The following is a 115,343-nucleotide window of genomic DNA, read 5'->3' as shown; positions in this document are numbered from 1 at the left end:
GAAATGCTCGGCATCATAGATGACTTCAAGACCCTTGCTTTTCAGATACTGCACGGAATCAAAGATCATAGCCAGATTCTCTTCGAGAGTCGTTTGGATCGCAGTCGTGACATGGAAATCCCAGGACTTACCGAAGATTGTCGCCACTTGTGCGCCGGATTCAACAAGTCTGTTCAAATTGATGTCATCAGCAGCTATGGAATCCTTGCGCCGCGTGCTGCCAAAGGCTGTAATTTTGGCATTCGTAAACTTCATGTCTCGAGCTCGCTCAAAGAATTCGATATCTTTGCTGTTGCTGCCCGGCCATCCGCCTTCAATATAATGAACCCCAAGCTCGTCGAGCTTGCGGGCGATTTTGATTTTGTCCTCGACAGATAGGCTAATGCCTTCTCCTTGCGTTCCGTCTCGTAGTGTGGTGTCGAAGATTTTGACTGATGTTGGCATGGGTTCCTCCTTCAAAAGCTAGCAAAGTGACTTCGTTGTTAGATGTGCTGGTGTCTAAGCTTGCTTTAAAGCGCTAATGTATAATTTACGATTATACCATAAGATTATGGGTAAGGACATCATAACGCAAAAATACGTTTGCTTGAAACAATATTTTTTTGTATGCTGAAAATGGCTCTGGTCTAACGTCTTGGAGCATGGGAGGGAATGTGAAATGGTGACAGTGGGGCATCATTATCCCAAACAAGGTAGAGTCATTTTGCATATTGATATGAATGCGTTCTATTGTTCTGTCCATGAGGCCGTTGAGCCTGAATTGTATAAAGGCAAACCCATTGCTGTTGCTGGAAGTGTTGAACTTCGCAAAGGAATAATTGTTACTTCATCTTATACAGCGCGAGGAATGGGGATCAAAACGGGTATGCAGGTTAGGCAAGCTCTGAAAATATGCCCGGATTTGATATTGATTCGACCTGACTTTGAATTGTATCGCGATTTCTCCCGACGATTCATGCAGATAGCTTATAGTTATTCGCCTATGGTGGAATCCATGTCCATTGATGAATGTTTTGTGGATATAACGGGTTCCAAACAGTTTGGAACGCCTATGGATATCGCAAACAGCATTCAGAACCGAATTATGAAGGAATTGAAGCTGCCCTGCTCGATCGGAGTTGCGCCGAATAAGCTGCTTGCCAAGATGGGCTCTGATATGAAGAAGCCGAATGGGATTTCTGTGCTTCGCATTCGTGATGTGCCGTATGTATTATGGGATAAACCTTGCAATTATTTGTACGGCATAGGTAAAAAGACCGCTGATAAATTGGAGAAACTCGGTATTCTTACTTTAGGCCAATTAGCGTCTGCGGATGAGTTGTTATTGACGAAGCAATTCGGAGTTCTCGGTGCTCATCTGAAACGATCAGCGAATGGCATTGATCCATCTCTTGTAAATCCGGAGCAAGAACAAAGCAAATCGATTGGCCACACCACGACGCTGCCGCGAGACTACACAGACCGCATAGAAATTCATCGTGTTTTCCTCAATCTGGCTGATCAAGTAGCGAGAAGGCTGCGCAAACAGGAGTTGATGGCCTTGACGATCCAGATTACGATTCGCGATCCTGACATGAGGACGATCACGCGTTCTGTCACACTCCCGACGGCAACGGAGCATATGGATGATATTTATAAAACAGCGTGTGAGTTGTATGATCACCAGTGGGATGACGGCAAACCAGTACGATTGTTGGGCATTACCTTGCAGAATTTAACGATGAAGGAAGAAACCTTCATTCAATTGGATTTGTTTGATTATGAGAAGCAGCCGCGGCGAGAGCATTTGAACAAAATTATGGACGGGCTGCGTGATAAATTTGGGGAAAGCGCGATTCTGACCGCAGGGATGATGAGTGATGATCCGTCCGCTTTTATACGAAATCATAAGGCCAGGGGCACTTCCTTGCAGATGGATCATTTGAAAAAAAATCCGCTCCATAAGGAAGAGGAGAAGTGATAGGGAATGGCGCATTGCATCGGCTTCGCTGGTTATTCGAATAGCGGGAAAACAACGTTGATTGCTAAATTGGTGATTGAAATGAAGCAGCGCGGCTATCGAATTGCTGTAATGAAACATGATGCTCATGGACATTATAAAGAAGCCGCGGGAGCGGATTCGTCGATCTATGTTGGCTCGGGAGCTGATGCCGTGATTACGCTATCCCCGAACATGATTCACACGTATGAGAAAAGGGGTAATGTAAGTTTAGAGGAGCAGTTAACGGCTTACTCGCACATGGATTTTATTTTTGTAGAAGGTTTTAAAAAGGAAAAGCATCCAAAGATTGCTTTATTTCGTACAATAGAACAAAGAGAAATCGTTCATCATCTTGAGCCTAGTCCTATTGCTATTGTGACGGATTTGGAAGACGCTGAGAGCTATTATCCGCATATCCCTTCTATAAATTTAAATGAAGTGGGACGTATTGCGAATTTTATCGAACATTATTTTGGCGGGAATCTATTTTAAGGTTTGAACTTTGTCCGTATTTATATTATATTTTACAATGAGGATAATTTGAGGAGGAGTAGAAATCATGGCAAAGTATACATTTGTTGATAAAGATACTTGCATCGCTTGCGGCGCATGCGGAGCTACAGCTCCAGACATCTATGATTATGATGATGAAGGTTTGGCAGAAGTGATTTTTGACGGAGACGGAAACAAAGGGGTAACTGAAATCCCTGAAGATCTATTTGATGACCTACAAGATGCACAAGATGGCTGTCCGACGGATTCCATTAAAGTTGCGGATGCACCTTTTAGCTAATCATTAAACTCCTATCATGTGAAGTGAAGTCATTCACAGTATGTCGAAAGAGCTCAATTCCTGCAAAGGGATTGGGCTCTTTTTTTGCTACAATTTGTATTTATTTGTAACAATTCATTGCCATTTCTTACCCGTCATCTTACAATGAAGCTAGCAATCAAAAGGGAGGATCTTATGGGTAAGAAGAAATGGATTCAAACTTTGGCAGCGGGACTCTTATTGATGCTGTTGTCGACATATTTCTACACGGTGAATTCGAGCGGTTTGTTTTATTTTGTCGAAGGGCCGCTTCAAGATAGTTTGCGAAAATCGAAGTCAGTTGATGAGCGTCAGCCCGAGGATCGCATCAAAATTGTCAAGATTGATGAAAAGTCATTAAAAGCAATTGGGAAGTTTCCATGGGATCGATCGACCTATGCCCAATTAATTGAGAAGCTGGAACAATCCGGTGCCGCGGCGATCGGGATTGACGTTGTTTTGGCGGAACCTTCGAAAAACCCCGCAGACGATAAGGCGTTAGCCGATGTATTGGCTAAATATCACAATGTGATTATGCCTGTGCAAATTAATTATCCCTCAAAGCAGCAAGAAGCAGGTGATCTTATACCTGAGAAAGTCGACTATCCCACTCCCACTTTAACGACCAATAGACAGCAAATGGCGCATATTAATGTGTTTGTTGATAAGGATGGCAAAGCTCGGAAGCTGCCCGTTGGGTTGCCGGATGAGAATGGAACATACATACCTGCATTTAGTGTCGCGCTCGCCAACCTCGTGCTGGATGAACAGAACAAAGTTAAACGAGACGATGCAACAGGACAATGGAAGCAAGGCAGTATTATTTTGCCTACGAATGAACGAAATCAAGTAACCACGGAATTTTTCACCTTGCCAAGGCAGAAAGTGGATGCGACAACAGGCTATGAGCTGCTTTCTTTTGTTGATGTTATGAATAGCAAAAAGCCTCTGCCTTTGGAAGGAAGCATTGTACTGGTAGGTCCATTTGTTACAGCTATGCAAGATGAGTATCCGACACCAATTAGTTCTGTAAAAATGTTTGGGATTGAAATTCATGCGAATATGATTCAAACGTTGTTAGAGAGCAAATATTACAAAGATGCAAGCAAGCCGGTTGGCGTGGGGATTATTTTGCTTGTTTCTCTATTAGCCCTTTTCTTATTTGAGAGATTCAGAGGAAAGACCGCGCTCTTTATCTTCTTGGGAATGTTTATTGTTTACGGTGGCGTATGGCTTCTTTTCTATATTGCTGGCTCTACGTTCGCGCCGCTAGTTTATCCGCAATTTGCGCTGGTGACCATTTATATCTGGTCGTTGGTAAGCCATTATCTAGAGGAGCGCAAGGAACGCAACCGTGTGACAGGCATTTTCGGAAGATTCGTCTCCAAAACTGTCGTGGACGAACTTCTCCAGTCTGGTGAAGATGTGAAGCTGGGCGGAAGCCGTAAAGATATCTCGCTTATTTTCGTTGATATTCGAGGATTTACACCGATGTCTGAAAAGTTGGAGCCTGAGCAAGTGATCCAGGTGTTGAATGAGTATTTGGATGTCTGTACGAAAGCTATTTTCAAGTTCAATGGGACACTGGATAAGTTCATTGGTGATGGTGTTATGGCGATGTTTGGCGCGCCGATTGAATATGAGAATCATCCGGAGATGGCCGTTCGTGCGGCGATTGAAATGAAGTCGCAAGCTGATATTCTTGAGCAAAAATTGATCAAAAACTACGGCATTGGCGTGAAGTTTGGTCTTGGGATCAACAGCGGCCCTGCTGTAGTCGGGAATATCGGTTCGGAGGATTTGAGGCTTGATTACACGGCTATCGGGGATACCGTCAACTTGTCAGCGCGTTTGGAGTCGAATGCCAAACCAGGACAGATTCTAATTAGTGAACAAACGTATGAGCGAGTCAAGCACCTGTTCGAAATTGAATCCATAGGTGAGATCAAAGTCAAAGGAAAAGAAAAACCGGTTGCGGTCTATGAAGTTATCGGAAATCTGTAAGCCGGGAAACATAGGGAGGAATTTAGTATGGAACTATCCAAGAAATCATCTGTATCTTTATTTTTAAGTTTTTGTCTCGTTTTTAGTTTGATTTCGGTTTTGCTGGTGAAACCGGTTGATGCCAAAACTGTTCGCGTTGCTGTTGTAGCTTCGCTGTCCGGGGATGTTACGATCAAAAAAGGCGGAGGATCCAAGTCCTACGATGCTTACGAAAGTATGAGTCTTAATCAAGGGGATACGGTGTATACAGGCGAAGGTTCAAGCGTGACGCTTAACTTAAGCAACGGGGATTCGGAGATTACTCTTGGGGCTAACTCCGAGGTGAACGTATCTGATCTGAGTTCTTCGGATGGCAGCAAAAAGTCCAAGCTTAAAGTGTGGGCTGGCTCCATGTGGGTGAAGGTCAAATCATTGGCTGGATCAAATGACGAGTTTGAAGTTGAAACGCCAACGGCCGTCATGGGCGTACGGGGCACTCAGTTTTTCGTAGGTGTTGATCCAGTCACGGGCAAAATCAAAATGGCTGTAGGCGCAGGGAACGTTTCGGCTTCTACGGTAACAACCAATGCTGATTCAACACAATCGTTTTCAATTACATATCTGTATCCGACCCAACAAATCTCTATGGATTCCAGAGATGAAACCAAAGATCTATCCTTGAAAGTAGAATTTATAGATATTGATAAATTTATTGAAGAGGCTTCACCTGAAGTGATTCAAGAGCTAATTAAAAGTAAAGCAGAGATTGATAAAGAAAATGATGCTTTCATTGCCAAGAAATCCAAGGAAATCGCAGACGGCAAGTTTGTTGATGATCAGACATCTTTAGTTATCAAAGATCAGGCAGAGCTCGATAAAGTGAAGCAAAATTTAGATAACTTGATTGGCAATATCGCGAAAAAGGCGGTTGCCGATAAAAAGATTGATAAAGATGATATGAATAAAATCATTGATGAAGCGAATAAAAAAATCAGTGATGAAAATAGAAAGCTGGATTTGAACAAAGTCAAAGAGTTGGACAAAACGGCGGGTGTTGATGCAGAGAAAGAAAAGCAAAAATTAATTGAGCTTCAAAAGCTTGAATCCGAAAAGTTGAAGAAGAAACAAGAGGAAGCGAAGAAGCTAGATGAGATCAAGAAGAAACTGGCAGCTGCGCTTAAAGCGATGGAAGACGAGAAAGCGAGATTAGCAGCTGCGAATAAAGCGGCACAAGAGAAGCAGACCGCGGATGCTGAAGTGATCTTGAAGAATGGGAATAAAGCGCCTGAAACAACTACTGGGGGTCCAGGAACTGGTTCTGGTTCTGATCCTGGATCTGGTTCGGAACCAACTGTGATTCCGGCAGTCAGTTTAGGGGCTACGTTAGATCCAAACTCTTCCAATTTTAATTTGGATATTTATTTAAGTGATTTCGTTAATGCGAATGATATTTATGGCGTAGAAGTTCATTTGCTTTATGGCTTTGGTGGTGCGAACTATGGAAATGCGCCAACGATTAATGGTGAAATATTTAACAGCGCTACTAGCGCAGATAATGTTAGTGAGCACATAGATGCTAATAACGTTGAACTCATTTACACGGTAACCAATTTCGGAAGTCAGCCCAATAATATTTCGGTTGTCGGCAAGAAGAAACTAGCATCGATCCCGATGTATGGTGCAGGGACACACACCATTAAGGTTGGTAAAATTGTAGCTGTTCGCAAAAATGGCAGTTCTGTTCAGACTGTTGCTGTTCCGTACACCATCAACCCATTTGTTACTTTTACGGCAAATAATCCACGTCCCTAAACGTTACTTAGAATCGTTAGAATCAAAAGGAGAAACCAATGAAACCACTCAAACATATATTCGTTTCATCTCTCATAGCGGCAACCTTTCTTGGAGGTTCGTCGGCTTTGGCAGCAGGATTGTCTGCTGATGCTCTTCTTTCAAGCAATGGCCAAATTCTTTCGGATGTATCCACAATCGCGGGAATTGGCGATTTCGAAGATCACAATGGAGCTGCGTTAAGCGCTGCTTTTCGGGCTCCAGGCAGTGTCGTGCAATTGGCAGACGGCAGTATTCTAGTTGCAGACACTCGCAATCATCAGATTCGCAAAATAACTGGTGGAACTGTTACGACTTTTGCAGGTCCTGAACTTATTGTCTCGAAGAACAGCAATGGCTTCCCGACAGGAGGGTTGCTGGACGGTAAAGCAAACGAAGCATTTTTTAACGAACCGACGGGATTAGCTGTTGATGCCAAAGGGAATGTCTATGTAGCCGATTCAGGCAACAATGCCATTCGTAGAATCGATACGAACGGGCAAGTGACGACACTGGCTGGTAATGGTGTCTTAGGAAACAAAGACGGCAAGGGCACCTCAGCAAGCTTCAATCACCCAACGGATGTAGCGGTAACTGCGGACGGGATCGTGTACGTCGCTGATTCTTTGAATCATGTGATTCGTAAAATTGCCGCGGATGGCAGTGTGTCCACGTTGAACGCTACTACTGGACGTGCTATCGAGATTCGTCCAGGCGAAGCATCTTTTGCCGGGGAATATCAAGATGGCAGCTTGGCAACAGCGAAATTCAATGAGCCGAGCGGATTAGCTTTGGATAGTAAAGGGAATCTGTATGTAAGTGATACAGGGAACCAACGCATTCGTTACATTGACTTAAAAGCAGGGACAGTAAGTACACTTGCGGGTTCAACCTCAGGGGGTGCATTGTACGCCAAAAATGAATTATATGCGTCTGGTGATTATGCTGATGGCGATGCACTCAAAGCGAAGTTTGATTTTCCTAAAGGCCTAGCTGTAACCTCCGAAGGCGGGGTACTTATAGCAGACAGCCTTAACCATGCGGTGCGTTATTTGCTAAATGGAAAGGTAACTACCATCGCGGGCACTGTCAAGACAGGTGAGTCAGATGGTGTGGAACAGGCTGCGGAATTTTATCGTCCAAGTGATGTCCTTGTAACGGCTCAGGGGAATATCGTCGTTGCCGATTCTTTGAATAATAAAGTTCGCAAAATTGCTCCTTATCAATTGCCAACGAATATCGGAAACGATAAGCAAGTGAAGGTTGTCAGCGGATCGAGCTTGATTTCTTTCGATGCCCAGCCTGAGTTTCAGGATGGTCGTACCATGGTTCCGGTTCGCGCTATAAGCAAGACATTCGGCTATGAGGTTAAGTATGCGGAGCAAGCGGGGAAATCAATCGTGCAACTCACCAAAGGTGATGTGACGATCGAATTAACAATTGGAGAAAAGAGCATTAGCCGCAAGGACGCCGGTCACAACACGTCTGCGACCATAGAAACGGATGTTTCGCCTTACGTGAAACAAGGCCGTACGTATGTGCCAGTTAGATTCTTTGCGGAACAAATTGGTCTGGATGTACAGTGGGATGCACCGCATCAGACAGCCATTTTACGCACCAAATCTTATCAGAAGTAAGCAATAACCTTGCGATGGGCTAGACAAAGGGGCACCTTTGTTCTAGCTCATTTTTTTGCGACTTCATCTCTTGGCTATTTTTGCCGATAAAGCAGTTAGAGTCTTAATTGGCAATAGGAGGTTTCCAGCTTGAAAGAGAATAATCGCAATGATCAGTTGGATCGTTTTTTCCAGCATAATCCCATCGAAGATCCTCTTTATCTCAAAAAATATGTTAAGGAACATCCTGATCATAAAATGGCGTGGTATTTGCTTGGTCGAGAATATGCGGCACAAGGGAAAGAAGGCAAGGCAGCCTACTGTTTTGCCCAGTCTGGGGAGATTTACGAGGCTTTTGAGCGGCAAAAGATAACGATTGAAGGTCCGCTTCCTACCTATCCTCCAAACGGCGCAAAAAAAGATATTCAGGCTCCTGCTAAGGGGAAATCAAGCGGCAAAGGAAAATGGCTGCCCGCGATGATCCTCTTATTGCTGCTAGCCGTGCCCGCCGCGATGGATTTGGCCAAGGATAATGTTCCAGGTAGTCTGAATACGAAGAATACGAGCAAATCAGCCTCTTCAGAGGCGGCTTCAACGCCAATTCCCCAGCAGGAAACTGGAGGCGATAGTTCCAATGGTGTGAAGTTATATTTGTCAGAAGGAAATTGGGGCAAGAAGCTCCAGCAAGTTCTTGCCTCCAGAAGTTCGGGAGCAGGGGAGTCTGTCATTATGGAACCCACTCTAAGCACGGACGGCAGATGGCAAGAATGGAATAAGTCTGTCAAACCTTTGGTCAGCGTAGAATCCAAGAGTACAGGCGATGGCAAGGCTTCACTAGCCTATTACCAATCTCAAATTTGTTCCTGTCAAGTTGCAGACAGCACTTCACTAATTCCGACTATTACCAAATGGATGAGCGAACGGGAGCAAGCAATTGTTTTGCAGAGCGCTGTCCAAGCTTATCAAAAGAGGACCGGAGCTATGCCGGAGAAACCTGAGCAACTGACACAGCCATACCCGAACAATCTATTGCCGGGGCTTACGCCGGACATGCAGGAGGCATTCCCCCAAGTTGTCAGCAAGTTGAATGAGAGTGCGAAGGCAGGCAAACCGCAAGATATTAAACAAGTGCCTGAAGCGGGGGAGTCTGCGCAACAACCAGCCAAAGAACAAGTGACATCGGCTAATTCATCGCCTAAATCGTCGGCTGACCCATTGCGAGAACCGCTCCGTATCGTGATTGACACGGATAAGCATCAGTTGGCTCTTGTGAGCGGGAATTATATCATCCGCAGCTATCCAGTTGGCTTGGGGGGAGAGAAGACGCCGCAGGGTGAGTTTGTAATCAGCGAGAAAGTGCGTAATCCTAACGGGAAATCGAATGGAGAATTTGGCAGTCGGGGCATGACTTTGTCTGATACGTTATATGCTATTCATGGAACTAACAAACCGTCCAGTATCGGAAAGGATGAGTCGCATGGCTGTGTTCGCATGCAGCAGGCAGACGTCGAAGAACTCTTCAATATGGTTCCACACGAAACCAAAGTAACGATTGGCAAGGGGGTGCTGCCGCCAGATTCAGAGGGAGGCAGCAGTCCTGGAGCGGGTGGGCCAGGATCAGGTGCTGGAAGAGGAAAACCGGATCAATCCTTCAATCTTCCTCTGCAAACGAAGGAAGAAAACCCTGGGAAGAAGTACAAATGGCTTGACTAATGAAAGAAATTAACGTAAAGAACCGTCCTACGCTTGCCTAGGACGGTTTTGTTTTACATAGCGCGCCCAGCCAAGATAGGCACAACTAAAAGGGGGAGCGAAGCTTCCACCTAAAGTATCGCCGTTGCGGCGCGGCAGCCAAGACATCTAATGAACTGTACTATGCTTATAGACGAGAAAATGGCTACTTTGGCGATTTTTATGAACTGTATTGGCGCTATCGAGCAGATTTTAGTCGGTAAAGTGATCGTTTGCTTGAAATAGCGCCTCTGGAATTCATTAGATTTTCAGAATGACCGATTTTGCTCAAATAAAGGGTATTGAGTTCGTAAGGGGTTTGCCTCAATGTTCATTGGATTGGAGACATAGCCGAAGGCTAGGTTTTGTGTAATTAACCAGAATGTGTTAGAAGAAACGCTTGACAATAAAATCGAAAGCGATTACAATTCAAATTGTGAAGAAATCAATCATTTCTAACGGCATCATTTGTTCAAAATGAGCAGTAAGGTCATGGCGATTATCACAACAACAAATATGGATCCTGTCCAAATGATGGCTTTCTTGTTTACTTCATCTTTGGCCTTGCGGTTCACGGTTAATGGTTTGCGTTTGGACATAAGAATCACCCTTTTCTTCGGAATTAACGATATGATCTATCATAGCATAAGTGAGCTGGATCATAGAATATGAATATGAAAAAGAAAATAAAAAAGATGTATTGACGATGATGTCATTTTATTGTAAGATTTAATCACACGAAGCGAATAAAACAACTGAATATGTCAGTTTTAATAACATGTTACCGTAAGGGCATTAGTTATTGAAGAAAGCAAGTTTTTCTTCTATAACTATGCCCTTTTTATTTTTCCATTTATTGAATTGCGAAAGGGGTTGGTAGCACAAACTACTGAGGAATGTTAACCCAGGAATAAGCTACTTCATAAATTTCAAACAAACAATCAGATTAAAAAAGGGAGAAGATGAACACATGAATATGAAGAAATGGTCGACAATGGGCTTAGCTGCATCCATGGTACTTGTAGCTGCAGGCTGCGGTAAGGCAACACCAACAGAAACAACGAAACCGGCTGCTTCAACAGCTCCAACAGCGGCTGCTACAGCAGCGGCAACACCGGCTGGCGCAAAAAAATTAACCGGTGATTTTGAAATCCAGTACTTTGTCGGCGGCTACGGCGATAAATGGTGGAAAAAAGTTATTGCTGATTTCCAAACAGCAAACCCAGAGTTGAAAATTAAAGAAAGTGCGGGACCAAAAATCAACGAACAAATGAAACCCCGTTGGATCGCTGGTAACCCACCTGATTTCGTATATATCGATGGACCTGAATTGTTTGATCGCCAAATGGTGACGGACGGACAACTGGAAGACTTGACAGATTGGTTGAAAGACGCGAAAAACGTGGACGGCGAGAAAATTCTTGATTTGCTTGCCCAACAACCACCGCAATACGATGGCAAAATCTACAACATTCCTTTCGTTATGAGCTCATGGGGTATTTTCTATGACAAAGCGCTCTTCAAAGAAAAAGGTTGGGCTGAGCCAAAAGATTTCGAAGATTTCTTGAAAGTTAGTGAAACGATCAAAGGCGCAGGCATCAATCCATTCATTCACACAGGTAAATATCCTTACTACATCAATGGTTCCGTCTTGTACCCAGCTATCGTGTCAGCTAACAACAATGACTACAAATTGCTGCAAGATATGGCTGCAAACAACCTTGATGCTTGGAAAAGCCCAGCTATTCTAAAAGGTTTGGACAAAATCGTTCAACTTCGAGACAAAGGCTACATCGACAAAGCTTCCGTGCAAATCAATCACACGGATTCCCAATCCTTGTTCCTGCAGCACAAAGATGCTTTCATTCCGAACGGACTGTGGCTGCCAAACGAAATGGCCAAAGACGTTCCAGCTACTTTCGATTTCGGATTCATTCCATCCATCACGCAAGATAAAGGTGGAAAAGTGGTAGCTAACACTTCAACTTCAACGTTCGCAATTGCTAAAAAAGCAAAAAACAAAGATGCTGCCAAAGCATTCATGCAGTTCGTATTCTCCAAAAAACAAGCATCCCAGTGGGCAGAGCTTAGTGGTGCGCCTTCTAACATTAAAGGTGACATCAGTTCTTCCAAAGCGCCTAACTTCGTTAAAGATGCAGCCAAATTCTTGTCTTCTCCTGATACAATTGTTGTTCCAACCGTCTCGTTCGCGGCTGACGTGGATAAAGCGATGCAGGATGCAACAGTTGCGTTGACTATTGGAACCATTAAACCTGATGAGTGGGTTAAACGTGTTACGGATGTTGTAGCGAAACAAAAGAAATAATAACTGAATGAAGCAGTGCGGAGAACAAGTAAGGTGCAGGCCTTAGGAGTTCTCCGCCATTTTAATGATAGGACGGTGAGGATAGAATGAAGGCCAAGTCAAAAATGTGGAAACGGAATTTGTTCATCGCTTCATTCATCATTCCGACTTTTTTGTTCTTCTGTGTATTTACGATCTACCCTGTTATACAGGCTTTGCAGAAGTCATTCTATGATTGGTCAGGAATGTCAGAGAACAGCACATTTATTGGTTTCGATAACTTTGTTGAATTATTTAAAGATCCGATTGTACTTAGAGCCATTGGAAATGACTATTTCCTCGTGGTAGGCAAAGTCATTGGCATCATGATTTTGGCGACGTTCTTCGCTGTAGCATTAACTCGTTTTAGTATAAAGGGATCCGGCTTCTTCCGGGCAATCTTCTTTATCCCAAATGTCATTTCGGTCGTTGTTATCGGTGTACTTTGGAACTTTATCTACAATCCGCAAATTGGATTCTTGAATGCGTTCTTGTCACTCTTTACAGATCATAAGGTCGATATCACTTGGCTAGGTTTTCCACAGCACACGATCTGGATGCTATTACCTCCAACGATTTGGGCTGGTATCGGCTTCTATATGATCCTGATGATTGCTGCAATCGTGAATATTCCTGCTTCCTACTATGAGGCAGCTAATATAGATGGAGCCGGTCAATGGTCGCAATTCCGCAACATCACCATGCCGCTTATCTGGGAGCAAATTAAAGTTTCTATTGTTAACATCGTGATTACAACACTTAACGGATCTTTTGTCATCGTGCAATTGATGACGGGTGGCGGACAGCCGGATAATACGACCCAAGTTATGGGATCTTACCTGTATCGGATGGCATTTCAACAATATCATTTCGGTTATGGAGCAGCCATCGGAGTGTTGATTCTCATCATCTCCTTGATCACAACTCTTATCTTGCAGCGCGTTATGCGCCAAGAAACGATCGAAATGCATTAAGGTCATCTTAGAACCTGATTCTGAAGGAGGGGGAGCCATCGTATGGTCATCAAAAATCCGTTAGCCAAAATGCTTGTTTGGATCATTCTTCTGATCTGGAGTGTAGCCGTATTGTATCCATTAATTTGGACATTACTGGACGCACTCAAAAATAATCAACAATTTTTCTTAAATGCCCCATGGGCTTTACCGAAATTCCCGCTGCTTTGGGAAAACTTCTCCTATGTTTGGAGTAAATATAACTTTAATACTTATTTCGCGAATTCCATTATCGTAACTGTGGGCAGTACGCTGTTAGGCATGATATTGGCTGCTATGACGGCTTATATTTTAGCAAGATATGATTTCAAAGGAAACAAACTCATTTTTACCATTTATATTGCTTCGATGATGATCCCTTTCGCGCTTGCGCTGATTCCACTGTTCTTCTTGCTAAGTGATTTGCATTTGACGGATTCGTTAATCGGGTTAATTCTCGTTTATGCAGCGTTGAATCTTCCATTCGGTATTTTCTTGCTCGTAGGGTTCTATAAATCATTACCGAAAGAAATTGAAGAAGCAGCCATCATTGATGGAACTTCGCATTACGGGACATTTTTCCGTGTTATGCTGCCATTATCACAGCCTGGACTGGTTACCGTTATGATCACGAACATGCTGAACAACTGGAACGAGTATTTCCTAGGGGTTGTTATCAACAGTGACCCGACGAAATATACGCTGCCAATCGGTCTTGCTGTTATGCAAGCTGAGATGCAATATCGCACAGAGTGGGGCCCATTGTTCGCAGGACTTCTGATAACAACGGTACCTACACTGATTGTGTATATGATTTTCCAGCGTCAAATTGCAAGTGGGATTACGGCCGGAGCGGTGAAATAACGGTATATTGGCTTGCATAGAAAAAACACCTTATCCTAGAGGATTTTATCCTTCCAGGAGGGTGTTCTTTCTACTATAATTGGGATATAAGCAAGAGCAAACAAGAAACGGCCAAACTTGTGGGCTTAAAGGTGAACTCATATGAGAATGATGTATATATTGCAAAAAATAGGACGTTCTTTGATGATCCCGATTGCGGTGCTGCCGGCGGCATCCATTCTCTTACGTATTGGCAAAATGACTTTTGATGATCCCTTTCTGATGCAGATGGCTCATATTTTTGAGTCTGGGGGAAGCGCAATCTTTGATAATTTGCCATTAATTTTTGCGATTGGCATTGCCATTGGATTAACTTCCGGTGATGGCATTGCTGCACTCGCAGCCACAGTTGGTTATTTGGTGTTCAACAATGTCCTGCAGCTTTTTCAAACGGGGACCGATTCTGCCGAACGGATGGACATGGGCGTATTGGGCGGCATGCTTGTCGGCGGTTTGTCGGCGTTGTTTTTTAACAGATTCCAACACATTAAATTGCCTAAAGCACTTGGGTTTTTTGGGGGCAAGCGATTTGTGCCTTTACTTACGTCGCTTGTGATGGTATTCCTTGGTGTCTTGATGGGAAACATCTGGCCTCCCGTGCAGAAATTTATCAGTGTTATAGGCTTGTGGATTGTAGATAATGGGAATGTCGGTGTTCTCATTTATGGCATTATGAATAGGCTCTTAATTCCTACCGGGTTGCATCACATTATTAATAATATGGCATGGTTTCAAATCGGGGATTATACCACAGATACGGGCAAAATTGTCCATGGCGATATCTCACGATTTTTCGCAGGAGACCCTGAAGCGGGAATGTTCATGACCGGCTTTTACCCCGTCATCATGTTCGGTCTTCCTGCAGCAGCATTAGCCATTATCAGAAGCTCATCTTCTGCCAATCGAACGCTGATCGTGTCCGTCATGCTTAGTGCAGGGTTAACCAGCTTTTTGACGGGCATAACGGAACCGATCGAATTTGCCTTTATGTTCGTGGCACCTGGTCTCTATGTGATACATGCTGTTTTGACAGGCTGCTCCATGCTGATCATGAATATGCTTCAAGTCAAAATGGGATTTGGCTTTTCGGCTGGATTTATTGACTTTATTCTGAGTTGGCATGTATCTACGAAACCATATTGGGTTATTATCGTTGGAGCCGGGTATTTTATCTTATATTATGCAACTTTTCGTTTTTACTTGCACTTCTTTCCGTTAAAAGTGTCGAGCCGTGATGAATCGTCGGATGTCGAAGCCGAACCAGATTCTACTAAGGTTGCGCGCGTAGAAGACCGTCCCTCCCGTATTTTAAGGCATATTGGCGGAGCTGCGAATATTGTTTCCATTGATGCTTGCATAACCAGATTACGGCTGTTAGTGAATGAAGATCATTTGGTAATTGATCATGAACTCAAAGAACTTGGAGCCATCGGGGTTATCAGGCTTGGCAAGGGAAATATACATGTGGTGTTCGGTACAGAATCGGAACAAATTCGTGAAAGCATTAAACCTATGCTGAACTTACATAAAGACAAATCAGGACAAACCTAAGAACGCGGAGGTGTCTTATGATTGAAAGAACGATTATTCATGTTCTATCACATAATGTCGTGATGGCCCATTTGACTTCCGGCAAAAATTCAATTGCCTTCGGCAAGGGGATTGGATTCAAGAAGACGCCAGGTATGCTTATTAATGAAGCTGAAATTACCCAGGAGTTTCTGCTGCACACTTCGGAAGTGCTCAAAAACTATGAACAAATATTAAATGCAGTTGATGTGAAAATTATTGGAATCACAGAGGAAGTCATCGCGTATGCGCAAAGTATGCTCGAAGGCGACTTTTCCGAAACGATACATGCTTCTTTAGTTGATCATATTAACTTTGCTGTTGAGCGCCAAAAACGCGGGATCTTCATTACCAACCCTTTTGCGTATGAAATCGGGTATATGTATCCAGAGGAATACAAGGTAGCTAAGAAAGCGGTTGATTTCTTGAATGACCATCTGGATGTCAAATTACCGGAGGATGAAGTTGCTTTCCTGACGATGCATTTCAACAGTGCTCGCAAAAAAGAGCAGGCTGCGGATTCGTTAGCCGTCGTTCGAGTGGTTTCGCAGACGATTGAATCGGCCAAGGAATTAGGCTTTAATTTCGATGATTCATTCTCTACCTTACGTTTTATCAGCCATTTAAAAGGCGTCATTGAACGGGTAAAGCAAAAAAAGACGCTTCAAAATTCCTTGCTGGATAAAATAAAAGAAGAGTACGGGGATACTTATGTGAAAGCAAAAGTGCTCTCCTTGATGCTCAGTGATACGCTCCAGCTCGAAGTGCCGGATGACGAAACGGGCTACTTGACGATGCACCTGGAACGAATGCTTCAACGAACAGAAGTATAGTGTTGATATAGTGCTAACGGATTCCCCTTGCAACCTACATGGAGCGGGGATTTTTTGTTTGAAAAATGGGATTTTAGCCATACAGTGGATTGCATATTTGCACATTGTCAGCTAAACTGACTGTTAGAGTCATTAGAGAACGGAGTGCATAGGACATGCTGTATAAGAACGTAGGTAAACCAATTTTGTTCCGAATGGATCCGGAAAAAGCGCATCATTTAACCATTGACGGCCTAAGTGCCGTAAGTAAATTTCCCGGAGGAAAACAACTCCTCAAAGCGATGTATGGCGTTGCCCCATCACAAGCGATGGCCCAGCAACTATGGGGTTTGCACTTTGCAAATCCGGTAGGCCTGGCAGCAGGCTTAGATAAAAATGCGAAAGCTGTCAAAGGTTTCTCACAACTAGGTTTTGGTTTCATGGAAGTTGGGACAATTACACCAAAACCACAACCGGGCAATGAGCTGCCGCGGCTATTTCGTCTTCCGGAAGACAAAGCGCTAATCAATCGGATGGGCTTTAACAATGTCGGCACGGATGAAATGGCAAGAAATCTGCAGAAGACAGGAAAACGGGAGATCCCGGTGGCCATTAATATAGGTAAAAATAAAACAACACCGAATGAACAGGCCGAAGAGGATTATCGGGCTTGTATTCGCGAGTTATATACATATGGTGACTTCTTTGTAGTGAATATTAGCTCACCAAATACACCTGATTTGCGTAATTTACAGCATGGGAATGATTTGAAGCGATTGCTCGATGCCGTCACTGCCGAAATGCAGCTTCAACAGCAAAAGAGTGGTCACGCAAGCAAACCGGTGTTGGTTAAAATCGCGCCTGATCTCACGGACGATGAGTTGGAATTAACGGTGCAATCCATTAAGGAAAGCGGCGTCTCCGGCATCATCGCAACCAACACAACGCTTAGTAGAGAAGGGCTTGTGCATCAGAATCGTGAACAAGCAGGCGGGCTTAGCGGAAGCCCTCTTACGAATCGTTCCACGGAAATTATCAGACGCGTCTATCAATTAACGGAAGGCAAGCTTCCGATCATTGGGGCGGGCGGGATTTTCACGGCTCAGGATGCCTATGACAAAATACGTGCTGGCGCGAGTTTAGTTGAGGTATATACCGGCTTAATCTACGAAGGTCCAGGCCTATTGTCGAGGATAAATCTAGGGTTGGCAGAGTTATTAAAGAGAGATGGTTTTACTCATATTTCCCAGGCAATCGGTGCTGATCAGAACTGACTTCTTTCGAAACGGAGGATAAAAGGATGGATGGACGAGACTGGAAGAAATTTCTCCTGCCTTACGAACAAGCGGTAGAAGAGTTGAAAGTAAAATTTAAAACGTTGCGTGGCGAACTGAAAAGCAGAGAAGAGTATGCTCCTATTGAATTCGTTACAGGACGTGTCAAAAAAATATCGAGTGTACTGGAAAAAGCCAAACGGTTAAGTGTGCCAATGGATCAATTGGAATCAGGCATCGAAGATATTGCCGGCATTCGAATTATGTGCCAGTTTGTAGAAGACATCGAACGTCTGGCAGTTCTGATCCGAAGTCGACAAGACATGAACGTAGTCTATGAAAAAGATTATGTGACGAATAAGAAACCAAGCGGCTACCGCAGCTTTCATATCATTATTGAATACCCCGTACAAACGGCATTAGGCATGAAACGGATATTAGCAGAAGTGCAAATTCGGACGCTAGCTATGAATTTCTGGGCAACGATCGAGCATTCTTTAAATTATAAATATAAAGAGCAATTGCCAGCGGATGTTAGATCCCGCCTTAGCAAAGCGGCTGAAGCAGCTTATCTATTAGATCAAGAGATGTCCAGTATACGCGGTGAGATTGTGGAGTCTCAGAAGATGTTTGAGGATAACTCGAATCTCATTAATAAAGTGCTTAACAATATTCAGGAGCTTTACTTCTATCATCGTGTGCGGGAGGCCGCACAGTTTCAACTAAGATTTAATGAAATCTGGGAAACCGAAGATGGATTAAGTGATTTGTCTGCTGATATTGAGGCTGCGATCTTCCGAGCCAAAAAAGGAGAACATAACTAATCTATGGACTCCTACGATCGTTTATATGTAGCTTATTTGTACTATTTCAATGATCAACGGGACTATTTTGAATGTCATGAAGTCATGGAGGAGCTTTGGCTGGAAGAAGGCCGAAGCCCTTTATATCAAGGTCTACTGCAGGTTGCAGTGGGCCTTTATCATCATGCGAACGGAAACGTAAGCGGCTCGATTAAGCTCTTTAGTGCAGGGTTAGAAAAGCTTGCTCCATATCCTGCTGATTCACTTGGTATTAATTTGGGCCAATTGATTCAAGACAGTCAAGCCTACTTAACTAAGCTGCTTCAATTCGAAATAGAACCGTTCGCTCCGTATGATTTGGATATTCAAATTATGGACGAGGAGCTTGAGCAGCTGCTGCTGAAAATAAAGCTGGATCCGCCTCAACATGAAAATAGCGAATAAAGTTAGAACCTAGAACAGCATGCCTTTAAGTGTAAGCTTAAAGTGCAGTTCTAGGTTTTTTGTTTTTGTGAATTAAAACGATCGATGAAAAATACATAATTTTGCAAAATATAGGGGAGACTTTGCCATAAGACATTTGTAATTTCTTAGAGTTTGGTGGTGGCGAAAGCATGAGAACATGGAAAAAAACGCTACATCAAATATTTAATCGTGAACGAATCTTGACACCGCCTGCCCAGATGCCCGTTCAGCCAGAGCTTAGTCAAAGCCTTTTTCAAGATAACAGCTTAAATATCGCCCAAGTGAAAAAGATTTTTGGCAATAGCTCTGATATCATAACGGGTGATCTCATCTTGGATGTCGAGACCGATCATAGAATTGGCTATGTTTATTTGGAACAATTAGTCAATAAGGCTTTTTTTCAAGATATGATGTCTACGCTGAGCGCAAGATCGGCGCAGTTGATGGAAGAGATCAATACCGGCTTCTACTTGTACCCTGATTTGATTAAAAACATGCTTCGAACCAGTGGAGAAGTCAGAACAGTAGGAACGTTCGCCGAACTATGTGAAAACATGATGTGCGGTGAAACCGTCTTATTCATCAATGGCCACTCTGTTGCTTTTTCCGTAAATACGGGCGGAGGAGACCAACGATCTGTGGAAGAACCTTCCACGCAATCCGTTGTGAGAGGACCGCGAGACGGATTCACGGAATCCATTGGCACGAACATTTCACTCATTCGCAGGCGGATCAAGAGTCCAAATTTGTGGTTGGAAACGATGAAGATTGGCCGAGTTTCACAGACGACTGTATCCATGATGTACATTAACGGAATTGCGAGTGACAAAATTGTAGCGGAAGTACGAACAAGATTACAACGAATTGATATTGACGGAATTCTGGAAAGCGGCAATATTGAAGAGCTTATTCAAGATGAAACCTTTACGCCGTTCCCCACGATGTACAATACAGAACGACCGGATGTGGCGGCCGCTGGTCTCCTTGAGGGCCGCGTTGCCATTTTGGTGGATGGGACGCCATTTATCCTGAAAGCGCCTGCGCTGTTCGTGCAGTTTTTTCAATCGGCTGAAGACTACTATCAACGTTCCGAATTTGCTACATTGATACGCATTTTGCGATATATTTGCTTCTTTATTTCGTTGATGGCTCCCTCATTTTATATCGCCGTTACGACCTTTCATCAAGAACTTGTCCCTAGTTCTTTGCTTTTTAATTTGGCTGCACAGCGAGAAGGCATCCCTTTTCCAGCTTTTGTCGAGGCGCTGCTGATGGAGGTAACCTTTGAGATTTTGCGTGAAGCCGGAGTGCGTCTGCCTAAGACGGTCGGCCAAGCTGTATCGATCGTTGGTGCCTTGGTCATTGGACAAGGTGCCGTAGATGCGGGATTGGTTTCTCCCGCCATGGTTATCGTAGTTGCGATTACCGCGATATCCAACTTCGTGATCCCAGCATTCAGCATGGGCATTCCGATACGTATTTTACGGTTTATTCTGATGATGTTTGCCGCCACATTTGGTTTATTCGGAATTACGGTTGGATTGATCGGCATGGTGCAGCATTTGTGCACCTTGCGCTCGTTCGGTGTGCCTTACATGTCGCCAATGGCTCCTTTTGTCCTAGCAGATCAGAAAGATACCATTATCAGATTGCCGCAGTGGGGGCTTTTCTCAAGACCGCGCTTTATTAGTCCTAAGAATCAAATTCGGGAAAACAATTCTCCGCAATCGAAACCGGAACGCGAGTAAGGAGGGGGTTCAGCCAGTATGAAGAAGTTGGGTTGTATCTTTTGCATACTTACTTTGCTTGGTTGTGTACTCTCCGGCTGCTGGGATCGACATGAATTGAATGATTTGGCTATCACGGTAGGCGTGGGGTTTGATAAGAGCGATAAAGAATTTTTAGTTACATCACAAATCGTAAATCCGAATGAAGTTGCTGCCAAAAAAGGGAGCGGCTACAGCACCCCAATTACCACCCTATCAGCTTCTGGCGTCTCAACGCTGGAGGCTGTTCGGAAGATGACAACGATGGCTCCGCGGAAAATTTTTGCTTCTCATCTGCGCATTCTGGTGATTGGGGAAGAGCTTGCCCGGCATGGCATCTCCAAAGTAATGGACGGTGTCTCCAGAGATCATGAAGTGCGTTCTGACTTCTATATCATCGTTGCCAAAGGGACAACAGCGAACAAAGTTTTAAGGATTCTAACGCCAATTGAGAGAATACCGGCCAATAAAATGTTTAAGACATTGGAAACTTCGGAGAAATCTTGGTCACCAACGGTAAGTGTTCAGTTAGACCGGTTTCTAACCAATCTGGGAGATCCAACAAGAGAGGCTGTACTGACGGGATTGATCATCAAAGGAGATAGTAAAAAGGGAGAAAGCAAGGGGAATTTAAACCTAACTTCGCCTGAAGCCTTCTTAGAGTATTCGGGGTTAGCCCTATTCAAGAAAGACAAGCTAGTGGATTGGCTGAATGAAGAAGAAAGTAAGGGCTACAACTATGTTATGGGGAATGTCAAAAGTACCATGGGACATCTGACGTGCCCGCAAGAGAATGGAACGTTATCCTTAGAAATCATCCGGGAAAAAACGAAAATGAAAGGCAAGATCGTCAATGGTAAGCCTGAGATCAATCTTAGTGTTTATGTGGAGCAGAATATCAGCGAGGTTCAATGCGAAATTGATTTGTTAGATCCGCAAACCATAACGGAATTAGAGCAAATCGCTCAAAAAAATTTAACCAGTGTTATGCAGAATGTTATCCAGAAAGCGAAGAAAAATAAGGCCGACATTTTTGGATTTGGAGAGGCCATTGAAGATGCAGCGCCTAAGACTTGGACGCGAATAAAATCGAATTGGGAAAACGAGTTTGCAGATTTGAAAGTTCATATTAGTGTTGAAGTGCAAATTCGACGCCTGGGGACCATAAATAACTCTTTAATCGAGCGTTCAAAGGAGTGAAATCCTTGTGTTAACTTCTCTTACGACCATTATCATTAGTGCTATTATTGGTTTCATAGAAGGTCCTTCGTTGCTGAAGAAAAAGTTAAAGCTGGAAAGCTGGATCTTTTTTACAATCCTTCTCATAGGGACCTTGCTTAGCATTCTGCTGGAATTGCGTGTGAAGCTTCTCAACCCGCTAGATTTGCTTACTTATATTTATAAGCCTGTAAGCGATTATGTTTTTGGTATCCTAAAATAGAGGTGTCAGTCATGATTGAGAAAGGTAAAATCGGTGTTCATCAATTCACCATCCTCACGATTCTCTTTACAATTGGCAGCTCTATTCTCATAGCACCTTCAGGACTTGCTTATGATGCCAAACAAGATGCTTGGATTGCGGCACTGCTTGGCTTGCTTGTCGGTTTAATCTTGGTGGTTCTGTTGTACTCGCTAGGGGGGCGCTTTCCGGGCAAGACGCTCGTTACTTATTGTGAAGAACTTATGGGTACATGGATTGGCAAAGGGGTAGGTTTTCTCTATTTTTGCTTTTTCTTTATACTTGCAGCGCTAGTTCTAAGGAACCTTGGGGACTTCATTACAACCCAGGTATTAGTGGATACACCGTTGCAATTTACACACATTTTCTTTCTATCCATTGTCATTCTGGGGATCCGCAATGGCTTGGAAACATTCACACGAACATCAGAAATTTTTCTGCCCTGGGTCCTTCTCTTCTTCTTTTTGATGTTTATTTTCCTTCCTACCCAAGTAGATATTAAATTCATGCTGCCTATTTTGGGCTATGGTCTTAAGCCGATTGTAAGAGCATCAATTCCTTTGATTGGAACGCCTTATTTAGAGCTTGTTGTTTTCTTAATGATTATTCCATTTATTAATTCGACGAAGAAACTAGGGAAGTCATTCTTGGTTGGTGTTTCCATCGGCGGGGTGTTATTGATTCTGATATCGCTTTTTTCCATTCTTGTGTTGGGTGATCAATTAACGGCCGTTCAAATGTACCCCAGCTATAGCTTGGCTAAAAAAATTAGCATCGGATCCTTTCTTGAGCGTTTGGAAGTTATTATGGCTGGCATCTGGTTTATCACGATCTATTTTAAATTGACGATCTGTTTCTACGCTGCGACCCTGACGTTTGGTGAAGTGTTCAGAATGAAGGAAATCAGGCAGTTATATTTGCCGCTGGGGATGATTCTGATCGTGCTTTCCATTGTCGCCTACCCCGATGTTGCCTATTTCATGAAATTTGCTACGAAAATATGGCTTTTTTACTCGGCTACTTTCGGTTTTGTTATTCCCTTAATCCTGTTGGTAATAGCGATGCTTCGAAAGCGCAAAAATAAGTTAAGTAAATAAAAAAGCAGCGGATATCCGCTGCTTTTGTTGATGAATTAACCTTTATATTTTTGGAAAAAGGCTTTGAACATCTCAGGTGTGTTGCCGCCAGTTGAACCTTGCTCAGGCACACCGCCAACCATGCGATCCACTTCTACGCCATTTTTATAATAGACAAGGGTAGGTGTTGAATCGATTTTGTATTTTTGCCAGCCATCTTTGAATTCTTCTAGATTAAATTGCTTCACGTCAACATTGAGTTCTTTTTCCAAGGGAACAAGAACGGGTGTGGTGATTTTGCAATGCGGACAAGTGGAGGCGTAATAATATTGGAAAAATGTTTCTTTGTTCTTCAGTCTTTGATCCAAGTCCTTAGGAAGAATCAAGTTCTGATAGTTCGGATCGTTTAACTGCTTCACAGTTTCCGGGTTTAATTTGGACGCCGCAACGCCGTAAGGATTGCCTGCATTCGCTTGATCCGATGATTTGGTGGACTGTTGATTAACGAAATATAAGCCCCCGAATAAAACAACAACAATACCAAGATAAATAAGCAGCTTCTTCATTCATGCACCTCTTTATGATGTTTACTATCTACTATCTTCTATAAAAAGTATAGCATATCCTGTTTGTATTTTGAAAATAATTGGCTGTTTGGTGACAGTTCAGCTATAATACCGATAGGTTATAGGAAGAATCGGTTCATCAATAGACCAGATAGAGATTATAGATGAAAGAGAAGATGTTGGATGACGAAGCAGTTACCGACCCTTTTTAGGGATAAAATGATTGATTTACTGGGTGTAGAGGAGTTCGAGCAATTCCTGGCATCCTATGACGAAGCGAGATTGTTTGGCATACGCGTGAATACAGCTAAGATTACTAAAGAGGAGTTTTTGGCCAAAAGTCCATTTACACTGACCAAAGTGCCATGGGCTGCGGATGGCTACTACTATGAAGAAGGCGAGCGTCCCGGTAAACATCCTTATTATCATGCAGGTCTTTACTATATTCAGGAACCAAGCGCGATGGCTCCGGTAGAGTTGCTGGCAGCACAACCTGGCGAGCGAGTTCTCGATTTATGCGCAGCACCAGGAGGGAAATCGACGCAGATTGCGGCTAAAATGCAAGGCGAAGGCGTGCTTGTCGTTAACGATATTCATTCGGATCGCGTGAAGGCTTTAGTTAAAAATCTGGAGCTATCGGGCGTAAGAAATGCCGTAGTTCTAAATGAAAAACCGGAGCGGATGTTGACTGTCTTCCAGGGGTATTTTGATAAAATTCTGATCGATGCCCCTTGTTCCGGAGAAGGAATGTTTCGTAAAGAAGAAGAAATGATGCAGCAGTGGGAACGTCATTCCGTTCAAGAATTTGCAGACATGCAAAGGGAATTACTCGGACAAGCAGCTGAGATGCTGGCTCCCGGAGGACGGATTGTTTATTCGACTTGCACATTTTCTCCAGAGGAGAACGAAGCGCAGATTGCAGAATTTCTGGATCGTCATGCAGATTTCCATGTTGTTCCAGTCGATCAGTTTGGTGCTGGGCATCCAGACTGGTTGAGAGCTCCTTGGTGTGAGGAAGGGGCGTATTCACCTAGCGCTTTGGCGGAAGTGGCGGGGACAGCTAGGCTGTGGCCGCATCGACTGAAGGGCGAAGGGCACTATGTGGCTGTTTTGCAGCGAGTTGGGGCGAGCGCGGGAGCAGTCAGTGCTGTGGAACTGAAGGAGCGGGTCGCGAGCGTGGGCGACGCTGACGTAGGGGTGAAGAAGCGCGGCGGCCGTGAGGCGCTGCGGGGCAAGGGCCGCGTGGAGGCAGTGCCTCACGCGGTCAGTTTGGAGCCGCTGCTGGCGTTCGCGGGCGAGCTGCTGCGCAGCGAGCCCTTCGCCGCCGCGCGGCTGGTCTGTTACGGCGAGCACGCGTATGCGTCGCCGGCAGGGCTGCCCGAGCTGCACGGACTGAAAGTCGTGCGGCCAGGCTGGTACATCGGCTCGCTGCACCGCGGCCGATTCGAACCGTCCCATGCGCTAGCCATGGGACTGCGCATGCGCGAAGCCAAGCGAGCGCTGAGCTTGGCTTCGAGCGACGAGCGAGCCCTCAGGTACCTGAAGGGCGAGACGCTCGAAGTCGCGGAGAACGAGATTATCCGCGACCCGGAAGTGATCAAGGCAGCCAAAGGCTACTGCCTGGTCTGCATTGAAGAGCATCCCATCGGCTGGGGCAAATGGCACGATGGGATGCTCAAGAACGAATACCCGCCCGGCTGGAGGTGGAATTAATCGCCATGAAACAAACTCAACGGCTCGATAAAATACTCGCCCATGTGGGCATTGGCACGCGCTCTGAACTCAAGCGCCTTGCCAAAGAAGGCGCGATTTTCGTCAATGGCGCTAAAGTTAAAGATAGCGGTATGCAGGTGAATCCTGATACAGATGTCATCACAGTGAATGGAGAAACAGTCCTGTACCGTGAATTCGTTTACCTGATGATGAATAAGCCGCAGGGCGTTGTCTCTGCTACGGAAGACAATCGCGATCGCACCGTTGTTGATCTATTGGACGCAGCGTATGCTCCATTCGAAGTTTTTCCTGTGGGACGACTGGATAAGGATACAGAGGGCTTCCTTTTGCTAACCAACGATGGCAAGCTTGCGCATAATCTGCTTTCACCGCGTAAGCATGTACCCAAAACGTACTTTGCTAAAGTGGAGTGGGAGGTCACTGAAACGGATCGTGAATCGTTCTCGCAGGGGGTCATCTTAGACGACGGTTATGAGACGCTTCCAGGTATTTTGCGCATATTGCAGGGAGGAAGTGAGTCCGAAGGGGTACATGCTGAGATTGAACTCACAATAATGGAAGGTAAATTTCATCAAGTGAAGCGTATGTTTCAAGCAGTCGGCAAAAAAGTCGTCTATTTGAAACGAATCTCCATGGGACCGATCGCTCTCGATCCCACATTGGCTCTGGGACAAGTGAGAGAATTGAGCAAAGAGGAGCTTCTTGCTCTGCAGAATGCTCATGAATCTCATTTATAACAAAACAGGGAATGATAATTTAGTCGTTTGGGGTATTTTCAGTGGAAAAAGTCCAATAGATCGAACCATGCGTGAGCTTGGATGGAGAAACTACTGCACAAATTCCAATTGATTAGGTGATTTACAAATATTCACGCCAATTTCATAATGTATTCCAAAAATTCGATTTACAAAAATACAATTATATGGTATTTTTTGATTATGAGATTTTGGTAATTTCTTGCGGAAGAACCGCCTTTGTTATCGCTTAGTATGATGCGATTACAGGGCGGTTTTTTCTGTTTATGGCAGTTTGATAAACAAAATAATATGAACAACAGCAAATGAGAAATTGAATAAGGAAGAGGGTCATGAGTTGAAAAAGAAAGTTATTTTATTCGTATGTTCAGTTATTTGTGCAGGATCGTTGGGATATGATGCTTACAATTCACTAGCTCAAGGTGCGGACTCACTTAGGGATATATCCGGACATTGGTCCGAGCAAGCGATTCGGGATGCGGTTAAATCTGGCTATGTGGACGGTTATGCCGATGGAAATTTTAAACCTGATTCTTCCATCTCACGTGCAGAGTTTATGAAGATGATTGCTGCAGCTACTGGTGAGAAAGTTAACAAGCAAGAAGGAGAGGGATGGTACAAACCGTATACGGATCGTCTGAAGGAAAAAGGCGTCATACCTGATATATTTCCAGAGGGTTATTCGGAGCCATTACAACGTTATGAGATGGCGATGCTATCTGTAAGAAGCACAGATATTGCGCTTAAGGGCACAATGCAAGAAGCTACATCACTGGGGTTAATTCACGGCATAAGCACAACAGATTTAGCACCATATGGGACAAGCACCCGCGCGCAAGCAATCACAGTCATTGAGCGTATACTGGCAGTAAAACGCGGCGAGCAATTGCCCGTCGATAAGTATGCTGCTAGCAAGGCAGAGATTGATGCTACTGGCAGTAATGTTGGGACGATGCTGGGATTGAAACCCAAGGAAATTGGGACGGTTTGGAATTATGGGGAAGGTGTTACGGTGAAGCTGAACCAGTTGATTATTGCGGATCCGAGTGATGCTGATGATCCTTATATGAAATTGGTTGATATGAGCACTTGGGGGAAATCAACGAGTAAAACTGGAAATAAAGTAATCTTTGCAAACTTTACAGTTAATGCTACACAAGCTAGCGTGGGTACGCCTGATTTAATTCCCCAGCAAATGTTAGTTCAATTGGATGCATCCAGACACCTATTATTGTCAGAACAACAATTAACTCGTTGGATGCGTTTTAATACAGTCCAAATAAATGAAGGATTTATTGCCTACGCTATTCCTAATAGAATATCCAATGATTCTATTGTTTTTGACATTTTAGGAAAACATGTAATATTAGCAGGTAAATAGGAGGCTAGATGCTGCAAAAATTCATAAGACGCTCTATTATGTCCCTTATTTTTATAGAATTGATGTTACAATTTTTAGATTCAAGTGGAATACATGCAACCAGCACTATTAGACTTTATTACAATTTTGAACAAAGTAATTTTAGTACTTCATCAATTTCAGCACAATATTCATCATCCTCTACAAAAGACTTTGAAAATGATGTCAGTTCACTAATAAACGGTTCTATAACTGGAGTTACGTTAAGCAATCAAGGTGGAGCAGGTGGGACTGTCAGATTTGCATCAAATAAAGTAATGATAAATAACCTTGGTGGAGGAACTACCATTGTTTACGGTAAAACTGAGACGAGACCCATGCACCAAATTTATAGACAGCCCAAAGGTGAAGTATGGGAGCATAACGCTAGTAAAACACCATATCCAATTGAGTTTAATGGTGCTTATGATGGGTTAGAAAAGTCCCCGTTCCCCGGTAGGATACCATCTTATGGAAGGAAACGCTATACAACTGAGTCATTTAGTTATACAAATCCTACAATGTTTGGGCCAGACTTACGATACTCGTACCAATCCTCTTTATATACCATGAATGGAGCTAGCGGTGATAAGATAGCAGATTATTCTAAGGAAGGCTACGCAGTAACAACAGCATATACTGTGGATAGACCAAACAATTGGTTTCTTTCAGATGCAACTGCAAACTTAACTGGGGTAGGTGCAAATATTACTGATGGGGATAAACTTGTTCAGAATACAATTGAAATTATTAAAGCAGAAAAACCTGATATAGATTATGGAGCGGAACCGCTTGCCTATGGAAAAGGGGATATTTTAGGAAAAGGCATGATTCGCACGATGATGCTGTTAGATGATTCAGTACCGAGTGTTCAAGTGATGGATACTTTCGACTTAGATGGCTCTGGTGGGTTATTGAGAAATTATTTAATGTACGCCATAGGCCTATGGAAAGGAACAACCTACAAATACCAAATGTACATAGACGTAACCTACACCCCGCCAGTCAAACCCGATCTTGCTGCGCTTTCCATCGACGCAGGATCCTGTGTTGCCTTGAATGTCAGTACCAACATCACGATCAAGTTTAAAAATCTGGGTATCGATATACCAAGCAAATCCTCTTTTAATATAACGGTGGCTGCAGATGGTGCAGTCTTCAAAACTTTCACTTACACCTCAGGTGTCAGTTCTGGACAAACAATTACGGAGGTGGTCCCCTTCATATTCAGTGGTACGAAAAGTATCACACTTTCTGTCGACTCCAATGATTCAATCCCCGAGTCAAGTTCAACCAACAATGTGTTGAGTCAAATGATAGTTCCCCAGTCCAGCTGCTCACCGAGTGGTGGCAATTTCAGCGGGACTACGAAAGCAGATAAACCATCAATACTGTGGAAAGAAAGCAATATCATACAAGCGGATTGGACGATTCCTTCTGGTTGTACGCCTGTGAGGGGCAGGTTTGTTTTATCGCAAGAAACAGGGGGCTATGTACAATATGGTTGGAGTACGTTGAAGGCTTCGTCTACTAGCGACAGTTCTATTTTTGCCTATGGGATGATGGGATATCTCGGATATCCAGGAAACTTGGAGAGCGGAAATGTATTAATCGAGTATAAGCTTGAAGATAGCTGTGGAGGGACCTCTTATTTTGGTACTGGTACTTTTAGGATTGGACTTAAGCCACCCAACCGTCCTCCCCAATTTGAGATTGGCTGGTTTGCAGATATTGATTACTACAGCCGTACACCTATTATGGACGCTGTAGTGGGCGATAGACTGAATGTTCGTTTATTACCTGAAATTGCTCCAAATCATTATGATCCTGATGATGATACTGTGACTTTTGAATGGCGGTTCGCCGAAAGCGCAAGCACGTGGATAAAAAGTTTTCCATCACAAGGTTATTTAAAAGGCGAGGATAAGTTAACTGGGCTAACTGCACCCAACACAGTAGGCGATCATATGATTACAGCGCGAATGTGCGACCCGATAGGAGCTTGTACACAAAAAGAAGCGACGATCCAAATTATGCGCCCCGAACCAATGCCATGTATAAACGTTCCTAATCGTGTCGTTCAAAATAGACCACTGTCAGCCAATGCAATAAATGGCGCTTGCAGTAAACCAGCAAAAAATAGAACAATTGCACAGCAATTTTGGACCAATAAACATCTGGTTTATCCTACTGTGGGTTTTGAAACCATAACGCTTGAAGTTACGGATAATTACGGAGTGCGAAATTTACCAGAGAATAAAGCCATTAAACAAATTCATGTTGAGGAAGACAGACCACCTGTCGCTTTAATTAATTTACCGCTGATGGCTGTTCGGGGAAATGTCCCTTTTAAGGATATGTCCTTTAGTCCAGATAACGATATCATTGTTGCTACAACAGCAAGTTATCAATATGACAGCGATAATGATGGAAATTATGAAGAGCACTCCCCTATAGCAATACCATTGATAGTTGGGGGTTATTCATCGCTTCCAGCAAGTCAAGTGGGTAGATATCGAGTCACGGTTCAGACCACTGAAGACTGGGGATTGACGGATACGAAAAAGTTTTCAATTCATATTACAAATGATTCGCCAGAGGTTTCTTTTACTGTGACTAGTGCAAATCCGGAGCCGCCACTTTTTAATACCATGCAAGAGAATGAGATGCTGATGGCTTTTGGAGATCCATGGCAAGGTTCCAGTCTGATCAATTCAAATTTCGATAAAGTGAGAAATATTGGACTTACCTATAACACGGTGACGAAAGGTTTTACGTCTCATTACGGCAAGGCTCCTTACAACGCACCAGCTGCAAATCTTGTTTTTACACCTTCAACCGTTACACTAGGCATGAATGCAAGTCATAGCTACAACGTTCCGCAGCTTTTCAGCACTCAATTCCTTGGAAAAAGGTATGGCGTTGCCTCAATTGGTGGATTGTTGGTAACAACGCTGATGGCTGATTCAACGGGTGGTACGATCAATGTAAATACGGGAAAACCTTATTCTCAGCCCGTTGTCAAATACGAAACAGGTATTTATTCAGGATCGACAGCTAGTCATCCTGGGAACTATTTATCCTATGATGCGAAAGGAGGTTCTTACTCCTTAACTTGCAAATATTATTACGCGGATTACAGCGACGACGATGATGTCTATCATTATTGGTGTGATTACACAAGAACAGGTGCCAATGGGAATATTTCTTGGGTGAAAAGCTTTGAATATAGAGGTTATAGTGTATTAAACTACCTGCAGCTTCCTGCCGAATCTTATCAAGCGGGTACTTCTTCTTTTATGGAGATTAATGATGATGGGACGAAAATAAAACTTCCTGCTACTTTATTTAAACCCAATTATTGTTGGTACTGTGGCGGTGATTCTTCGGATTGGATTGATGTAGAAACAGGGGTGATCGTTCCGGCATCTTCGATTAGTAAACCTCCGCTGACAAGTGGTGCAACATACGAAGATACTGACGTTGTTGTTATTGGGCATAGCGATGATAACAATACATATTACAATTACAGTAGTAGTACGAATAGCAGTAATTACAGCATGGGCAATAGGGGCACAATCACAAATTATTTGACATCCTACAATAAGCACACAGGAGTGACTACAAGGCTTGACATTAGTAGTGTTCCTTACGATGATGCTGAGAGACATAGTGGTGGGGATGCCAATTATTTAAATGGCGGAGAGTATACAGAAAGAAAGTCATTTCGAGATATACGGTTTACGGTTTCGGCTGATGGTTTCGTTTATGTCGTTGACGGTTTGAATAAAATAGTTATCGCCAACAAGCATGCTGTTAAGCTTGCCGAATATACTACCGCTGGAATGAGACCTATTAGTACGAAAAGTTATTCTGTCTTGTATGAAGATTACCAGTTTACGATGGATGGTGCAGGTTTCGGGGCAGATGGTGAGTTTTATGTGATCGCACATGAGCGTCATTATAAGGATCGGCGTTACAATATTATCCGTACCTCCTGCGGCTCTTGTAGTGCGGGCAGTTATATATCGAGTTATGATGATGATTATACGGGTTCCTACGAAAAGTATTACTATTACACGATCAAAGGTGCAGTAGTGACGAAACCAGATTATGGTGCGAACGAGTTGGGGCAAATTTTGAAGAAGGATACGGATCTCTCGGACGCTGATTATTACTTTGATTTTATGCAGACGAATCCGAACTACAGTGTCAATTCTCCATCGGGCATTAGTTTCAGAGCACAAAATCATACTAATATGTATAGGCTAGAAGTGATTTCAAACCGATTATCGCTATCCAAAATAATAAATGGTGTAAGAACTGAATTACGTTCAAGTTCGATAGCATTACCTACAACAGATTTTACTAATTTTAAAATATCTGTCCGGGGCTCCAAAATAAAAGTAAGGATGGGAGCGACGCCGATTTTTGATGTTTCGGATAGTACGTTTAATTCGGGTAGTTATGGAGCATTTATTGGTGGTTTTGGCTCGCAGTTTCGTAATGTCTCGGTGAAGATTCCCATCCTCGACACCAATAAAATAAGCGATGTGGGTATAGCGGGTGAATCGTTGACTTATCAAACGGAGTTCAATGACCCAGAATTAGATCCACACCTTAAGGTCAAGGACAAATGGCAATACGAGCATACCCATTCAGGGAAGTTTCTAGATGCCGGGGATGGCAAAAGTGGACTCTCTGCCTTCCATGGAGAAGTTGTTACGGGCGATCCAATTAAACTTTTGGACAAGGTCGGTATCTATCGGATGACTTTGTGGGGGACGGATGATCCTGCGCCTAGTGATTATGCTTACCCAAATGCTACCTTCAGAGCTTACCAATCGGAATCAGATCCATATATCAGAAATGTATTGATTCACAGAAGGCCGATTAGCGTTCTTCAGGTGTCACAGGATCCTTATTATAATGTGACTTATGATGATCAAAGCTACGATCCGGATCGCTGGTTATCAGAAGGGATATGTTCGACGGAATCTACAGGCATCAATTACTGTGCGAATAGAGGTATTCTTGATCGTAAATACGAGTACATTTTACCTGATGGCACCTCTGAAGAAGGTAAAATAAGCAGAGTAAAAGAAATGGGCATGTACACGTTCAGGGTGGCTGTCAAAGATGAATTTGGCGCTTGGTCTGACTGGGCAGAAGCTTTTATTTGGCTTAATGCTCCGCCGATTAATCATGCCCCTTTTGTCCAACTTATCTCACCCTCTGGTGTGGATTATGACCATCCCTCGGGATCTGCCACTACGAATCCGCTTTTTTCGTGGAATGCTGTGGATTATGATGATGACAGTATGATTAAGGCTTACGAAATTGATGTGCAGTATTACTGGTACGATTATTATAGCAATCCTCAGTACCGTTGGATTAGCTATGCGAATCCCAATGTTGTCAGATCAGCGAATGCAGTAAGTGATGGAACAGTCGTCCCTATGTCGGCCTCCTACTATATGACCTTGAACAGTAATCAAGTGTATAAAGTTAGAGTAAGGGTTCAGGATGAATTGGGGTTATGGTCTGGATGGGATGAAAAATACATGAGCAGCGGCTTTCCCCCAAATGCATGGCTGACATACCCGAACGGAACTCGAACAAACCCAACAGCAATAACAGGGACTTCACTGATCCCATCATGGAACCAATCCGATGCTGATGCGAATACAGAATTCAAAAGCTGGCAGTACCGCGTTTTGGATGAAAACGGAATGCAGCTGAAGTACGCTTCTGTTGGGGGGGATTATGATGTTTCACGAAGTGGGTCCTATGAATCTGGATGCAGCGTGGATTCGGACTCAGGATCGAGGTACGGATGTTCCTACTACACGCGGTTAACTTCATGGATTGCTGAAAATCCGTTCTCCATAGGGCTGCTGCCGAATGACGGAAAACCTTTACAAACGCAAGTTCGTGTCTACGATGGGAAGTACTGGTCTAATTGGTCGAACTCGGGTTGGTTTATTACTAATCGTCCACCAACAGCCAGCATGGCTGTACCCAGCGGGTCGCAGACGACGCCTACTATTTTTTCAGAGTTAAGGCCTACTTTTAAGTGGAATCAATCTGATTCTGATCCGGCCACAACGTATATGTATTTCCAATTGCAGATTACGAATGAAGCGAACAACCTTATGGTTGTTGATTCCGGTCAGTTCTATCAAGGAACGATGTCTAATTCAGGAAGTTGGGTCGTAAATCAAGATTTGCCAGCAGGGGAGAAGCTTCGTGTACGTGTTAGAGTTTTTGATGGAATTGCTTGGTCTAACTACTCAGATCAAACGTGGTTTTACATAAATCGCGCACCGGCAGCAGATTTTGATTGGTCCCCTAAGCCAGTTTGGGAAGGTGATAGTGTTCGGATCGACAATTTATCAACGGATCCTGACGGTGATAAGTTAACCGCTCTCTGGATGGTTGAGCATCCCGATGGGACTGTCAAACAACTTTCCACGAAAGATGTGACAGATCTCTTCTTAAATCCTGGCACGTATAAGATTTCGTTAACTGTTACTGATAATTTTCTCTCCTCAACGGCTATCAAATGGATGACAGTACTTCCTTTAACGATTCAATCCAGCGTGAATTACACAGCTAATTGGCTGATATGGCATGAGAAAAGCGGTCATCAAACATCAGTACCTCCTAAAGATTTTTATTCTGGGGAAATTTTCGTAGTATCCAGTATCAGTTCACCGGCCCCAGTGGAGGAAGTGACAGCATGGATCGATTCGACGGGGATAGATGGGCAGCCGCTTTATGTGTCTGAGCGCTTGAGCACTTCAGCAGGAGATGCCGTTTTATTTCAGGGTGAATTATTTGATCCGAAGTTTCAGTCTTTTTCAGAGGGTTTGCCGGAAGGATTACAAACGATTCACTTTCGCATTCAATATAAGAATGGGATTGTGAAATGGGAAGATATCCCGATCCAAATCATAGGCAATGTGAATAAATCAGTTGGTGTGCATAGGGTTCAATAACCAATACTCCTATGGTACAATAAAACGATCTAAACGCGAATTACAAGGAGAGCGAAAACTTTGAAATATCGATTAATTGCTCTGGATGTAGACGGAACGCTTCTAAATGATGATCATGAATTAACAGAAAAGACGATTGCAACGATTCAAGAAGTTCATGATCAAGGATGTCATATCGTGCTTTGTACAGGAAGAGCACCAGACAGCACGTTACCACTTCTTCAGCAATTGGGTTTGGAAGGAACCATGATTACCCATAATGGAGCTGCGACGGTTTACGCCGATGAGCGGGGACTTACGTTAGTTAACGAGTTTGCTTTTACAGTGCCTGAAATTGAGCCTATGTTGAGTTATGTAAGAAGGGAATCCATTCATTTTGATGTTTGTACGTCATTCAACATGTATATTGAGCGCATTAGTGATTATGAGAAACAGATGTACAAGAAATTTTTGATCACCCCTAAGCTTGTTACGAGTGTATCAGAGCTAGGGCTGCCGATTGTCAAATACACGCTTTTTAGCCAACCGGATGTGCTCGATCGCGTACAGCAAGATTGGGAAGAACAGCAATTATACGGTCATTTGCGGATGATTCGCAGCGGAGATTTATTTATTGATGTGATGAATCCGATCGCGAATAAAGGGAATGCTTTGAAGGCTTTGGCTTCGTCATTAGAGATAGATCCTAGTGAAATTATGGCTATTGGCAACTACTTCAATGATTTGGAAATGATGGATTTCGCAGGTCTTGGCGTTGCAGTAGCTAATTCTCCAGCGGGTGTTTTGCAGGCTGCGGATGTGATAACATCATCTAATAATGATGAGGGTGTGCATGAAGCTTTAATAAAGTATTGTTTATCAAATTAAATTCCGATTAAATCCCCGTTTTTTGGGGGTTTTTGTCGTTTTGGGGGTTTTTCCATATTATTACGTATGGTAGAATGGGAGAAAGAATACTAGGTTAGGACGTGATGTGATTGGGAGAAGAGTTAAAATCTAAGAAAAAGGGAAAAGCAATGAAGGTTGCCTTAACGACTGCGTTAGTGACGTTGCCTTTTGTTGGGGGAACGCCGCTTGATGTTCACGTTTCAGCCAATGAACTGCCACCACCCGTACCTGTCAACGAAATAAGTAATATGGTGATTCCTTTAAACGGAGTTTCGAACACAATCGATTTGAATGCCATTTTTGGGAAATACAGCGACCATTTTGTAATCACTTCGAGCAATCTGGCAGTTGCTGACCGTGATGAGAGTTTAGCTTCAGCAGGCTTGTTGAAAATTAATCCAGCTTCAGTCGGGACAGCTAGTTTCACAATTATGTTTAGAAATGATGGTCTGAGATTCGTCGAATCGTTTGATGTGACCGTGGACGACACGTTAACTGCACCTAAAAACTTTGACATCGTAGAAACAGTCAAAAAAATTATCGCTAACCCATCGCAGTATTCGGATGCTAATTCGATAAAAAATCTGCTTACCACAATCGGCCCCGCCAAAGCCCCTGGAACTACGGAAGGCAATCATGCACCATATCAAATTACACCAAGTTCATTTGTGACTAGTTATACGATTGACAAAAACGAGACAGACCTAGATAAACTGAAATTGAAAAATCTTCAGAGCTTTTTCGCTGATATTGACGGGGATGAGATTCAGATTTCAATCGTTAAATTAAGTGGTGATTCTGCCGACATCGTAGAGTATTACCCTGTTGAAGAAGAAGGAGGATCAGAAGAGGAACCTCAAACTCTGTGGAAAATTAAGCCTAATTCAATTGGGACCAGTACCTTCAAGGTGTTCGCGCGTGATGGGAAAGGTGGGGTAGTTTCGGTTGGCCCGGTTACTGTGAATGTTACTGGTACTGGTACGATTAATCATCCTCCTGTCTTGAATGTAAATCATCCTTTTAATGATCGTGAAGTTACCGCTGGGCGGAACGTTTCTCTTGGAAGAGTGAAAGATTTCTTTACTGACGCGGATGGGGATAACATTTCAGTATCGTTTGCTTCTTCGAATTCTGACATTGCAACAATAATTAATGAAGAAGGAAATATTACGCTAGTGCCACACCGTGAAGGTGTAGTAACTTTTGAACTATCATATAGTGATGGTAACAGTCAACCTGAAGGTCCGAATTTCACGGTAACTGTGAAAAATGGCTCCCCTGTATTGAATTTAACGAACGAAATTGTTCATCATTTTTCAACACATTCCAATCCAGATTACAATCCGAGCAATGCTGTTCTTTATTTATCCAATAACTCAGAGATTGATTTAAGTGAAATGTTTACAGATCCTGAAAATGATCGTATGCATTATGAGATTAATCTTTTGCATTCGGGTGGCAGCATAGAAACAATAGGTATCGAGGGGAGTATTTTTAAAAGTTCAATACTCAATAGTCACGGTGGGAGCATAGACAAGATACTTGCCTATGATTCTCAACACGAAGTGCCTACTGAACTAGATGTTTCCATTTGCAACGACAGTTCAGGATTATTCCCTGATAGTATCAACGGAATGGATATGTACGAATCTAATGCTGCCGGAACTAGCAGCTTCATTGTGGATTATAGAAGCAGATGGGGAATTGGAGACGACAAAAGCATTGTCAGTTATAGATCAAAAAATCAATCATCGGTAACAGCCAGTGTCTACGAAGGTCACTATTTGAAATTTGATGCTGCTTTATCCGGGGCTGGCACGAGTTCAGATATTACAGTTTTATCTGTTTTGAATGAGACGGGATATGTGATGTATCAGAGCGATTTTAGAATCAATGTGATCTCACCAAACGATACTTTAGATCCTGATTATAGTAGACCAGCAATTAGTTTCACTAGTTTGTACCCATCATTTAGTTACGATGAGCTAGTTTCACATTTCTTTGATTATCTAGATGTAATTACTGATTCTGAAATTACGTATGAAACAGGTAGTTACACAATGCGAATCAAAGATAGCGAACCGGGTAATTCTAAAGCAATATTTATTATTGATCCTGAAAAAGGTCAGGGAAATAGTGGTAGTCGTAAATTTATCGTGCCTTTCATCAAACCAATCCAGCCGCCACATCCAGCGTAGTGAGTATGGATCAATTACAAGATAAGCTATCAAGCTTCCTAACGGATAAACAGTTTGCCCTTGCGGAAACCGAACTTAAACAGGCTCTTGCCAAAAACCCGCTAGACGCCCAACTATGGGTCATGCTAGGTGAAACTCTTTTGCTTCAAAATCAAGGCCAAGCAGCCAAACGCGTTTTCGACCGCGCTTGGCTGCTTGATCCTCAAGCGCAGTGGGCAGCCCATATTTATAAGCGGCTGGATGAGCTTGCGGCGGGTGAGCCCCGGGAGGATATTGAAGATCTGCTCGAGGTGCCCAAGGTCACCTTAACAGCCGCCATTTTATCTCAGAATGAAGCGTCTAATATTGCAAAATGCATCTTAGCTTTGCAAGGAGCTGTAGATGAGATTCTCCTCGTAGACTCCTCGACGGATGAAACGCGCCTTATTGCTGCTCAGTACCCTAAGGTAAAGATTATTCCGATTACCTGGAATGACGACTTTGCCGCGGCACGCAATACAGGTCTTGAGCATGTGAAAACCGACTGGGTGATTTGGGTTGATGCGGATGATGTGTTGCTTTCTGAAGACATCGCTTCCTTGAGAGAAGCAGCAGGTGTATTTCATCATTTGGATGTGGTTCCTGCCCTGCACGTGTGGCATTTGAATCAAGTGAGTGGCACGATTCACCATGATTTCTCACAAGTTCGCATGTTTCCTGTGCGCAGAGGGCTTAGATTCTATGGACGTGTGCATGAACAAGTGGGAACTGACAAGGGGATTTTCCACAATGATATGTACCGACGCGCGGTTAAAATCAGGTTGTATCATTTCGGCTACGAACCTTCTGTCATGCAAAGCAGAGCCAAATTCGAAAGAAATCTACGCTTGTTGAAGCATATGACACTCGAAGAGCCGGAGAACCCTGGTCATTGGTTGTATTACGGCAGGGAGTCGCTAGGAATTGGCGAAGAAAACCAGGCGTATGCCGCGTTGCTTGAGGCGGAGCGCCTGGGGCTGCAAACACCGATGTTTGGCAGGATGCCTGATGTGTATAAGTTTCTATATCAGATTATGATGGTACGTATGAATTTCACTGAAGCGGAAGCTTATTGTCACAAGCTGATTGCCAGTCATCCCGATTTCCCGGATGCTCACTATATGCTGGCTCAGGTTCGGGTGAAGCAAGCAGATGCCTTGCTGCGATTAGCGGAGATCGGCTATAAGAAATCGCTGTCTAGTCTACCTTACTATCGTGGCAGCGTGAGTGCGGATTACCAACTCGGTGAGTGGAAGGTAGAGGTAGCTTTAGGCGAACTTGCTATGCGCTCAGGTAAATTAAGCCGAGCCAAAAGTATTTTCGTCAAGCACAGCCAACAAAAAGATGTTAGTGAAAGGCTGAAAGCCAAAATCACTGCCATAGAAAACGAACGCCAACGATTGAATGAATCTATGAGTTCATAAAAAGAGACGGTTCCAACGTCATATGACGTGGGTCCCGTCTCTTTTTGTCTTTTTAAATAACAAAAGCGCTAGTGATAATAACCAATAAAATAAAGAGTACCAAGATGGCCCCGGATGAGTATGCACCGACTGCTGACATGTGGATTTTCCTCCTTTTTGACGCTAGTTATAAGATAGCATATGAAACAAGGGATAAATGTGTATAGACGTTTATCCTGGTTACTCATAAATTGGTCGATGTTGGGGGAATCTACAGAAGAATTATAAGATCTGTAGAGGAGGCGAGTAAAGTCGTGGCCGATATTATGCTTAGACCCGACCTGAAAACAGCAGGCGGCGAAGTCTGCGATATTATGTATAATGGGGAGTTTGTCGGTACGTTAACGCTAGTCTACAGGGAATCGGATCGACTTAAAGGCTCGATTCATCTGGAGCAGCAGTCCATTACGATCGCAAACAAGAAAAAGGTGTATGCGTTCGTACAATCGTATATTCAAGATGTGATTGACGCCTATGGAATCAAGGAATGCGAGGTTCTGGTCAGTTACAGTGAGTATGACTTTGTCATTGCGACAGATCATGCTATGCAGCCGGCTATATTCGAGGTGGACAATTTGGCGGATATCCGGCAATCCCATGATGAAACCGTCGATTATGAATGGGTGAGTGATGAGACGCGTTTCGATGACATTGATGCTGATTATGGGCTGGATCAAATGGATATGATTCAAGAGCGTAAGAAGCAGCATGGTTATGAGCTTGTTATTGTTGCGGAGAACAGAAATCGTGTAGAATATCATGTTTATGATAAGGATTCAGAGTTGGTGGCTGAAGCGTCTACGCATGTATATGGTTCGGATGTCATTGGCGATGTCATTTGGAAATTTGACCCGTTTGATGAAGAAATGGATTTGGTGACGGAGTTAGTTGTTGCCGATTTCAACGAGGATGAGACGGATACGTTCATTTTCAATATGATATATAACGGAGAAACGATTGATACGGTGGAGTTGACACACATTGATTTATTGGATTTGGTCGAAGATATGCATAGTGATGCCGCGCTTCCGCCTAATCCGGAGGATTATACGATTGTAATGGCTCGCGATGATGGGGATTCGTTAACGTATGAAATCTATCAGCAGTCTTATGGCGGCTTGCCGATAGGCACAGCTACGGTTGATGTCAGTTCTCGGCAGTTGACAGGGTTTATTGATTTCCGGGAACCTGGTGATTCGGATGACCGAGAGTTAATCGCTTCTTTACTGCTGGACGAGCTGGATAAAGAACAAGACTATGAAACCTTTAATGTGTCTATGCTATATCGCAATAAGCTTATCGATGAAATATGGTTTGAAACGGATCAATTTCATTAACACACATACAAAAGGCATGAACTCCCATACTCAGATGGAAGTCATGCCTTTTGTTCATTTTAATTAAAAAGTGTTGGAAACGACAACTTGATCCAAGGAGAAACGGCCAGCAGATCTTGCAGGCGTAGCAGCCAATCCAAGGCTGATCAACATAACAGGTACATAGCGGGAAGGTACGTTGAAAGCTTCAACGAATTTACCAGCATCATAACCACCCATTGGGCAAGTGTCATAGCCAAGGGATTTAGCAGCTAGCATAAGCTGCATGGCAGCCAAGGAACCATTACGGATAGCTTCATCGCGAGCGACTTGCGGGTATTGGTAAGCTCCTTCGATTTGACCAACCAAGGTGTCAAAGACAGCTTGCGGCATGAAGCCTGCTTCTACAGCTGGACCGAAAGCAGCAGCAGCGTTTTTGTTAGCTTCCAGATCTCCTAGAACAGCAATAACTACAGAGCTTTCAACGATTTGTTTTTGTCCATAAGCGATTGGCAGCAATTTTTCTTTCTGAGCTTGATCGTCAATGACGAGCAGTTTCCAGTGTTGCAGATTCCAGGAAGAAGGTGCCAAGGTAGCTCCAGTCAAGATGGCATCCAGATCCGCTTTAGGAATTTGGTGACCCGTTTGATATTGTTTGACAGAGTGACGCTCTTCCAATACTTTTAATACTTCGTTTTGTACTTGTGTGCTCATTAGGGTTTCCCTCCAGGAAATAAAAATGAATTCTTTATAGTGTGCTTTATTTGTTAACAATTTATACTGTAATCATAAATGTTATAGTTAAAGCTGTCAAGAGAGTCTTTCGTGATGTCGTAAAATGTTGGATAATGAAAGAATGAAAGGGGGGGTCCTCTTGAAATTGACACAAAAAGAACTGAGCCATCTTGTTTTTTTATCAGAGGTTGTGCTCACGGGGAAGAAGAAGAGTTTGATGGATGAGACTCTGCAATGTTTGTTATATATTGTTAAATCTCTGGAGGAAGTTGAACTCCCCGATACGGTGATTCATCAGATTGAAAGTTTGACAGCTCTTATTGAATCTGATTTAAGAAATGAGAATGAGCGGATTCAGGAAATTCGCAGTCATTTGGACTGGTCGCCCAAAGCGAGAAGGAATCCATCGGATGGATTGTGAGAATGGTGCTCCTCATGCTATCATGTAGAGTACTGTTTTTTATTATTATGAGGTGATAGATATGAGCTACGAAATCCCCAGAGATGTTCAATTGTTGGGGCGTGACATCCAAGAGAACCAATTAAAATATCACAATAAATTCGTTTTGATTTCCAAAGAGTTTACGTTTGACAGTGCACATCATTTGCATTGTTACGAGGGAAAATGTAAAAGTCTGCACGGCCATACCTACAAGCTGCAAGTTATTATGCGTGGACAAGTGGATAGCCGGGGGATCGCGATAGATTTTGGGGATATTAAACGTATAGCCAAGGAACGGGTCATTGATCGTTTGGATCATAAATATTTGAATGATGTTCTGCCGGCTATGAATACAACTGCTGAAAATATGATCGTTTGGATGTATGAAGAAATTCACCAAGCGCTCGTGGAAGAGCAGCTGTATCCGGCGATTAAGCTGGAGGAAATTCGTTTGTGGGAGACGCCAACCAGCTACGCGGCGATCACACGCGCCATGATGGAGGAGGATGTGTAATGCGAGATATCCGCATTCCGATGGTCGAAATCTTCGAGACGGTTGAAGGGGAAGGAACCCGTGCCGGGTTCCCGACGATCTTCGTCCGTCTTTTTGGTTGCAATCTCCGCTGTACCTGGTGCGACACCAAGTACAGCTACCCGCCGGCGGAAGCGGAGAACGTCATGACCATTGCTGAGATTGTCAGCAAGGTCAGTTCGTTCCGCTCCCGGCATATTTGCTTGACCGGCGGCGAGCCGCTCCTGTACGGCGAGAAGTCGCTCGCACTGATCGAAGCGCTCGCCGAGCTGGAGCAGGTCGATGACCTGCACATCGAGACGAATGGCGCGATCGATCTCGCGATGTTTGTGGAGCGGGTGGCATCGCCTAAGGTGCGCTACATTATGGACTTCAAGCTGCCTGACTCCGGAGAGACGGAGCAGATGATTATGAGCAACTTCGCGCTGCTGCGTGAACAGGACGAGCTTAAGTTCGTCATCGGTAGCGAGCTTGATTTCTCCACCGCGGTGAATGTGCTGGAGCAGCATCCCACGAAGGCGCTGCCTATGTTCAGCCCCGTGTGGGAGACGATGCCGCCGCATAAGCTTGTCGAGCATATGCTGAGCGCGGGCTTGTCCAAGGTAAAACTCAATATGCAGCTGCACAAAATCATTTGGGACCCGGCGATGCGAGGCGTTTAATTTACGAAAGAGGTGCAATCGATGAGTACAAGCGAAGCGACGAAGAAAAGTGCTGTCATTATTTTGAGTGGCGGATTAGATAGTACTACTTGCATGGGGCTTGCCAAAGAGGCAGGCTATGAGCTATTCCCGCTTTCTTTTGACTATGGGCAGCGTCACAAAATCGAGATTGAAAATGCCAAGCAAGTTGCTGAGCATTACGGTGTCAGCAAGCGTCATAAGATCATCAAGCTGGATTTCTTGCGTGATTTCGGTGGAAGTGCACTAACGGATGACAGTATTGCTGTGCCTGATGTGATGAATGGGGAACAGGCCGCAGAAGGGGAGTCAGAGATTCCAGTTACCTATGTGCCTGGACGTAACCTGCTCTTCCTGTCCATTGCCACCTCCTATGCGGAAGTGACAGGTTCGGAAGCCATTTATATCGGTGTCAATGCCTTGGATTATAGCGGGTATCCGGATTGTCGTCCGGAATTTATTCATAAAGTTGAAGAAGTTATCGCTTTAGCGACGAAGGTCGGTGTAGAAGGCAAGGGCATCACGATCGAGACGCCGTTAATTGATTGGACGAAAGCAAAGATTATCGAAGAAGGATTGAAAATCGGAGTGCCGTATGAACTTACGACCTCCTGCTACAACGGAAAGACGGAAGCATGCGGCGTTTGTGACAGCTGCAGACTGCGCTTGAAAGGTTTTGAGGAAGCGGGTTTCAAAGACCCTATTCCTTATCTCGTTTAAAGCTTATGACCAGGGTCATGGTGGTTGATGACGATGCCGACATCAGAGAATTGATTCGCGTCTATTTGGTTGGTGAAGGTTTGACGGTCGTGCAGGCTAGCAATGGTCAAGAAGCGCTCAAAAAGCTAGAGGCAACGCCAGCAGATCTGGTGGTGCTGGATGTCATGATGCCTTTGATGGATGGTTGGGAGTTATGCCGCGAATTAAGAGAGCGGTATAATGATCTTCCGCTGTTGATGGTAACCGCCAAAGGCGAATCTGTTCATAAGGTGAAAGGGTTCCAATTGGGTACGGATGACTACTTAGTGAAACCTTTTGATCCCGTGGAGCTGGTTCTGCGGGTCAAAGCACTGTTGAAAAGGTACCGGATCAATGCATCGCAAACCATCACATTAGGCGATGTCATCATTGATCGCTCGGCTTTCGAGGTTCGGCTCCAAGAGCAGCGTTTTGCATTGCCTCTGAAAGAATTCGAAGTTCTCTATAAACTGGCCAGCTACCCGGCCCAAATCTTCACCAGAACCCAACTGATTGAACAAATCTGGGGGATGGATTATGAGGGTGACGAGCGAACGGTCGATGTTCATATTAAAAGGTTGCGAGAGCGCTTCGAGCCGCTTACCGAGGAGTTTCATATTGCGACAATTCGCGGACTGGGCTATAGGCTTGAGGTGCGGTCATGATTAAATCCCTCTATACGAGAGTGGTTTTAACGTTTTTAGCGATTGTTGTCATAAGCGTATTGGTTGCTTTTCCGCTGGCGACTTTCATGTTCACTAATCGCCTCTCAGCGGAGGTTCAAGCCGAGATGCTGGCGATGGGCAAGCAGTTGACTGCCCTGACTGAAGACATACAGCCCAGTAATTTAGAAGCTTTTTTGTCTGGGACCAATCGGCTTAATGAGAATTATAGTTTTACCTTGTTTGACGATAAGGGACATCCCTCAACCCCAATCATGTTGGATAGAAGAGGGCTCCCGCGTATTCAGGCTTCAGAAGTGGCTGCCGTCCTGGCCGGTGACATTTATAAGAGTCTCGATTATGAGGGCTCCAGAGATCCATTTAATCGCATTAAAGTCGGGTTGCCTTTTCATATCGATGGCAAGGTGTATGCCTTATTCATCCATCCGAATATTTCGAAAGATGTGCAGCGTCAAATCCAGAAGCTTATTATTTATGTGCTTGTTATCGTTCTTGCTGTTGGCAGTTTGCTCATTCTGATTGCTTCGCGGTATTTGGTAAATCCACTCAAGAAGCTTACCCTGGCGACGGAACGTTTATCCCGCGGCAATTTCAACGTTCATGTCTCTGTCAAACAGAAAGATGAGCTGGGTATGCTGGCACATAGCTTTAATCATATGGCCGGCGAGCTGAAGCAGCTCGAACAGATGAGACAAGACTTCGTCTCGAACGTCTCGCATGAAATTCAGTCGCCGCTGACGTCCATTCGTGGTTTCTCCAAGGTGCTGCGCAATGCAGACCTCGATGTGTCGGAACGCAATCATTATTTGGTGATCATTGAACGAGAGAGTGAACGGTTGTCCCGTCTTAGCGAAAACCTGCTTAAGCTGGCTTCGCTGGAATCGGAGCATCATCCTTTTCACCCAACTACTTACGATCTAGATGAACAACTGCGCAGAGTCGTTGTCTTCTATGAGCCGCAGTGGTCGAGCAAGCAGTTAGACTTGGATTTAGAGCTTCCTCGTGTGAAAATTACCGCTGACAGCGACCAATTAAGTCAGGTGTGGATGAATCTGCTTGGCAATGCCATCAAATTTACACCTTCCGGCGGCGCGATTCGAATTCATTTGCAACCGCTGAATGATCGGATTCGGATCAGTATTCTAGATACAGGACGGGGAATCCCGGCAGTTGATCTTGAGCGCATTTTTGACAGATTCTATAAAGCGGATGCAGCCAGAGAGCGTGAAACAGATGGAAGTGGTCTGGGGCTGGCTATTGTGCGTAAAATTGTTGAATTGCATCATGGCGTGATTGAAGTCCATAGCGAAATAGATCATGGCACACGGTTTTCAGTGACGATTCCCATTATGAACTATCCGAATAAAAAGCAGGCAGAGAAACCCTGATATTATTTTCAGGGTTTTTTTGGTTTGTTCATATTGGGTTCATATTGGACGTGTATCTTAGGTTTATAATCATTTGATGAGGGGAGTACAGGAATGAATCGACTTACACACTTTTCCATGAAAAATGTTTCGGCATTATTCATAATCATGATCATGCTTTTCGTAGGCGGACTTTATTCAGCTACACAACTTAAAGTAGAGAACATGCCGAACGTTTCTTTCCCGGTAGTTGCTGTAACGACTACGTATACAGGAGCTCCAAAGGATGTCATGGATGAAATTACCGATCCGATCGAAGAAAAGCTAGCGAATCTCGAAGATTTGGATTCGATGCAATCAACGTCGAGTGATAATTTCTCCATGGTTATCATCATGTTCAAACAAAACGTCGACATTGATAAGAAAAAACAAGCAGTACAAGACATGCTGGCGGAAGTTAAGCTTCCTGCTACAGCGGGAGCTCCTAAAGCTTCCACATTCGGGGCAGCTTCATTCCCTTCCAACTATCTAGTTGCTTACGCCAATGACGGGGTAAGCCAGACTGAACTAGACAAGTCCTTTAAAGATAAGATCAAGCCAGGGCTTGAAGGGATTAAAGGGATTGACCACATGGACGTTATTGGTGCCAGAAGCACATCTCTGGATATTGAGCTAGATGCTTCAGCCCTTGATGTTTATGGTTTGTCACCAGGCATGGTGAGCAACGCGATTAATTCCGCCGCGGCTGCAAGTCCGATTGGCAGCGTCGAAATTAGCGGCAATAACAAAATGACGCGTGTTACCGGTAATTTATCCAGCTTGTTCGATCTGGAGCAAGTTGAGATTACAACGCCTAAAGGCGATGTTGTTTTACTTAATCAAGTATCCAAAGTTAAGGCTATTACGGAGTCAGACTTCAATGGTCGATTGGATGGCAAACCAGCGATTGGGTTGATTTTGTACAAAGCTGGCAGTGCCAATGCGGTAGAATTCTCAGGTTCGATTGAGAAAATGATTGAAGAATGGCACACAACGCTTCCTAATATTACGTTCAAAAATACGTACAACAGTGCCGATCAAATTAAAGAATCGATCGCTGGGCTTGTCCGTGAAGGTATTGTGGGAGCCATTCTAGCCTCCTTGATGATTCTCGTTTTCCTAAGAAACGTGCGGATGACGTTAATTGTTCTAGTCTCAATTCCATTGTCTATCTTGATTACCTTGTTGTTAATGTCCCAGTTGGGCTTAACCCTCAATACGATGACGCTGGGCGGTATCTTTATCGCCGTAGGACGTGTCGTCGATGACTCAATTGTCGTTATTGAGAATATTTATGCTTCCTTGGAGAAGGCGCAGGAACGCAAAGAATCTGTTATCGCGTTAGCAACGAAGCAAGTTTCCATGGCTATTACGTCTTCAACGCTTGCCACGGTCGGCGTTTTTGCTCCACTGGCATTGGTAACCGGCGTGGTTGGCGGATTTTTTAGACCTTTTGCATTAACAATCGCTTGTGCTCTATTATCTTCCTTAATTGTTGCTTTAACCGTGATTCCGATGTTGTCCAAACTGCTTGTGCTTCGCAGTAAGCCAGGCAAGGTGCAACATGATGAAAACAAACCGACACGTTTGACAACATTCTATGAAAAAGTGTTAACGTGGAGTTTGACAAATCGCATTAAAACACTGCTTATTTCATTGCTGCTGCTCGTTGTCACGATCGCAGGAACCGTACCTTTCCTGTCCGTTGCTTTCTTGCCAGCTTCCAAACCATCGACAACACTATACTTCCAGTTGAAATTGCCGTATGCCACTTCTTTTGAGGCGACGGATGCGAAAACCAGAGAAATCGAAACCTTTTTCCTAGGTGCCAAAGATTCTACGGGTGAGCCTGTGTTTAAATTTGTTGAAGGCTTGGTCGGTTACGCTGGGAAAGATGATGAACGGATACCGTACGCATCGCAAATTTTCGTTCAATTGAATGATAAAGTTGATCCTACCCTAGTAACTGCTGAAATGAAGGCTTATATCTTATCCGAATTGCCTAACGGTTCGGAAGTAGAGTCCAAGTCCATGGAAGGCGACTTTGGCGTTGCATCGACAGACTTCGCTTACACCTTGCAAGGTGAAGATCAATTGCAATTAGAAAAAGCGGCAGGCATAGTGAAGGAGAAGCTGCAAGCTTTCCCAGAACTTAGCGAGATTGCCGACAATTTAAGTGATGCGAAAACCGAAATTGAAATCGCTGTGGATCAGAAGAAAGCAAGAGCGTATGGCTTAAGCTCATCCTCAGTTCGAGATACAGCGCGTGCATGGATTCAGAAACAAAGTTTGGGCGACATGAAGTTTGACAATATCGTCTATACAACAACAGTATCGCTGGATAAAGTGGATAAAGATACCCTTGAGAAATTGGGCAATATCCCATTAACCGCTACAAACGGATCCAAAGTACTGCTCAAAGAAGTTGCCAAAATCAATGAAATTAAAGGCGCTGCATCATTGGCGCGTGAAGATCAGCAGCAGCTTGTCAAAGTTACAGCGAAAATTAACGATAAGAACAAAACAGCCGTCAGCACTAAGCTAAGCGCTGCATTGAAAGAAGTTCAATTGCCAGAAGGCGTAACGCCGAAAGTTACAGGCGTGTCGGACGATGTTAACGACAGCTTCAAACAATTGTTCGTTGCTATGGCAGCTGCCATCTTCGTTGTTTACTTGATCATGGTTCTTGCCTTCGGCAATGCCAGCGCACCTTTCGCGATTCTATTCTCACTACCGCTCGCTGTTATTGGGGGACTGCTCGGACTTGTTGTTGCCAGAGAACCGTTGACCGTAACCTCCATGATCGGATTCCTCATGCTGATTGGTATCGTCGTGACGAACGCGATTGTCTTAATTGACCGAGCGCAGCAATTGCGAGATGAAGGTTATACCGTACGTCATGCATTGATCGAAGCAGGGAAAGTCAGACTTCGTCCGATTATTATGACGGCGGGCGCTACGATTATGGCCCTCGTGCCTTTAGCTTTAGGAATTTCTGCTGAAGGCGGGTTAATCGGTAAAGGATTGGGCGTTGTAGTTATCGGTGGTTTGATTACTTCAACATTGCTGACACTCGTTGTCGTGCCAATCGTTTATGAATTGATTGAAAGCACGAAAAACCGATTCAGTAGTAAGTTCAAACGCAAAAAAGGTTCCGAACAAATAACACCAAGTACGTTAGAGGTATAGGAGGCACATAGATGATCAACGATCGTTCGCACAAAAGGAAATTCAAATATCGCGGGATGGGCGTGATCGCGCTGCTTACAGCAGCCGCGCTCCTCGCATCAGCTTGTTCTGCTCCCGGAGCAAATGGGGCTGCAACGGTTCAATTAGCACCACGCACCGTGAAAACGGAAGATATTAAGAAGCAAAAAATTAGCAATCCTATTGAACAGGTAGCCGATGTTGCGGCAGGCACGACACTGGATGTCGTAGCCAAAGCGAACGGCGAAGTCACGCAAGTGCTGAAAAGCCGCGGTGAATATGTCCAGAAGGGGGATGTCCTCTTCGTTCTGGACAATAAGGATGCCTTGTCAAACAAACGTAAGAGCGAGCTGTCCGTAAGAAGCGCACAAGAGTCCTTGCAGCAAGCCAAGGATAACAAAGTAAATAACCGCAAAGATTTGGCGGACAATGTCACTCGTTCCCAAACAGCCTTGAAGAATGCGCAGCAGGATTATAATAAAATCCGCAATGATTTCGATGCGGGAACAGCTGTTCAACACCAGGTAGATCAAGTGAAACAAGCATTGGATAACGCACAGATGAGTCTGGATGCGGCGCAAAGCAAGCTGAGCTCTTTCGATAACTCGGATTCGATTTCCTCCATTTTGACGCAGGCGGAGTCAGCCAGCTTATCTTTGGATGACGCCACACGCGCACTTGAAAACTATGAAATCAAAGCTCCAGGCAACGGCGTGTTAACAGATTTTAATATCGTTGTTGGACAAACGGTGAATGCCGCTGCAGGCAAAGTAGGCCAAGTACAGCAAATTGATCCGATCAAAATCAAAACGGAGCTTTCTGAGACCAACTATCAGCTCACCAAAGGCAAAAAAGAACTTATTTTCTATAATCCAGATCAACCAGATAAAAAGGGAACAGCCCAAATTAGTTATTTAGCGCCGATTATGAGCGCTGCAACCAAAACGTATACGTTGGAGTTGGATGTGCCGAACAGCGATCATCAACTGCAGCCAGGCAGCCGGTTCATGGTACAATTGACAACGGAAACGGAAGAGAAAGTAGTTGCGATTCCGACCTTGAGTATCATTCGTGAAGAATCGAATACCTTTGTATTCGTGAAACAAGGCGATCAATATCAGAAACGCAAAGTGAAACTGGGACGAATCAACGGCGAATATCAGGAAGTGCTGGAAGGTGTCAAAGACGGCGAGAGCTTAGTGGTAACCGGACAAAACACGTTGAAGGATGGACAAAAAGTAGAGGCGGCGGCAGCTTCAGCCGCACCTACCGCGACACCAGCAGCGAAATAAATGACTAGATCCCTTAATCAGACATCGATGAACATTTTACAAGAAGGAGAATTCTAAATGAAAAAGAATCCATGGAAAACAAGCCTCACGGCTATCGTACTGGGTACTATGCTAGTGCAAGGCGGTATGACCGCATGGGCGGCTGATACCTCAACACCTGTGAATGCAGCGCCAACAGTAAATTACGGATTGACGGCTGATATTCGCGCAGCAATCAAAAATGTCAGCGTGACGCCTACGGCGACGGGCTCTCAGCTTGCGGTGACGGTTCGATTATATAATGGTGGAGCTACACAGAACCGTGTGCCGGAGCACGAGCTTCGCGTACAAACCACAAGCGGTGTATCCTACACGTTGAAATCAAGCGCGAGCAACAAAGAATCTTTGCAGCCCAAAGAAATTGGCGAGCTCGTCTATCTGAGCGCGATTGACAGCAAAGAGATCGGGCAGCTTGCCCAGCTTTCCTTCGTGAATGTGGACGTCTACTCCTATCCCAAAGTGGAGACTACGTTGCTGACAATGCCGACGAATTCCGTCTGGTATGGCGGTACGGGATCAGCAGCTCTGCTTAATCTGGGCAGCTTGACCTGGGGTCAGACCTTCACACTTCCTGGTGTGAATTCGGGCTTGACGTATACGCCAGTTGAAGCTTCCATGCAGAACACAGCGACAGGCCGCGTAGCCGTTGTTACGGTCTTGGCGAGCAATCCCGGTGCAGGACGTGAAACGATTCCTGCATTCCGTGTGGATGCTCAATCCGAACAGAAAAACTATGAAGGCAAACGTGCTGAAGCAGAATCAATCTCCTTGGAAGCAGGAGAAAAGAAGTACATTCATTATGCGATTCCAGTTGAAAATGGCGTGACATTGTCCAACTTGCTCGTGCTGTCCACGGACGCCTTCGTGCCTAAAGGCGGCGGCCAAGCAGCAGAAATAGCAACGGGCAAGCTGGCGATCACATGGCCCAAAGCTGAACAAGTGAACGCTGGTACCGTGCCATACACGATCGGACAACCGATTTCGTTCGATAACTTAACCAACGTGGTTGACAAGAAAACGGAAGTCTCGCTCGTTGAACTTCATCTTCATGAGAATCCAGGCGAGGGCTACCAAACCGCGGTCGCGAAATTCAAGTTAACGAACACAAGTTCAACACCGACGGCGATGCCGACATTCCAATCCGACTTGGTCAGCTCACAAGGCGTTACGTACCAAGGTGCTCGCCAAGCGAATGTGACACCGATGTTGAACCCAGGACTTAGCTATGTAGTTAGCTATTCCTATATTGTTCCACAGTCCGAAAAAGGCACGAGCTTCACGTTGAAGCTGCTTGATGCTGCTGCCGCGGCACCTTACACGACAACGATTGCTGCTCTGCAAACGGATGTTCAGAAGGAAGGAACGGAGTCCACGATTTCCATGTATCCGTTCGATTTGGTTTTCAATGATGTTTCAGTCTCGACGCAAACTACTGCGCAAATAACATATACGTACTTGTTCAAACTTGATTTAGGGATTACACAGAAAGAAAATGTTGTTGTAGATAACAATTTCTCCAAATTAAGATTCGAAATCGTGGATAATGCGGGACGAGTTGTTGGTTCGAAGGATGCCACGTTCACTGGCGTTAACAAATTAATCAGCGGCAAGCAAATACTGGATGCATCAAACATCACGTCGGATCAATTCAGCTACCCGTTCACAGTGAACGTTTATGAAACGATTGAAACGCAAAATGGGACAGCGAAGCGTCTGGTGAAAGTAATTAAAGGATAATTACACACGGGCTTTCACTGATTTGGCATAATCCGATGGTGACATGCCAACCGTTTTCTTGAAATCTCGCGAGAAATAGTGAATGCTTGTATAGCCGAGCATCGTCGAAATCTCAGTGAAATTATAGGATTCTTCACGAATGAGTGATTTAGCCTGTTCGATTTTGAGCGACTTGAAAGTTTCCATGACCCCGGTTTGCAATTGGGATTGGAAGAGTTCTTTCAAGCGACTTTTACCCAAATGAAATGTTTGACATAGATGATCCAGGGTGAAGGATTGAGAGAGATTCGCCTGCATATAGGTAACAATTTGCTGAACAATTCGTTGTTCAGCTTTTTCTTTTTGCACGGAGGATTGCTTCACGGTTTCGGGAACACAAGATTGGCCTTGATTGCGAATTAAGGTAATGAGCAGCAGTTCCAGACTGGATTTAATGACTTGTTCGGAGCCAAAAGGCGCCGTCGGATTCCTTTGGAGCACATGAACGGCAGGCTGGTCAAACGGCGGGAGAAAGGCCTGAAATCCTTCCTGAATGATCAGGGACAGCATATTCCGCTCTTTGTCGCCCAGTGACATAATGCGATTCTCGAAATGGGACATGGCGGCGGATGAACAGTCGAAACAAATGACAATCAGATTCGGCGGTTTATGTTCATGTTTCACATTGACTGTATGGAATTCCTCGGGTTTATGAAAGATCATGTTTCCTTGACGAAGCGTGTGCAGATGATCATCCGCTCGCACCTCGACTTCACCTTTATCGACATAAAGAAACTCCCAGAAGTCATGCTGTTCTCCCTCGAAGACGTAACCCTTGGCATATTCGAAATAATGAAAAGAAATCAGGTTCTGTATGGTTACAAGCTCTTGAAGCTGCATCCTTGGAAATTCCATGCTGTTCGTCCTTTCTACCTCTCGTAAATGGATACAGCCTCATTTTATCATACTCATTTTTGGAAAGTACAAATAAAACGGCTTTTTGGATAAATCTTCTCCGTCCCGGCTCTCCTATAATGAAGAGAGAGACGGAGGAGATAACGATGAAAAAAGGAATCAATATGTGGTCATTTCCGAGTTCACTAACGGTGAAACAAGCGATCACGCTAGCGAAGGAAGCAGGATTTGATGGGATTGAGCTTGCTTTAAGCGAGACTGGAGAATTAAGTCTGGAAAGCAGCGCAGAAGAAATCCAAGGTTACCTTGCGTTTGCCCAAGAGACAGGCATCGAAATCAGCAGCTTGGCAAGTGGTTTATATTGGGATTATTCCTTAACAAGCGGACAACCTCAAACTCGTGAGAAAGCGAAAAGCATCGTCAAAAAGCAGCTCGAGTTTGCTTCTATCCTCGGTGTGAACACGATTCTGGTCGTGCCTGGAGCCGTTGGGGTTGATTTCATTCCAGGTGCCGAAGTTGTTCCTTATGATCAAGCTTATGATTATGCGCTGGAAGCGTTCCAAGAGCTTGCAGCTGAAGCTGAGGCGCGCAACGTCTCCATTGGCATAGAGAATGTGTGGAACAAATTCTTATTGTCGCCTCTGGAAATGAGAGACTTTATTGATAAAATCAATTCGCCTTTTGTAGGCGCATACTTCGACGTAGGAAATGTCTTGTATGCGGGTTACCCGGAGCATTGGATTGCCATTTTGAATAAACGGATCAAGAAAGTGCATTTCAAAGATTATCGCCGCGCTGCGGGCGGGCTGCATGGTTTCGTGGATTTGCTGGCAGGCGATGTTAATTATCCGGAAGTTGTCAAAGCACTTGAATCCATTGGCTATAACGATTATGTGATTGCCGAGATGATTCCGAGTTATACACATCACGGTGAGCAAATTATTTTCAATACATCTGGTGCAATGGATGCAATCCTTGGGAGGAAGAAATGATGCTGAAAGTAGGATTAATCGGAGTCGGTTTCATGGGACGTACCCATATTGAGAATTATATTCGATTGGAAGCGGAAGGCGTTGCGATCAAGTTAGTCGCTTTATGCGATATTGATGCCAATAAGCTTTCAGGTCAAGGATCTGGCGGCAATATTGAGACAACGGGATCAAGCATTGATTTCAATCAATTTCATAAATATACGAGTGTAGCTGACATGTTGGCAAATGAGCAGTTGGACTGTGTGAGTATTACACTGCCCACTTATTTGCACAAAGAAATATCCATTCAATGCTTGAATGCGGGGATTCATGTCCTGTGTGAAAAGCCGATGGCGCTGAACGCAGAAGAGTGTCAGGAAATGATTCGGGCTGCGGAAGCGAATGAGAAGCAATTGCTAATCGGGCAGTGTTTGCGATTCTGGCCTGCCTACGTGTATCTCAAGCAAGCTGTAGAAGAACAAACATATGGCAAAGTGCTATCCGGCTATTTCTACCGCGGTGGCGCTACTCCAACTTGGGGACCGTGGCTGATCGATAAGGACAAGAGTGGCGGCGCTCTGCTCGATATGCACGTTCATGACATTGATACGATCAATTGGTTGTTCGGGAAGCCGGAATCCGTCTCCTGTTTGGCTAGGAATGTTGTGCCTGGCAGCGGGTACGATGTTGTATCCACCAACTACCTGTACGAAGATGGCAAAGTCATTAATGCGCAAGCGGACTGGACACTGGAAGGCGACTATGGCTTCGACATGCAGTTCCGTGTGAATTTCGATAAAGGCAATATCATTTTCCAAGGAAATGGTTTGAAAGTGAATGTGAATGAAGGCGCAGGTTTTGAGCCTGAGATCTCAGCAGAAATGGGCTACTACGAGGAAATTAAATATTTTGTTGAAACATTGCTTCGCGGTGAGCGTATTCCAGCAGCGACGGCTGTCAGCACCAAGGATAGCATTGAAATTGCAGTAGCAGAAATTGCCTCAGCAGATAGCCGCGGCGCATGGGTTCAAGTTAAATAATTTAAAAGTAACGAGCCTCCAAAACCATATGCGATATGGGGTTGGAGGCTTTTGGCTTGAGCAGGATCGATGGATATTAGTAGCATTTGACTGAAATCGCTTACGTATCCTAAACTAAAGGCATTTGAATTGAGGGTAAGGAGCATACGAAGTGACACATACAGAATCAGTGGCATCTTGGAAAAAGCTTAGTCTGTTCGCGGTTACATGGCCGATCTTCGTTGATTCCGTACTGCGGATGATGCTCGGGACGGCCGATGTATTTATGCTAAGTCGAATATCGGATCAAGTAACCGGCGCGGTGGGCTTAGCGAATGAAATTATTGTATTTTGCATTTTGATGTTTGGTTTCGTTGGCATCGGAACAAGTGTCGCCGTGGCTCAGAATTTGGGGGCAGGCCGACCGAAGGAAGCAAGTCGAATTTCAGCGCTGGCGATTACGATCAATTTAATTTTTGGCGTTATCGTCAGTATTGCGTTAGTCCTTTTTGGAGAACCCTTAATGCGTCTAATGAACTTAGATCCGGGTCAAGTAGCCATTGCGAAGAAATATTTAAGTCTTATTGGTGCTTTTATTTGGGTGGAAGCTTTATCATACGCGATCTCCTCTGTCCTTCGCTCGAACGGTCAGACGCGAGACGTGATGTATGTGACGCTAGGCGTAAATATCATCCATATTGCAGGCAACAGCCTGCTGATCTTCGGTAATCTGGGATTCCCGGAATGGGGAGTAACCGGCGCCGCAGTGTCAACGATTGTCAGTAGATTGTTAGGACTTATCGTACTAATCATGATCTTGTATCGTCGTATTCCTGTACGAATTCGTCTCCAAGATTACATCACTTTCGATCGTAAAATCGTGAAACAGATATTAAGCATCGGGCTGCCTTCTGCTGGGGAGCATCTGTCCTGGCAGTCGCAGTATTTGATGATCGTCAGTTTTGTGAATATTATCGGTCAGGTGGCACTAAGCACACACGTCTATGTCATGAACGTCACGAACTATTTCATGGCGCTTGGGATGGCTATCGGAATGGGAACCGAGATCATTATTGGTCACATGGTAGGCGCCGGTGAGTATAAAGCGGCCTATCATAGACTGTTAAAAAGCTTGCGCATTACGTTTGTCGTGACTTTTGCGGTTGTCGGGATTGCCGCTATTTTCCGCAAAAGCATCTTGGGCTTATTCACGGATAATCCGGATATTATCGCAATGGGTTCAACCATTTTACTGCTCTCCGTATTGCTAGAGCCTGGTCGAACGTTCAATCTTGTCGTCATTAATTCCTTGCGGGCGGCAGGAGACGCCAAATTCCCGGTATTCATGGGCGTGCTATCCATGTGGGGCGTGGCCGTGCCGCTAGCGTACTGGCTGGGCATTCATATGGACATGGGCTTGCTAGGGATCTGGATCGCATTTGCAGTCGATGAATGGGTGAGAGGCTTAATCATGTACCTGCGATGGAAAAGCGGCGCGTGGAAGAGTAAATCGCTGGTTAAGCCAATGAGCAGTATCGCGCTAACCGAATAATCTCCAGAAAAGAGGCTGCCCTTAAGTCATTAAATTGACTTTTGAGACAGCCTCTTTTCATAGGATAGCATCAAGGAGATTTGATACCAGCATAGACATGGATCGCATCTCTCAGAAATTCAGCCGTGCCAGGCTGCTTTTCATCATAATATGCTTTGAACCGTTCATCGTCTACATACATTTGAGCAACGCCAGCATGAGCTTCTTTGGTATATTCGCTCCAATAATAGGACAACCACGTTCGATGCAAGTGAGCCGCTTTCTGGGCTAGTATACCTGCAGGATCACCGGTTTGGAACGCTTCTGCCAAAGTAGACGTCACTTCGCCCGTCAATCGGGTGAGTTCTTCATGTTGTTCCTGTGTCATGTTTTTTACTTTTTGGTTGGATGCATGGATGGTTTCATCCCCATATTTCTCACGGAGTTCTTGGCCATATTTCTGTTCATTCTCCTGGATCATGTTCTGTTTAAAGCCTTCGAATTTCTCTTTATCCGTCATCGTTATTCTCCCTTCGGAACGCGCAATGGTTTTCTCCACATTCGCAATCAAAGTATTCAATTGGTTTCTTTTATCGAGGAGTTGTTGATGATGTTCTTTAAGCGCTCTGGCTCCGCTGAAGGAGGGGGCTGAGATGATTTCCTTAATACTTTCCAGACCCACGCCTAGTTCCCTGTAAAAAAGAATCTGCTGCAGTCTGTCGACCTCGGCCTGACCATAGATTCGGTACCCTGATGAGTTGATTCTTGCCGGCATAAGAAGCTCAATTTCATCATAGTAGCGAAGCGTTCTAGTACTGACTCCAGCGAGCCGAGCTAGCTGCTGTATGGTGTATTCCATCTGTTCACCTCCTGACAACTTAACTGTACAGCTTTACGCAGCGTGAATGTCAAACACTTTTTTGAAACTTAATGGTAATACAATCCAGTTCCATTGAATAGGATGATACAAGCCTGGGCCTGTACGTATCAACTGATGAATGGGTGATTGGATTGCAAACGATGCTTAGTTTTTTGTTGTTGGGGATTTCACTTTCAGCGCCGATCGGCCCTATTAATGCTGCGATGCTGGATAGAGGCATCAAAAGAGGCTTTCTTCATGCCTGGATGGTGGGAATCGGGGGTATGCTGGCTGACGTAGTGCTTATCGTCCTCATTTATTTTGGGCTTGTCCATTTTTTGACGACACCCTTCATGAAAACATTTCTCTGGATATTCGGAGCTTTTATCTTACTCTACTCCGGCATTGAAAGCTTAATGAGCGCTGGCAAGCTGCAGGGGAATGGGAGTCAGTCGGAAGAAACGATGACCAAATCGTTCCTTTCCGGTTTTCTCATGTCGATCACTAGCCCTCTGTCGATTCTCTTCTGGGTAGGCATCTATGGGTCTATTTTAGCTGAAACGATAGCGGTTTTTGATAGAAATCACGTGTTGTTGTACACGGGTATGTTGTTCGTGGGCATTGTAGTGTGGGATATTTTTATGGCTTCATTAGCCAGTACGTTCAAAAGATTTCTCACGCCGCGTTCACTTACCGTCATATCCGTCGTCTCGGGATTATCCTTGATAGGTTTTGGCTTGCACTTTGGTTTCAAGGCTTTTCATGCGTTGGTCGGTTAGACGCGAACTCTCTTTTTCCATGTAAAGCTCATTCCGATAGCAATTAAACTAATGGCAGCCGTTAACAAGAGACTGATCCAGAAACCCGGACGGCTGGTCGGATGAAATAAAGTGCCGCTGATGGCTGCGAGAATAAGCGCAATACCCAAGTATCGCTTGATTTTCCCCCATGCGTTGAGCGGAAGTAAGCGGCCTGAAGAAAGCAGGATAAATAACCAATTCAAGAGCAGCATGATGCCGGCAGCCGTTGTAATGTAAGCGTATAGTTGTTCAGGCAACAAGAGCGCCATTACAACCGCTGATGCGAGACCTCCAGTTGTAAACCCGATGGCAGGAAGCGGCATCTTTCTCTTGCCATGCGTCTGTTTGGCGAATATCGCAGGAGCATCATGATCTTGAGCCATGGTGAAGAGAATCGTCGTAACGGCGAACAAAGAAGCTACCATCGTAGAGAATCCCGCTATGATTAGAATAGCATTAAAGGCATGGGGGACGAAGGGGAGCTGGTACGCGCTCAAAGCAATCTGGAAAGGGCTCTCTTTTCCTTGCAAAGCAGCGAGTGGCAGCAGCGTAAGCACGAGGACTAGTGAGACGATATAGAGGATGGTCAACAGCAGAAGCATGATATTTCCTGCTTTGGGTGCGTCTTCCGGCTTCCGAAGTCTGGCCGCCATAAGTCCAAGAATTTCAATCCCGCCAAAAGCATAAAAAGCATAAATAAGCGAAGACCAGGACCCGAGCAGCCCAGAAGGCAAAAAGGTCTCTTTCGTCATGGGGAAATGCGGCTGATGGCCGTTGCCTGAGATAAATCCGAGGAGTGCGGCGCCCGCTATCAGGAGAAACATCACGATCGCCGAAACTTTGATCCAGGCAAAAATGCGTTCAGTTCGTTCGAAGACTTGATTGCCAGCCAGAATAACGCCTAATCCAAGAACCGCATATAGACAGGAGAATACCCACATCGGAATCCCCGGAAACCAGAAGCGTGTGAATAAGGATAAAGCGGTTAATTGACTCCCCATCAATAAGAGTTCAGAACTCCAGTACACCCATCCGTTTGCAAAGCCTGCCCAGCGTCCATAAGCCTTTTTGGCGTAGGTTTCAAAGGAGCCTTGCTGGGGATCGGATTGTGTCATTTGAGCCAAAACATCATAGACGATATAAGTGCCTATTGCCGCGAGTATAAACATGAAAAGGATGGAACTGCCGGCCATTTGTATACCGATTCCTGATCCAAGAAAAAAACCGGTGCCAATCGTGCATGCGACGCCCAGCAAGGATAACTGCCACCATGTCAACGTGGCGGATTGCTCTTTTTTCAGCTGTTTAGTCATAGCGCTCCCCATTGCAAAAAAGGATAATAACGTCTGTTATTATCGCTTGACCATTGGTAGAATATACATGGGGAGTTCAAGCTAAGCCATCAGCGCGAATAAGTGATCATCCTTGCTAATCACATCAAAAGAAGCTAGCTTGGCGCTCGGAACATTATGACATCGCCCTGTATGCGATTCAAATGTCCACCCGTGCATGGGACATTCCAACTCGCCATTTTCGAGTTCGACCGTATAGCCGGAATGTGGGCAAACACTGGATAGAAGTTGATATCCGTTATCTATTTCTGTTAGAAAATACGCTCTGCCCAGGAGATGAACCTCAGCAGGCAATGTAGTAAATTGGTCTTTGGCGCCAAGTAAAATTTCTTTCATAAGGAAGTCCCCTTTTGGATGAGATATCTCATTTTATACCAAAAGGGAGCTGTAAGGCTATACACAAAGGAGATTAGGAAATATGACACCGCTAACTTTATTACAGCAAGCATTTCAGCGCACCATCTACCCCGTAGGCGGTCACGGCAAAAGAAATATCCAAGTATTAAAAGAGGTTCTGAATCACTGCGAGGATGAACTGGATAGTGATAATTATGGGAGCGGACCGCTAATTGAGGATTTCCAGAACGATATGGCCCGCTTTTTTGGCAAAGAATCAGCCGTCTTCTTTCCAAGCGGAACAATGGCCCAGCAAATTGCTTTGCGGATCTGGTGCGATGCCCAAGGGATCAAGAAGGTCGCTTACCATCCTTTGAGTCACCTGGAAATCCATGAAGAAGGCGGATTGAAGGAGCTGCATCAGATCGAAGCCATCCTTCTAACGGATCAGGACAAGCTTATTCGACTCGAAGATGTCGTGCAGTTGAAGGAAGACATTGCTTGTTTGCTGTTAGAGCTGCCGCAGCGCGAAATTGGCGGGCAACTGCCTGCGTATGAAGAGTTGGTCGCTATTTCCGCTTACTGCCGTGAGAAAGGGATCAAGCTGCATCTGGATGGTGCAAGACTCCTGGAGGCGCTGCCTTATTATCAGAAGACTGCGGCGGAAATTTGTGAGCTTTTTGACAGTGTGTATATGTCCTTCTATAAGGGGATAGGCGGGATTGCGGGAGCAATACTGGCCGGCGGCGAAGCCTTTACGCAAGAGTCGAAGGTTTGGAAAAGACGGCATGGGGGAGATTTAATCAGCCTTTATCCCTATATTCTGAGCGCAGCTTACTATTTCAAACAACGACAGTTTAAAATGAGACAATACTATGAGGAAGCGATAGAATTAGCTGCTCTGTACAACGACTGCCCGGCAGTTGAAACGCTGCCAGTGGTACCCGTAACCAACATGTTTCATGTTCATATTCGTCTCCCCAAAGAAAAGCTGGAAACCCTTCTGGTCGCCATGTATGAGGCAACGGGGGTGGGCTTGACCGCTTATCTCAAAGAAGTGAGTGAAACGAGCTGTGCTTTTGAGGTTTGGATTGGTGATCGGTATGGGCAAGTACCGAAAAAGAAGCTTGCGCATGCTTTTGAATGGTTGAAGACAGCCTTGCGAGCCGTTTAAAATTACGCGGATAACCCCACACTGGTGCTAAGGAGCGCAAAGGGGGAATTAGTATACTTTTTACAGCGATTAAACCAAATCTCGCGCAGAATGGCGAAGAACCTTTTGATGATGAGAATTATTTCTTCGAGCCTAAGTGGGATGGTGGGCGCATTCTCCTTCATAAACAGGGAAGCCGCATGGAAGCTTACACACGTGCTGGGTACAAGGTGACAGATAAATTCCCTGAATTAAAGGAGCTTGCGCTGAGTCTGAAAGCACATACGGCTATTTTGGATTGTGAGGGAATTGTGCTGCGGAGCGGCAGGCCGGTTTTCGATGATTTTACATATCGGGGGCGCATCCAGCTCGCGGCTGCTATCAAGCTAGCTAGGCAAAGTCATCCTGTTACGTTCGTTGCTTTCGATGTCTTGCTAACGAAGTCAGAACATATGAATGAACCCCTTGCAGAGCGGAAGAAACGACTGACTGACATCATTGAACCTTCGCCTTTACTCATGACAACCATATACACGGTTGGAGAAGGTAAAGCGCTATACACGTTAATGGAAGAGCGGAATATGGAAGGGATCTTAGCGAAGCGGAAAGATTCCAAGTACTTGCTCAATACAGTGAATAAGGATTGGCTGAAAATAAAGCATATCAAAAGCATGGATGTCCTCATTTTAGGATACCGAACAAAGCCATTTTCCTTAGTTATCGGATTGAATTTCAGGACGGTGAAGAACAAACCCGTTGGCCTTGTATCGGAAGGTATTATTGAAGCAGACAAGCAGCTATTCCTGGCATTAAGCCAAGACTTGTTATCCCATCAGGATGAGAAGACTCAGTGGCTGAGGCCAAGCATATGCTGCCGCATCGATTATCGCGATCGAACAGATGCTCACCAGTTAAGGGAAACGGTATTCCGGGGTTTCCTGTCGGAAAAGAGACCAGAGGACTGTGTATGGAAGAGTTGATACCTATTCATCCTCTAACCCAAAAAGAAAAAGAACCTAGCCGCAAGCCGCAAGCTAGGTTCTTTTTCTTTTTGTCTCAGATGGTGCTCAGGAAGTTGATTTACTGCGCATCTTGGAGCTGAGAAGATGAATCTGACCTTCGATGACATCGCTTGCTTTGTCAAGAAACTGAGTAATAAATTCAAGCTCTTCTGGCGTATAGGAGGCAGCTAGCTTGATCATTTCGGTATGCAGCGGATGGTATGTGCTGCTGACCTCTTCTTTATATTCATAGACGGGGACAATAATGACTTTACGACGGTCTTTAGGGTCATTTTCCCTGCGAACATACCCATTTTTTTCAAGCCGGTCAATTAAAGCGGTAACGCTGCCTGTTGCAAGTCCGGTTAGTTTGGACAGCTCTCCAGCGGTGATTGGACCTTTTTCGCGTAAAATATCCACAGAGATATAGTCATTATTATATAACCCGAGTGATGCGGCAACATTTTGCTGGTATAAAACGGTTCGGGTTCCCAGCCCGCGCATGCGCAAAGTGAAATTTTCTTGCAAATCGGTGGGTTGATCTTGTTCATGACGCGACATAAGATAATCTCCTTTATGAACAACGAATAATAGAGATATTTGAACATTGAGATACTAGGATTTATAAGGTTAATCAAGTTCATTCTATCTAAATCATGAAAGATTTGCAAAGCCCGTCATGGATGTGAGAGAAGCTGAGTCTGTTCCTCCAGGATCGTGCTTGCTTTGCTTAAAAATTGCGTAATCAGGTCAAGCTCTTCAGCCGTATAAGAGGAAGCTAGTTTAAGCATGGCTTGATGAAGCGGGGAGTACGTAGCACTGAATGCTTCTATCGATTCATACTCCGGAACAATAATGACTTTGCGGCGATCCTGAGGGTCATGTTGTCTTCGAACATAGCCGGTCTTTTCAAGTCGATCTATCAAGGCGGTAACGCTGCCTGTCGCAAGTCCAGTCAATTTGGAGAGTTCGCCAGCTGTAATTGGCCCCTTTTCGCCCAAGATATCTACGGAAATAAAATCATTATTGTATAAACCAAGAGAAGTTGCAACATGTTGTTGATATAATACTGTTCGGGTTCCTAGTCCTCGCATACGCAAAGTGAAGTTTTCCTGCGGATCCGTCGTTTGATCTTGTCGATGGCTTGACAAAAGGCAAACCTCCTTTTAAAATAAAATTATCTCGATTATCAAGATATTCGTTTAACGAGATACTTGATATGTGTGATAATATAATCTCATAGTATCGAAAACAGAATTAAATTGCAAAGGGAATGAGAAAATCAAATTGTTTACGAATCGTGAGGAGGATCATTGTGAGAGATACGATTCATATAATTGGAGCCCGAGAAAACAACTTGAAAAATATTTCACTATCCATTCCAAAGTACAAGCTGGTTGTCCTAACCGGTCCATCGGGATCAGGCAAATCCACATTGGCTATGGACACACTTCAACGTGAATGCCAGAGGCAGTATCTGGACTCTATGGGGATGACTTCCGATACCATCGGCAAGCCGAAGGTGGATGCCATTGAAGGATTATCGCCTTCCATCAGCGTCGGCCAGCATGTCACCAACCGCAACCCACGCTCTACCGTCGGTACTGTGACTGATATTTATACGTTCGTTCGGTTCATCTTCTCCAGACTTGGGGAGCGGATCTGTCCATTCTGCAGCGGCAGCATACCGCCGTCATTCGAGCCGTTAGGCGCAATGGCCGAAGAAGATGAGGCTATGGATCACCTGACAACGAACTGCCCGCATTGCGAGGCAGAGCTTGAGAAGCTGGGCATGTCACACTTTTCCTTCAATAAGCCGGAGGGAGCCTGTGAAGCATGCAGCGGATTAGGACATGTGGCTAGTATTAATGAAGCGGCTGTCTTCCAATCGGAACTCAGTTTGAGCGCGGGAGGGGTTGCCTCGTTGAACGGCGTGCACCGCGATATTCAGACACGCATTCTCGTCGCGGCTGGAAAGCATTACGGCTTCGTCTTCGACCCGGATCAGCCATTGAAAGAGTACGGCGAAGTGCAGCGAGATTTGCTTTACTACGGTGCCGAGAGTGAGGCATTCAAACGCCATTATCCGCATGTGAAGGCCGCTCAAGGAACGAAATTTGAAGGTGTCATACCTAGTTTGTGGCGACGCTACAAGGAGAAGGAAGGGGATGCCGGAGGCAAGGAGAAAGAAGGCGGCTTCTTCCATGAGCAGCTGTGCCCCGAATGCCTTGGCGCTCGCCTCAAAAAAGACGTACGGCTGGTTCGGGTTGCGGATTCCACTATCACAGAGGTATCCCAGTGGTCGCTTGGCGATGTCTACGAATGGACGAAAGGGTTGCAGGAGGCGATGCCCCCTGAAGGACTTCATCTCTTGGAGCCAATTCTTCATGACATGCCCTCGCGGCTGAAGCGGATTATGGATGTCGGACTCAGCTATCTGTCGATGAATCGGCAGACAGTGACACTGTCCGGAGGAGAGGCACAGCGTCTACGGCTGGCTTCGCTCCTTGGTTCTGGTTTAACCGGCGTGCTGTATATTCTGGATGAACCAACGACAGGCCTCCATGCGCGGGATACCATTGGCTTAATTCGCGTACTCCAACAGCTGCGTGATCTTGGCAATACCGTCCTTGTCATCGAACATGATGTGGAGATGATGCGTGCGGCAGATCACATTATTGATATTGGTCCAGGAGCTGGTTTACAAGGGGGGAACGTTGTAGGCGAAGGAAGCTTAGAGGATTTGATGTCGAGCGAGCTATCGGTCACGGGAGCCTATCTAAGAGCAGAAAGACTGCCAGCTCTAGCGCGCATCCGAAGGAAAGGGAGCGGGCAGCGAATTACGATCCGGGAGGCTAACGTACGCAATCTCGCTATTCCCGTCGTTTCATTTCCGCTTGGCTGTCTAGTATCGGTAACTGGCGTATCCGGTTCGGGTAAATCCACGCTGGTCTTTGATATTTTGGCCAATGGAAGTTCCGTAGGCGCCGAACAATCGGGATGTAAGGAAATTGCAGGCTTGGAGCAAGTGGGAAATATAGTTATCTTTGATCAATCGCCGATGGGGAGAATGCAGCGTTCTAATGTGGCGACCTATACCGATATGTTTACGCAGCTTCGCCAATTATTTGCTGGATTGCCTGAAGCCAAGAAACGAAAGCTGACGTCAAAGCATTTCTCATTTAATACGCCAGGAGGGCGTTGCGAGACTTGCCAAGGGCTAGGCGTACTCTCCGTAGATATGAATTTCCTTCCCGATCTGGAAGTAAAGTGTTACGATTGCAAAGGCAGAAGATTTACGGATGAAGTCCTGCAGGTTAAATATGAAGGATTGTCAATCTCGGATCTATTGAACTTGTCGGTGCAGGAAAGCTTGCCAATCCTGAGGACTGAGCCTAAGATTGTCGGATTAATTGAGATGTTGTGCGAGGTCGGACTTGGTTACCTGAAATGGGGGCAATCGGTCAAAACCTTGTCCGGCGGCGAGGGCCAGCGGATCAGACTAGCCAAAGAACTAAGCAAACCGTCCAAAAACCATACGCTCTATCTGCTCGACGAACCAACGACAGGCCTTCATCCATCGGATATTAAGCAGCTTCATACCTTGCTTAATAAACTTGTCGATACGGGAAATACTGTAGTCGTTGTTGAACATAGCCTGGAATTGATCCGGGAGTCGGATTGGGTCATTGATATCGGTCCGGAAGGAGGCTCTGCGGGCGGCAAACTTGTAGCCGAAGGCACGCCGGAGCAAGTCGCCGAAGCAGCGGGTTCGTATACAGGGAAGTTTTTAAAGCGGATTTTGACGGAAGGGTTCTGATTGCCCGAGTGGAAGTCTGTTCAAGATTGAAGTTGAAGAATTATGGAGGGAACGAGAGAAAATGGCAAAACAAAATAAAATGGGCATTATTCTTGCAGGTCTTCTGTTATCCATTCTTATGGCATCTATGGATAATACGATTGTAGCCACAGCAATTGGTACGATCGTTGGAGACCTAGGCGGATTTGACAAATTAATGTGGGTGACATCAGCTTATTTGGTGGCAGAGATGGCCGGCATGCCGATTTTCGGTAAATTATCTGATATGTATGGCCGTAAGCGTTTCTTTGTCTTCGGTATTCTCGTATTCATGATCGGTTCTGCCTTGTGCGGGACTGCAGAGTCTATCGTTCAACTGAGTATTTATCGCGCGATTCAGGGGATTGGCGGCGGTGCGCTTATGCCTATCGCCTTCACGATTATGTTCGATGTTGTTCCTGCGGATAAACGCGGCAAGATGGGCGGCTTATTCGGTGCGGTGTTTGGTTTATCGAGTATTTTTGGACCTCTCCTTGGGGCTTATATTACCGATTATATTCACTGGTCTTGGATTTTCTATATCAATTTACCGCTAGGCGTGATTGCATTCGTCATGATTGCTTTCTTTTACAAAGAATCTGTTCAGCATTCCAAACAAAAAATTGACTACCTTGGCGCATTTACCTTAGTAGCTTCCATCGTGTGTCTGATGTTTGCTCTTGAGCTTGGCGGCAAACAATATGCTTGGGATTCTAGCACCATCTTAGGTTTATTCGCAGCTTTTGCTGTGCTGGTCATTGCCTTTATTTTCATCGAACGTCGTGCGGAAGAACCTATCATTACTTTTGGAATGTTCAAAAATCGGCTCTATGCTACAAGTAATCTAATGGGGATGTTTGCCGGGGCAGCGTTTATTACGGCCTCTATCTATATTCCGATCTTCATCCAAGGTGTTCTCGGCGGCTCGGCAACGAATTCGGGGCTCGTTCTGCTTCCGATGATGCTCGGTTCCGTTGTTACCGCCGCGGGAGGCGGTTCTATGCTTACTAAGTTCAAATATCGCTCCATTATGATTCCGACTCTGGCGCTGCTTGTTATCGGGATTGCGCTGCTGACGACGCTAACGACCGGTTCCTCGCGTTTCATCGTCACCATCTTCATGATTATGGTCGGACTTGGCATCGGCGCCTCATTCTCCGTGTTAAGCAATGCGGCGATTCATGGTTTCACGGCAAGGCAGCGCGGCTCAGCAAGTTCGACGCTCAACTTCATGCGCTCGCTCGGCATGGCGCTGGGAATTACGGTATTCGGCATCATTCAAAGTCATGTATTCTCCAGTAAACTAGCTTCCATGTTTGGCAGTGGCGGGCAAATGCCGGTAGGGGTAGATTTGGGTGATCCCCGTAAAATTTTGACGCCGGAAACGAGGGGGTTAATTCCAACGGAGGTGCTGGACAAAATTACTGAGGCCCTTTCCTCATCGATCGTTCAGACCTTTGCTTGGGCGATTATCCCATCGGTTATTGCGCTTATAGCTGCGTTTGCTATGAGTAAAGAAAAGTTTGATCCTGCTTCTGAAATGGAAGAGTATGCGGCTTCGCATTAGGGTAGCTGAAAGTGCTTATTTGTCCAAATTGCTGCTGTTTGATGTATAAACAAGCTATTTGGCAGAATGAAATCCACTAGCTTTGCAATCGCGCGGATATAAGGGGACGTCAAGTCCCGATGATAGCAAAATGTGTCATGATAGCGAGTTTGAGGGAACTACAGGGCGCTATCATTCTGAAAACCGCTGTATTCCATTGCAGAGGGAACTACGATCCGCTATTTCACCATTTTCCGGTTGGGATCAGCAGGTTCCGCTTAAATAGCGGATCTCAGTTCCCTTTCATGCTACGTTTACCCCAATTCCCACCATTTAGCGGATCATAGTTCCTTTTCAAACGACGCTTCCTGTCATTGTAAGCACAACAAAGGGAACTAGGATCCGCTATATTGTTGAAAACCGTTATGAAGCCGCTCATCTCTTAGGGCGGCAAAGCCTCTTTTCTTATATAATAATAGAAAGTATAAGTCATTGGTGGATTTAAGAGGTTCTCCTTTTTTAGTTGACGTCAACCGCAGACCTTTTTGCTTTGGAGGTTTTCGGTTTTGTGTGGCATCTAATGAACTGTAGGATGCTTATCGACGAGAAAATGGCTACTTTGGAGATGTAATGAACTGGATTGGCGTTATCCGGCACTTTATTGGCGGAATGGTTATCAATTGCTAGCATTAGCGCATCTAGAATTCATTAGATTTTCAGAATGAGCGATTTTGGCCGAATAAAGGGTATTGAGTTCGTAAGGAGACTTGCGAAGGTACATTGACTTGAAGACCTAGCCGCAGGCTAGGTTTTTTATTTTATTTTTGCATAAGAGGGAATCATATCTTTCCGCCTATACACATTAAGAATTAAGCCAATCGCTGCAAATTGGAAAATGACGAGCGTGCCCCCATAGCTGACAAAGGGCAGCGTGAAAGACGTTAACGGAGCCCAACCAAGGGCCATCAGCATAGGCCAAATAAACTGAATAACAAACAAGGTAAGAATCCCCGATAGCATTGCTTTCCCGTAGGCATCTTGAATTTTGCTGCTGAGCTGCAAGGCATGGAAAACAAATAGAATGACCATCATGAGCATGAGCAGGCCAGCTATCCAGCCAAAGCAATAAATGAGAAAAGGAAACATCATGTTGGAATGAATTTCTGGCAGCGTTGCCAGCGGAGTACCGAAGCCTTGCCCCCACCAGCCGCCAGATGTGATAGTTTTTTTGGATTGGGTGAGCACATAATTTAAGCCTTGCGGATCTTCATAGGGATTTAAGAAAGCGGTCCAGCGGGAGAGATAGGTTTCTTTTAGAAGGATGAAAAGAATGGCCCCAAGCAACAAACTAAGGTGTGTAATGATAATTTTTCTAGTTTTCTTTAAGACGATCAGCATCATCATACTTCCGCTAAATAACAAAACAAAATCAGTGACCGAATGTGATTTCAAGATTAGGATGCTTGGCAGCAGAACAGTTCCTAAGTTGGACCAAGCCGACCAAGCGAGCGGGCTGATCCGAGAGTTAGTATTCACACGGGCAGGTGAGCTCGTCCATATCCCAGCCAGCGACAGCAGAAACAGGTAAGGAGTGAGTGAGATGAAGTTGATTCCAACCCTTCCGAATGATAAGTAACCACTTGAACCATTTATTTTTGTGCCGACAACGATAGCAAATATCAGCATGAACAAGGTAACGAAGTACAAAGTCCAGGAATATTTGGCCAGTTTCGTGTAATTGCCAAAGCTTATCGCGAGCATGAGAAGACCGCCAACACAGACATAAACGACTTGCTTGATGCCAATGGCAGAAAAACCATTGGAAGCTTGGGCAGCAAAAATGGCGACAAGCCCAAACATCATAAAAGCAGCTATTAAAGCAAGCAGCTTCCAATCCGTTCGAGGTCGGTGGACCTGATGAAATTGCGCGCCGATAATGTCGGGAGCACCCATTTGGCTAATTGCTTCTTGAATGGCAGCCGTAAGCTCAACGCCTCGCTCCATTTTCTCCGTGATGATATCTTCGAGATGACTCTCTAGCTCCATACGCACTTCATGATGAACTTCCTTGGATTGAATATGGGAGATGACCTGTTTCATAAATTCGCGGATATCTTCATGTTGCCGATATAGCTTCATACGCTGCCACCCTCCCCGAGAACACGATCTACTGTTCTGCGAAACAACTGCCATTCCTGCTTTTTGAGGCCGAGTTCGGCCTTGCCGTTGGAGGTAATTCGGTAATATTTGCGTTTGCGGCCATCCTTCTCCTCCCAGTAAGCTTCCACCCATTTGTCGGATTCAAGGGTGTGCAGAATTGGGTAAAGTGTCCCTTCCTTCAAGGTGAAAACGCCATCGGAATTCGCTTCCATCTCTTTGGTCATTTCGTAACCATACATATCTTTGCGGTTCAAAAGTGTAAGAATCAGAATGACCGTGCTGCCCTTCATAAGCTCCTTGCTGATTTTCATCACAGGCTCCTTTCTTTGTGTGTAGATTATCTATGCATCGTATATCTATGTATAAGTATAGCGATCGGCTTTTAATTTGGCAAATAAAGTATGCTAAAATAGAAGGGGACTCTGTAATAACCCCAACAATGAGTAAGAAGAGATCGCCGTCTGGATTTCTAAAACTAATCAAAGAGGAGCATGAGCATATGTATGATCATTTAGTTTCTTTTAAATTCAAGCAGAAATTGGATGCAGAGAAAGAGCAGGCACTCATCGAAACCTTGTTATCTTTTAAAAACCTGATCCCCGGTATCGTCGAAATTACTGCTGGCGTGAACGTGACAGAAGAAGTTGACAATATCCAGGGCTATACACTGGGCTTCGAGTGACGTTTGAGAATCAAGAAGCGCTCCAGCAGTATGGACCGCATCCTGAACATCAGCAGTTTGTCCAATCGCTGGCCGGGCTGCTTGATAATGTGATTGTGATTGACTATCCCATTAAGTAGGAAAGGGCTTCTGAGCGGCGGGGATAGTGGCGCGAAGTTTGACAAACAGCGTTACAGTGCGAAGGAAGCTCTGTGAGACTTCGTCACAACACGAAAAGATTGCCAGCACCTAGCCAAGATGGCTGGGAAGCAGGCAATCTTTTTGCGTTATCCGTCAAGGCTCTCTGCGTGGTTGAATAAGAGTCTTTGGAGACTGCTATCTGCGCGGCAATCGAGATTTTGAGCGGAATAAGAGCCTCCAGGGGCTGTTATTAGTCACTTCAACCGGGAATTTCCGGCTATTTGAACAAATAAGAGTCCTTGGAGACTGCTAACTACGCCGGAACAAGTGTTCTAAGCGGAATAAGAGTCCATAGGGATTCTTATTGTGGGGCTATCTCTTGAGCCCAAGCAATGTCCGCTTCATTGTGCATCATTTTTCTCGGCTTGGCGTTCCTTCCAGAAAAGGACGGTCAGCATCCGCTCGACCCATTCTTTGTCTTCAGGTGTAAGAAGAAACCCATCGAACATGAGCTCATTTTCACGGAGAAACCGACGTAAATTAACGGGGTTGCTTTGGAAGTTTGCTTCGGATGGCGATGATTCAAGATAACCTGCGATATCCATAAGCTCGGAATATGAGGTATTGAGCCCTTCGGAAAGCTTCATCAACACTTCCGGTGAGGGAATCCCCCGATTGCCATTCTCTAATTGAGAAATATAGGCCGCAGAAACGCCCGAGCGATCAGCCAATTCGCGAATGGTGAAGCCTTTCAATTTCCGCATATCTCTTAATTTATCGTAAAAATACATGAATTCTCACCCTCACAAACAAAAGTAAACATTAGTAAACAATCTAATAGTAACAGTTTACTTTAGTAATTACAATTGTTTATGAGAAATTAATTGGAAAGGATTAGTTGTATTTTTTGAAAATAAGTACGGCATTGTGCCCGCCGAATCCGAACGAACTGGACAAGCCGTAGCGCAGCTCCACTTTTCGCGCAATGAGAGGGACATAATCCAGATCACATTGGGGATCCGGGTTCTCGAGATTGATGGTTGGCGGGATCAAACTGTCTTGCAGCGTCTTGATAAGTGCAACGGCTTCAACACCGCCGGCGGCACCGAGCATGTGCCCGATCATCGATTTATTGGCGCTGATCGGCACATTGTAGGCCGCTTTGCCAAGCAGACGCTTAATCGCCAGCGTCTCCGAAAGATCACCTGCGATCGTGCTTGTCGCGTGCGCGTTGATCGTGTCGATCTCTTCGGCCGCAATCCCGGCGTCGGCAACAGCGTCGCGCATGGCTCGGTAGGCCCCCGAGCCCTCTGGATCGGTCGCCACAATGTGGTAGGCGTCCGAGGTTGATCCATAGCCGACGAGCTCGGCATGGATGCGGGCCCCGCGGCGCTCGGCATGCTCGAGCGACTCGATCACGAGCACGCCGGCGCCTTCGGCGGCGACGAATCCGTCGCGCTGCGCGTCGAACGGACGGCTCGCCTGCTCCGGCGCCTCACAGCGCGTCGACAGCGCCGTCGCATTGCCGAAGCCTGCCAGCGCGAGGTCGATGACCGTCGCTTCGGCGCCGCCGGCAATGACGACATCCGCGCCTCCGCGCTGGATCAGCTTCATAGCCTCGCCGATGGCATTGTTGCCCGTGGCGCAGGCTGTGACCGGGGCGAGGGACGGGCCTTTCGCCCCGAATAGAATGCTAACCTGGGCGGCTGCCATGTTGGCAATCATCATCGGCACCACGGTCGGGCTGACACGGCTAGGTCCGCGGTTCAGCAAAGTACGATAATTGTCAAGAATCGTATGGATTCCGCCAATGCCGGAGCCGATATAGACACCGACTCGCTCCTCATTGGTCGCATCAATCACCAGCTGCGCATCCTCGATAGCTTGCTTGGCTGCGGCAACGGCGAACTGACAGTAGCGATCCATGCGGCGCACCTCACGCCGCCCGACGGCAGCTTCTGCATCGAAATCTCGCACAACCCCAGCAAAGTCCGTTTTATATGCTGAAACATCCATATGATCAATTGTAGTAATTCCTGATTTCCCTTCGGACAGATGCGTCCAGAATGTATCTACGTCATTTCCGATTGGCGTGATGACCCCCATGCCTGTTACGACTACTCTTTTCATTTCATGTTCCTCCTTACGTGTAATGCTATTAGATTGTCACACTTGTTATCCTATTACAAGTAACGGTTTATACTGGTATAATAACTTCTAGGTTACAAGTTTCAAGGAGGCCAAAATTATGAACACCAAAGAACGTCTTCAAGCATTGTCTGAATTTCTGAAGGTTCATCGGGCGAGAATTCAACCAAGTGAAGCTGGCTTATTAAGCGGCAGCCGCAGGCGTACGCCAGGTCTCCGGCGTGAGGAAGTCGCCACGATAGCGGGCGTCAGCACAACTTGGTACACATGGCTGGAGCAAGGAAGAGAAATCAAAATGTCAGTTCAGGTCCTGGATCGCATCGCAATGGCTTTGCAGCTTAATGAAGATGAGCGGCAGTACTTGTTCATGTTGGCGCTTGAGCAGCCAGCGCCGACTACATTTATCGATAAAAGCCCGACGATTAGCCCAGCATTGACTCGCATTCTATCGGAGCTGCACGACTGCCCAACAATTATCTCAGATCGCAGATGCAATATTGTAGGTTGGAATCAAGCGGCTGCTGCTATATTTCTTGATTTTTCTAAGATTCCCCCTGATCAGCGAAATATGATTTGGCTGCTTTTTACACGAAAGGAGTTGAAAGCTTTGGCGGTAAATTGGAGTGATTTCGTCAAGGGGTTCCTGGCGATGTTCCGCTCCTATTACGGGCAATATGTGGCTGACAACTGGTACAGTGAATTTATTGAGAATATCAGTGAGCAGAACAAGGACTTTCGCACCTTCTGGGATCAAAGTGATGTCAGCACGGCACCGGATGTTTTCATTGAATTTCGGCATGCCAAAGTAGGCAAAATGCTGTTCGATTTGACGACGCTTCAGGTTCAGGGGCGGACAGATTTGAGATGTAGTGTCTATACCCCAGCGCAGGATTCAGATACGGATTCCAAGATCAGACTCTTGATGAGCAAACTGGAAGAACCCAATTAATTCCGAGCTCGAACTTATGATTACAAATGTAAACAAATCTTGTTGCATTTGTAAAAAATAATGGTATAATATTTCTAGGAGAACAAGATGGGAACGGGGAGGGTTTCATCATCATCATCAGTTCCGGGAAAATAGTGTTCGTTAGTGGGAGTTTACTTTTGTAAACATTCATTAACTTCCATAAGGGGGTAATGGGACATGAAAATAATGGCTAAAACCGATGCATTCATTAAAGCGCGAATTATAAAGGGGTATTCCCAGAGAGAGTTGGCGAAGCATTCGGGATTAAGCCATGCTTATATCAGCTTACTGGAAAGATCAATTAAATCAGTAGGACCTGCCACAGCCAAAAAATTAAGTGATTTATTGGAGAAAGATTTAGAAGAAGTTTTTCGAATAGAGTTGCTCTAATTAACTTAGGGAAGAGAACCTAGCTTGCGGCTAGGTTCTTTCTGTTGGAGCAGCATCATGGAGCATTGGATCCCGAAAAGAACTAAAAAACTTGATAATTGCCGACAAGTCATATAAAGTTTGAAGAAGGAATTGCCGTAGGGAGGTTGTCAAGTTTGAAAAAATTAGGAATAGCACTGCTGATTGCTTCTGCGTTAGCATTCTTATCCGCTTTTACGATTCCTTTTCTCGTACATTCGGGGACAAAGATGACGGGCTGGATTGCTGGACTACTTGTTTGCAGCGAAGTTATGTTCTGGACAGGTGGTCTTATCCTGGGGAAAGAAGTTGCACGGAAATACAGACGGTATTTGAACCCGAAAAACTGGGGCAGCAAACCTAAGGAAATGAAGAAAGATAACGAATAAATGCGCGATAGGTATTAAAAGCGCACAGGCAGAGCTGGAATTATACGGATCTGTGGACAGAAAGGATGAGCATCATGTTTACAATCACAAGTTATACTGTCGAATTGGTGAAGGATCCATTTAAGATTTTGACCGGACAGCGCTATGAGTTCCTCCTTGATATTGAGGTTGAGGAAGATGACGATATGTATTCGGAAAGCGGCCTCTATATTCGAGTTATTTACAATGTAGAGGAAGATAAATCAGGCTTGTTGAAGTACGAAGTGTATGAGAAAACGACGCAGCTTTATCTCGATTTTGAGCTTGAAGATGATGAGGTTGTTAGCGTAGCAGCTTTTTGCAAAGAGCATGTGCATGAAGGAAATGAGTAAAAATGCTTTATGCCAAGCAGTTTTTTTTGTAAGATACATATGAAAGGGGAGAGTTGCTAGTGCTGGCTTCCATTTTGGTAGGACTTGTTGCACTTGAACATCTGTATATTTTAGTATTGGAAATGTTTCTTTGGACTACACCGCGTGGATTGAAGGCTTTCGGCCAGACCAAAGAACAAGCTGAGCAATCGAAGTCGCTTGCTGCGAATCAAGGCCTCTACAACGGATTTCTGGCAGCAGGTCTGGTATGGGGGATCGTCCATCCTGATCCGGTGATCGGTCGTTCCATAGAAATCTTTTTCTTGATCTGCGTAATCATCGCCGCACTCTATGGCGGTGCAACGGCTAAGAAATCGATCTGGTTGGTGCAAGGGTTACCCGCTGTCATTGCACTTATTATTGTTCTGTTATAGAAATAGTGAAGTCTACCCCCGTATTGTGCAAATAAGAGTCTTTAGCAGCTCCTATTTGCACAAAACGGGGGTTTTTTTTATGGGTAGCGCTCTTTAAAGACTCTTATCTCCAGTGAAACACGCATAAACTCCCCTTTTACAAGAAGAAAGAGTCTCCAAGAGCTCTTATTTGCACGAGAAATGCCAGTTCTACAAGATTATTAGAAGTCTTTGGAGGCTCTAATCAAGAGGTAAAACCATAACCGAATAAAAAAATCATCAGTGGCTGACATTTGTTATTATTTTTGTAGGAGAGTGGTTCGTTGTTTCAAAGCAACCAAGGCAACAAGGATCCCCAACAAAGCTATTCCTGCATCGATGAAGAAAGCCACGCGAATTGCACCATTCAGATCATTAAGCGACATGGACTCCATAGTAGCTTCCGTATCTAAACTAGTGGAAATAATCGCCATAATGACAGCCAAACCAATAGAACCGCCAATTTGTTGTCCAGTGGTTACAATGGCTGAAGCAACCCCCTGTTCCTGCGGATTAATACCGGTGCTTGCAGCGATGTACATTGTGGTGAATACGAAAGCTTGACCGATGCCGAGGATAAGAATGCCTGGAAGGATGCTCCAAGCGGAACCGGAAGTTGATAGCTGGGTTAGCAGGATAAACCCGAGGACACCAAGCGCCATGCCGCATGCCATGGTTCCGGCAATACCTACCGCTGAAACCATTTTGTTGATGAGTCTCGCACCTAACAGCGCACTAAGTGTTAAAGGTAAGAAGCTGAGCCCTGACTGAATAGCAGAGTAATGCAAAACGTCCTGTGTGTAAAGCGTAAGGAAGTAATACAAAGTTCCAAAGGAAGCGGAAAATAAGGCAGCCAATATCGCGGCACCCATTAAGCTGTGATTTCGGAATAGCCGAAAAGGGAGCAAAGGCTCTTGTGTACGTTTTTCAATTCGAATAAATAACAATAACGCAGCAATTCCAATGAGTCCGGGGAAAAGGGTAGATGGGCTTAACCATCCCAAAACCGGGGATTGTATCAAATAATATACAATCAAGATCATGCCGAGTGTGACAGTGATGGTGCCAGCGACATCATAATGACGCGTTTTTGATGGGGATTTACTTTCCTGGAGCACGAAAGGCGAGAGCATGACAACAAGCAGAGCAATCGGAACATTGACGAAGAAAGTCGCCTCCCAGCCGATGTAATTGGTTAAAATTCCCCCAAACAACAGCCCAGCGGACATCCCGACGCCGCCCATCGCTGACCAGACACCAAGAGCACGGTTTCGTTCCTGTCCTTCTTCGAAATTAGACATGATCAGGGAAAGTGTTGCAGGAGAAAGTAAAGCACCTCCAAGTCCCTGAATGCCTCTTGCCAAAATGAGCAGGAGTTGGTCGTCTGCAAAACCACCGAGAAGTGAACCTAGCCCGAAGAGACTCATGGCTACAATAAACATTCGTCTTCTTCCAATTAAGTCCGATAGTCGTCCTCCAATGAGCAGAAAGCCACCAAAAACTAACGAATAGGCGCTAATGACCCATTGTAGATGGTTTGGTGAGAAGCCTAATTCGGTTGCAATAGAGGGCAAAGCGACGAAGATTATCGTGTAATCCAATGCTAATACAAATTGGGAAATAGCAAGCAGCAGCAATGCTAAGCCTTTAAATTTCGTTAAATACATAAAAACACTCCTTATATTAGACTGATCAGTCCGAAAATTGCAAAAAAATGATGGCTGATTCTAGACTAAATGGTCTGGTAATTTCAAAAATATAATGAAGCACGTTAGTATGCTCCATTATGACTCAAGTGTTGTGAGAATGACCGCGGCAATATCGTCCAAAACTTTTGGATCGGTAGATAACTTGGCTGCTTGGGTTAGTGAATATCTCGCATGGGTTAAGTATCTGGCCAGCATTTCCAAATTTATATGAGCACTAAGCTCATTTTGTTGCTTAGCTTTTAGTAGTGCTTCGTAGAACGCTTCTTCTATACGTGCGATGTCTGCATTGAAAAATTGTGCAAGCTGCGCATCATGCGGCACTTGATCGATTGCGCTCTGCATGATGAAGCACTCCTTGCGGCGCAGCTCATCCTGCAAAACGGCTACAGCTTCGAGAAAAATATCTGAAATATTTTTTTTCACTGATCCTGGTCGTTCCAGATAAGCGATGACTTTGGCAGACTTCTCGTTCGCATAGTGTTTAACGGCTGTGAGAAAGAGATCTCTTTTGGTACCATAAGTGTCATAGAGGCTTTGGCGTGCTATTCCTAATCCCGCGAGTAAATTCGGTAAAGAAGTTCCTTCATATCCATAATGTCCGAACACTTCCATGGCCTTGTGCAGCACTAGTGTTTTGTCAAACTCTTTACTTCTGCCCATGTAGCAAATACCTCCTTTCGATAAGTATCTTACACTTTCCAGACTGAACAGTCAAGAAAATGTGATTACGAATGAAAAGAGGCTATTCATTTTACGCATATTTAACGACTTTGTTTTTACCGCTCGTTTTGGCCTTGTACATGGCTTCATCTGCTTGTTTAATGAGCTCTTCGGCACTGACGCCATTTTTGTACTTACTGTATCCGATGCTTGCAGTAACAATCGTTTCTTTCTCAATGCGACTGCGTACCCGCTCTGCGAAAGCATCCATTTTGATACCGGGATCTGTCACCATGACGACCATTTCTTCCCCGCCATAACGACCCGCAATTCCGCAATCCTCTGCTTCTTCCTTCATAATCTGGGCAACTTGCTTGAGCACATCATCGCCCATTTGATGTCCCTGGGTATCGTTTAATTTCTTGAAATTGTCAATGTCGCTGAATAGTATGTAGATGGGCAAATGACGCTGGACGTGCTGAGTGACTCGGTTATAGAAAAATTTGCGATTATACAAGCGTGTGAGCCCGTCCGTAATGGATGAATTGTAAATCGCCTGCATAAGCTCAACAACACGATCAAATAGCAGCATAAACAGTAGTAAATAGAACACAACTGGCAGAGCATTCCCGGCAATCGTGAGGATGGGCTGCGTATTTCCATACATATAGACATTAACAAGATGCACGGATTGGATGCAGAAATAAACGGTTAATGCCAACTGATATTTACTTTGTTGACCCACATAAGGGGGAATCATGTAAAAGCAAAGAAAGACCAAGACAAAAACGTATAACTCAAGGCCGATGTCCTGCAAAAGTCTGACTTGCTGAGGCGTACCGCTATACATCTGAGGCACGCTGAAGTGAAGCACAGATACAACAAACCCCATGATGATCAAACCATAGAAGAAGATATACTGCTTCCGCGTGGTTCGATTATATAATTGGTAGATCCCAAAATTCAGCAGAACGAACGAGATAATTTTCAGCATTAACAAGGTGTAAGACGTCAAACTGGTATCGATGGCGCTGAAAGATACGTAAATTTTGAGCAAATATTGTAGTCCTACAATGACAAGCGAGATGGTCATCGACATATAGCCTTTTTTGCGGCGATCCAGAAACAAGCGAAGCGAAATCACGAACATAAGTACAACGATGACAAACACAATTACATTGGATAATAAAGAAGCTAATTCGCCATAGAGCAGATCAACAACGCTCATACTTTCCCCCAAGATGTCCTATTTTTCGACAAGTAGTGACTCTATTATAAAGGAAAATGTGAGAGAGGGATAGAATCGTTTGTGAAGGAGTGAGGTGTTCTCTTTTCTATTCCACCTGCACCAGTTACAATAGGAAGGTAAGCTCAAGGATTTGGGAGAGGGGCTCATGCAATGAACATCTTGCAAGCATTGTTTTTCCCCCCGGAACAGCCGGGTGGGGTGTCATCCATGGTCCCGTATATTTTGGACCGATTTAATAAAAAAGGCTGGGAAATGGAATTATTTTCGTTACCTAAACGAATTCGCAACAAGGGTACGGAGGAAGTGAACTTCAGCACTTTCGATTGGCGTAAATATGCCGGGAACCCGATTGTTGATAAATACATTCAGACCTACAAAGATTATGTATGGTGGACAAAATTAAGAATTTCCAAGAAATTCGATATTATCCATGCTCATCATCCGATTGCGGCACTGGCGATGAAACAGATCTATCCGGATACGCCAGTCATCCTGACCATTCACTCAAGCTTTGAGAGAGAGCTGATTCTTAATAACCGCATTGAGCCAAACGGGATTGAGCATCAATTCCTGACGCAAATTTATGGAGAGCTGGAAGCTAAAGCAGATCAAATTATAACGGTTTCCAATTCGTTTAAGCAGTATATGTCCGATTATGTTCAGGATAGTGAGCGGATCGGTGTTATTCCAAATGGTTTCGATGAGAAACGATTCCGGCCGATTTCCCATGAAAATCCAGTTACGCAGTTCATTACGGTATGCCGGCTAGTGCCTGCCAAAGGGCTGGATACGCTATTGATTGCCTGTGGTGAACTGAAAAAGCGCGGTCATCCTTTCGTGCTGCATATTATCGGAGATGGACCGAGCCGCGAAGAGTTGGAGAAGCTGGCCATCGAGCATAACATATATGAAGATACGATTTTTTACGGCTATATGCTGCATCCTGAGGAATTTATGCCGTTTTTCGATGTGTTTGTGCTGCCGTCCCGTGCTGAGGCATTCGGATCTGTATTCGCGGAGGCAGCTCTATGTTGGTTAGCGCTGATTGGTACGGATGTAGGCGGGATCGCGGAGCAAATCGAGCATGGACACAATGGATTGCTTGTTCCTGTTGGTGATGCTATGGCATTAAGCCATGCTTTGGAGAAAGTCGTGATCGATCCTACTTTCCGATATAACTTGGCACGAACGGCTTGGGAGAAGGCGAAGAAAACCTATTCGTTGAACCGGGTGCTGCGCCAACTGAAAAGCGTCTATGAAAGCTACCCCGTCAGAGAGACGGCAAATGAAACTGACAACGAATAAACGGGAATAGAAAGGCGTTAGATTATGAAACGACTGCGGTTTATGCATGCCGCCGATCTGCATCTGGACAGTCCGTTCAAAGGCATGTCGGCGCTGCCTGAACGAGTTCGTGAGCGAATTCGCGAATCTACGTTTGAAGCGCTCAAGGAACTCGTAGGATTAGCTATCCGCGAGCAGGTAGATTTTGTGCTCATTAGCGGAGATGTTTATGATATATCAGATCGTTCTCTGCGCGCACAAATTCGCTTTCAGAAGGCATTGGAGCAATTAGCAGAGCACGGTATATCGACCTATGTTATTCATGGTAATCATGACCCGGAGGATGGACGCGCCGCGAAGCTGGTTTGGCCGGCAGGCGTCCATTTTTTTGCATGCGACCGGGTGGAAACGATCACGGTGGAGAAGGGCAATCGCGGAAAGATCGCGCAAATCCATGGGATTTCTTATCGCAACGCGGCTGTCACGGATAATTTGGCGCTGCAATTTCGCCAAGGACAAGAAGCGGTATGTCAGATTGCACTGCTGCACACGAACGTGGATGGCGATCCAGGTCATGATAATTATGCGCCTTGCCGCAAACAGGACTTGTTAGATGCTGGCATGCATTACTGGGCGTTAGGTCATGTTCACACGAGAAATGTGCTGCATGAACACCCAGCCATTGTGTACCCAGGCAACCTGCAAGGCCGAAGTATTCGGGAAATCGGAGCACGCGGCTGCTATATCGTCGAGATGTCGGAAGATGGACGTGCTGAGTTGACGTTCCATGCTTTGGATCGTGTGCGTTGGTTTCATGAACGGTTATCCGTTTCAGGGTTACAATCGGAACAGGAATTGAAAGACTTGCTGGGTGAGCGGCTAGAGCGAGTTCGATCTGAAGCGGACGGCAGAGATGCTGTCGTGCGATTTGTTTTGGAAGGACGCAGCGCTGTTCATAGCCTTCTGCGCAAAGGACGTGCGCTGCAAGAGTTGACAGCTGAGCTGCGATTGTCGGAAGAGGAGAGTAGCCGCTTCGTTTGGGTGGAAACGATCGAGGATCGAACGGCAAGTGAGCTGGACCTCGGGGCTCTCTTGCAGGAGTCCAGTTTTCTGGGCGATCTCCTGCGATATTCCGCTGCGCTGCAAGCGGATGAGGCTGCGCTGAATGGCTTTGCGAGCGAGGCATTGGCAGCGCTGCAGAGTCTTCCCCAGGCTGCTGGGAATGGGGCTGTCATGGAGCCTGAACGACTGCGCGAGCTGCTTCGCGCTGCAGAAGAACTAGCCGCGGACTTGCTGTCCGCGGATGGGGGGGAAAGCGGATGAGAATAGTCGCTATCCAGGTGGATGGTTTCGGCAGCCTTCGTCAGCGGCAGTTGGACACGAACAACTCGGTCGTGGTGTTCTATGGGGCTAACGAAGCGGGCAAGAGTACGCTGATGGGTTTCGTCCGAGCGGTGCTGTTCGGCTTCCCCACGCGCCAGAACCGCTCGGAGCGTTATGAGCCGCTGGGCGGCGGCGCTCATGGAGGTTCCTTGACGCTGATGGACAGCCACGGGCAGCTTATTCGCGTCGAGCGATACGACGCGCCCGCCGCAGGCGGCAAACGTGCCTCTGCGGGGCACGTCAAGGTTACCCTCGGTGATGGCACCACCGGAGGGGAAGAACTGCTGAACACGCTGCTGGGCGGCCTGTCGGCCGACCTCTTTCGCAGCTTGTTCGCTTTCGGTTTAACCGAGCTGCAGGAGCTGCGCACCCTGCAGACCGACGAGCTCAGCGGCTATCTGTATAGCGCTGGGCTTGGCGTGAGCGGCTCGGCCATCATGGAGGCCGAGCGCAAGCTGACGGCGCAGGCCGACGGCCTGTACAGACCCCGCGGTCGCAATCAGGAGATGAACCGTCTCCTGAAAGAGCTGGAGGGGTTGGAGCAGTCGCTGCGCCGCAGCAAGGACCAAGCAGCCGACTATGATCGGCTGCAGGCAGAGCGCCGCTCCGCGGAGGCGCGCATCGCTGCGCTGGAGCAGCAGCAGGAAGCGCTGCGCGCGGAGCAGCAGAAGCTGAGCCTGGCCGGCAAAGCGCGAAGCGGATGGGTCCGCTTGCGTCAGATCGGCCAGGAACTGGCAGAGCTGCCCGCGCTGGCCAGCTTCCCCGAGCATGCTTCGGCGCGGCTCGAAGCGCTCGAGGCAGAGCTGGAGCGCGTTCATGCAGACCGAACGCGGCTCCAGCTGCGGAAGTCCGAACTAGAGAGTCAGCTTCATGCGCTGGAGATCCAGCCGAAGCTGCTGGAGCATCAAGTGGAGCTGAATCACTTGCTGGAGCAGGCTGCCGCGTATGAAGATCAGAAACGCAGCCGAGATCAATTGCGCGTGGAACAGGATCATCAACAATCGCAATTAGACAGACTGCTGAAACAAATAGATGCTCAAGGGGAAGAGAACGCGTTTGATTTGTCGACTTTTTCAGTCTCTATCTCTCTGCGTGAGCAAATTCGCGCCTACAAAGAACAGTTTCTTCAATGCCGGGCTGATGAACTGCGTGTACAAACGGAGCTTGATAGTTTGGAACACCAACTTGCACGGCTGCAGGAACTGATTAGAGGGATCGAGTCCGATTTACGCAAGATGCCTGCAATGACGGGGACTGTTGATCCTCTCACGGCTTTGCAGCGCATTTCTGGCGATTATACACAGTGGCAATGGTTAGTGCGTGACGCTGAACATCAGCAAGAACGTGAGGCGGTGCAGCAGCAATTTCAGCTGAGCCTTGAAGAAGCAGCCAGAGCCGGGAAATCCGCAGCGCGAAAGCTGCGACAGCGAATTTTGATATTGAGCGGAATATTGGCGATTATTGTCCCATTCGTAGCCATTTGGCAAGGTAATCCATTATTTGCGCTGCTTCTCTTTGTCTTGTTAGCCGGTGCAGCCTGTTTCATTTTTCTGACGGATCGTCAGTCAATCGAACAGCGATCAGCGAGAGTGATGCCATCTGTGTCAGATCGAAGGGAACAGCGGGCGGATCATGAGCGAGGGCTTCACGACATCGAAAGACGCTTGCGAGAGCAGATTCAAGCCTTTGAGCAACAGCAGGCCGGGTATCACGAGGCAGCGGCAACAGTCCATGGGTTGAAAATAACGGATCATTCTTTTAATGCCGATCTTTCTGGGTTCAAGCCGCAATTGGATGCCTGGATCAGGGAAGCGGAACAAAGCAAACAACATCTCAATGAACACCGCCGCAAGCTGGATAAGCTGCAGGAGGCGAAGGAAAACAGGCATGCCTTAGAGCAGCAGGCTGACCAGCGTCAAGGGCAGCTTGAGCGAGTGGAAGAGGAGAATCAACAGCTGCAATTGAGCTGGCGTCAGCTTCTTCAATCGCTTGGATTAGCTGCCAGCTTGTCTCCTGATGCGGCCTTGGAATCCTTGCAATTGATTGAGCTTGGGCAAGAAAGTTTACGTCAGCTTCATAAGCTTACTGCCAAAGCAGATGCTTTGGTCGTGAACATACAGCAGTACGAAGATCAAGTTGCGCAGCGGCTTGAGCTTGCGCGAACAGCCCGGGAAGAGTCGGTTTATGCGCTCAAAAGCTGGAAAGACAAAGAGCAGGAGCAGCTCAAGCAGCTTGCCAAGAAACAGCATTGTGAACAGCTATGCGTTGATAATGAGCAAGATCAGTTGCTGTTGGGTGCCACTGAAGAGCGTATTCAGGAGCGGCTTAGGTTGCTTTTGCAAGAGGCGAATGCCAGAGACAGAGAAGAACTTCGCATCCATCAGAGACAGCAGGAAGAGCGGCGCAAGTTGGCAGAAGAGCAAAAACTGCTGGAGGCTTCACTCGTATCCCTGCTTAGTACTTCGCAATTTGATGCCTACACGGAGCTCTTAGATCAGAGCGGTGAAGAAGAGATGGCTCAGCAATTGGCTGTATGGCATACACAACTATCTGAATCTTTGCGGGAGTCGAATGAATGGCGTGAAGTCATCGGCAAGCTGGACGGGCAGATCGAAAAGCTGGAACAAGGCACAGAGCATGCTGACAAACTGCTGAAACTTGAAGATTACAGGGCAACACTGCACGAGCAGGTGGATCAGTATGCCGTTGCTTCGTTTGCTTCTCTGTTATTGAAGAAAGCGCGTGAGGTGTATGAGAAGGAGCGTCAACCAGGCGTGCTTTTGCGTGCATCGGATTATTTTGCGCAAATGACGAACGGTGCCTTTTCACAAGTCAAAGCACCTTTTGGCGAGCAGCGCCTTGTTGCCTTCCGTGCGAACGGACAGGCTGTGGAAACGAATCAACTGAGCCGTGGAACTGCGGAACAACTCTACTTGGCGATGCGATTTGCCCTAGTGGAGGAGTATGCGGGGAAAGCGGTTTTACCGCTGGTTATGGACGATATTCTCGTCAATTTCGATGAGGAACGGATGGTGAGCTGCTTGCGGGTTTTGGCAGAAATCAGCCGCAGGCATCAGGTACTGCTGTTCACCTGTCATGGACATGTTCAAGAAGCAGCGGCGCGTGTTATTCCTGATCATGCTTATATTAATCTTTCAATGACATGAGGTAGTGGTCATTTGAAAGCTGGAGGAATCCGAATGGAATCAGGTAATGATAAGAAAAAAGAACATCGGGAAATTACCTATCAGGTGGGTTGGAAAAAAGGAAAGATCGCCTGGAATGAAGGGGCAGCGGATGGATTAGCCGTCAAATCAGGTAACGAAGGAGAGAATCTCAAGCTTGCTGAAGATGCTTATCTGCAACTAATTTGGCTTCCGGGGATGCGGCTTCCAAGTTGGTTCCTGTTTCCCCTCCTCTTCGCGCTTCCGGTTCTTTGTTTCAGTTTAACGCTGGTTCTGCTATATGGACTGCGTCATGGCTAAAACGACGTATGCACGGATCAAGAAAGGGGGGACTTCCAATTGAATTTACTTTTAGCAATTGTTGGAGGCATATTGGGGCTTTTCGTTACTGGCGCTGCTCTATACACAGCGTGGATGGTTTATAATCTTTGGCAGCAGCAGGCGGCATCACCGCGAGCGGTTAGCCGGGTGGACATTGCGGTTAAATACTTTTCAAGATGGACAATGATGGATTATGCCGCAGTAGCCTTGTTTATCGTTGGTCTGCTGCTTCTGCTGGCGGAGCTTTTCGCTGTGCTGCGTGATCAGGCAGGTGCTGACGTAGTCAATTTTCATTTTTCGTATTTGTTATCTGGCATCATTTTTAGCACACTGGGTACGGTCTTGTTGATCGTTCGTTTGATGATTGTCTTGGGTTTTGCGCAGACAGGCGCTTTACATCGCACGATAGCGATTGCGCCAAATCATGAGGACGAGCCAGATCACGCTAATGAAGCCGAAAACCGGGTATAAGACGGAGAGCAGTGTCTTGAATCCGATTTGGCTGACCAAGTAGCTCAGTGCAAGTATGCCGAACAGCAAAACCTTAGGTTTTAACTTCGTGCGCTGCTGGAGCTGCAAAGATAGGCCATAAGCATCGGCGATAAAAGTGGTGAAAATTTCGCCGTAAATGACGAGCAAATAGGCAAACTGCGGCGCTGAGCCCAGTCGGTTGATAATATTTCCCATGGGAATTTCATACTGGGCAATGCCTGGCATTTGTGCGGAAAGCGCATAATGTGCGGACCATAGAAGCAGCCCAATCCCAGCGCCGCCTAGGAGTCCGCCCCAGTAAAGCACGGACCGCTTCTCGATGGAAGCCCCCATAGGGACGAGTACGGCTTGGGCCATGGCTAGGTTAAAAGCGGTATAGAGGAATGGCGCAAACCCTATTTTCACCAAAGATGCATCACTAGTTATACGCAGCCAGTTGTCTGATGACGGCGAATGCCACGTATAGATGACAATCACAAGACTGAATATGAGCATGATGGGGACTACGAAGGAATTGACGGTCATAATAGCGCCGATGCCGCGGGATAATACGAAGTACGCGAGCACAAGGGTCACTAATAGCCCTGTTTGGTAAGAGAGATGCAGTTGTTCTTCAAAAACGGTTCCGCCTCCGGCTAACATAACGGTTGTGATTCCGAAGAGTACAAGCATGGTAAATAGGCTGATCCAATTTCCAATTTTATGGCCAAACAGAACTCGATTCAGGTCTTCATAGGAAGTTGCTTTCAACTCGTGGGCCATGAGCATAAGTTTAATGCCAATCCAGATGAAGAGAACGGTAGATATAGCGATGGTTAAGGTGGCTAGACCCCCATATTGTGTGAAAAACTGCAAAATCTCTTGTCCGGATGCAAAGCCGGCGCCAACGACGGTCCCGATATAAGTAAAGGCAACTCGGACGATCTGTGATCCTGTTCGCATTTATTGCCCCGCTTTCTTTGGTTTGGTATAGTACAAGGTATGTTAAGGAAGACAAGCGCATGACTGGAACTTGGGGCAAGCCTTCTTTTTTGGTAAAATAAGACTGAACAGGACGGCATCGAATTGGAGGTGTGTCTTTTGTGAAAGAAGCTCTATATGATTTTATAGGACATTACGGCTATATTGCGCTATACATATTGTTGTCTGCCGGCATTATCGGTGTACCTGTACCCGATGAAACGTTAATGGCTTTTGTAGGATCATTGACTGCACCAGGAGGACCCTTTGAGTATGGAACAACGCTGCTAGTGATTTATGCAGGAACGATGACGGGGATGATTGTCAGCTATTTCATCGGTCACCGAGTGGGAAAACCATTCCTCTATCGCTACGGGAAGTGGTTCAAATTAACGCCAAAACGCATTGAGCAAGCGGAAGGCTGGTTTCATAAGTACGGACTATGGACCGTGTTCTTTGGGTATTTTGTGCCGGGCGTGCGCCACTTCACCTGCTACTTGTCCGGTGTCAGTGGTGTCAAGTTCTATAAGTACATGCTGTATGCAGGTACGGGCGCTTTGTTATGGTGTACAACCTTCCTGACACTTGGCCACTTTATTGGAAGCAATTTGGACGGTTTGTTCCAGTTGATTCATAAGTATATGGGGATATCGTTATTCATTTTGGCGATTGTGGCTTTGGTTGGCTTGGCGATTTATTTCCGATTCCGCAAGCGGAGAGTTGTTTGAGATTGGAAAAAAACCATGAAACTCATCCTATTGGAAGAGCTTCATGGTTTTTTGTTGTGGTGCGGTGGTGGAGGCAGGTTAACGCTGTTTTACAGCGTTAAAGTAGCCGACCGAGGCGGAGGCGCAGAGATAACGCTGTAAAACGCGCTTGCAAGCCAAAAAGTCCCTCCGGAACAAGTCCTGAGGGGCTTTCTTGCTTCAGCTTAATGGTCTGCAAAAAGCTTAATCGATTGAATCGTGCCTTCACCTGGATCGATATCCAGTTTCAATAAGGTGCCTTGTGATTTGTACGATAGCACATATGTCGTGTTGGAATCCGGTTTGCCCAGAATCGCGATGGCATCCTGTGCTTTTTGACCTAGGTGCAGGCCACGCAGGCCAGGATCGATTTCGGTGGAATGAACATCCACGAATTCAAGCGTGTCCTTCTTGTTGAAGCCTACGGAAAAGTCGGTGAAGTCGTAGACTTGGATGGCATCTTCATCTTCATCCATGACGAATTGCTTTTTTGCTTTCCCGAACCGATCCAATACGGCGGTCTTGCTCGTTCCTAATTTCAAACCCATCAATGTCGGCTTTTCTTGTTGATACGCATCTTCCGCTTTCACTTTCGGCTTAGCTGACGGCTTCGAACTGGCAGGTGTTTGGGGCAGATCGGATAGATCTGTCTTGGACGAGCCTGCGACCTGTGCTTCATGCTTAGCGACGGAGTCTTCCGGAGTTGGTGCTGCTGTCGGAGATACAACGGCGATGGCTGGTGGTGTGATTTCCGGCGTTGTGTTTTGATATTGGGTCTGCACAATCGGATCTATTGTAGGCTGTACGGGAGGAGCAGATGACTCTTGACACCCTGTAACCAGCAACGACGCAACAGCTACTGGCACGCAGCCAAGAAGGATAGGTTTAATAAGGTTGTTCATCATCATCTTCCTTTCTGCCGAATCTTTGTCATAAAAATACAACATGTCTAATCATACTGCTTTCTGGTTGTTAATCTCAATGGATCTTGAAGCCTAAATGTGAGCAATTATAGAACGAATTTGATCAATGTTGCAAGCCTCATAAGTATAGACACCGTCAAGGACGTAAAAGTTTCACTTCAAATAGACGATATTCATAAATTGGGACTTGAAACCTACTTCATCAATATGGTAACTTACTCATAATAGACAGGATTAGGGGGCCAGTATCATGGAATTGTTAAAACAGCGAATCCTAGAAGTCGGTGTCGTTGTATCGGATCAAGTACTTAAACTGGATGCCATTCTTAATCATCAAGTGGATCCTGTACTCATCATGGAGATGGGTAAAGAGTTTGCCAGATTATTCCGAGAAACGAAGCCGGATAAAGTACTTACGGTCGAATCTTCCGGTATTCCGATTGCATACACAACTGCGTTGCAACTAGAAGTGCCTATGGTTTTTGCGCGTCGCAAGAAAACGTTGACGATGGATCAAGATACGTACAGTGAGCGTGTGCCTTCTTTTACCAAAGGAATTGTAACCGACATTATGGTATCCTCCCATCTGCTGCACAAAGGGGAGCGTGTCTTGTTGATCGATGATTTCATCGCTAATGGAGATGCGGCTCGCGGCTTGATTCGCATTATTGAAAAAGCGGAAGCTGAGCTGGTCGGTGTGGGAATAGCCGTGGAAAAATCATTCCAAGCTGGGGGAAATTCGATTCGCGAACGAGGGATTCGAGTGGAATCTTTGGCACGTATTTCTTCCTTGGCGAACGGGCAGATCACTTTTAACTGATTTTACATCTAGACTTTGACTTCCCTGAAAACGATTTATCCTTTATAATGGGAACTAGGTAAGAGAGGAGGCTGACATCTATGGGTATCGAAAATGGTTCCATTGAATATTTCATGACTAAGCTTGGGGAAGCCAAAACACATTTTGAACGTGCTCTTGATTGTAAGCATACAGAGTTCGATGACCTGTATCCCTATATGATTGAACACCCTCAATTTTTCTGGTATAAGCGCTATGTTGCATGGTCTGAGTTGTTAACAATCGTGAAACTCTGCACAGAGCTCACTATAGAGTGGGAACAACAATTTTCCGCGGCACAAGTGGAATATATTCAGAAGCGCGTAATGTCTAGCAAAGTCCTTGATTTCTGGTTTGAGACGAATGATTCGAAGGAACATGTTAGTTAATTCTTCCCCATATACAGAAGAGGCCAATGAATCCGGATGGATGTCGTTGGCCTCTTTTTTTATCGTTCTTTTTTGCTCAAATCCCATTTTCCAAAACGTTCATACTCTCAATGTGCTGCTTGGTTTGTGGAGATCCTAGTTGATGTAAGGCGCGGTACACTTCGGTTAAATAATAATCGTACTCTTGATTCGCTTCATTGTGGTAGTAAACTTTCCAGGGCAGCCATGAAGTGCTGTAGCTTCCTTGTGAAGAGTTGTCCGTTTCCTCGAAAAGCTCCCGTAATTTATCAAGTTCTTCATCCGTCGCGGAGATTTCAAATTCATAGTTCAAGGCTTCTTTATCTTCAAGTACTTCACCCGTGCCGACGTTGATATAATAGGTTTTTTTATCCACCAGATAACCTCCCATACGGTTGCGATCGCGTAGCTTCATTTCGTCTTGATTAAGGTAACCCGACTAAAACGGATTTATGTAAGTTTCAACGAAACGGGAATTGGTGTATGCTAGAAGAGTAAAATTGTCGTATTGGAGGTAGAATGATGATATCGGATGAACAATTAGATCAATATCGAATAGATAGTACCCTGCTGCGAGTGATTCGTGATGTCAGTCCAAGGAACGATGTCCGCGGCATTGTTGTGGCATGGGATGATGATAGCGTGTTGATCCGCAAAAAAAACCGCCGAGTCGTCAAATTGGCTCGCAGTTATGTGTACCAACCCCACGGCGACGAGAGACCGCCTGAATATATGCTGCCGCAGGAATTGATTGAGCCTGATGGTGAGTCGGAAGATGACGAGTAATCCAAATCCTTCGCTTCACAAACAGATACCGATTCAGGGTATTCAGATGGAACTTGTGAGCTCCCCTTATGGGGATTACTTGCTGATTGCAAGTAAACATCCTTTGCGAACGTTGAATTCGTCGCCTTGGGGCGGGGGTTTTGGCATGCATAAACAGCTTATGAACAGACAGGTAGACAAGCGCTACAATGAACCTGATCCCCTTGGGGAGATGGATTCATTTATTCAGCGTGAAGGATTCGACCCTAAAGAATCTGCGGGTATGCTCACGGCAGCTTTCGTGAAGGATGCAGGCTATCACTCGATGAGTTGGAATGCTGAGGGAGATCAATCAGAGGAACGCTTGCAAGTGTGCGCCTGGGTGACCATGGGGCTAGGAAATAAGGCGAGAGCGGGTGCAGAGCTGCCCGCGACCGCGCTTTATCATGGAACGATTAATACCATTGTGGTGATCAATGGATGCCTAACCGATGCGGCGATGGTGAATGCGGTTATCACGGCCACGGAAGCCAAAACGGCGGCGCTCCAAACGTTAGGCGTGCTGGTGGACGGACTGCCGGCTACAGGTACGAGCACCGATGCTGTATTGATTGCTGCGACAGGCCGTGGTCAGACTTACCACTATGCAGGCACGGCTACTTCGCTTGGCTACTTGATCGGGAGAACGGTCTACGAAGCGATTCTTGCCCAGCAGTATTTGTATGACAAAACGCTCGTCTGAAACCACATGGACTCAGACGAGCGTTCGCTTGTTATGGATTAGGTACGGCGAAAGATGCCATATGCGGCTCCCGCCTTAATTGCATCGAATCCGGAATCATCTTCATCTACACTTTGATAGTTGGGATCGTGAACGATTCCCTCGGCTTCACCTTCTGTGAGGTGTCGTTCGTTTCCTGTATATTTAGGCTCCAAGGCTTTGATTTCTTCTTCATCCATCTGTCATCCCTCCTTTGCCCATAGGGTTCGGAAGGCGGAGAGGATTTATACATGTTTTGTAAAAAAAGTATCGTTGACGAGCCTCTATTTGCCATGTTATATTAAGTTTTGTTAAAGCTAAACAAGCGATCATGGCGGAATTGGCAGACGCGCACGGTTCAGGTCCGTGTGGGCTTACCCCCGTGGAGGTTCGAGTCCTCTTGATCGCATTATACTTAAAGCGAAACCCTTCGATTAATCTCGAAGGGTTTATTTTTGTAATACTTGAGTAGTAGCTAATGAACTGTAGGATACTTATAAACGAAAAAAAGGCTGTTTTGGAGAAGTAATGAACTGGATTGACGTTACCCGGTACTTTATTGGCTGAATGGTTATCAAATGCTTGCATTAGCGCATATGGAGTTCATTAGATTTTCAGAATGAGCGATTTTGGCCGAATAAAGGGTATTGAGTTCGTAAAGAGGCTTGCGAAGGTGCATGGACTTGATAAAGTGGCGGATATTCTTGAGAAAACGGCTGAAGCAACCAAATGGGTCGAGCAATTTCAAGCAAAAGCGGCCAAAATCAAAGCGCAGCTTGTTTCTAGCGGTAAGCAGGGCGAGGCAGCTATCGTGGCACAGCCCATGAACAAGCAGCTGTATGTTTATTTTGAAAACATCGCTTTTACGGTCTGCTAATGCATTTTACAACTTTTTCCATGAGTGTGCGTATAAGAAACATAAACTTAATGGAGGTTTAACAATGAAAAAATTTATCATGGGAGTAATTGTAGGAGGAGCAGTATCTCTTTCAACTGTTGCAGCGGCATCTGATTCCATTCAGGCATTCTTGTTTCCAGCATTCTTTACAATAAATGATCAATCCGTAGATATGGATAAAGAATCTCCGATACTTAATTACAACGGCCAAGCATATGTTCCTGTGCGTTTCATGGCAGAACAGTTAGGCGCATATGTTGATTATAATGAAGAGTCCAAGCAGATCATAGTTAATTATTTTCCATCAAATAAGAGCGTGCTTACGGATAGTAAGTATACGAATGTGCATTTCAGCCTTATTGATGTTTATTTAGATGGTGGCTATACAGGAGTTCGCGGCCTGCTCTCTATCGATAAAATAAAGGAAGCAGCGGTAGAAACAGAACATGACATTGAATTTAGTTTGAATTTTTATGATTCAAATGACAAGTTGCTTGGAAAAGCATTAGGATCATCTTTACCTAGATCTTCAGCGGACAAACAAACGATCCGCACAGGTGAGATAAAGACTGTTGGCGCAGGTGAAGTTGGTGATTTTTCGAATTATTCCAAAGTGACTTTTGAAGTTACCCGCTATAAATGAAGATATAGGAAACAACTACCTAATAAGTTTACGCGTATAGCCGCTTTCATGAAAAATAGGTATAATACATAGTATAGTTTGTACATGTTTGAATGAAGGAGATGATAAGTCGATGGAAAGAACAATTACAGGAACACTTTCAGGCAGTTTCGCACATGTGCTTCAAACCTTTGCACTTTCATTGCTGGTCTCATTTCTGGGGACCTTGGTAGGAGCCATGGTTGTTCCTGCTTCGATGATCCCGCTGTTCATTATCGCCGAGGTGGTGATGTTGGTTGCAGCTATTGTGATCCGCATTCGCGGCAAGCATATTGGATACGGCTTCCTGTATGCTTTCACAGCGATTTCTGGCGTGACGCTTTATCCGGTTATAATGGCGTATGGCGGCATACTGGGAGCGCAAGTGGTATCCGGCGCATTCTTCGCGACAGCAGCAATTTTCGGCGGTCTTGCGTTCTATGCACATCGTTCGCAGCGTGACTTCAGCTTCCTGGGCGGATTCTTATTTGCTGGGACGATTGGTCTGGTTTTGATGAGCGTGATCGGAATGTTTGTAGGTTTTGGATCGGTGATCAACCTCGTGTGGTCCATGGTGGGGATTTTGATTTTCAGCGGCTGGGTGCTTTATGATGTAGCTCAATACCGCAACGGTGTAGGTACGGAGGAAGTTCCGTTAGCAGCGCTGAATATTTATCTTGATTTTATCAATCTGTTCCTCTATATCTTGCGCTTTATTGCTTCCATTGTAGGGTTTAACAGAAATTAATTCATTGGTAGCTTCCAAAAAAGCACGCTCGAAACTCACGCTAAGGTGGGTATCGAACGTGCTTTTTTTAGTCTCCGCGAAATTGACGGTTAACCTCTAATAAGGTATGAAGGAGCAGTGTGAGCTCGGAATGGTTTATACGTATCGTTGAAGCTGGTTTTTGGCTATGGTTTAGGGTTAACTCCAGCACTTGATGACGGGTATTCATCTGGATGTGCAACTGATCGGTAAGGAGCACTTGTTCCCACATGCGATGCACCTCTTTCTCTCTATTTACTCTAGTATATGCGGTGATCAAGAGATTAGAAGCTGCGGCAATGACGGGAGTGAATCGATTTTTGGGAATACAAGCACGATTTGCTTGCTTGCTTCATACAATTTAATGATCCTAGAGGAGAGAGGAGATGACCTATGGCGGCTTGCAGCACTTGGACGTATAGAGGGATTTCGTCTTCTGTATTTAAAGCGTTACAACAGGTTGGCAGAAAACAAGGATTTATGATTCCGAATTCAGCTTCGGGTAAATTTATGATTACAGTTGTAGGTATGAATGTCGGGTTCCAATATTCTTGGGATACGCAAGGTCAAACTTTGTTATTGCAGTGTGATAATAAACCGATGTTGCTTGGTTGTGGAACGATAAAAACGTTTGCTGATAAAATCATCGCAGAAAGCGGCGGGAAAATCGGTTGAATGTCTAGCTACCACCTGTCTATCCGTTTAAATACAGAACTCTCTGGTTAAAATAGGGAGAAAAGGCAGGTGGTCGTATGGCCAAAAGTGACGAGTTGGTTAAGTACATAACACAGCAAGTTGTTACCTATATCGATACGCCTAAGGATGTACGCCAACAGGCCAAAGCGATAAATAAGGAACAACGTGAAGATTGGCAGACCCGGTGGTTCGGTATGCTGCCGCTGGCTGCGCGGATGATGTTGGAGCAAGTAAAGCCCAAAAAGTAAGTTGATCCAACCCCATATAAAAACCTTCAAAACCACATGAAAAGTGGCGTTGAAGGTTTTTTATGCTGAGGAGACTACTTATAAATGCGGCCTTGTGCCAGTGCTTCTTCAAGCTGCACGTAACGTGCTCCCATGTGGTCCAGTATGAGGTAGTTGTTATTTTCACCCCATTGTTGATAGCCAAGAATTGCAAGCGGCAGTGTGACAAGACCGCCATATAACTCTGTCACATACGTCAGGTTATTGTGCTGTTTGAGGGCCGATTGAAACTCCTGCACCTTGGAAATAGGGAGTGGTTGGCCTAATATCCAGGGAAGCCGCTCATAAGGATCGAAGGATGGTGTTGCAACCGTGATGGCGGCTCCCTGTAAATCCGTTCCTTGCAGAGATGCCTCCGCTAGCTTAGGTTTTGGGTCTTCCTTGAGCGGCAGCAGTTCCCCGGACTTGGCATCAAGGTAATAGGTTTGCCCTTCTATCGCTACTTTCCATACTGCTGTTAAAGCATCCATATATAAACGGTTTTTAGTTATTTGTTCATTGCGTACAAAATCAGAATAGGACATGGTTGAAGGTATGAGTTCCTGCTGCACCAAAGAGCGGTACAGCGTAGTTAAGCTGAATAAGGGATGAGCACCTGTTCCATATTCATTGAGTCGGAAAGATCCGTTCTCCGCAGCATAAACGATCATATACCCGACTTCCTGGCCATGATCCGTGAGGATGACGCCCCAACCGTGTGTCCCTGGACCGAGTGGGAAACTGTTCCATGAAGCCGATTGCCACGATTCAAAGCCAGCTTCACGGGCGAGAATAGCACGCCAATTGTTGATGGAAGCTTGAAGTGTAGCCTCGCTTCGCAAATCAGCGACCGGCTTCGCGACATGATCATCTTGCGCCGCTTGTGCAAGGCTTGTCCTTTCGACTTGGGCCACGGGATTCGGACCTTCGCCTGCTGAACTTTGGAGCGGGATACAAAACAGACTGCTTACACTAATGAAGCACGCGGTCGTCCATGCTAGCCAACGTGTCATTTTCGTTTCACCTGCCTATCGCAAACTCTCATTTGTATGAATCTATTGTAATTCTTATGCTATAAAAAGATTGTTAGAACCTGTAGCCGTTATTATGCGATGTTTTAGCGACTGGCGTCAGTTCCTGGGTGTTCGTCCGGCGTTCAAATGAAACAAGCCGCAATTGATGACAGATACGACAACGCGCGGCTTATGCTGCCAGTCGATTTCTTGCAGCCGATTGCGGCATCGCGCTTCAATTTCATCGCGTTTATCCGGCTCAGCACTTAATAGAAGGCCATTATAATAAGCCTCTACACGGTCAATTTCACTGCGATGCTGCTCGTTGGCTTCATCTGCCCAGCTATGGTCGTAGGTGCTGATTCGGCGCTCCAACGTCATTTCCAAAGCGTTCACAGCTTTCGACAAAGAGATCGTATCCGGTAAAATATGGATGTTGGCCGGCAGTTTGGGCGAGAGACTCTTCGTCAGCAATTGTTTATGAAAATGTTCGCGGATTTCTCCACTATTCAATTGAATAGCGAGCGAATGAATCTCACTTCGCTTGCGATCGCAGGCAAGCTCTACCTTGTAATTGATGCAAAGCCAGGTATCGTAAACCAGAGCTGCATGGTAGGTAGCTCCAACCGGGAAGGGCTCCTCGAACAAATGAACATACTTGCCGCGTTCCCGCACGATGGTGAACATCTGCTCCAGGCGCCTGCTGCCGAACGTCACCTCGTCTTGCGGGACGCGCGCTGTAATGGTCGTCGGAACGAAACCGAAATAACGGCCGAGTATACTGTCCGAGTTGCCACCCGGCGCTTGTGAAGCGGGCTGACCGACAGGCTGACCGCCATGCTGAACAGAGATCCCTTCGGCAGGAGGGGATTTGACAGCAACCGCAGCTTTCGGTTTGGCTTCCAGCTTCATCTGCTCGGGATCGAAAACGAATTTGTACGTCATCGTCTCTGCAGGAGCGCCAGTCCGTTCCACGAAGCTCCAGTAGTAAGCACGTCCCGTCATTTCCCGGTCAGCTTCCGGGGACAACTTAGCGGTCACATAGGTCGGTGACTTCTCGATAATGGTGCAATTATAGGCTTCCAAAAAACGCATGACGAACGTATGAATGTTCCGTTTGTTCATGGCCGTACCTCACCAATCTCCGAACCGCTTGCAGCATCAAGGATGCTGGAGTAGGCAATTCCCTGCAAGGGATCATTCTGCTCCACTTCGGATTTCACCTCGATGATCGTATGGGCTAGCTGATCGATTTTTTGGCGAATATCTTCTTTGGAACCGGATTCCATCACCATGCGGAAGAGCGAGGACTCAAGGGAGCCTTTCTTCTCAATCTTCTCCAGAATGGTATCCAGCTGTCCGATGACCATCTCAAACATATTGATTTTCTCATGCAGCAAGGAAAGAATATGTTCTTCAATCGTATTGTTTGTGGATAAGTTATAAATGTTAACGTCGTGCTGCTGGCCCAAACGATGGACCCGGCCAATCCGCTGCTCCACGCGCATCGGGTTCCAAGGCAGATCGAAGTTAATCATGTTGTGGCAAAACTGCAGATTGATCCCTTCTCCGCCAGCCTCCGTTGCAACTAGAACTTGAACGCGATTGCGGAATAAATCCATCATCCAGTCTTTTTTGCCGCGATTCATACCGCCGCGATAAGGAACTGCCGTGATCTTATGCTCTTTTAGATAATTCAGCAAATATTCCTGCGAAGCACGGTACTCCGTAAAAATGATCACCTTATCGTTGATGTCCTGGACCAGCTTCATCGTCGTTTCCGCTTTGGTGTTAGCTTTAATGCTGCGAATAAGCTCGACTAGCTCCCAGATTTTGGCGCGTACCGGGGAATCCTCGGCCGTTTTTTTGAACAAGTTAACGAGCGTAATAAAGACAGCATCTCTGGAACTGCATACTTCACGTTGAAGCGTGATCAGCGAGAGCATACTGCTGAGGTCACCAGCACTCTCTTCATAGCGTTTGCGCACAAAATTGGTTACACCATCATAAAGAGCTTGCTCGTCACCCGAAAGTGTCAGCGGGATGTTCTTCACCACACGCTTCGTATAATGAACGCCGCCGTCGCCCCGGCGATTGCGGATCATCACTTTGGACAGCTCTTGCTGCAGCTGCACCTCATTTTTGGGTGTTCGTTTGCCCACGACATAATTGGATTTAAAGCTGCTTTGAATACCTAATTGACCAGGTTTGAGCAGCGTGATGAGATTATATAATTCTTTCAAATCGTTCTGAACCGGTGTGGCGGTGAGCAGCAGACAGTATTTTTTGCGCAGCTCGTTAACGAAGGTGTAATTGGTCGTTTTCTTGTTTTTAAGTTTGTGCGCTTCATCCACGATGAGCATGTCGTATTCCAGACCCATGACGATTTCACGATGCGGATCGCGCTTGGCCGTGTCCATGGAGGCAACAATAATATCGCTTTGCTGCCACATGTAGGCTTTCTTATGAGCGACAGCCGGAATGCCGAACTTGGAATTTAGTTCCCGGACCCATTGCAGAACAAGGGAAGCGGGCACCAGAATCAAGGTTTTGCGGACCAAACCGCGAATCATGTATTCTTTGAGAATCAGACCAGCTTCAATGGTTTTACCTAGACCTACTTCATCTGCTAAAATAGCGCGGCCCCGCATCTCATTGAGCACCCGTTTGGCAGTATCAATCTGATGAGCCATGGGTTCGAGCTGTCCGAGGTGGACCAGACACTGCATTTCGTCAAATGTAGAAATAAGCCCCGATTCTTCAGATTCGTAGGCTAGCTGATATAACGTCCAATCGTCCCATGGACCGCCTCCGCGTACACGATGATCCAGTTCAGTAAACGAGTCCCGCTCGAAGTGCATGTCAAGCTGATGATGAATAGGGCGAATGTTCTCTTGCTGTTCATGTTGTCGCATGGATGTGCCCTCCCTGAACATAGAATACGTGTTAGTATGTCCATAAGAGGCGCTTTCATAACTTTTCCATGTAAGAGTTTTACTACTTTCCTGTACAGACTTCGTAAATACACATTCTTTTATGATATGATATAGCTTGTCTTTGGATTGTAACGTAAGAAAGGGTGACCGATGCAGATGACCGCATGGCGATTCATACATACAGGAGACCGATCTCCTGCTGAAAATATGGCATTAGATGAAGCAATACTTACTGCGCACAGTGAGGGAAAAGTACCGCCTACGGTGAGGTTCTACGGATGGAATCCGGCCACACTATCCATTGGTTATTTTCAAAAGGCCGCAGAGGTTGATCAAGAAGCTGTAGCCAAGGAGGGAATTGGCTTCGTTCGTCGTCCAACCGGCGGGAGAGCCGTTCTCCACGATAAGGAATTGACGTACAGCATTATTGTGGCAGAGGACTATCCGGGGATACCGCGCAATGTGACGGAAGCCTACCGGGTGCTGAGCGAAGGGTTGCTGCAAGGTTTTCGAGCGCTGGGATTGGCCGCTGAGATGGTACAGCTTGCGAGCGATGAAGAGAAAGAGAAATACGCTTCGGCGGGATCGGCGGCGTGCTTCGATTCCCCTTCCTGGTATGAGCTTGTGGTAGAAGGCCGCAAAGTGGCGGGGAGCGCACAGGTTCGGCAAAAAAACGTCGTGCTGCAGCACGGTTCAATATTGCTTGATATGGATACGGATCAACTATTCCGGATGCTCCGTTTTTCCAATGAGAAGGTCGGAGAGCGGATGAAACAAAGCTTTCTGAAGAAAGCTGTGGCAATTAATGATCTGCTTCGTGTGCAGGGGAAAGAACCAGTGACACTCGGGCAAGTCGAGGAAGCCTTTCGTCGTGAGATTGCGGCCGGACTTGGTGTAGAACTTGTGGAGGCTGGCTTGACGGCTTATGAAATGGAGCTGAGTGATCAGCTTGTGCGCGAGAAGTATGGTACTGATGATTGGAATTTACGCCGTTAGAAATAGCAAGAACCTTGAAAGCCACGAGAGTTGTGGATGTTCAAGGTTCTTCTTTTTTTGACATGTAACAGTAAACGAGGAGGACTCGGACTGCCTCGCGCGGAGGGAACTATAGTGCGCTATTCTAGTAAAAAATAGCGTCCGTCAGTTCCCTTATAGGATTAATCGCTAACAAGAGGCACATTTCTCTGGGCAGCAAAGCCGTGAATCGGCGCTATCGAGCGCTTGTCAGGTAGGAACTCGAAGAGCAATTTTAGCTGAAAGTGTGTACAAATTCGTTTTGCAGCTTCTGCGTAAGGGGGCCAGGTGCGCCACTGCCGATCGGTTTGCCGTCTATTTGAAGAAGCGGTGTAATTTCGACTGTCGTACCCGTGATAAAGGCTTCATCTGCTTGATACAGCTGCTCCGTTGTAAAGGCTTCTTCTTGCACCGTTATTTCGAGGGAAAGAGCCAATTTTAGCACGACTGCACGTGTGATACCATGCAAAATCAAATGATTCGCCGGATGCGTGTACAGAACCTGATCCTTGATTATCATAATATTCGATGCGCTGCATTCGGTAACGATGCCGTCTCGATGCAGGACGACTTCTTGCACGCCATGATCAAGAGCAGCTTGTTTGGCCATTACATTGGGCAGCAAATTTAATGTCTTGAGATCACAGCGAAGCCAGCGGATATCAGCCAGCGTTATCGCGTGGATACCTTTATGTATGGAAGCAACCGGTCTTGGCACCACAGAACAGTAGGCAAGTACAATCGGTTCCGCCTGCTCAGGGAAAGGATGAGCGCGAGGAGCTTCACCGCGTGTAATTTGCAAATAGACGGTGCCTTCAACCAGTTTGTTTTTGTGGACAAGCTCAGTCAGCATATCGCCAATTTCGGAGGCTGTATATGGCAGGGCGATACGAACTTCGGAAGCTGTTCTCCCAAGTCTTTGCAGATGTGCCTGCAGCTCATAAATCTGACCATTATACACGCGGAATACCTCGTAAATGCCATCACCGAAATAGTAGCCGCGATCATCAGGCGATATCTGTATGTCGTTCTTGCTTAGAAATTGATTTTTGTAAAAATACAAGGGAAGTCATCTCCTTATTATTCATGTGAATTGAAATATAATTGCGAACGAATGTTCTAAGATTGAGGCTTATGTGTTATCCTAAGTATAGGTTAGCAGAGGAATACGCCAGCGTCAAAAGGTGTGAAATAAAGAGGATTTGTAAGGCAGAATAAGAAAACGAAGCAAACGCTTGTCAAATTGAGGGAATATGGTTAATTATCCATTAGAGTATCAATATATTGTGTTGTATAATGTTTTAAGACACTATATATTGAAATTCGCAGAGATTTTATCGCGTATTGGCTAGTTGATCACAGCTGAGTCTGTAGCTTATTGGGAGGAAATCGTATGGGTATCGTACCGTCAAGCAGTAAACTAAGTGGATTGAGTGAGAAAATATTTTTGGATCGCTATGCCCTGAAAAATGCCGATACGAGCGCTGCTAAGGTGGGGGATACCGTACTTGTGTTAACCAAGGATGATCCCAAATTTCCAGCCAAAGAAGTTGGCGAAATTATTAGCCGTGAGGGGAATCGTGTCCAAGTAAAAACACGAAGCGGTGAAACGGTAGAATCGTCTGTTGAAAAGCTGACGCTGAACATCGAAAAAACACCGGATGAATTGTGGGATCGCTTAGCGGGCGCGATGGCATCCGTTGAGGCCACGCCTGAGAAACGTGAGGAATGGACAGAAAAATTCAGATACATTTTGCAGGATTGGAAGCTTGTACCAGGTGGCCGGATTGCTGCTGGCGCTGATGCCAGTGACGAACTGACGCTGTTCAATTGTTATGTCATTCCATCACCGCACGACAGCCGTGGCGGGATTATGAGCACACTGACCGAAATGACCGAAATCATGTCGCGCGGCGGCGGTGTTGGCATCAATCTATCTTCGCTCAGGCCGCGTCGTTCTGTGGTGAAGGGAGTTAACGGATCTTCGAGCGGCGCGGTTTCTTGGGGCGGACTTTTCAGCTATACAACAGGGTTAATTGAACAAGGCGGCAGCCGCAGAGGCGCTTTGATGCTTATGATTAATGATTGGCATCCGGATCTAGAGGATTTCATTACCGTGAAATCAACAATGGGCCAGATAACGAATGCCAATTTATCCGTCTGTGTAAGCAATGGTTTTATGAAAGCTGTGAAGGAAGATCTGGATTGGGAACTGGTCTTCCCGGATACAACAGATCCTGATTATAACGACAAATGGGATGGCAATCTAGATGCGTGGAAGAAGCTGGGCAAAACTGTCAAGCCTTATCGGACAGTCAAAGCGCGCGAGGTCTGGCACTCGATTATGGAGTCTGCCTGGAAATCGGCGGAGCCGGGTGTAGTGTTCATGGAATACTACAACCAAATGTCGAACAGTTGGTACTTCAATCCTATTATTTGCACGAATCCATGCGGGGAACAAGGGCTTCCGGCTTGGGGTGTTTGCAATCTGTCGGCCATTAACTTATCCAAGTTCTATGATAATCAGAAGCATGACGTGGATTGGGACGATTTGGCCAAAGTTGTCCGTTATTCAACACGTTTCCTTGATAATGTGATCGATAAAACCCCCTACCATTTCGAGGAGAATCGGATGAACCAGCAAAGTGAACGTCGTGTAGGACTCGGTTCTATGGGGCTGGCAGAATTAATGATTAAATTGCAAATTCGTTATGGCAGTCCCGAATCGCTGCTATTCCTCGATAAAATATACCGTTTTATGGCTAGAGAAGCTTATCTGGCCTCTTCCGAAATTGCCGCAGAAAAAGGTTCTTTCCAAGCCTTTATTGCGGATAAGTATTTGGAAAGCGGCTTTATGAAAAATATGACCAAGGTATTCCCTGAGGTTGGCGAAGCCATCCAGAAGCAAGGCATGCGCAATGTGACGGTCATTACCCAAGCTCCAACGGGGAGTACGGGAACGATGGTGGGGACATCGACAGGCATTGAACCTTATTTTGCCTTTGAATATTATCGCCAAAGCCGCTTGGGCTTCGACAAGCAATACGTGCCGATTGCCCAGGAATGGAAAGATGCTCATCCGGATCAAGAACTGCCGGATTACTTCGTGACAGCGATGTCCTTGAGTGCGGAGGATCATATTCGGGCGCAGGCCGCCATCCAGACTTGGGTGGATAGCTCAATCTCCAAGACCGCGAATTGTCCGGCCGACTTCACCGTTGAAGAGACCAAACGTCTCTATGAACTAGCGTTTGATCTTGGATGCAAGGGCGTAACCATCTACCGCGATGGCAGTCGGGATGTGCAGGTATTGAGCACAAGTTCGGACAAGAAGGAAGACGAAGCTGCACCGGCGGCACCGGACCATGGCGAGAAGAAAGAAGTGGCTGTTGCTGCGGAGGGCATTAAGGAAGCTGGCAGCTTCGCTCAATTATCCGATCAACTTGCCGTGAATGTCGATGCGAAGACGGAGCAAGTTTTCGATAAGCAATATAAGCGTCGTCCGCAGATTCTACGCGGTGCTACGTACAAAGTGAATACCCCGTTCGGTATGGCGTATATCACGATCAATGACATGAACGGAACGCCGAGTGAAATCTTCCTCAACGTGGGCAAAGCCGGATCCGACGTGTTCGCCATGTCCGAAGCGCTGGGCCGCGTCTGCTCCTTGTTCCTGCGTTATGGCGATCACGGGGACAAAGTGAAGCTGCTCGTCAAGCACTTGAAAGGCATTGGCGGCTCCGGCGCCATTGGCTTTGGCACCAACCGCGTCGAGTCGATCGCCGACGCGGTTGCCAAAGCGCTCGAGCAGCACGACGAAGTGATGAACGAGCAAGACGACGCGCGGGACTACGTCACCGCGACGAGCGAGGTACTGGATGCGCCGGCACCCGCACCCGCGGCAGAGCAGACGGGCTCGAGTCCGAGTGCCCACGCGTCCAGCGTGGCGTCGAAGGACTTGTGCACGGCGTGCGGATCCGCTTCGCTGGTGAACAGCGAAGGGTGTAAGAATTGCATCAATTGTGGATACAGTCGATGCAATTAGGTTGAGTGGGGCCCTTGTTGTGGGGGCCCTTTTTTTTTTTTGAGTATGGAAAAAACACTATTTTATCGAATAGTAAGAAAGATGAATTTAATAATGGAGGTCATGGTCAGGAGGGGAAATCAAAAAGGAGTTAAACTCAACGAAGGGACGAAGCTTTCAATTTGAAGCCGTTCATACACGTATCCCAAGCTTGGTTAAATCCTCTCCAGTCTTCTCCTTTCGGTAGGAGCACCGAGCTAATTCCACCCAGCCCCCAATTTTCGTAAATCACGTCTTCGCGATCTTCCTGGTGGTTATTCACGATAAGAAGCTGGAACTTTCCATGCACTAGCCTTTTTAATGCTGCGTGTAGCTCCTGCGCTTCCTTTCTTTTCGAATTGGTTCTAATAAAAAGAATCGGTTGACCTTGAATAGTTCTCAAAAACCGATCTACGCGTCGGCTGAGCTTTTGTTTAAACGCGGGATAAGCTTCCCGCCATCGATCCGCAGTGAGATATAGAGGAAAGTCATGGAAAGATATAACGTCATTTGCGTTATCTCTTACAACAAAGCATTCATTGGTAGTGCCAATGAGTTCAAGCTGGTTAAGTTCCATAAATCCGTTGAAACGATGATCTATCAAACGTACCACTCCGTCGATCGAATCGGAAGCAAACCAATCTAAGGGGCCCGCGTATTTACGTAAGCCCAGTCTTTTAAGCTGAAATGCTGTTTGACATGTGGAACCCAGACTAATGTAGGCCTTATAACCACCTAGGGAATCGCGCCATTTCATAACTTTCACTCCCGTCTCAACAACCGATCTCCTCCACAATGACGAGTAGAATTAAAGTATGCAAATGTTAAAATTGTGCTTGGGCAAACATATGACGTAATGCGAAAGTCTTTGCTGACAGACAACTTGTATGCAAGTTTAGCCTCAGCATTAAGGTTGAGTAACCGTGGGGTCGCTCTGCTAACCGTCAGGCAATTTGAAATATTTACGATAAATGGAGGGTTTTGTACGTTATTAACAAATCCAAACGAAATAAAACAAGTTTTTAAGGGATATTCTTTTGGTTATTATCTTAATGACTTTTGCATTTTTAACCAACGTCACAAAAAAACAGAAACGGTCTTATCGCTAAATAGATGCGAATACAGACCGTTTTTTTCGTTGTTTAAATGAGGGTGACGAGTAAGTTGAGTGTGCTGGGTGGCAATATCAATATATGGTCAAGTGAATGGTTTCGCACTAGGTTGATACCCATTTCGTGATTACTTACTTTCTAGCCAGTTCCAGAGCGCTTTCTTCGAGACTTTGATAACTTTCCATTACCGATCGGAATCAATGTTATCGTTGTACTAAATAAAGAAAATGTCATGGCGTGGTCACCAGTAACATCGGCGCTGGCACCATTGAAAGATTTAGAGATTTCAGTTGGCGCTATAATTATTAACGATCCACCGTTGATTATGGTCCCTGAGTTAGTGACTACTTTAGAGGTACCGATTATAGATGGCATCTGCATCAACCCTTATCCTTATGATGTCCCCATTATATGTGAGTTTGGCCTTTTTGCTTGGTTTAGTGAACATGTCCAGACCCATTTTTCAGTGGATTTTGGTACAATACAAAAGCCATAGTAATGATAAGCAAAAGAAGAAATAGAACTAGAATTGCTGCACTACTATTGTGATGATGGTCGTATCCTGCTGCTACCTCTCCCGCGCTATTCCTTCCAACACTTACCGCCGTCAAAACCTGAAAAGGAGCTTATTAAAGTAGACCCAGAATAACACTTTTAAAAAAAGGCTGAGCACCTACGCATTATTTTTAAATTTGAATCTTATATATTAAGCTCCACAGCCACGCATCTCATGTTTCACCCTTCATTTACCATAAAAAAGTCACCCTGAGATTAAGATTAAGGGTGACTTTTTTATGGTAATATCAACGAGAAAAAACGGCCCGTAATATATTTCGCGGCCGCTTTTTCTCGTTGTTATTTGTGTTGGATTAAGGAATTACCATACAAAAGCTGATGTGATGATAACCAAAAGAATAAAAAGAACCAAAATAGCTGCTGAGCTTGAACCGTAACCTGCACAACTTGCACCATAACCTACTGCTCCCATGTTTTCTCATTCCCCTCTGGTGATTTGTCACTACGGTATAAAATATGTTCGTTAAATAGTGTTTGCTTGGACGTATGCACCAAATTGAGTGCTGCAACAGAAACTGAGAATTGGTTTTATCTTGATCCGCTCATTCAGTGCCAGGTTAAATACTTTCTCAGATTTCTCACCTACGAAAAACTAGTTAAGCCATATGGTTGTAAGGTTTAATGGAGAAACTGTCTGTGGATTACCCGCTAAGTTCGTGTTTGTTCATGTTTTGCTGACTAGTACCATATCACTTTTAATTGAATCAATACTTATTAATACCCACACAACCTAAGCATAGTTGCAATATTATACCTTAAAGATGCACTTGATGAAGTGCAGGAGTAATCAAAAAATCGATCATTAGCACTGATCTTTCATTTGGTTATTTGCGTTTTATGTATGATTAATTGAGGAGTTGGTAATATTGCTATGATCTATGCAGCTCTTGGAGATTCCATCACATTTGGGGAAAATGCCTCCTCTTTTGCAAATGCTTATCCCCAATTGACCGTATCTACATTAAATTCAAGCTCCCATAAGGCTACTTGTTATGTAATGGCTCGGCCTGGTTGGACCAGCGATGATCTGTTAGATTCAGTGATATGGCGGGGGGCCTCAGTTATTCGGCATGCCGCTGTTGTTTCTATATGGATCGGAGGTGTGGATTTAGCAAATGCAGCATTGATTTCACTTCGAAATCAGCAGCCATTAGCCGCAAAACAAATTGCAGCAAACTATAGACGCAACCTAGGTGCCATTGTATCCCAAATAAAAAAAGGATGCCATGCCCGCATCATCTGCTGCACGCAGTACAATCCATTCCCTAACAGTCCTCTTGCTGTTGAGTCAGTAGACAAACTTAATTGTATAACGAAAGAGCTCGCCCAAAGTTACAATGTAAGTATTGCTCCCGCTCATACATGGTTCGATGGAAAACAAGCGAATCTTATCTATGGATATCGAAATGGAAAAATTGAGGATGCCTTGAGCGGATCTCTGCCCATCCATCCAAATGATAAGGGGCATCAAGTTATTGCAATGGGAATGGCACCCTATCTTATACCTCGTAAGTAGCATTGAGGCGCAGGGAGTATTGAAAGATTGATTGAAATGCAGGGGAGTGTATCATCAATGTTGTACTCCCTCCGCCACGAATGCATGGGCGTAAGAGTAGTTATTAATTTGTATCAGGTTTGTGTAGCCCTGTGAATAGCTATAGTACCAAATGATATTTGAGAAGCTGGTAGGACTACAACCTTTTCTCCAACTAAAGTCCGGCACTGAAGAGATAGTTTTAGAGCTCTGTTCAAACACTTATATCTCTTTTTCTTTTCTGCATCAGGGGATATAAAAAAGATGATCCCGTGTTGAATACAGGGATCATCTTCTGACAACATAGTGTTTTTAATTCGTCCAAAATTAGAATCACAGTTCAGCGATATTTATTTGTTGTAAATTATTTTTCTGATTGCATAAACAGAAAGGTAGTAAGAATCTGCAAGTTCTTGAATCGTATTACCAGATGTATAGGCTTGTATTATTTCACTATTTCGCTTATCAATCTCTTCACGAGAACCGGATATTTCTCCCCATTCTTTATGTTGCTCTTTTATTGCGGGAATGTAAATGTATTCACCTTGCACAAAATCTTGCAATTTTTCAACCAATTCTTTTGGGAGAATTTCAGTAGCCTTGATATATCTCATGTAGATTCACTCCTTGAATAAATGTAATATTTCAAGTAGCAAAGCCAGTATGATTGGTGACGATGTTATTCCATGCAAATATCACCAAATATCTGTCTTTGCATGGAATTGAACATGGGTGATTGTAATATTCGTATGAGACAAAATTCATTCTCCTTTGTACTTTAATTTTCTAATTGTACTACTGGTCTAAATTTTTTATTTTACTTGTTGTGTGCGTATAGCTGACCACAAGCTGCATCAATGTCCGTTCCGAATTGAGTTCGCACAGTTACTTTAATTCCCTTTGATTTTAAGATTCTGACGAACTTTTGAACCCGATCCTTGTCTGATTGATGAAAGCTTTCAGGAGTCACCTCGGTTGAATTGTAGGGGATCAAATTGACGTGATATAAATGTTCCCAAGGACCTCTGTCCTTTAACAAAGCAGCAACGGCTTCCGCATGCTCAATTGAATCGTTTTCTCCTCGTAGTAATATATACGCAATATATACTTTTCTACCTGTATCACGAATATGCTGATCCAACTTGTTTAACACATCATTAAGCGGAAATCTATTGTTAATGGGCATTAGTTCGCTCCGCTGTTCGTCGAACGGAGAGTGCAGTGAAAAGGTCAGGTTAACCTGTGGAAATTCCTTTCTCAAACGATCGATCCCCGGCAAAATTCCGATGGTGGAAACTGTAATTCTTCGATATCCCAAGCCAAAGGTTCGTGGATCTGTTAGAATCATAAGCGTGTCGAAGATATTAGGATTGGCTAGCGCCTCTCCCATGCCCATAAACGAAACACTATCCAAGGCTTGACCATTTAAATGAAAGTATAACAATTGATCGGTAATTTCATCGGCGGTTAGATTTCGTTTCAGTCCGATTATACCTGTTGCACAGAAGCGACAACCATATCCGCATCCGCACTGGCTGGAAATGCAGTATGATTTCCAGCCGCGCTCATAGCTTAGTTGAACTGCTTCTATGAATTCACCGCCCTCGATGGAAAGAAGCACTTTATTCACTTGTCTGGATGTCTTTTGCATGACAGGGGTTAAGTTCAAAACGTGTTCGCCAAGGTTCTTAATTAATTCATTTCTTAAACCCTTGGGCAGTATGGTCATCCTGTCATATTCACCAATTCTTTGCTTGAAGATCGCGTCCGCAATTTGTTGAAACCGATATGCAGGTTGTTTTAATTCAGCCAATATGTGTTGAATCATTTCGTATTTCGAAGTTGATTTCATGTTTTTTCTCCTCATACCGGAGAAAATTTCATTAGCAACCAATGTTGGTGCTTAATATGTACATTAACCAACCATATTAAAACCCGCGATGCTTGCAGCTAGAATCGCTACGTGCATCTATCGATGGATGGATAATGCTCCGGCATCGTTATAGTTTGATCGTGAACCATACCAACGGACAATGAACGGTTCACATGAACATTTACAACTTCAAACATTTATTTCAACCTCCCTAATATAAAATAAGCATTAAATGTTCCAGCAATAGTTCTTCAATCTGCATACGGGAAATGACGTCAATAAAGTTTATCGGCTCGGCAGCAGGTTCAGGAATGTTGTTTTGCCTCGACCGTTCCTTCCAAACCCTCCATAAAAAATAAAGAGCTACAAGAAAGTTACCTTTCTTGTAGCTCAAATAAACAAATACTAAAAACTAACCCAATTAATGGATTAGATATTGTTATTTTATTTGAGTGAAGAGAATAAGTAACTTTCTTGCTTAACAAAGAATAAAACAATATTGTTTTATCATTCGTGTAAAAAGCAAGAAATATTACATTATTCTCATCATCTCCCCTAGATTAATTACATGGATTGTAGCACAAACAAATTCACATTTCAACTTTGTATCAATCAAGAAATCCACCGCCTAAGATGCTCACATAGAGTTACGCTTTCTGAACTAAATTTTCGGTCAGGAGCTTTTGAATAACTTCTTCCTTTGGCCTGACATACATTGTTTTGTGGGCTCCAAGTAACACCAATCCCATTGGGGCGCCTTTGGGCTTTCTAAGAGTTACAATAATTTACTTCTACCGAACTAGAGGCCTTGATTTGCGAAAAGTAAGCAGCCAATAAGGCCCCATAATATAACGTTTCTTCATCAGGTGTTGAGGTATTGATAACAACATGTGCTCCGTGATAACTTTTCACGTGCAGCCATAAATCCTCTTTCTTGGCATAATGGAATGTTAGGTAATCATTCTGAATACTGTTCTTGCCTACGAAGATTTTGATATCATGGTCGAATTGAAAAGTCATAATGTTAGACTTCCTGTTCTGTTTTTTCTTCGTTGATTGGTTTTGCTTTGCTTTAGAATAGCCGTGTTTTTCTAGCTCCCTGCGAATTTCTAATACATCTATGCCATCAGCCAGTTCAAGCCGGGACTCAAGCCGAGAAAAATAATCTAATTCCATTTTACAAAGCACAATTTGCTCCTTGAGTTTGGTATGAGCAATTTTTCCTTTGTTGTATTTTTCATAGTATTTTTGAGCATTTTGTTTTGCACTCAGTTTGATGTCTAATGGAATATAAAGCAGTTCTCCTGTCATAAAATCCTTGAGATCGGCAGAAGCATCGTTGCGGGGAAGCAGATGATAGTATGTGTAAAGTAGATCCGCATAGGTACGATATTGCTCAAAATGCCCGACTTCAAGAACTGCTTGCTCCAATTTTGAAAGTTTTCGGGAGCGTTTAATTAATTCATTGCGTACCAATTGGAATAAACGATCTGATTGCTGACGAGTTTGCATGTTATACAAGGCAATATCTACGCCTTCCATAATCGGGTAAAAACTCAAATTTCCCCTCAAGTGTGTAAGCGGAATGCAATGAAAATGGATACCCTGCTCTGTTTCCGACAAATAAAGCTTATCGCTTCTGTTTAGTTCATGCATAATTTCGTGAAATGACTGCCCCTGCTGCATTCGGTATTGAAATTCACGGCTTAACAGAGGCGAAAAACCATGAAATTGTGTTACAAGTGACTCTGATTCAATTATGGAAGACGGCTGGAAAGGATTCTGTTTTCCGCTATCATCAAATGGAAGGTGATAAATGGCTTCAGGCGAGAGTGTCCGCGCACTGGCTTTGCAGAGCGATGTTTGTTTCATTGCACCAATAATGTTATTCGCTTCATCGACAAGTATGATGTTTGCATCTTTGCCTAGCAGTTCAATGTAAAGTGTGAAGCGAACTGGCCCAACACTGATTTGAAAGCAGTATATTCGTTCAACACCGACTTGTTCCATACTTTGGATGACGCCAGCGCGTAGATGTTTTGCCAGTAATATCAAAAATTCATTTTCCTGTTTCGATTCCGAATAATTTTCTTCTGTGAAATTTATACGGTTATTTTGTGAATGAATGCTGATAATCAGCCTAAGTTTACGCTCGTTTGATTGTCCATCCAGGAGAATCTCCGTATCAGAAATTTGTATGATCTTATTGATTGTCATCGGTAAATTAGAATTGATTTCGTTGGCAAGTTGATGCATTAGTAAACCGTCAAATGCCATGAATATTCCTTCTTTCATCAGAGATATTTGCAATTAGAATATCAAATATTTTCGTAGCTCACTATACACAAAATGCCTCTGTATCGTTTTGTATAAACAAAATAATCCGAGGGAACGACTGTATGTTGTTCCTTCGGATTATTATTGGGGAAATATGAATACGGCTAATTCAGTTAACGGATGTGGAAAAAGTAGTATTTTAGAACTAATCCTAAGATTTGTTGGCGGATTCTGCATGGATTTCGTTCTGTAGCTTGCGGAACACAATGTAGGAGGCCATAAGAAGCACAATTACTATTACAGCTGCAATGCTTTCCGAAGGATAGCCGCTAGCAATGTTCGACCAGATAGCTGAAATCGCATCGAAAGTAAATCCGGCATACGCCCACTCTTTTAATCTATTGAATTTTGGAGCAAGAAGCGCGATAATTCCCAGAACTTTTGCGATTCCAAGTATATCCAAAAAGTACTCCGAATAACCTAACTTCTTCACCGTCTCTACGGCTTGGGGAGTATGGGCCAAATCTATATAAGCACTTAAAAAGAAATATAGAGCAACAATGGCCACAAGAATCCAATTGATAATTTTAATATTTTTCATTTTTACAGCTCCTTGCTTCCGTTTTTTCTTTCACCTTTATGTTATCAAAAAAAGGAAGGAGGCAAATATGCGAAAAGATAGATATTCGAATGAGGACAAGCATGACTTTTGGTGAATGTTTTCATGCTCTATGCAAGAAGTCATGTTTCCCGGAATCCAATTGTACATGCAACACACTCATTTAAATCAGCGTCCTGAAAATCCAAGAATAATGATCCCCGTTGCAATGAGAATAGAAGCAATAATTCGACTCTTACCTTGTTTCTCTTTAAGAATAACAATTCCAAACATTGTGCCAAAAACTGTCCCAATCTCTCGCATAGGTGCTAGCTGTCCTACAGGGGCAATTGTTACAGCATATAAAAATAACAGATAGCCACCCTGTGCAAAAATGCCCCCTAATAGAACCGTTTTCCAATTGATTTTCCATTCATTCCTTATTGCTCGGGAACGAAAAACTGAAAATGATAAAGCTAATCCATTCCCCAAGTTTGTTGCTTCATTCAGTACGAAAGGTGGCCAATATTTAATAGATATTGCATCCACCAGAATATAGCTCGCAATACAAATGCCTACTGAACTTGCGAGGAGTATGGCCACCTTCGGTCGAGGCGAAATTTTGTTAAACTTAGCTCCACTAATGAAAAAAATCCCCGAAACAATAAAAGATATACCTATCCAGCTTACGACACCTAGGTGAAGTCCTAAAAAAAATACAGATATCAGTGGAACCAATAATAGACTTGTTCCACGCATGATTGGATAGACTTGAGAAAGATCTCCCAATGAATACGTTTTAGCGAGCAGTATTACATAAATTCCGTGCAAAATCATAGAAGCAAATAGTAAAGAATAACTTTTTATGTCTGCGACCGATTGGGGAATATATAATATAACCCAAGGTAAATAAACAATTACCCCCGCCCATTGACATAGCCACAAAAATACGTCTTTTTTTACACTCCTCTTCGTAAAAAGATTCCACAACGCATGCAAAAATCCAGATAAAAGAACGAGAAAAAGAGCAGTCAAAAAATAGATTGAATTCGGTGCACTTTCCATATTCAACAACCTCCTTCGGTTTTTGAATAGGACACTTCTAAAGAAGTATGCCCCGTTATATAAATAACGGGGCATATCCAAATAAGCTTGGATCGGAGTCGTTTTCAAAAACGATTCATCTCCATGCTTAGTTGTGACCTTCTTCCATCCGGACTGTAACCGTCGGCCTTGGAACTTCACCAAGTCAGTCGTCCCTTCCTTAGAGGAATTCGACGAGTCGCGGGCTTGGAGCCTATCAGAATGGCTCTTCACCGCCGGTCGGGAATTTCACCCTGCCCCGAAGGTCCGTATTCAATTAGGTTGCATTGTACCACAAAGTTTTCAAAACCATCAAGACCGTGGAGAGCAGGAAAATGAGCGTTCGAGAGCAGCAGTCGTAATGTTTCTTATCTTTAAGAATTTCAGAATTTATAGTCATAACCCATTTACCAAATGAAGTGAGTCGTGTATCCTTGACCATGTGAATATTTCCTAATTACTGTTAAGCCTCAGGAGGAGCCATGTGCCTGATGCACAATAAAGATTGCATGGCTATGCGTACATCTACGCTGATAGACAAAGAAATCAAGGCCGGCAGGGTGATCATTGACGACTTCTCCAGCGTCCATAAGGACGCCGAAGGCGTTTTTGCTTATATGCTAGTTCCAGGCGATCGAAAGGGAGGAACGCAATTATGGATCCGGCAGGATATTTAACGAGAAATGGCCTTCTTTTCTGGCAGCTGTTCTTCGCGCTGAAGCTGATCGCGAGTCTCGCCGTGACGGGGGTCGTTTACTATGAAACATCGACCGCGTTCTTCTGGCGGCTGAGCTTTATCGTTCTTTCGATAGCTGTGTTTTTGTTCGTTCGGTTTCGGCTGCCCAAGTCGAAGGTGCGTAGGAACATGCTGATTCGGGTTCTGATTCTGGATTTTCTGGTTTCGGCGGCTTACGGCTACGTCTTTATTGGAGGACAAGTCCCCAATCAACTGCTGGTCGGGATTACGGCGTTGGCCATTCTGATGTTCCCGAAGAGCTTCCGATCCATCATCATCACCTGTGTAGTATTGCTTGCCGTCTATTTGGCGATCATGATCGCTATCGATTGGTATGTATTCAAACAGTTGGACGAAGTTAGCTATTTTATGACTTGCTCTTTTATCGTGTTTGCGGGCATCGTGTGCCTCTTGCTTCATTTCTATCAACGCGCGAGGCAGGACGCACTTCACTTGTACGCGCAGCTGAGGGAATCCCACGAGAGGCTGCAGGAATATGCTATCCAAGCGGAAGAATGGGGAGCGGCACGGGAGAGGGTCACGATCGCAAGGGAGCTGCATGACTCGGTAGGCCATAAATTAACAGGACTGATCGTTCAGATGCAAGCGGCTCGCAAGCTGAGCCGGGTTGACTCGGAGCGTAGTGGACGGATCTATTCGGAATGCGAGGAATTGCTGCGGGCCTCCTTGCAGGAAATACGGTTGGCGGTACGGACGATACGGGACGAGCCTGTGCAGTCGACATTCCTGCCCGAAAGCTTGGACAAGCTGTCCGAGGAGTTCACGAGGTATGCGGAGGTCGAGACCCGGTTTCACCTGAAAGGCGATCCGGTTCCGCTTCCAGGTGAACTCCAGCTCACGGCGTACCGTATCACCCAGGAATCGTTGACGAACGCGAAGAAGCACGGACGCGCGAACAAAGCCTCTATTCAACTGGCTTACGACACGGGCGGGCTTTCGATAGTGATAAGTAATGACGGAGTTTTACCAGGAGAGCTGAAACCGGGTTTCGGCTTGTTGAACATGCAAGAAAGAGTAAAGGAATGGCACGGAGAGGTTTCGTTCGGGGAGGAAGGCGATAGAACCTTCTCGGTGAGAGCGATTCTTCCGTATCCGGCTGCAGGCATGGAGGGGGAGAGACAATGAAGATTCTCGTAGTGGATGATCAGAGGCTCATGCGGGAAGGGTTAGCGACGATTCTGGAATTGGAGCCGGACATGGAGGTGGTCGGCACGGCGGCGGACGGGAGAGACGCCTATGCCAAAGTGATGGAGTGGCGTCCTCACGCGGTGTTGATGGATATCCGAATGCCGGTAATGGATGGTGTGGAGGCATCCGCGCTCATCCTCAAGCATTATCCCGAGACCAAAATCCTGATCCTGACCACGTTCGATGACGAGGAGCTAATTCTGAGGGCTTTGGAGCAAGGTGTGCACGGATATCTCATGAAGGATATGCCGTCCGAGGCGATCGTCAGCGCGATTCACGCTGTCTGCAACGGAGGAACAGTTCTTCAGCCCGAGATTACGTCGATGCTGCTGAAGGGGCTGAACAAGGGGACGGCTGGAAGCTCCATGCCGACTCCCGCTTTCTTGAAGGATGAGGAGGAAGGGCTTGCCAGCTTGACTGAACGTGAGAAGAATGTGCTGGCCTTCCTTGCTGAAGGCTTAAACAATAAAGAGATCGCGGATGCCCTGCATATTACGGAAGGCACCGCTAAAAACCACCTGTCCAGCGTGATGGCGAAGCTGGGACTACGCGACCGAACGCAGGCGGCTATTTTTGCAGTTCGCCGGCTCTTATAAGGAAATGACATTACTTTTGGCATAGCGATTGCCCTTGATTATTCATTACTTTTCGCACATTTGCTCAGGCGCCGTCCTTGTTACAATCATTCCATAGGAAGTCGGAGCAAAACCGACGGATGATGGACAAGGGGAGGAACAACCACGATGAGAGATGACTTTGTATTCCATATTCTAAACGACCAATACGCCAAGCTTCTGGAGCTTGCAGAAAGATGCCCGGTGGATGGGCGTAATAAGGTGCCAGAAGGCTTCAACAATTCGATTCACTGGCATGTAGGCCACGTACTCGTCTCCACAGAGCTTCATATCTTCTATTTATCCGGCAATATGCAAGCGATGAAGCTTCCGTCGGAGTATATGGCTTATTTCGGTTATGGCACGAAACCTTCGGTTTGGCTTAACGAACCTCCAGCCTGGGAAACGCTAATTGACCAACTGAAGGGGCAGCCCGCCTATCTGTGGGAATGGCTGAAGGATAGTTTGACGCAGCCCGTGAAAGATAATTTCTTCGGCGCCGAAACGTTCGGG

The 115,343-nt window shown here is 45.3% G+C and carries 107 protein-coding genes, 1 tRNA gene, 1 pseudogene and 1 riboswitch (2 of these 110 cut by a window edge); of the genes and pseudogenes, 74 read left to right on the top strand and 35 right to left on the bottom strand.

Annotation, left to right across the window (positions count from 1 at the left end):
* A protein-coding gene (cimA, locus tag LOZ80_RS20485; RefSeq protein ID WP_238166453.1) for a citramalate synthase crosses the window boundary here: on the bottom strand, positions 1 to 444 show its start. The gene continues 1,176 nt to the left of window position 1, outside the view; only the first 444 of its 1,620 coding nucleotides appear in the window; the start codon lies at positions 442 to 444; its stop codon lies off the left edge, out of view.
* Between the two features lie 214 nt (positions 445 to 658).
* Here cimA and LOZ80_RS20480 point away from each other — a divergent pair, with 214 nt between their 5' ends.
* The 7 genes from LOZ80_RS20480 (at position 659) to LOZ80_RS39190 (ending at position 9,934) form a co-directional block, all read left to right on the top strand.
* Positions 659 to 1,960 (top strand): DNA polymerase IV, encoded by a 1,302-nt coding sequence (locus LOZ80_RS20480; RefSeq protein WP_238166452.1) that lies wholly within the window; start codon positions 659 to 661, stop codon positions 1,958 to 1,960.
* 6 nt (positions 1,961 to 1,966) lie between these two features.
* Positions 1,967 to 2,473, top strand: a complete 507-nt coding sequence (gene mobB, locus LOZ80_RS20475; RefSeq protein ID WP_238166451.1) for a molybdopterin-guanine dinucleotide biosynthesis protein B — start codon at positions 1,967 to 1,969, stop codon at positions 2,471 to 2,473.
* Positions 2,474 to 2,540: 67 nt separating this feature from the next.
* A complete protein-coding gene (locus LOZ80_RS20470; protein WP_079413773.1) occupies positions 2,541 to 2,774 on the top strand; it encodes a ferredoxin in 234 nt (77 codons plus the stop codon).
* 174 nt (positions 2,775 to 2,948) lie between these two features.
* A complete protein-coding gene (locus LOZ80_RS20465) occupies positions 2,949 to 4,796 on the top strand; it encodes an adenylate/guanylate cyclase domain-containing protein (protein WP_238166450.1) in 1,848 nt (615 codons plus the stop codon).
* A gap of 27 nt (positions 4,797 to 4,823) precedes the next feature.
* Positions 4,824 to 6,587 (top strand): FecR family protein, encoded by a 1,764-nt coding sequence (locus LOZ80_RS20460; protein WP_238166449.1) that lies wholly within the window; start codon positions 4,824 to 4,826, stop codon positions 6,585 to 6,587.
* A gap of 38 nt (positions 6,588 to 6,625) precedes the next feature.
* On the top strand, positions 6,626 to 8,242 hold the full coding sequence (locus LOZ80_RS20455; RefSeq protein WP_238166448.1) for an NHL domain-containing protein: 1,617 nt from the start codon (positions 6,626 to 6,628) through the stop codon (positions 8,240 to 8,242).
* Positions 8,243 to 8,479: 237 nt separating this feature from the next.
* Positions 8,480 to 9,934 carry a L,D-transpeptidase gene (locus LOZ80_RS39190; protein WP_443147074.1) on the top strand — a complete coding sequence of 485 codons (1,455 nt, stop codon included), beginning with the start codon at positions 8,480 to 8,482 and terminating at the stop codon, positions 9,932 to 9,934.
* A gap of 482 nt (positions 9,935 to 10,416) precedes the next feature.
* Here LOZ80_RS39190 and LOZ80_RS39185 read toward each other — a convergent pair whose 3' ends face one another.
* Positions 10,417 to 10,551 carry a hypothetical protein gene (locus tag LOZ80_RS39185; protein ID WP_268240109.1) on the bottom strand — a complete coding sequence of 45 codons (135 nt, stop codon included), beginning with the start codon at positions 10,549 to 10,551 and terminating at the stop codon, positions 10,417 to 10,419.
* A 371-nt stretch (positions 10,552 to 10,922) separates the two neighbouring features.
* On the opposite strand from LOZ80_RS39185, the gene LOZ80_RS20445 reads away from it, so the two are divergent.
* The 12 genes from LOZ80_RS20445 to LOZ80_RS20390 all read left to right on the top strand — a co-directional run bounded on the left by LOZ80_RS20445 (position 10,923) and on the right by LOZ80_RS20390 (position 23,436).
* Positions 10,923 to 12,278, top strand: a complete 1,356-nt coding sequence (locus LOZ80_RS20445) for an ABC transporter substrate-binding protein (RefSeq protein WP_238166447.1) — start codon at positions 10,923 to 10,925, stop codon at positions 12,276 to 12,278.
* An 86-nt stretch (positions 12,279 to 12,364) separates the two neighbouring features.
* Positions 12,365 to 13,270: a carbohydrate ABC transporter permease gene (locus tag LOZ80_RS20440; protein ID WP_189009013.1), complete on the top strand. Its 906-nt coding sequence runs from the start codon at positions 12,365 to 12,367 to the stop codon at positions 13,268 to 13,270.
* 42 nt (positions 13,271 to 13,312) lie between these two features.
* Positions 13,313 to 14,152, top strand: a complete 840-nt coding sequence (locus tag LOZ80_RS20435; RefSeq protein ID WP_238166446.1) for a carbohydrate ABC transporter permease — start codon at positions 13,313 to 13,315, stop codon at positions 14,150 to 14,152.
* A gap of 147 nt (positions 14,153 to 14,299) precedes the next feature.
* Positions 14,300 to 15,742 (top strand): PTS transporter subunit EIIC, encoded by a 1,443-nt coding sequence (locus LOZ80_RS20430; protein WP_238173055.1) that lies wholly within the window; start codon positions 14,300 to 14,302, stop codon positions 15,740 to 15,742.
* A 17-nt stretch (positions 15,743 to 15,759) separates the two neighbouring features.
* Complete coding sequence (locus LOZ80_RS20425) at positions 15,760 to 16,593, top strand: PRD domain-containing protein (protein WP_238166445.1); 834 nt, start codon at positions 15,760 to 15,762, stop codon at positions 16,591 to 16,593.
* Positions 16,594 to 16,748: 155 nt separating this feature from the next.
* A complete protein-coding gene (locus LOZ80_RS20420) occupies positions 16,749 to 17,846 on the top strand; it encodes a quinone-dependent dihydroorotate dehydrogenase (protein ID WP_238166444.1) in 1,098 nt (365 codons plus the stop codon).
* A 26-nt stretch (positions 17,847 to 17,872) separates the two neighbouring features.
* Positions 17,873 to 18,670 carry a GTP diphosphokinase gene (locus LOZ80_RS20415; protein WP_238166443.1) on the top strand — a complete coding sequence of 266 codons (798 nt, stop codon included), beginning with the start codon at positions 17,873 to 17,875 and terminating at the stop codon, positions 18,668 to 18,670.
* A gap of 3 nt (positions 18,671 to 18,673) precedes the next feature.
* Entirely contained in the window at positions 18,674 to 19,093 is a 420-nt protein-coding gene (locus LOZ80_RS20410; RefSeq protein ID WP_238166442.1) for a DUF309 domain-containing protein, read from the top strand.
* 170 nt (positions 19,094 to 19,263) lie between these two features.
* On the top strand, positions 19,264 to 20,862 hold the full coding sequence (locus LOZ80_RS20405; protein ID WP_238166441.1) for a spore germination protein: 1,599 nt from the start codon (positions 19,264 to 19,266) through the stop codon (positions 20,860 to 20,862).
* Positions 20,863 to 20,880: 18 nt separating this feature from the next.
* Positions 20,881 to 22,080, top strand: a complete 1,200-nt coding sequence (locus tag LOZ80_RS20400) for a Ger(x)C family spore germination protein (protein WP_238166440.1) — start codon at positions 20,881 to 20,883, stop codon at positions 22,078 to 22,080.
* A gap of 7 nt (positions 22,081 to 22,087) precedes the next feature.
* The gene (locus tag LOZ80_RS20395) at positions 22,088 to 22,321 is read left to right on the top strand and encodes a hypothetical protein (RefSeq protein WP_238166439.1); all 234 of its coding nucleotides are present in this window, start codon (positions 22,088 to 22,090) and stop codon (positions 22,319 to 22,321) included.
* A gap of 11 nt (positions 22,322 to 22,332) precedes the next feature.
* The gene (locus tag LOZ80_RS20390) at positions 22,333 to 23,436 is read left to right on the top strand and encodes a GerAB/ArcD/ProY family transporter (protein ID WP_238166438.1); all 1,104 of its coding nucleotides are present in this window, start codon (positions 22,333 to 22,335) and stop codon (positions 23,434 to 23,436) included.
* A 35-nt stretch (positions 23,437 to 23,471) separates the two neighbouring features.
* Here LOZ80_RS20390 and LOZ80_RS20385 read toward each other — a convergent pair whose 3' ends face one another.
* Positions 23,472 to 23,981, bottom strand: a complete 510-nt coding sequence (locus LOZ80_RS20385; protein ID WP_238166437.1) for a thioredoxin family protein — start codon at positions 23,979 to 23,981, stop codon at positions 23,472 to 23,474.
* Positions 23,982 to 24,164: 183 nt separating this feature from the next.
* Between LOZ80_RS20385 and LOZ80_RS20380 the strand changes: the two genes are divergently transcribed.
* The 7 genes from LOZ80_RS20380 (at position 24,165) to LOZ80_RS20350 (ending at position 39,398) form a co-directional block, all read left to right on the top strand.
* Positions 24,165 to 25,694: an RsmB/NOP family class I SAM-dependent RNA methyltransferase gene (locus LOZ80_RS20380; RefSeq protein WP_238166436.1), complete on the top strand. Its 1,530-nt coding sequence runs from the start codon at positions 24,165 to 24,167 to the stop codon at positions 25,692 to 25,694.
* 5 nt (positions 25,695 to 25,699) lie between these two features.
* Positions 25,700 to 26,452 (top strand): pseudouridine synthase, encoded by a 753-nt coding sequence (locus LOZ80_RS20375; protein WP_238166435.1) that lies wholly within the window; start codon positions 25,700 to 25,702, stop codon positions 26,450 to 26,452.
* Between the two features lie 355 nt (positions 26,453 to 26,807).
* The gene (locus tag LOZ80_RS20370) at positions 26,808 to 27,851 is read left to right on the top strand and encodes an S-layer homology domain-containing protein (RefSeq protein WP_238166434.1); all 1,044 of its coding nucleotides are present in this window, start codon (positions 26,808 to 26,810) and stop codon (positions 27,849 to 27,851) included.
* 8 nt (positions 27,852 to 27,859) lie between these two features.
* Positions 27,860 to 34,870, top strand: a complete 7,011-nt coding sequence (locus LOZ80_RS20365) for a glycoside hydrolase family 78 protein (RefSeq protein WP_238166433.1) — start codon at positions 27,860 to 27,862, stop codon at positions 34,868 to 34,870.
* 60 nt (positions 34,871 to 34,930) lie between these two features.
* Positions 34,931 to 35,737 (top strand): Cof-type HAD-IIB family hydrolase, encoded by an 807-nt coding sequence (locus tag LOZ80_RS20360; RefSeq protein WP_238166432.1) that lies wholly within the window; start codon positions 34,931 to 34,933, stop codon positions 35,735 to 35,737.
* A 110-nt stretch (positions 35,738 to 35,847) separates the two neighbouring features.
* Positions 35,848 to 37,956, top strand: a complete 2,109-nt coding sequence (locus LOZ80_RS20355; RefSeq protein ID WP_238166431.1) for a hypothetical protein — start codon at positions 35,848 to 35,850, stop codon at positions 37,954 to 37,956.
* Positions 37,957 to 37,961: 5 nt separating this feature from the next.
* Positions 37,962 to 39,398 (top strand): glycosyltransferase, encoded by a 1,437-nt coding sequence (locus LOZ80_RS20350; RefSeq protein ID WP_238166430.1) that lies wholly within the window; start codon positions 37,962 to 37,964, stop codon positions 39,396 to 39,398.
* A gap of 52 nt (positions 39,399 to 39,450) precedes the next feature.
* Here LOZ80_RS20350 and LOZ80_RS20345 read toward each other — a convergent pair whose 3' ends face one another.
* The gene (locus tag LOZ80_RS20345) at positions 39,451 to 39,537 is read right to left on the bottom strand and encodes a YjcZ family sporulation protein (protein ID WP_238173054.1); all 87 of its coding nucleotides are present in this window, start codon (positions 39,535 to 39,537) and stop codon (positions 39,451 to 39,453) included.
* Between the two features lie 154 nt (positions 39,538 to 39,691).
* On the opposite strand from LOZ80_RS20345, the gene LOZ80_RS20340 reads away from it, so the two are divergent.
* On the top strand, positions 39,692 to 40,774 hold the full coding sequence (locus LOZ80_RS20340) for a hypothetical protein (RefSeq protein ID WP_238166429.1): 1,083 nt from the start codon (positions 39,692 to 39,694) through the stop codon (positions 40,772 to 40,774).
* Positions 40,775 to 40,837: 63 nt separating this feature from the next.
* Here the strand turns inward: LOZ80_RS20340 and LOZ80_RS20335 are convergent, their stop codons facing one another.
* Positions 40,838 to 41,467, bottom strand: a complete 630-nt coding sequence (locus LOZ80_RS20335) for a nitroreductase family protein (protein WP_238166428.1) — start codon at positions 41,465 to 41,467, stop codon at positions 40,838 to 40,840.
* Between the two features lie 160 nt (positions 41,468 to 41,627).
* Between LOZ80_RS20335 and LOZ80_RS20330 the strand changes: the two genes are divergently transcribed.
* From LOZ80_RS20330 to LOZ80_RS20290, 9 genes are all read left to right on the top strand, one after another.
* A complete protein-coding gene (locus tag LOZ80_RS20330; protein ID WP_238166427.1) occupies positions 41,628 to 41,909 on the top strand; it encodes a hypothetical protein in 282 nt (93 codons plus the stop codon).
* Between the two features lie 61 nt (positions 41,910 to 41,970).
* Positions 41,971 to 42,444, top strand: a complete 474-nt coding sequence (queD, locus tag LOZ80_RS20325; protein WP_189008945.1) for a 6-carboxytetrahydropterin synthase QueD — start codon at positions 41,971 to 41,973, stop codon at positions 42,442 to 42,444.
* Positions 42,444 to 43,124: a 7-carboxy-7-deazaguanine synthase QueE gene (locus tag LOZ80_RS20320; protein WP_238166426.1), complete on the top strand. Its 681-nt coding sequence runs from the start codon at positions 42,444 to 42,446 to the stop codon at positions 43,122 to 43,124. The genes queD and LOZ80_RS20320 overlap by 1 nt, the downstream gene beginning before the upstream one ends.
* Positions 43,125 to 43,145: 21 nt before the next feature.
* Positions 43,146 to 43,862 (top strand): 7-cyano-7-deazaguanine synthase QueC, encoded by a 717-nt coding sequence (gene queC / locus LOZ80_RS20315; protein ID WP_238166425.1) that lies wholly within the window; start codon positions 43,146 to 43,148, stop codon positions 43,860 to 43,862.
* 5 nt (positions 43,863 to 43,867) lie between these two features.
* Positions 43,868 to 44,545: a response regulator transcription factor gene (locus LOZ80_RS20310; RefSeq protein WP_238166424.1), complete on the top strand. Its 678-nt coding sequence runs from the start codon at positions 43,868 to 43,870 to the stop codon at positions 44,543 to 44,545.
* The gene (locus tag LOZ80_RS20305) at positions 44,542 to 45,951 is read left to right on the top strand and encodes a sensor histidine kinase (protein ID WP_238166423.1); all 1,410 of its coding nucleotides are present in this window, start codon (positions 44,542 to 44,544) and stop codon (positions 45,949 to 45,951) included. Before LOZ80_RS20310 ends, LOZ80_RS20305 begins: the two co-directional genes overlap by 4 nt.
* A gap of 93 nt (positions 45,952 to 46,044) precedes the next feature.
* Entirely contained in the window at positions 46,045 to 49,158 is a 3,114-nt protein-coding gene (locus LOZ80_RS20300; protein ID WP_238166422.1) for an efflux RND transporter permease subunit, read from the top strand.
* 11 nt (positions 49,159 to 49,169) lie between these two features.
* Complete coding sequence (locus LOZ80_RS20295; protein ID WP_238166421.1) at positions 49,170 to 50,468, top strand: efflux RND transporter periplasmic adaptor subunit; 1,299 nt, start codon at positions 49,170 to 49,172, stop codon at positions 50,466 to 50,468.
* A 57-nt stretch (positions 50,469 to 50,525) separates the two neighbouring features.
* Positions 50,526 to 52,244 carry a hypothetical protein gene (locus LOZ80_RS20290; protein WP_238166420.1) on the top strand — a complete coding sequence of 573 codons (1,719 nt, stop codon included), beginning with the start codon at positions 50,526 to 50,528 and terminating at the stop codon, positions 52,242 to 52,244.
* On the opposite strand, the gene LOZ80_RS20285 is transcribed toward LOZ80_RS20290, so the two are convergent.
* Positions 52,245 to 53,138 carry an AraC family transcriptional regulator gene (locus tag LOZ80_RS20285; protein ID WP_238166419.1) on the bottom strand — a complete coding sequence of 298 codons (894 nt, stop codon included), beginning with the start codon at positions 53,136 to 53,138 and terminating at the stop codon, positions 52,245 to 52,247.
* Positions 53,139 to 53,284: 146 nt separating this feature from the next.
* On the opposite strand from LOZ80_RS20285, the gene LOZ80_RS20280 reads away from it, so the two are divergent.
* The 3 genes from LOZ80_RS20280 to LOZ80_RS20270 all read left to right on the top strand — a co-directional run bounded on the left by LOZ80_RS20280 (position 53,285) and on the right by LOZ80_RS20270 (position 56,680).
* Positions 53,285 to 54,130 carry a sugar phosphate isomerase/epimerase family protein gene (locus LOZ80_RS20280; protein ID WP_238166418.1) on the top strand — a complete coding sequence of 282 codons (846 nt, stop codon included), beginning with the start codon at positions 53,285 to 53,287 and terminating at the stop codon, positions 54,128 to 54,130.
* Complete coding sequence (locus LOZ80_RS20275) at positions 54,127 to 55,149, top strand: Gfo/Idh/MocA family protein (protein ID WP_238166417.1); 1,023 nt, start codon at positions 54,127 to 54,129, stop codon at positions 55,147 to 55,149. The genes LOZ80_RS20280 and LOZ80_RS20275 overlap by 4 nt, the downstream gene beginning before the upstream one ends.
* Positions 55,150 to 55,300: 151 nt before the next feature.
* The gene (locus LOZ80_RS20270; protein ID WP_238166416.1) at positions 55,301 to 56,680 is read left to right on the top strand and encodes an MATE family efflux transporter; all 1,380 of its coding nucleotides are present in this window, start codon (positions 55,301 to 55,303) and stop codon (positions 56,678 to 56,680) included.
* A 70-nt stretch (positions 56,681 to 56,750) separates the two neighbouring features.
* Here the strand turns inward: LOZ80_RS20270 and LOZ80_RS20265 are convergent, their stop codons facing one another.
* Entirely contained in the window at positions 56,751 to 57,518 is a 768-nt protein-coding gene (locus LOZ80_RS20265) for a MerR family transcriptional regulator (protein ID WP_238166415.1), read from the bottom strand.
* Positions 57,519 to 57,670: 152 nt separating this feature from the next.
* Between LOZ80_RS20265 and LOZ80_RS20260 the strand changes: the two genes are divergently transcribed.
* Positions 57,671 to 58,297, top strand: coding sequence for a LysE family transporter (locus LOZ80_RS20260; protein WP_238166414.1), 627 nt, complete (start codon positions 57,671 to 57,673; stop codon positions 58,295 to 58,297).
* On the opposite strand, the gene LOZ80_RS20255 is transcribed toward LOZ80_RS20260, so the two are convergent.
* Together LOZ80_RS20255 and LOZ80_RS20250 are read right to left on the bottom strand one after the other, a co-directional pair.
* Entirely contained in the window at positions 58,294 to 59,631 is a 1,338-nt protein-coding gene (locus LOZ80_RS20255; RefSeq protein ID WP_238166413.1) for an amino acid permease, read from the bottom strand. The genes LOZ80_RS20260 and LOZ80_RS20255 overlap by 4 nt on opposite strands.
* Positions 59,632 to 59,712: 81 nt before the next feature.
* Complete coding sequence (locus LOZ80_RS20250) at positions 59,713 to 60,006, bottom strand: Rieske (2Fe-2S) protein (protein ID WP_238166412.1); 294 nt, start codon at positions 60,004 to 60,006, stop codon at positions 59,713 to 59,715.
* An 82-nt stretch (positions 60,007 to 60,088) separates the two neighbouring features.
* Here LOZ80_RS20250 and LOZ80_RS20245 point away from each other — a divergent pair, with 82 nt between their 5' ends.
* On the top strand, positions 60,089 to 61,180 hold the full coding sequence (locus LOZ80_RS20245; RefSeq protein WP_238166411.1) for a threonine aldolase family protein: 1,092 nt from the start codon (positions 60,089 to 60,091) through the stop codon (positions 61,178 to 61,180).
* Between the two features lie 47 nt (positions 61,181 to 61,227).
* On the top strand, positions 61,228 to 62,139 hold the full coding sequence (locus LOZ80_RS20240; RefSeq protein WP_337951037.1) for an ATP-dependent DNA ligase: 912 nt from the start codon (positions 61,228 to 61,230) through the stop codon (positions 62,137 to 62,139).
* A gap of 87 nt (positions 62,140 to 62,226) precedes the next feature.
* Here the strand turns inward: LOZ80_RS20240 and LOZ80_RS20235 are convergent, their stop codons facing one another.
* Positions 62,227 to 62,721, bottom strand: coding sequence for a MarR family winged helix-turn-helix transcriptional regulator (locus LOZ80_RS20235; RefSeq protein WP_238166410.1), 495 nt, complete (start codon positions 62,719 to 62,721; stop codon positions 62,227 to 62,229).
* A gap of 116 nt (positions 62,722 to 62,837) precedes the next feature.
* Positions 62,838 to 63,254 (bottom strand): MarR family transcriptional regulator, encoded by a 417-nt coding sequence (locus LOZ80_RS20230; protein WP_238173052.1) that lies wholly within the window; start codon positions 63,252 to 63,254, stop codon positions 62,838 to 62,840.
* 221 nt (positions 63,255 to 63,475) lie between these two features.
* Here LOZ80_RS20230 and uvrA point away from each other — a divergent pair, with 221 nt between their 5' ends.
* Together uvrA and LOZ80_RS20220 are read left to right on the top strand one after the other, a co-directional pair.
* The gene (gene uvrA, locus LOZ80_RS20225) at positions 63,476 to 65,980 is read left to right on the top strand and encodes an excinuclease ABC subunit UvrA (RefSeq protein ID WP_238166409.1); all 2,505 of its coding nucleotides are present in this window, start codon (positions 63,476 to 63,478) and stop codon (positions 65,978 to 65,980) included.
* A gap of 61 nt (positions 65,981 to 66,041) precedes the next feature.
* A complete protein-coding gene (locus tag LOZ80_RS20220) occupies positions 66,042 to 67,565 on the top strand; it encodes an MDR family MFS transporter (protein WP_238166408.1) in 1,524 nt (507 codons plus the stop codon).
* A 792-nt stretch (positions 67,566 to 68,357) separates the two neighbouring features.
* Here the strand turns inward: LOZ80_RS20220 and LOZ80_RS20215 are convergent.
* Both LOZ80_RS20215 and LOZ80_RS20210 read right to left on the bottom strand, forming a co-directional pair.
* Positions 68,358 to 69,683, bottom strand: coding sequence for an FtsW/RodA/SpoVE family cell cycle protein (locus LOZ80_RS20215; protein ID WP_238166407.1), 1,326 nt, complete (start codon positions 69,681 to 69,683; stop codon positions 68,358 to 68,360).
* A complete protein-coding gene (locus tag LOZ80_RS20210) occupies positions 69,680 to 70,015 on the bottom strand; it encodes a PadR family transcriptional regulator (protein WP_238166406.1) in 336 nt (111 codons plus the stop codon). The genes LOZ80_RS20215 and LOZ80_RS20210 overlap by 4 nt, the downstream gene beginning before the upstream one ends.
* Positions 70,016 to 70,047: 32 nt before the next feature.
* On the opposite strand from LOZ80_RS20210, the pseudogene LOZ80_RS39540 reads away from it, so the two are divergent.
* Positions 70,048 to 70,505 (top strand): annotated as a pseudogene (locus LOZ80_RS39540) (Dabb family protein).
* 402 nt (positions 70,506 to 70,907) lie between these two features.
* Here LOZ80_RS39540 and LOZ80_RS20195 read toward each other — a convergent pair.
* Both LOZ80_RS20195 and fabF read right to left on the bottom strand, forming a co-directional pair.
* Positions 70,908 to 71,297 carry a helix-turn-helix domain-containing protein gene (locus tag LOZ80_RS20195; RefSeq protein ID WP_238166403.1) on the bottom strand — a complete coding sequence of 130 codons (390 nt, stop codon included), beginning with the start codon at positions 71,295 to 71,297 and terminating at the stop codon, positions 70,908 to 70,910.
* Positions 71,298 to 71,400: 103 nt separating this feature from the next.
* Entirely contained in the window at positions 71,401 to 72,636 is a 1,236-nt protein-coding gene (gene fabF, locus LOZ80_RS20190) for a beta-ketoacyl-ACP synthase II (protein WP_238166402.1), read from the bottom strand.
* Positions 72,637 to 72,754: 118 nt separating this feature from the next.
* Here fabF and LOZ80_RS20185 point away from each other — a divergent pair, with 118 nt between their 5' ends.
* From LOZ80_RS20185 to LOZ80_RS20165, 5 genes are all read left to right on the top strand, one after another.
* Complete coding sequence (locus LOZ80_RS20185) at positions 72,755 to 73,603, top strand: helix-turn-helix transcriptional regulator (protein WP_238166401.1); 849 nt, start codon at positions 72,755 to 72,757, stop codon at positions 73,601 to 73,603.
* A 198-nt stretch (positions 73,604 to 73,801) separates the two neighbouring features.
* Positions 73,802 to 74,014: a helix-turn-helix domain-containing protein gene (locus LOZ80_RS20180; protein ID WP_189008869.1), complete on the top strand. Its 213-nt coding sequence runs from the start codon at positions 73,802 to 73,804 to the stop codon at positions 74,012 to 74,014.
* 155 nt (positions 74,015 to 74,169) lie between these two features.
* Positions 74,170 to 74,421 carry a transporter suffix domain-containing protein gene (locus tag LOZ80_RS20175; RefSeq protein ID WP_238166400.1) on the top strand — a complete coding sequence of 84 codons (252 nt, stop codon included), beginning with the start codon at positions 74,170 to 74,172 and terminating at the stop codon, positions 74,419 to 74,421.
* Positions 74,422 to 74,495: 74 nt separating this feature from the next.
* On the top strand, positions 74,496 to 74,792 hold the full coding sequence (locus tag LOZ80_RS20170) for a DUF6509 family protein (RefSeq protein WP_238166399.1): 297 nt from the start codon (positions 74,496 to 74,498) through the stop codon (positions 74,790 to 74,792).
* 59 nt (positions 74,793 to 74,851) lie between these two features.
* Entirely contained in the window at positions 74,852 to 75,205 is a 354-nt protein-coding gene (locus tag LOZ80_RS20165) for a DUF1304 domain-containing protein (protein ID WP_443146968.1), read from the top strand.
* 278 nt (positions 75,206 to 75,483) lie between these two features.
* On the opposite strand, the gene LOZ80_RS20160 is transcribed toward LOZ80_RS20165, so the two are convergent.
* From LOZ80_RS20160 to LOZ80_RS20150, 3 genes are all read right to left on the bottom strand, one after another.
* Positions 75,484 to 76,890 carry an MFS transporter gene (locus LOZ80_RS20160; protein WP_238166397.1) on the bottom strand — a complete coding sequence of 469 codons (1,407 nt, stop codon included), beginning with the start codon at positions 76,888 to 76,890 and terminating at the stop codon, positions 75,484 to 75,486.
* Positions 76,891 to 77,007: 117 nt separating this feature from the next.
* Positions 77,008 to 77,592 (bottom strand): TetR/AcrR family transcriptional regulator, encoded by a 585-nt coding sequence (locus tag LOZ80_RS20155; protein WP_238166396.1) that lies wholly within the window; start codon positions 77,590 to 77,592, stop codon positions 77,008 to 77,010.
* A 91-nt stretch (positions 77,593 to 77,683) separates the two neighbouring features.
* Entirely contained in the window at positions 77,684 to 78,820 is a 1,137-nt protein-coding gene (locus LOZ80_RS20150; protein ID WP_238166395.1) for a GGDEF domain-containing protein, read from the bottom strand.
* 171 nt (positions 78,821 to 78,991) lie between these two features.
* Here LOZ80_RS20150 and LOZ80_RS20145 point away from each other — a divergent pair, with 171 nt between their 5' ends.
* The 5 genes from LOZ80_RS20145 to LOZ80_RS20125 are packed head-to-tail and all read left to right on the top strand — an operon-like array spanning position 78,992 to position 85,485.
* Complete coding sequence (locus tag LOZ80_RS20145; protein WP_238166394.1) at positions 78,992 to 80,146, top strand: glycosyltransferase family 4 protein; 1,155 nt, start codon at positions 78,992 to 78,994, stop codon at positions 80,144 to 80,146.
* Between the two features lie 24 nt (positions 80,147 to 80,170).
* Positions 80,171 to 81,448 (top strand): metallophosphoesterase family protein, encoded by a 1,278-nt coding sequence (locus tag LOZ80_RS20140; protein WP_238166393.1) that lies wholly within the window; start codon positions 80,171 to 80,173, stop codon positions 81,446 to 81,448.
* Positions 81,445 to 84,675: an AAA family ATPase gene (locus tag LOZ80_RS20135; protein ID WP_238166392.1), complete on the top strand. Its 3,231-nt coding sequence runs from the start codon at positions 81,445 to 81,447 to the stop codon at positions 84,673 to 84,675. Before LOZ80_RS20140 ends, LOZ80_RS20135 begins: the two co-directional genes overlap by 4 nt.
* 33 nt (positions 84,676 to 84,708) lie before the next feature.
* Complete coding sequence (locus LOZ80_RS20130) at positions 84,709 to 84,993, top strand: hypothetical protein (RefSeq protein WP_238166391.1); 285 nt, start codon at positions 84,709 to 84,711, stop codon at positions 84,991 to 84,993.
* A gap of 39 nt (positions 84,994 to 85,032) precedes the next feature.
* Positions 85,033 to 85,485, top strand: coding sequence for a hypothetical protein (locus LOZ80_RS20125; protein WP_238166390.1), 453 nt, complete (start codon positions 85,033 to 85,035; stop codon positions 85,483 to 85,485).
* On the opposite strand, the gene LOZ80_RS20120 is transcribed toward LOZ80_RS20125, so the two are convergent.
* Positions 85,408 to 86,448, bottom strand: coding sequence for a YkvI family membrane protein (locus LOZ80_RS20120; protein WP_238166389.1), 1,041 nt, complete (start codon positions 86,446 to 86,448; stop codon positions 85,408 to 85,410). The genes LOZ80_RS20125 and LOZ80_RS20120 overlap by 78 nt on opposite strands.
* A gap of 140 nt (positions 86,449 to 86,588) precedes the next feature.
* Here LOZ80_RS20120 and LOZ80_RS20115 point away from each other — a divergent pair, with 140 nt between their 5' ends.
* Together LOZ80_RS20115 and LOZ80_RS39180 are read left to right on the top strand one after the other, a co-directional pair.
* Positions 86,589 to 87,194 (top strand): DedA family protein, encoded by a 606-nt coding sequence (locus LOZ80_RS20115; RefSeq protein WP_189008804.1) that lies wholly within the window; start codon positions 86,589 to 86,591, stop codon positions 87,192 to 87,194.
* Between the two features lie 15 nt (positions 87,195 to 87,209).
* Complete coding sequence (locus LOZ80_RS39180; protein ID WP_283214678.1) at positions 87,210 to 87,335, top strand: hypothetical protein; 126 nt, start codon at positions 87,210 to 87,212, stop codon at positions 87,333 to 87,335.
* Between the two features lie 62 nt (positions 87,336 to 87,397).
* On the opposite strand, the gene LOZ80_RS20110 is transcribed toward LOZ80_RS39180, so the two are convergent.
* A complete protein-coding gene (locus tag LOZ80_RS20110; RefSeq protein ID WP_238166388.1) occupies positions 87,398 to 88,159 on the bottom strand; it encodes a DUF4309 domain-containing protein in 762 nt (253 codons plus the stop codon).
* Positions 88,160 to 88,385: 226 nt separating this feature from the next.
* Between LOZ80_RS20110 and LOZ80_RS20105 the strand changes: the two genes are divergently transcribed.
* Together LOZ80_RS20105 and LOZ80_RS20100 are read left to right on the top strand one after the other, a co-directional pair.
* Positions 88,386 to 88,955 (top strand): xanthine phosphoribosyltransferase, encoded by a 570-nt coding sequence (locus tag LOZ80_RS20105; protein ID WP_189010158.1) that lies wholly within the window; start codon positions 88,386 to 88,388, stop codon positions 88,953 to 88,955.
* Positions 88,956 to 89,035: 80 nt separating this feature from the next.
* Positions 89,036 to 89,362, top strand: coding sequence for a hypothetical protein (locus tag LOZ80_RS20100; RefSeq protein WP_079413697.1), 327 nt, complete (start codon positions 89,036 to 89,038; stop codon positions 89,360 to 89,362).
* A 76-nt stretch (positions 89,363 to 89,438) separates the two neighbouring features.
* On the opposite strand, the gene LOZ80_RS20095 is transcribed toward LOZ80_RS20100, so the two are convergent.
* Positions 89,439 to 89,756, bottom strand: coding sequence for a hypothetical protein (locus LOZ80_RS20095; RefSeq protein WP_238166387.1), 318 nt, complete (start codon positions 89,754 to 89,756; stop codon positions 89,439 to 89,441).
* Positions 89,757 to 89,899: 143 nt separating this feature from the next.
* Here LOZ80_RS20095 and LOZ80_RS20090 point away from each other — a divergent pair, with 143 nt between their 5' ends.
* Both LOZ80_RS20090 and LOZ80_RS20085 read left to right on the top strand, forming a co-directional pair.
* Positions 89,900 to 90,166: a hypothetical protein gene (locus tag LOZ80_RS20090; protein WP_443146967.1), complete on the top strand. Its 267-nt coding sequence runs from the start codon at positions 89,900 to 89,902 to the stop codon at positions 90,164 to 90,166.
* Entirely contained in the window at positions 90,156 to 90,887 is a 732-nt protein-coding gene (locus tag LOZ80_RS20085) for an adenosylcobinamide amidohydrolase (protein WP_238166386.1), read from the top strand. Before LOZ80_RS20090 ends, LOZ80_RS20085 begins: the two co-directional genes overlap by 11 nt.
* Before the next feature lie 38 nt (positions 90,888 to 90,925).
* Here the strand turns inward: LOZ80_RS20085 and LOZ80_RS20080 are convergent, their stop codons facing one another.
* Positions 90,926 to 91,105, bottom strand: coding sequence for a hypothetical protein (locus tag LOZ80_RS20080; protein ID WP_238166385.1), 180 nt, complete (start codon positions 91,103 to 91,105; stop codon positions 90,926 to 90,928).
* Positions 91,106 to 91,230: 125 nt separating this feature from the next.
* On the opposite strand from LOZ80_RS20080, the gene LOZ80_RS20075 reads away from it, so the two are divergent.
* The 4 genes from LOZ80_RS20075 to LOZ80_RS20060 all read left to right on the top strand — a co-directional run bounded on the left by LOZ80_RS20075 (position 91,231) and on the right by LOZ80_RS20060 (position 93,212).
* Positions 91,231 to 91,314 (top strand) — tRNA-Leu (locus LOZ80_RS20075).
* 264 nt (positions 91,315 to 91,578) lie between these two features.
* On the top strand, positions 91,579 to 91,782 hold the full coding sequence (locus LOZ80_RS20070) for a hypothetical protein (RefSeq protein ID WP_238166384.1): 204 nt from the start codon (positions 91,579 to 91,581) through the stop codon (positions 91,780 to 91,782).
* A gap of 64 nt (positions 91,783 to 91,846) precedes the next feature.
* Positions 91,847 to 92,446, top strand: a complete 600-nt coding sequence (locus tag LOZ80_RS20065; protein ID WP_238166383.1) for a stalk domain-containing protein — start codon at positions 91,847 to 91,849, stop codon at positions 92,444 to 92,446.
* 112 nt (positions 92,447 to 92,558) lie between these two features.
* Positions 92,559 to 93,212 (top strand): Bax inhibitor-1/YccA family protein, encoded by a 654-nt coding sequence (locus LOZ80_RS20060; protein ID WP_238166382.1) that lies wholly within the window; start codon positions 92,559 to 92,561, stop codon positions 93,210 to 93,212.
* A 67-nt stretch (positions 93,213 to 93,279) separates the two neighbouring features.
* Here LOZ80_RS20060 and LOZ80_RS20055 read toward each other — a convergent pair whose 3' ends face one another.
* Positions 93,280 to 93,462, bottom strand: a complete 183-nt coding sequence (locus LOZ80_RS20055; protein WP_238166381.1) for a hypothetical protein — start codon at positions 93,460 to 93,462, stop codon at positions 93,280 to 93,282.
* A 161-nt stretch (positions 93,463 to 93,623) separates the two neighbouring features.
* Between LOZ80_RS20055 and LOZ80_RS20050 the strand changes: the two genes are divergently transcribed.
* Positions 93,624 to 93,905: a hypothetical protein gene (locus LOZ80_RS20050; RefSeq protein WP_238166380.1), complete on the top strand. Its 282-nt coding sequence runs from the start codon at positions 93,624 to 93,626 to the stop codon at positions 93,903 to 93,905.
* A 77-nt stretch (positions 93,906 to 93,982) separates the two neighbouring features.
* A complete protein-coding gene (locus LOZ80_RS20045; protein WP_238166379.1) occupies positions 93,983 to 94,174 on the top strand; it encodes a YqzE family protein in 192 nt (63 codons plus the stop codon).
* A gap of 74 nt (positions 94,175 to 94,248) precedes the next feature.
* Here the strand turns inward: LOZ80_RS20045 and LOZ80_RS20040 are convergent, their stop codons facing one another.
* From LOZ80_RS20040 to LOZ80_RS20030, 3 genes are all read right to left on the bottom strand, one after another.
* Positions 94,249 to 95,205, bottom strand: a complete 957-nt coding sequence (locus tag LOZ80_RS20040) for a hypothetical protein (RefSeq protein ID WP_238166378.1) — start codon at positions 95,203 to 95,205, stop codon at positions 94,249 to 94,251.
* Positions 95,206 to 95,322: 117 nt separating this feature from the next.
* The gene (locus LOZ80_RS20035; RefSeq protein WP_238166377.1) at positions 95,323 to 96,330 is read right to left on the bottom strand and encodes a YqhG family protein; all 1,008 of its coding nucleotides are present in this window, start codon (positions 96,328 to 96,330) and stop codon (positions 95,323 to 95,325) included.
* Positions 96,327 to 98,120: a DEAD/DEAH box helicase gene (locus LOZ80_RS20030; RefSeq protein ID WP_238166376.1), complete on the bottom strand. Its 1,794-nt coding sequence runs from the start codon at positions 98,118 to 98,120 to the stop codon at positions 96,327 to 96,329. Before LOZ80_RS20030 ends, LOZ80_RS20035 begins: the two co-directional genes overlap by 4 nt.
* Before the next feature lie 177 nt (positions 98,121 to 98,297).
* Between LOZ80_RS20030 and LOZ80_RS20025 the strand changes: the two genes are divergently transcribed.
* Complete coding sequence (locus tag LOZ80_RS20025; RefSeq protein ID WP_238166375.1) at positions 98,298 to 99,137, top strand: lipoate--protein ligase family protein; 840 nt, start codon at positions 98,298 to 98,300, stop codon at positions 99,135 to 99,137.
* A 253-nt stretch (positions 99,138 to 99,390) separates the two neighbouring features.
* Here the strand turns inward: LOZ80_RS20025 and dat are convergent, their stop codons facing one another.
* Positions 99,391 to 100,218 carry a D-amino-acid transaminase gene (gene dat / locus LOZ80_RS20020; RefSeq protein WP_238166374.1) on the bottom strand — a complete coding sequence of 276 codons (828 nt, stop codon included), beginning with the start codon at positions 100,216 to 100,218 and terminating at the stop codon, positions 99,391 to 99,393.
* Between the two features lie 330 nt (positions 100,219 to 100,548).
* Between dat and LOZ80_RS20015 the strand changes: the two genes are divergently transcribed.
* Positions 100,549 to 103,200 carry an adenosylcobalamin-dependent ribonucleoside-diphosphate reductase gene (locus tag LOZ80_RS20015; protein ID WP_238166373.1) on the top strand — a complete coding sequence of 884 codons (2,652 nt, stop codon included), beginning with the start codon at positions 100,549 to 100,551 and terminating at the stop codon, positions 103,198 to 103,200.
* 136 nt (positions 103,201 to 103,336) lie between these two features.
* Here the strand turns inward: LOZ80_RS20015 and LOZ80_RS20010 are convergent, their stop codons facing one another.
* The 3 genes from LOZ80_RS20010 to LOZ80_RS20000 all read right to left on the bottom strand — a co-directional run bounded on the left by LOZ80_RS20010 (position 103,337) and on the right by LOZ80_RS20000 (position 105,318).
* Complete coding sequence (locus LOZ80_RS20010; RefSeq protein ID WP_238166372.1) at positions 103,337 to 103,975, bottom strand: DUF1796 family putative cysteine peptidase; 639 nt, start codon at positions 103,973 to 103,975, stop codon at positions 103,337 to 103,339.
* Between the two features lie 493 nt (positions 103,976 to 104,468).
* Complete coding sequence (locus tag LOZ80_RS39535) at positions 104,469 to 104,705, bottom strand: spore germination protein (protein ID WP_443147073.1); 237 nt, start codon at positions 104,703 to 104,705, stop codon at positions 104,469 to 104,471.
* A gap of 502 nt (positions 104,706 to 105,207) precedes the next feature.
* A complete protein-coding gene (locus LOZ80_RS20000) occupies positions 105,208 to 105,318 on the bottom strand; it encodes a YjcZ family sporulation protein (protein WP_238166370.1) in 111 nt (36 codons plus the stop codon).
* A gap of 459 nt (positions 105,319 to 105,777) precedes the next feature.
* Between LOZ80_RS20000 and LOZ80_RS19995 the strand changes: the two genes are divergently transcribed.
* Positions 105,778 to 106,422: an SGNH/GDSL hydrolase family protein gene (locus LOZ80_RS19995; RefSeq protein ID WP_238166369.1), complete on the top strand. Its 645-nt coding sequence runs from the start codon at positions 105,778 to 105,780 to the stop codon at positions 106,420 to 106,422.
* A gap of 368 nt (positions 106,423 to 106,790) precedes the next feature.
* On the opposite strand, the gene LOZ80_RS19990 is transcribed toward LOZ80_RS19995, so the two are convergent.
* The 5 genes from LOZ80_RS19990 to LOZ80_RS19970 all read right to left on the bottom strand — a co-directional run bounded on the left by LOZ80_RS19990 (position 106,791) and on the right by LOZ80_RS19970 (position 112,253).
* A complete protein-coding gene (locus LOZ80_RS19990; RefSeq protein ID WP_238166368.1) occupies positions 106,791 to 107,054 on the bottom strand; it encodes a CD3324 family protein in 264 nt (87 codons plus the stop codon).
* A 203-nt stretch (positions 107,055 to 107,257) separates the two neighbouring features.
* Positions 107,258 to 108,292: a Cfr family 23S rRNA (adenine(2503)-C(8))-methyltransferase gene (locus tag LOZ80_RS19985; protein WP_238166367.1), complete on the bottom strand. Its 1,035-nt coding sequence runs from the start codon at positions 108,290 to 108,292 to the stop codon at positions 107,258 to 107,260.
* A gap of 789 nt (positions 108,293 to 109,081) precedes the next feature.
* Positions 109,082 to 110,590, bottom strand: coding sequence for an Rqc2 family fibronectin-binding protein (locus tag LOZ80_RS19980; RefSeq protein ID WP_238166366.1), 1,509 nt, complete (start codon positions 110,588 to 110,590; stop codon positions 109,082 to 109,084).
* 211 nt (positions 110,591 to 110,801) lie between these two features.
* The gene (locus LOZ80_RS19975; RefSeq protein ID WP_238166365.1) at positions 110,802 to 111,191 is read right to left on the bottom strand and encodes a DoxX family protein; all 390 of its coding nucleotides are present in this window, start codon (positions 111,189 to 111,191) and stop codon (positions 110,802 to 110,804) included.
* 186 nt (positions 111,192 to 111,377) lie between these two features.
* A complete protein-coding gene (locus LOZ80_RS19970; protein ID WP_238166364.1) occupies positions 111,378 to 112,253 on the bottom strand; it encodes a DMT family transporter in 876 nt (291 codons plus the stop codon).
* Between the two features lie 132 nt (positions 112,254 to 112,385).
* Positions 112,386 to 112,542, bottom strand: a riboswitch (FMN riboswitch).
* A gap of 220 nt (positions 112,543 to 112,762) precedes the next feature.
* Here LOZ80_RS19970 and LOZ80_RS19965 point away from each other — a divergent pair.
* The 4 genes from LOZ80_RS19965 to LOZ80_RS19950 form a co-directional block, all read left to right on the top strand.
* Positions 112,763 to 112,948, top strand: coding sequence for a hypothetical protein (locus LOZ80_RS19965; RefSeq protein ID WP_238166363.1), 186 nt, complete (start codon positions 112,763 to 112,765; stop codon positions 112,946 to 112,948).
* Entirely contained in the window at positions 112,927 to 114,153 is a 1,227-nt protein-coding gene (locus LOZ80_RS19960; RefSeq protein WP_238166362.1) for a sensor histidine kinase, read from the top strand. Before LOZ80_RS19965 ends, LOZ80_RS19960 begins: the two co-directional genes overlap by 22 nt.
* On the top strand, positions 114,150 to 114,812 hold the full coding sequence (locus LOZ80_RS19955; RefSeq protein ID WP_238166361.1) for a response regulator transcription factor: 663 nt from the start codon (positions 114,150 to 114,152) through the stop codon (positions 114,810 to 114,812). The genes LOZ80_RS19960 and LOZ80_RS19955 overlap by 4 nt, the downstream gene beginning before the upstream one ends.
* A gap of 147 nt (positions 114,813 to 114,959) precedes the next feature.
* Positions 114,960 to 115,343: the 5' portion of a DinB family protein gene (locus LOZ80_RS19950; protein ID WP_238166360.1), read on the top strand. The gene runs 78 nt beyond the window's last position; only the first 384 of its 462 coding nucleotides appear in the window; its start codon is at positions 114,960 to 114,962; its stop codon lies beyond the right edge, outside the window.

It is taken from the genome of Paenibacillus sp. HWE-109, from assembly GCF_022163125.1.
In the GTDB taxonomy this organism is placed as follows: Bacteria; Bacillota; Bacilli; order Paenibacillales; family NBRC-103111; genus Paenibacillus_E.
This window is presented reverse-complemented; position numbering and strand designations above follow the sequence as displayed.

Bases quoted from the DNA above. Each gene is read 5' to 3' on its own strand.
- LOZ80_RS20480 (WP_238166452.1), top strand. From the start codon at position 659: ATGGTGACAGTGGGGCATCATTATCCCAAACAAGGTAGAGTCATTTTG.
- mobB (WP_238166451.1), top strand. From the start codon at position 1,967: ATGGCGCATTGCATCGGCTTCGCTGGTTATTCGAATAGCGGGAAAACA.
- LOZ80_RS20470 (WP_079413773.1), top strand. From the start codon at position 2,541: ATGGCAAAGTATACATTTGTTGATAAAGATACTTGCATCGCTTGCGGC.
- LOZ80_RS20465 (WP_238166450.1), top strand. From the start codon at position 2,949: ATGGGTAAGAAGAAATGGATTCAAACTTTGGCAGCGGGACTCTTATTG.
- LOZ80_RS20460 (WP_238166449.1), top strand. From the start codon at position 4,824: ATGGAACTATCCAAGAAATCATCTGTATCTTTATTTTTAAGTTTTTGT.
- LOZ80_RS20455 (WP_238166448.1), top strand. From the start codon at position 6,626: ATGAAACCACTCAAACATATATTCGTTTCATCTCTCATAGCGGCAACC.
- LOZ80_RS39190 (WP_443147074.1), top strand. From the start codon at position 8,480: ATGGCGTGGTATTTGCTTGGTCGAGAATATGCGGCACAAGGGAAAGAA.
- LOZ80_RS39185 (WP_268240109.1), bottom strand. From the start codon at position 10,551: ATGTCCAAACGCAAACCATTAACCGTGAACCGCAAGGCCAAAGATGAA.
- LOZ80_RS20445 (WP_238166447.1), top strand. From the start codon at position 10,923: ATGAATATGAAGAAATGGTCGACAATGGGCTTAGCTGCATCCATGGTA.
- LOZ80_RS20440 (WP_189009013.1), top strand. From the start codon at position 12,365: ATGAAGGCCAAGTCAAAAATGTGGAAACGGAATTTGTTCATCGCTTCA.
- LOZ80_RS20435 (WP_238166446.1), top strand. From the start codon at position 13,313: ATGGTCATCAAAAATCCGTTAGCCAAAATGCTTGTTTGGATCATTCTT.
- LOZ80_RS20430 (WP_238173055.1), top strand. From the start codon at position 14,300: ATGATGTATATATTGCAAAAAATAGGACGTTCTTTGATGATCCCGATT.
- LOZ80_RS20425 (WP_238166445.1), top strand. From the start codon at position 15,760: ATGATTGAAAGAACGATTATTCATGTTCTATCACATAATGTCGTGATG.
- LOZ80_RS20420 (WP_238166444.1), top strand. From the start codon at position 16,749: ATGCTGTATAAGAACGTAGGTAAACCAATTTTGTTCCGAATGGATCCG.
- LOZ80_RS20415 (WP_238166443.1), top strand. From the start codon at position 17,873: ATGGATGGACGAGACTGGAAGAAATTTCTCCTGCCTTACGAACAAGCG.
- LOZ80_RS20410 (WP_238166442.1), top strand. From the start codon at position 18,674: ATGGACTCCTACGATCGTTTATATGTAGCTTATTTGTACTATTTCAAT.
- LOZ80_RS20405 (WP_238166441.1), top strand. From the start codon at position 19,264: ATGAGAACATGGAAAAAAACGCTACATCAAATATTTAATCGTGAACGA.
- LOZ80_RS20400 (WP_238166440.1), top strand. From the start codon at position 20,881: ATGAAGAAGTTGGGTTGTATCTTTTGCATACTTACTTTGCTTGGTTGT.
- LOZ80_RS20390 (WP_238166438.1), top strand. From the start codon at position 22,333: ATGATTGAGAAAGGTAAAATCGGTGTTCATCAATTCACCATCCTCACG.
- LOZ80_RS20385 (WP_238166437.1), bottom strand. From the start codon at position 23,981: ATGAAGAAGCTGCTTATTTATCTTGGTATTGTTGTTGTTTTATTCGGG.
- LOZ80_RS20380 (WP_238166436.1), top strand. From the start codon at position 24,165: ATGACGAAGCAGTTACCGACCCTTTTTAGGGATAAAATGATTGATTTA.
- LOZ80_RS20375 (WP_238166435.1), top strand. From the start codon at position 25,700: ATGAAACAAACTCAACGGCTCGATAAAATACTCGCCCATGTGGGCATT.
- LOZ80_RS20365 (WP_238166433.1), top strand. From the start codon at position 27,860: ATGCTGCAAAAATTCATAAGACGCTCTATTATGTCCCTTATTTTTATA.
- LOZ80_RS20350 (WP_238166430.1), top strand. From the start codon at position 37,962: ATGGATCAATTACAAGATAAGCTATCAAGCTTCCTAACGGATAAACAG.
- LOZ80_RS20345 (WP_238173054.1), bottom strand. From the start codon at position 39,537: ATGTCAGCAGTCGGTGCATACTCATCCGGGGCCATCTTGGTACTCTTT.
- LOZ80_RS20335 (WP_238166428.1), bottom strand. From the start codon at position 41,467: ATGAGCACACAAGTACAAAACGAAGTATTAAAAGTATTGGAAGAGCGT.
- queD (WP_189008945.1), top strand. From the start codon at position 41,971: ATGAGCTACGAAATCCCCAGAGATGTTCAATTGTTGGGGCGTGACATC.
- LOZ80_RS20320 (WP_238166426.1), top strand. From the start codon at position 42,444: ATGCGAGATATCCGCATTCCGATGGTCGAAATCTTCGAGACGGTTGAA.
- queC (WP_238166425.1), top strand. From the start codon at position 43,146: ATGAGTACAAGCGAAGCGACGAAGAAAAGTGCTGTCATTATTTTGAGT.
- LOZ80_RS20310 (WP_238166424.1), top strand. From the start codon at position 43,868: ATGACCAGGGTCATGGTGGTTGATGACGATGCCGACATCAGAGAATTG.
- LOZ80_RS20305 (WP_238166423.1), top strand. From the start codon at position 44,542: ATGATTAAATCCCTCTATACGAGAGTGGTTTTAACGTTTTTAGCGATT.
- LOZ80_RS20300 (WP_238166422.1), top strand. From the start codon at position 46,045: ATGAATCGACTTACACACTTTTCCATGAAAAATGTTTCGGCATTATTC.
- LOZ80_RS20295 (WP_238166421.1), top strand. From the start codon at position 49,170: ATGATCAACGATCGTTCGCACAAAAGGAAATTCAAATATCGCGGGATG.
- LOZ80_RS20290 (WP_238166420.1), top strand. From the start codon at position 50,526: ATGAAAAAGAATCCATGGAAAACAAGCCTCACGGCTATCGTACTGGGT.
- LOZ80_RS20285 (WP_238166419.1), bottom strand. From the start codon at position 53,138: ATGGAATTTCCAAGGATGCAGCTTCAAGAGCTTGTAACCATACAGAAC.
- LOZ80_RS20280 (WP_238166418.1), top strand. From the start codon at position 53,285: ATGAAAAAAGGAATCAATATGTGGTCATTTCCGAGTTCACTAACGGTG.
- LOZ80_RS20275 (WP_238166417.1), top strand. From the start codon at position 54,127: ATGATGCTGAAAGTAGGATTAATCGGAGTCGGTTTCATGGGACGTACC.
- LOZ80_RS20265 (WP_238166415.1), bottom strand. From the start codon at position 57,518: ATGGAATACACCATACAGCAGCTAGCTCGGCTCGCTGGAGTCAGTACT.
- LOZ80_RS20255 (WP_238166413.1), bottom strand. From the start codon at position 59,631: ATGACTAAACAGCTGAAAAAAGAGCAATCCGCCACGTTGACATGGTGG.
- LOZ80_RS20250 (WP_238166412.1), bottom strand. From the start codon at position 60,006: ATGAAAGAAATTTTACTTGGCGCCAAAGACCAATTTACTACATTGCCT.
- LOZ80_RS20245 (WP_238166411.1), top strand. From the start codon at position 60,089: ATGACACCGCTAACTTTATTACAGCAAGCATTTCAGCGCACCATCTAC.
- LOZ80_RS20235 (WP_238166410.1), bottom strand. From the start codon at position 62,721: ATGTCGCGTCATGAACAAGATCAACCCACCGATTTGCAAGAAAATTTC.
- LOZ80_RS20230 (WP_238173052.1), bottom strand. From the start codon at position 63,254: ATGCGAGGACTAGGAACCCGAACAGTATTATATCAACAACATGTTGCA.
- LOZ80_RS20220 (WP_238166408.1), top strand. From the start codon at position 66,042: ATGGCAAAACAAAATAAAATGGGCATTATTCTTGCAGGTCTTCTGTTA.
- LOZ80_RS20215 (WP_238166407.1), bottom strand. From the start codon at position 69,683: ATGAAGCTATATCGGCAACATGAAGATATCCGCGAATTTATGAAACAG.
- LOZ80_RS20210 (WP_238166406.1), bottom strand. From the start codon at position 70,015: ATGAAAATCAGCAAGGAGCTTATGAAGGGCAGCACGGTCATTCTGATT.
- LOZ80_RS20195 (WP_238166403.1), bottom strand. From the start codon at position 71,297: ATGTATTTTTACGATAAATTAAGAGATATGCGGAAATTGAAAGGCTTC.
- fabF (WP_238166402.1), bottom strand. From the start codon at position 72,636: ATGAAAAGAGTAGTCGTAACAGGCATGGGGGTCATCACGCCAATCGGA.
- LOZ80_RS20185 (WP_238166401.1), top strand. From the start codon at position 72,755: ATGAACACCAAAGAACGTCTTCAAGCATTGTCTGAATTTCTGAAGGTT.
- LOZ80_RS20180 (WP_189008869.1), top strand. From the start codon at position 73,802: ATGAAAATAATGGCTAAAACCGATGCATTCATTAAAGCGCGAATTATA.
- LOZ80_RS20170 (WP_238166399.1), top strand. From the start codon at position 74,496: ATGTTTACAATCACAAGTTATACTGTCGAATTGGTGAAGGATCCATTT.
- LOZ80_RS20160 (WP_238166397.1), bottom strand. From the start codon at position 76,890: ATGTATTTAACGAAATTTAAAGGCTTAGCATTGCTGCTGCTTGCTATT.
- LOZ80_RS20155 (WP_238166396.1), bottom strand. From the start codon at position 77,592: ATGGGCAGAAGTAAAGAGTTTGACAAAACACTAGTGCTGCACAAGGCC.
- LOZ80_RS20150 (WP_238166395.1), bottom strand. From the start codon at position 78,820: ATGAGCGTTGTTGATCTGCTCTATGGCGAATTAGCTTCTTTATTATCC.
- LOZ80_RS20145 (WP_238166394.1), top strand. From the start codon at position 78,992: ATGAACATCTTGCAAGCATTGTTTTTCCCCCCGGAACAGCCGGGTGGG.
- LOZ80_RS20140 (WP_238166393.1), top strand. From the start codon at position 80,171: ATGAAACGACTGCGGTTTATGCATGCCGCCGATCTGCATCTGGACAGT.
- LOZ80_RS20135 (WP_238166392.1), top strand. From the start codon at position 81,445: ATGAGAATAGTCGCTATCCAGGTGGATGGTTTCGGCAGCCTTCGTCAG.
- LOZ80_RS20130 (WP_238166391.1), top strand. From the start codon at position 84,709: ATGGAATCAGGTAATGATAAGAAAAAAGAACATCGGGAAATTACCTAT.
- LOZ80_RS20120 (WP_238166389.1), bottom strand. From the start codon at position 86,448: ATGCGAACAGGATCACAGATCGTCCGAGTTGCCTTTACTTATATCGGG.
- LOZ80_RS39180 (WP_283214678.1), top strand. From the start codon at position 87,210: ATGAAACTCATCCTATTGGAAGAGCTTCATGGTTTTTTGTTGTGGTGC.
- LOZ80_RS20110 (WP_238166388.1), bottom strand. From the start codon at position 88,159: ATGTTGTATTTTTATGACAAAGATTCGGCAGAAAGGAAGATGATGATG.
- LOZ80_RS20105 (WP_189010158.1), top strand. From the start codon at position 88,386: ATGGAATTGTTAAAACAGCGAATCCTAGAAGTCGGTGTCGTTGTATCG.
- LOZ80_RS20100 (WP_079413697.1), top strand. From the start codon at position 89,036: ATGGGTATCGAAAATGGTTCCATTGAATATTTCATGACTAAGCTTGGG.
- LOZ80_RS20090 (WP_443146967.1), top strand. From the start codon at position 89,900: ATGATGATATCGGATGAACAATTAGATCAATATCGAATAGATAGTACC.
- LOZ80_RS20085 (WP_238166386.1), top strand. From the start codon at position 90,156: ATGACGAGTAATCCAAATCCTTCGCTTCACAAACAGATACCGATTCAG.
- LOZ80_RS20080 (WP_238166385.1), bottom strand. From the start codon at position 91,105: ATGGATGAAGAAGAAATCAAAGCCTTGGAGCCTAAATATACAGGAAAC.
- LOZ80_RS20065 (WP_238166383.1), top strand. From the start codon at position 91,847: ATGAAAAAATTTATCATGGGAGTAATTGTAGGAGGAGCAGTATCTCTT.
- LOZ80_RS20060 (WP_238166382.1), top strand. From the start codon at position 92,559: ATGGAAAGAACAATTACAGGAACACTTTCAGGCAGTTTCGCACATGTG.
- LOZ80_RS20055 (WP_238166381.1), bottom strand. From the start codon at position 93,462: ATGTGGGAACAAGTGCTCCTTACCGATCAGTTGCACATCCAGATGAAT.
- LOZ80_RS20050 (WP_238166380.1), top strand. From the start codon at position 93,624: ATGGCGGCTTGCAGCACTTGGACGTATAGAGGGATTTCGTCTTCTGTA.
- LOZ80_RS20045 (WP_238166379.1), top strand. From the start codon at position 93,983: ATGGCCAAAAGTGACGAGTTGGTTAAGTACATAACACAGCAAGTTGTT.
- LOZ80_RS20040 (WP_238166378.1), bottom strand. From the start codon at position 95,205: ATGACACGTTGGCTAGCATGGACGACCGCGTGCTTCATTAGTGTAAGC.
- LOZ80_RS20035 (WP_238166377.1), bottom strand. From the start codon at position 96,330: ATGAACAAACGGAACATTCATACGTTCGTCATGCGTTTTTTGGAAGCC.
- LOZ80_RS20030 (WP_238166376.1), bottom strand. From the start codon at position 98,120: ATGCGACAACATGAACAGCAAGAGAACATTCGCCCTATTCATCATCAG.
- LOZ80_RS20025 (WP_238166375.1), top strand. From the start codon at position 98,298: ATGACCGCATGGCGATTCATACATACAGGAGACCGATCTCCTGCTGAA.
- LOZ80_RS20015 (WP_238166373.1), top strand. From the start codon at position 100,549: ATGGGTATCGTACCGTCAAGCAGTAAACTAAGTGGATTGAGTGAGAAA.
- LOZ80_RS20010 (WP_238166372.1), bottom strand. From the start codon at position 103,975: ATGAAATGGCGCGATTCCCTAGGTGGTTATAAGGCCTACATTAGTCTG.
- LOZ80_RS39535 (WP_443147073.1), bottom strand. From the start codon at position 104,705: ATGCCATCTATAATCGGTACCTCTAAAGTAGTCACTAACTCAGGGACC.
- LOZ80_RS20000 (WP_238166370.1), bottom strand. From the start codon at position 105,318: ATGGGAGCAGTAGGTTATGGTGCAAGTTGTGCAGGTTACGGTTCAAGC.
- LOZ80_RS19995 (WP_238166369.1), top strand. From the start codon at position 105,778: ATGATCTATGCAGCTCTTGGAGATTCCATCACATTTGGGGAAAATGCC.
- LOZ80_RS19990 (WP_238166368.1), bottom strand. From the start codon at position 107,054: ATGAGATATATCAAGGCTACTGAAATTCTCCCAAAAGAATTGGTTGAA.
- LOZ80_RS19985 (WP_238166367.1), bottom strand. From the start codon at position 108,292: ATGAAATCAACTTCGAAATACGAAATGATTCAACACATATTGGCTGAA.
- LOZ80_RS19980 (WP_238166366.1), bottom strand. From the start codon at position 110,590: ATGGCATTTGACGGTTTACTAATGCATCAACTTGCCAACGAAATCAAT.
- LOZ80_RS19975 (WP_238166365.1), bottom strand. From the start codon at position 111,191: ATGAAAAATATTAAAATTATCAATTGGATTCTTGTGGCCATTGTTGCT.
- LOZ80_RS19970 (WP_238166364.1), bottom strand. From the start codon at position 112,253: ATGGAAAGTGCACCGAATTCAATCTATTTTTTGACTGCTCTTTTTCTC.
- LOZ80_RS19965 (WP_238166363.1), top strand. From the start codon at position 112,763: ATGCACAATAAAGATTGCATGGCTATGCGTACATCTACGCTGATAGAC.
- LOZ80_RS19960 (WP_238166362.1), top strand. From the start codon at position 112,927: ATGGATCCGGCAGGATATTTAACGAGAAATGGCCTTCTTTTCTGGCAG.
- LOZ80_RS19955 (WP_238166361.1), top strand. From the start codon at position 114,150: ATGAAGATTCTCGTAGTGGATGATCAGAGGCTCATGCGGGAAGGGTTA.